At 40.3% G+C, this 115,343-nt stretch carries 97 protein-coding genes, 1 tRNA gene, 1 other RNA gene and 1 pseudogene (1 of these 100 running past the window's edge); 60 read left to right on the forward strand and 40 right to left on the reverse strand.

Annotated features, from left to right (window positions below):
• A pseudogene (locus tag AC1DYB_RS27005) lies at positions 1–469 on the reverse strand (beta-galactosidase); the annotation flags it as partial.
• Positions 470–871: 402 nt separating this feature from the next.
• On the opposite strand from AC1DYB_RS27005, the gene AC1DYB_RS27010 reads away from it, so the two are divergent.
• A complete protein-coding gene (locus AC1DYB_RS27010) occupies positions 872–1,657 on the forward strand; it encodes an ISAon1 family transposase (protein ID WP_477439609.1) in 786 nt (261 codons plus the stop codon).
• A 327-nt stretch (positions 1,658–1,984) separates the two neighbouring features.
• Here AC1DYB_RS27010 and AC1DYB_RS27015 read toward each other — a convergent pair whose 3' ends face one another.
• The 3 genes from AC1DYB_RS27015 to AC1DYB_RS27025 form a co-directional block, all read right to left on the reverse strand.
• Positions 1,985–2,506, reverse strand: a complete 522-nt coding sequence (locus AC1DYB_RS27015) for an ORF6N domain-containing protein (protein ID WP_477439611.1) — start codon at positions 2,504–2,506, stop codon at positions 1,985–1,987.
• Between the two features lie 11 nt (positions 2,507–2,517).
• A complete protein-coding gene (locus tag AC1DYB_RS27020; RefSeq protein ID WP_477439613.1) occupies positions 2,518–3,777 on the reverse strand; it encodes a site-specific integrase in 1,260 nt (419 codons plus the stop codon).
• 295 nt (positions 3,778–4,072) lie between these two features.
• A tRNA-Ile gene (locus AC1DYB_RS27025) sits at positions 4,073–4,146 on the reverse strand.
• 65 nt (positions 4,147–4,211) lie between these two features.
• Here AC1DYB_RS27025 and AC1DYB_RS27030 point away from each other — a divergent pair.
• Complete coding sequence (locus tag AC1DYB_RS27030; protein WP_477396930.1) at positions 4,212–4,841, forward strand: HAD family hydrolase; 630 nt, start codon at positions 4,212–4,214, stop codon at positions 4,839–4,841.
• Positions 4,842–4,908: 67 nt separating this feature from the next.
• On the opposite strand, the gene AC1DYB_RS27035 is transcribed toward AC1DYB_RS27030, so the two are convergent.
• From AC1DYB_RS27035 to AC1DYB_RS27075, 9 genes are all read right to left on the reverse strand, one after another.
• On the reverse strand, positions 4,909–5,862 hold the full coding sequence (locus AC1DYB_RS27035; protein ID WP_477439615.1) for a bifunctional helix-turn-helix transcriptional regulator/GNAT family N-acetyltransferase: 954 nt from the start codon (positions 5,860–5,862) through the stop codon (positions 4,909–4,911).
• Between the two features lie 259 nt (positions 5,863–6,121).
• Complete coding sequence (locus AC1DYB_RS27040; protein ID WP_477439617.1) at positions 6,122–7,192, reverse strand: dipeptidase; 1,071 nt, start codon at positions 7,190–7,192, stop codon at positions 6,122–6,124.
• Between the two features lie 9 nt (positions 7,193–7,201).
• Positions 7,202–8,320, reverse strand: coding sequence for a D-TA family PLP-dependent enzyme (locus AC1DYB_RS27045; RefSeq protein WP_477439619.1), 1,119 nt, complete (start codon positions 8,318–8,320; stop codon positions 7,202–7,204).
• Between the two features lie 2 nt (positions 8,321–8,322).
• Positions 8,323–8,787, reverse strand: a complete 465-nt coding sequence (locus AC1DYB_RS27050; protein WP_295716929.1) for a RidA family protein — start codon at positions 8,785–8,787, stop codon at positions 8,323–8,325.
• 99 nt (positions 8,788–8,886) lie between these two features.
• Complete coding sequence (locus AC1DYB_RS27055) at positions 8,887–9,993, reverse strand: hypothetical protein (protein WP_477439621.1); 1,107 nt, start codon at positions 9,991–9,993, stop codon at positions 8,887–8,889.
• 87 nt (positions 9,994–10,080) lie between these two features.
• The gene (locus AC1DYB_RS27060; RefSeq protein WP_477439623.1) at positions 10,081–10,899 is read right to left on the reverse strand and encodes a hypothetical protein; all 819 of its coding nucleotides are present in this window, start codon (positions 10,897–10,899) and stop codon (positions 10,081–10,083) included.
• Between the two features lie 25 nt (positions 10,900–10,924).
• A complete protein-coding gene (locus AC1DYB_RS27065) occupies positions 10,925–12,478 on the reverse strand; it encodes a vanadium-dependent haloperoxidase (protein WP_477439625.1) in 1,554 nt (517 codons plus the stop codon).
• Between the two features lie 25 nt (positions 12,479–12,503).
• The gene (locus AC1DYB_RS27070) at positions 12,504–13,436 is read right to left on the reverse strand and encodes a hypothetical protein (protein WP_477439627.1); all 933 of its coding nucleotides are present in this window, start codon (positions 13,434–13,436) and stop codon (positions 12,504–12,506) included.
• 246 nt (positions 13,437–13,682) lie between these two features.
• A complete protein-coding gene (locus AC1DYB_RS27075; protein ID WP_295716940.1) occupies positions 13,683–14,234 on the reverse strand; it encodes a hypothetical protein in 552 nt (183 codons plus the stop codon).
• A gap of 167 nt (positions 14,235–14,401) precedes the next feature.
• Between AC1DYB_RS27075 and AC1DYB_RS27080 the strand changes: the two genes are divergently transcribed.
• The 4 genes from AC1DYB_RS27080 to AC1DYB_RS27095 all read left to right on the forward strand — a co-directional run bounded on the left by AC1DYB_RS27080 (position 14,402) and on the right by AC1DYB_RS27095 (position 17,734).
• Positions 14,402–14,962, forward strand: coding sequence for a YeeE/YedE family protein (locus AC1DYB_RS27080; protein ID WP_477396945.1), 561 nt, complete (start codon positions 14,402–14,404; stop codon positions 14,960–14,962).
• Position 14,963: 1 nt separating this feature from the next.
• Complete coding sequence (locus AC1DYB_RS27085) at positions 14,964–15,374, forward strand: DUF6691 family protein (protein WP_477439629.1); 411 nt, start codon at positions 14,964–14,966, stop codon at positions 15,372–15,374.
• 100 nt (positions 15,375–15,474) lie between these two features.
• Entirely contained in the window at positions 15,475–16,071 is a 597-nt protein-coding gene (locus tag AC1DYB_RS27090; protein ID WP_477439631.1) for a TlpA family protein disulfide reductase, read from the forward strand.
• A gap of 112 nt (positions 16,072–16,183) precedes the next feature.
• Positions 16,184–17,734 (forward strand): alpha-N-arabinofuranosidase, encoded by a 1,551-nt coding sequence (locus AC1DYB_RS27095; protein WP_477439633.1) that lies wholly within the window; start codon positions 16,184–16,186, stop codon positions 17,732–17,734.
• Between the two features lie 88 nt (positions 17,735–17,822).
• Here AC1DYB_RS27095 and AC1DYB_RS27100 read toward each other — a convergent pair whose 3' ends face one another.
• The 4 genes from AC1DYB_RS27100 to AC1DYB_RS27115 form a co-directional block, all read right to left on the reverse strand.
• On the reverse strand, positions 17,823–19,385 hold the full coding sequence (locus AC1DYB_RS27100; RefSeq protein ID WP_477439635.1) for an ADP-ribosylglycohydrolase family protein: 1,563 nt from the start codon (positions 19,383–19,385) through the stop codon (positions 17,823–17,825).
• Positions 19,386–19,580: 195 nt separating this feature from the next.
• Positions 19,581–21,023 (reverse strand): phytoene desaturase family protein, encoded by a 1,443-nt coding sequence (locus tag AC1DYB_RS27105; protein WP_477439637.1) that lies wholly within the window; start codon positions 21,021–21,023, stop codon positions 19,581–19,583.
• Positions 21,024–21,088: 65 nt separating this feature from the next.
• Positions 21,089–21,706, reverse strand: a complete 618-nt coding sequence (locus AC1DYB_RS27110) for a beta-class carbonic anhydrase (protein ID WP_477439639.1) — start codon at positions 21,704–21,706, stop codon at positions 21,089–21,091.
• A 22-nt stretch (positions 21,707–21,728) separates the two neighbouring features.
• Positions 21,729–22,370: a redoxin domain-containing protein gene (locus AC1DYB_RS27115; RefSeq protein ID WP_477439641.1), complete on the reverse strand. Its 642-nt coding sequence runs from the start codon at positions 22,368–22,370 to the stop codon at positions 21,729–21,731.
• Between the two features lie 416 nt (positions 22,371–22,786).
• On the opposite strand from AC1DYB_RS27115, the gene AC1DYB_RS27120 reads away from it, so the two are divergent.
• On the forward strand, positions 22,787–24,445 hold the full coding sequence (locus AC1DYB_RS27120) for a L,D-transpeptidase family protein (RefSeq protein ID WP_477439643.1): 1,659 nt from the start codon (positions 22,787–22,789) through the stop codon (positions 24,443–24,445).
• A 79-nt stretch (positions 24,446–24,524) separates the two neighbouring features.
• Here AC1DYB_RS27120 and AC1DYB_RS27125 read toward each other — a convergent pair whose 3' ends face one another.
• From AC1DYB_RS27125 to AC1DYB_RS27135, 3 genes are all read right to left on the reverse strand, one after another.
• Entirely contained in the window at positions 24,525–26,798 is a 2,274-nt protein-coding gene (locus AC1DYB_RS27125; protein WP_477439645.1) for a GH92 family glycosyl hydrolase, read from the reverse strand.
• Positions 26,799–26,868: 70 nt separating this feature from the next.
• Positions 26,869–28,986, reverse strand: a complete 2,118-nt coding sequence (locus AC1DYB_RS27130; RefSeq protein ID WP_477439647.1) for an alpha-L-fucosidase — start codon at positions 28,984–28,986, stop codon at positions 26,869–26,871.
• Positions 28,987–28,995: 9 nt separating this feature from the next.
• A complete protein-coding gene (locus AC1DYB_RS27135; RefSeq protein ID WP_477439649.1) occupies positions 28,996–31,296 on the reverse strand; it encodes a family 20 glycosylhydrolase in 2,301 nt (766 codons plus the stop codon).
• Positions 31,297–31,761: 465 nt separating this feature from the next.
• Between AC1DYB_RS27135 and AC1DYB_RS27140 the strand changes: the two genes are divergently transcribed.
• On the forward strand, positions 31,762–32,085 hold the full coding sequence (locus tag AC1DYB_RS27140) for a hypothetical protein (RefSeq protein WP_477439651.1): 324 nt from the start codon (positions 31,762–31,764) through the stop codon (positions 32,083–32,085).
• 5 nt (positions 32,086–32,090) lie between these two features.
• Here AC1DYB_RS27140 and AC1DYB_RS27145 read toward each other — a convergent pair whose 3' ends face one another.
• Positions 32,091–32,789, reverse strand: coding sequence for a uracil-DNA glycosylase family protein (locus tag AC1DYB_RS27145; protein ID WP_477439653.1), 699 nt, complete (start codon positions 32,787–32,789; stop codon positions 32,091–32,093).
• Between the two features lie 75 nt (positions 32,790–32,864).
• Between AC1DYB_RS27145 and AC1DYB_RS27150 the strand changes: the two genes are divergently transcribed.
• A complete protein-coding gene (locus tag AC1DYB_RS27150) occupies positions 32,865–33,491 on the forward strand; it encodes a LysE family translocator (RefSeq protein ID WP_477439655.1) in 627 nt (208 codons plus the stop codon).
• Between the two features lie 58 nt (positions 33,492–33,549).
• Here AC1DYB_RS27150 and AC1DYB_RS27155 read toward each other — a convergent pair whose 3' ends face one another.
• Complete coding sequence (locus AC1DYB_RS27155) at positions 33,550–35,178, reverse strand: carboxylesterase/lipase family protein (protein ID WP_477439657.1); 1,629 nt, start codon at positions 35,176–35,178, stop codon at positions 33,550–33,552.
• A gap of 133 nt (positions 35,179–35,311) precedes the next feature.
• Here AC1DYB_RS27155 and AC1DYB_RS27160 point away from each other — a divergent pair, with 133 nt between their 5' ends.
• The 23 genes from AC1DYB_RS27160 to AC1DYB_RS27270 all read left to right on the forward strand — a co-directional run bounded on the left by AC1DYB_RS27160 (position 35,312) and on the right by AC1DYB_RS27270 (position 67,022).
• Complete coding sequence (locus AC1DYB_RS27160; RefSeq protein ID WP_477439659.1) at positions 35,312–36,043, forward strand: NUDIX hydrolase; 732 nt, start codon at positions 35,312–35,314, stop codon at positions 36,041–36,043.
• 113 nt (positions 36,044–36,156) lie between these two features.
• Positions 36,157–36,588: a VOC family protein gene (locus tag AC1DYB_RS27165; protein ID WP_477439661.1), complete on the forward strand. Its 432-nt coding sequence runs from the start codon at positions 36,157–36,159 to the stop codon at positions 36,586–36,588.
• A gap of 11 nt (positions 36,589–36,599) precedes the next feature.
• On the forward strand, positions 36,600–36,998 hold the full coding sequence (locus tag AC1DYB_RS27170) for a DoxX family protein (RefSeq protein WP_477439663.1): 399 nt from the start codon (positions 36,600–36,602) through the stop codon (positions 36,996–36,998).
• A gap of 17 nt (positions 36,999–37,015) precedes the next feature.
• Positions 37,016–37,405 (forward strand): DoxX family protein, encoded by a 390-nt coding sequence (locus AC1DYB_RS27175; RefSeq protein WP_295716980.1) that lies wholly within the window; start codon positions 37,016–37,018, stop codon positions 37,403–37,405.
• Between the two features lie 33 nt (positions 37,406–37,438).
• Positions 37,439–37,660: a hypothetical protein gene (locus tag AC1DYB_RS27180; RefSeq protein WP_477439665.1), complete on the forward strand. Its 222-nt coding sequence runs from the start codon at positions 37,439–37,441 to the stop codon at positions 37,658–37,660.
• A gap of 59 nt (positions 37,661–37,719) precedes the next feature.
• Positions 37,720–38,106 (forward strand): VOC family protein, encoded by a 387-nt coding sequence (locus AC1DYB_RS27185; protein WP_477439667.1) that lies wholly within the window; start codon positions 37,720–37,722, stop codon positions 38,104–38,106.
• A 650-nt stretch (positions 38,107–38,756) separates the two neighbouring features.
• Positions 38,757–39,143, forward strand: a complete 387-nt coding sequence (locus AC1DYB_RS27190; RefSeq protein ID WP_295716986.1) for a response regulator — start codon at positions 38,757–38,759, stop codon at positions 39,141–39,143.
• The gene (locus tag AC1DYB_RS27195) at positions 39,124–40,212 is read left to right on the forward strand and encodes a sugar transferase (RefSeq protein WP_295716987.1); all 1,089 of its coding nucleotides are present in this window, start codon (positions 39,124–39,126) and stop codon (positions 40,210–40,212) included. Before AC1DYB_RS27190 ends, AC1DYB_RS27195 begins: the two co-directional genes overlap by 20 nt.
• A 3-nt stretch (positions 40,213–40,215) precedes the next feature.
• Positions 40,216–40,896, forward strand: coding sequence for a TolC family protein (locus AC1DYB_RS27200; RefSeq protein WP_295716989.1), 681 nt, complete (start codon positions 40,216–40,218; stop codon positions 40,894–40,896).
• Between the two features lie 2 nt (positions 40,897–40,898).
• Positions 40,899–43,058, forward strand: a complete 2,160-nt coding sequence (locus AC1DYB_RS27205) for an exopolysaccharide transport family protein (protein WP_477439669.1) — start codon at positions 40,899–40,901, stop codon at positions 43,056–43,058.
• A gap of 54 nt (positions 43,059–43,112) precedes the next feature.
• Positions 43,113–43,250 carry a hypothetical protein gene (locus AC1DYB_RS27210; protein WP_295716992.1) on the forward strand — a complete coding sequence of 46 codons (138 nt, stop codon included), beginning with the start codon at positions 43,113–43,115 and terminating at the stop codon, positions 43,248–43,250.
• Positions 43,251–43,268: 18 nt separating this feature from the next.
• Positions 43,269–44,783: an O-antigen ligase family protein gene (locus AC1DYB_RS27215; protein WP_477439671.1), complete on the forward strand. Its 1,515-nt coding sequence runs from the start codon at positions 43,269–43,271 to the stop codon at positions 44,781–44,783.
• An 11-nt stretch (positions 44,784–44,794) separates the two neighbouring features.
• Positions 44,795–45,409, forward strand: a complete 615-nt coding sequence (locus AC1DYB_RS27220; protein ID WP_477439673.1) for an acyltransferase — start codon at positions 44,795–44,797, stop codon at positions 45,407–45,409.
• 10 nt (positions 45,410–45,419) lie between these two features.
• The gene (locus AC1DYB_RS27225; RefSeq protein WP_477439675.1) at positions 45,420–46,772 is read left to right on the forward strand and encodes an oligosaccharide flippase family protein; all 1,353 of its coding nucleotides are present in this window, start codon (positions 45,420–45,422) and stop codon (positions 46,770–46,772) included.
• A 1-nt stretch (position 46,773) separates the two neighbouring features.
• Positions 46,774–47,994, forward strand: coding sequence for a glycosyltransferase family protein (locus AC1DYB_RS27230; RefSeq protein ID WP_477439677.1), 1,221 nt, complete (start codon positions 46,774–46,776; stop codon positions 47,992–47,994).
• A gap of 54 nt (positions 47,995–48,048) precedes the next feature.
• Positions 48,049–49,236, forward strand: coding sequence for a glycosyltransferase family 2 protein (locus tag AC1DYB_RS27235; protein WP_295716999.1), 1,188 nt, complete (start codon positions 48,049–48,051; stop codon positions 49,234–49,236).
• Between the two features lie 93 nt (positions 49,237–49,329).
• Positions 49,330–51,987 (forward strand): non-ribosomal peptide synthetase, encoded by a 2,658-nt coding sequence (locus tag AC1DYB_RS27240; RefSeq protein ID WP_477439679.1) that lies wholly within the window; start codon positions 49,330–49,332, stop codon positions 51,985–51,987.
• Between the two features lie 67 nt (positions 51,988–52,054).
• Positions 52,055–53,185 carry an acyltransferase family protein gene (locus AC1DYB_RS27245; protein ID WP_477439681.1) on the forward strand — a complete coding sequence of 377 codons (1,131 nt, stop codon included), beginning with the start codon at positions 52,055–52,057 and terminating at the stop codon, positions 53,183–53,185.
• A gap of 89 nt (positions 53,186–53,274) precedes the next feature.
• Positions 53,275–54,198: a glycosyltransferase family 2 protein gene (locus AC1DYB_RS27250; RefSeq protein ID WP_477439683.1), complete on the forward strand. Its 924-nt coding sequence runs from the start codon at positions 53,275–53,277 to the stop codon at positions 54,196–54,198.
• Positions 54,195–55,370 carry a glycosyltransferase family 2 protein gene (locus AC1DYB_RS27255; RefSeq protein WP_477439685.1) on the forward strand — a complete coding sequence of 392 codons (1,176 nt, stop codon included), beginning with the start codon at positions 54,195–54,197 and terminating at the stop codon, positions 55,368–55,370. Before AC1DYB_RS27250 ends, AC1DYB_RS27255 begins: the two co-directional genes overlap by 4 nt.
• 234 nt (positions 55,371–55,604) lie before the next feature.
• On the forward strand, positions 55,605–62,258 hold the full coding sequence (locus AC1DYB_RS27260; RefSeq protein WP_477439687.1) for an amino acid adenylation domain-containing protein: 6,654 nt from the start codon (positions 55,605–55,607) through the stop codon (positions 62,256–62,258).
• A gap of 1 nt (position 62,259) precedes the next feature.
• Positions 62,260–66,288, forward strand: coding sequence for an amino acid adenylation domain-containing protein (locus tag AC1DYB_RS27265; protein WP_477439689.1), 4,029 nt, complete (start codon positions 62,260–62,262; stop codon positions 66,286–66,288).
• Between the two features lie 8 nt (positions 66,289–66,296).
• Positions 66,297–67,022: a 4'-phosphopantetheinyl transferase family protein gene (locus tag AC1DYB_RS27270; protein ID WP_477439691.1), complete on the forward strand. Its 726-nt coding sequence runs from the start codon at positions 66,297–66,299 to the stop codon at positions 67,020–67,022.
• Between the two features lie 28 nt (positions 67,023–67,050).
• On the opposite strand, the gene AC1DYB_RS27275 is transcribed toward AC1DYB_RS27270, so the two are convergent.
• Positions 67,051–67,776 carry a glycosyltransferase family 2 protein gene (locus AC1DYB_RS27275; RefSeq protein WP_477439693.1) on the reverse strand — a complete coding sequence of 242 codons (726 nt, stop codon included), beginning with the start codon at positions 67,774–67,776 and terminating at the stop codon, positions 67,051–67,053.
• An 83-nt stretch (positions 67,777–67,859) separates the two neighbouring features.
• Here AC1DYB_RS27275 and pbpC point away from each other — a divergent pair, with 83 nt between their 5' ends.
• From pbpC to AC1DYB_RS27290, 3 genes are all read left to right on the forward strand, one after another.
• Positions 67,860–70,250 carry a penicillin-binding protein 1C gene (gene pbpC / locus AC1DYB_RS27280; protein ID WP_477439695.1) on the forward strand — a complete coding sequence of 797 codons (2,391 nt, stop codon included), beginning with the start codon at positions 67,860–67,862 and terminating at the stop codon, positions 70,248–70,250.
• 97 nt (positions 70,251–70,347) lie between these two features.
• Positions 70,348–71,061 (forward strand): 3'-5' exonuclease, encoded by a 714-nt coding sequence (locus AC1DYB_RS27285; RefSeq protein WP_477439697.1) that lies wholly within the window; start codon positions 70,348–70,350, stop codon positions 71,059–71,061.
• Positions 71,061–72,773 (forward strand): ABC transporter ATP-binding protein, encoded by a 1,713-nt coding sequence (locus AC1DYB_RS27290; protein WP_477439699.1) that lies wholly within the window; start codon positions 71,061–71,063, stop codon positions 72,771–72,773. Before AC1DYB_RS27285 ends, AC1DYB_RS27290 begins: the two co-directional genes overlap by 1 nt.
• A 33-nt stretch (positions 72,774–72,806) precedes the next feature.
• Here AC1DYB_RS27290 and AC1DYB_RS27295 read toward each other — a convergent pair whose 3' ends face one another.
• Genes AC1DYB_RS27295 through AC1DYB_RS27305 form a run of 3 tightly spaced genes read right to left on the reverse strand, consistent with a single transcriptional unit; the run spans position 72,807 to position 75,000 of the window.
• The gene (locus AC1DYB_RS27295; protein WP_295717027.1) at positions 72,807–73,184 is read right to left on the reverse strand and encodes a hypothetical protein; all 378 of its coding nucleotides are present in this window, start codon (positions 73,182–73,184) and stop codon (positions 72,807–72,809) included.
• A 29-nt stretch (positions 73,185–73,213) separates the two neighbouring features.
• Positions 73,214–74,176, reverse strand: a complete 963-nt coding sequence (locus AC1DYB_RS27300; RefSeq protein ID WP_477439701.1) for a hypothetical protein — start codon at positions 74,174–74,176, stop codon at positions 73,214–73,216.
• Positions 74,173–75,000: a carboxypeptidase-like regulatory domain-containing protein gene (locus tag AC1DYB_RS27305; RefSeq protein ID WP_477439703.1), complete on the reverse strand. Its 828-nt coding sequence runs from the start codon at positions 74,998–75,000 to the stop codon at positions 74,173–74,175. Before AC1DYB_RS27305 ends, AC1DYB_RS27300 begins: the two co-directional genes overlap by 4 nt.
• 263 nt (positions 75,001–75,263) lie before the next feature.
• Here AC1DYB_RS27305 and rnr point away from each other — a divergent pair, with 263 nt between their 5' ends.
• The 4 genes from rnr (at position 75,264) to AC1DYB_RS27325 (ending at position 80,496) form a co-directional block, all read left to right on the forward strand.
• Complete coding sequence (rnr, locus tag AC1DYB_RS27310; protein ID WP_477392961.1) at positions 75,264–77,399, forward strand: ribonuclease R; 2,136 nt, start codon at positions 75,264–75,266, stop codon at positions 77,397–77,399.
• Positions 77,400–77,454: 55 nt separating this feature from the next.
• Positions 77,455–78,429, forward strand: coding sequence for a polyprenyl synthetase family protein (locus AC1DYB_RS27315; RefSeq protein ID WP_477439705.1), 975 nt, complete (start codon positions 77,455–77,457; stop codon positions 78,427–78,429).
• A 13-nt stretch (positions 78,430–78,442) separates the two neighbouring features.
• Positions 78,443–78,841: an energy transducer TonB gene (locus AC1DYB_RS27320; RefSeq protein WP_477392957.1), complete on the forward strand. Its 399-nt coding sequence runs from the start codon at positions 78,443–78,445 to the stop codon at positions 78,839–78,841.
• A gap of 62 nt (positions 78,842–78,903) precedes the next feature.
• Positions 78,904–80,496, forward strand: a complete 1,593-nt coding sequence (locus AC1DYB_RS27325) for a M1 family metallopeptidase (RefSeq protein ID WP_477439707.1) — start codon at positions 78,904–78,906, stop codon at positions 80,494–80,496.
• Between the two features lie 725 nt (positions 80,497–81,221).
• Here the strand turns inward: AC1DYB_RS27325 and rpmA are convergent.
• The 4 genes from rpmA to AC1DYB_RS27345 all read right to left on the reverse strand — a co-directional run bounded on the left by rpmA (position 81,222) and on the right by AC1DYB_RS27345 (position 84,197).
• Entirely contained in the window at positions 81,222–81,590 is a 369-nt protein-coding gene (gene rpmA, locus AC1DYB_RS27330; protein WP_295717042.1) for a 50S ribosomal protein L27, read from the reverse strand.
• A gap of 50 nt (positions 81,591–81,640) precedes the next feature.
• Positions 81,641–81,949, reverse strand: a complete 309-nt coding sequence (gene rplU / locus AC1DYB_RS27335) for a 50S ribosomal protein L21 (RefSeq protein ID WP_295717044.1) — start codon at positions 81,947–81,949, stop codon at positions 81,641–81,643.
• Between the two features lie 75 nt (positions 81,950–82,024).
• On the reverse strand, positions 82,025–82,444 hold the full coding sequence (locus tag AC1DYB_RS27340) for a hypothetical protein (protein ID WP_295715285.1): 420 nt from the start codon (positions 82,442–82,444) through the stop codon (positions 82,025–82,027).
• 379 nt (positions 82,445–82,823) lie between these two features.
• A complete protein-coding gene (locus AC1DYB_RS27345) occupies positions 82,824–84,197 on the reverse strand; it encodes a dicarboxylate/amino acid:cation symporter (protein ID WP_477439709.1) in 1,374 nt (457 codons plus the stop codon).
• A gap of 170 nt (positions 84,198–84,367) precedes the next feature.
• Here AC1DYB_RS27345 and AC1DYB_RS27350 point away from each other — a divergent pair, with 170 nt between their 5' ends.
• Genes AC1DYB_RS27350 through AC1DYB_RS27365 form a run of 4 tightly spaced genes read left to right on the forward strand, consistent with a single transcriptional unit; the run spans position 84,368 to position 86,573 of the window.
• Positions 84,368–84,895 carry a hypothetical protein gene (locus tag AC1DYB_RS27350; RefSeq protein ID WP_295715289.1) on the forward strand — a complete coding sequence of 176 codons (528 nt, stop codon included), beginning with the start codon at positions 84,368–84,370 and terminating at the stop codon, positions 84,893–84,895.
• A 45-nt stretch (positions 84,896–84,940) separates the two neighbouring features.
• On the forward strand, positions 84,941–85,438 hold the full coding sequence (locus AC1DYB_RS27355) for an RNA polymerase sigma factor (protein WP_184543351.1): 498 nt from the start codon (positions 84,941–84,943) through the stop codon (positions 85,436–85,438).
• Positions 85,425–86,015: a hypothetical protein gene (locus tag AC1DYB_RS27360; RefSeq protein WP_295715294.1), complete on the forward strand. Its 591-nt coding sequence runs from the start codon at positions 85,425–85,427 to the stop codon at positions 86,013–86,015. The genes AC1DYB_RS27355 and AC1DYB_RS27360 overlap by 14 nt, the downstream gene beginning before the upstream one ends.
• Positions 86,016–86,045: 30 nt before the next feature.
• A complete protein-coding gene (locus tag AC1DYB_RS27365; protein ID WP_477439711.1) occupies positions 86,046–86,573 on the forward strand; it encodes a GNAT family N-acetyltransferase in 528 nt (175 codons plus the stop codon).
• 8 nt (positions 86,574–86,581) lie between these two features.
• Here the strand turns inward: AC1DYB_RS27365 and AC1DYB_RS27370 are convergent, their stop codons facing one another.
• The 4 genes from AC1DYB_RS27370 to dinB all read right to left on the reverse strand — a co-directional run bounded on the left by AC1DYB_RS27370 (position 86,582) and on the right by dinB (position 90,899).
• On the reverse strand, positions 86,582–87,280 hold the full coding sequence (locus AC1DYB_RS27370; RefSeq protein WP_477439713.1) for a LytR/AlgR family response regulator transcription factor: 699 nt from the start codon (positions 87,278–87,280) through the stop codon (positions 86,582–86,584).
• A 4-nt stretch (positions 87,281–87,284) separates the two neighbouring features.
• Complete coding sequence (locus tag AC1DYB_RS27375) at positions 87,285–88,310, reverse strand: sensor histidine kinase (protein WP_477439715.1); 1,026 nt, start codon at positions 88,308–88,310, stop codon at positions 87,285–87,287.
• Between the two features lie 9 nt (positions 88,311–88,319).
• Positions 88,320–89,543, reverse strand: coding sequence for an acyltransferase family protein (locus AC1DYB_RS27380; protein ID WP_477439717.1), 1,224 nt, complete (start codon positions 89,541–89,543; stop codon positions 88,320–88,322).
• Between the two features lie 171 nt (positions 89,544–89,714).
• A complete protein-coding gene (dinB, locus tag AC1DYB_RS27385; protein WP_477439719.1) occupies positions 89,715–90,899 on the reverse strand; it encodes a DNA polymerase IV in 1,185 nt (394 codons plus the stop codon).
• Between the two features lie 50 nt (positions 90,900–90,949).
• Here dinB and AC1DYB_RS27390 point away from each other — a divergent pair, with 50 nt between their 5' ends.
• From AC1DYB_RS27390 to AC1DYB_RS27450, 13 genes are all read left to right on the forward strand, one after another.
• Complete coding sequence (locus AC1DYB_RS27390) at positions 90,950–91,597, forward strand: 2'-5' RNA ligase family protein (protein WP_477439721.1); 648 nt, start codon at positions 90,950–90,952, stop codon at positions 91,595–91,597.
• A gap of 76 nt (positions 91,598–91,673) precedes the next feature.
• Positions 91,674–92,207: a hypothetical protein gene (locus AC1DYB_RS27395; protein ID WP_295715309.1), complete on the forward strand. Its 534-nt coding sequence runs from the start codon at positions 91,674–91,676 to the stop codon at positions 92,205–92,207.
• A gap of 565 nt (positions 92,208–92,772) precedes the next feature.
• An RNA gene (ffs, locus tag AC1DYB_RS27400) (signal recognition particle sRNA small type) lies at positions 92,773–92,871 on the forward strand.
• Between the two features lie 87 nt (positions 92,872–92,958).
• The gene (locus AC1DYB_RS27405; RefSeq protein WP_477439723.1) at positions 92,959–93,921 is read left to right on the forward strand and encodes a YpdA family putative bacillithiol disulfide reductase; all 963 of its coding nucleotides are present in this window, start codon (positions 92,959–92,961) and stop codon (positions 93,919–93,921) included.
• Positions 93,922–94,366: 445 nt separating this feature from the next.
• On the forward strand, positions 94,367–95,008 hold the full coding sequence (locus tag AC1DYB_RS27410; protein WP_295715313.1) for a GNAT family N-acetyltransferase: 642 nt from the start codon (positions 94,367–94,369) through the stop codon (positions 95,006–95,008).
• Between the two features lie 108 nt (positions 95,009–95,116).
• On the forward strand, positions 95,117–96,313 hold the full coding sequence (gene argG, locus AC1DYB_RS27415) for an argininosuccinate synthase (protein ID WP_477392927.1): 1,197 nt from the start codon (positions 95,117–95,119) through the stop codon (positions 96,311–96,313).
• Positions 96,310–96,663: a cupin domain-containing protein gene (locus AC1DYB_RS27420; RefSeq protein WP_477392925.1), complete on the forward strand. Its 354-nt coding sequence runs from the start codon at positions 96,310–96,312 to the stop codon at positions 96,661–96,663. Before argG ends, AC1DYB_RS27420 begins: the two co-directional genes overlap by 4 nt.
• Positions 96,641–97,639 carry an N-acetyl-gamma-glutamyl-phosphate reductase gene (gene argC / locus AC1DYB_RS27425; protein ID WP_477439725.1) on the forward strand — a complete coding sequence of 333 codons (999 nt, stop codon included), beginning with the start codon at positions 96,641–96,643 and terminating at the stop codon, positions 97,637–97,639. Before AC1DYB_RS27420 ends, argC begins: the two co-directional genes overlap by 23 nt.
• A 49-nt stretch (positions 97,640–97,688) precedes the next feature.
• Positions 97,689–98,045: a four helix bundle protein gene (locus tag AC1DYB_RS27430; protein WP_295715321.1), complete on the forward strand. Its 357-nt coding sequence runs from the start codon at positions 97,689–97,691 to the stop codon at positions 98,043–98,045.
• Between the two features lie 40 nt (positions 98,046–98,085).
• The gene (locus AC1DYB_RS27435) at positions 98,086–99,213 is read left to right on the forward strand and encodes an aspartate aminotransferase family protein (protein ID WP_477439727.1); all 1,128 of its coding nucleotides are present in this window, start codon (positions 98,086–98,088) and stop codon (positions 99,211–99,213) included.
• A gap of 78 nt (positions 99,214–99,291) precedes the next feature.
• Complete coding sequence (locus tag AC1DYB_RS27440) at positions 99,292–100,239, forward strand: N-acetylornithine carbamoyltransferase (protein WP_477439730.1); 948 nt, start codon at positions 99,292–99,294, stop codon at positions 100,237–100,239.
• A 17-nt stretch (positions 100,240–100,256) separates the two neighbouring features.
• Complete coding sequence (locus AC1DYB_RS27445) at positions 100,257–100,625, forward strand: hypothetical protein (RefSeq protein ID WP_477439732.1); 369 nt, start codon at positions 100,257–100,259, stop codon at positions 100,623–100,625.
• Between the two features lie 45 nt (positions 100,626–100,670).
• A complete protein-coding gene (locus AC1DYB_RS27450; RefSeq protein WP_477439734.1) occupies positions 100,671–101,279 on the forward strand; it encodes an FMN-binding negative transcriptional regulator in 609 nt (202 codons plus the stop codon).
• 2 nt (positions 101,280–101,281) lie between these two features.
• On the opposite strand, the gene AC1DYB_RS27455 is transcribed toward AC1DYB_RS27450, so the two are convergent.
• Entirely contained in the window at positions 101,282–102,526 is a 1,245-nt protein-coding gene (locus AC1DYB_RS27455) for a cation:proton antiporter (RefSeq protein ID WP_295715329.1), read from the reverse strand.
• A gap of 60 nt (positions 102,527–102,586) precedes the next feature.
• Complete coding sequence (locus tag AC1DYB_RS27460; protein ID WP_295715331.1) at positions 102,587–103,885, reverse strand: NAD(P)/FAD-dependent oxidoreductase; 1,299 nt, start codon at positions 103,883–103,885, stop codon at positions 102,587–102,589.
• Between the two features lie 203 nt (positions 103,886–104,088).
• Between AC1DYB_RS27460 and argB the strand changes: the two genes are divergently transcribed.
• The 3 genes from argB to AC1DYB_RS27475 all read left to right on the forward strand — a co-directional run bounded on the left by argB (position 104,089) and on the right by AC1DYB_RS27475 (position 107,281).
• A complete protein-coding gene (gene argB / locus AC1DYB_RS27465) occupies positions 104,089–104,934 on the forward strand; it encodes an acetylglutamate kinase (RefSeq protein WP_477439736.1) in 846 nt (281 codons plus the stop codon).
• Positions 104,931–105,752, forward strand: a complete 822-nt coding sequence (gene proC / locus AC1DYB_RS27470; RefSeq protein WP_295715335.1) for a pyrroline-5-carboxylate reductase — start codon at positions 104,931–104,933, stop codon at positions 105,750–105,752. Before argB ends, proC begins: the two co-directional genes overlap by 4 nt.
• A 152-nt stretch (positions 105,753–105,904) precedes the next feature.
• Positions 105,905–107,281, forward strand: coding sequence for an aspartate kinase (locus AC1DYB_RS27475; protein WP_477439738.1), 1,377 nt, complete (start codon positions 105,905–105,907; stop codon positions 107,279–107,281).
• A gap of 112 nt (positions 107,282–107,393) precedes the next feature.
• Here AC1DYB_RS27475 and AC1DYB_RS27480 read toward each other — a convergent pair whose 3' ends face one another.
• Positions 107,394–107,555 carry a hypothetical protein gene (locus tag AC1DYB_RS27480; RefSeq protein ID WP_477439740.1) on the reverse strand — a complete coding sequence of 54 codons (162 nt, stop codon included), beginning with the start codon at positions 107,553–107,555 and terminating at the stop codon, positions 107,394–107,396.
• A gap of 23 nt (positions 107,556–107,578) precedes the next feature.
• On the opposite strand from AC1DYB_RS27480, the gene AC1DYB_RS27485 reads away from it, so the two are divergent.
• A complete protein-coding gene (locus tag AC1DYB_RS27485; protein WP_477439742.1) occupies positions 107,579–110,389 on the forward strand; it encodes a S9 family peptidase in 2,811 nt (936 codons plus the stop codon).
• 141 nt (positions 110,390–110,530) lie between these two features.
• On the opposite strand, the gene AC1DYB_RS27490 is transcribed toward AC1DYB_RS27485, so the two are convergent.
• The 3 genes in view from AC1DYB_RS27490 to AC1DYB_RS27500 are tightly spaced (at most 42 nt apart) and all read right to left on the reverse strand, a layout consistent with a single transcriptional unit that may run on beyond the window.
• Positions 110,531–112,078 carry a dihydrolipoamide acetyltransferase family protein gene (locus AC1DYB_RS27490; protein WP_477439744.1) on the reverse strand — a complete coding sequence of 516 codons (1,548 nt, stop codon included), beginning with the start codon at positions 112,076–112,078 and terminating at the stop codon, positions 110,531–110,533.
• A gap of 42 nt (positions 112,079–112,120) precedes the next feature.
• Positions 112,121–113,368, reverse strand: coding sequence for a competence/damage-inducible protein A (locus AC1DYB_RS27495; protein WP_477439746.1), 1,248 nt, complete (start codon positions 113,366–113,368; stop codon positions 112,121–112,123).
• A 5-nt stretch (positions 113,369–113,373) separates the two neighbouring features.
• Positions 113,374–115,343, reverse strand: partial view of a putative LPS assembly protein LptD gene (locus tag AC1DYB_RS27500; protein ID WP_477439748.1) — the 3' portion only. Its footprint extends 880 nt past the window's final position; the window shows 1,970 of its 2,850 coding nt (coding positions 881–2,850); its start codon lies beyond the right edge, outside the window — the gene reads right to left on this strand; its stop codon occupies positions 113,374–113,376.

Here is a 115,343-nt window from a genome sequence, read left to right on the forward strand (position 1 = left end):
GGGTTGTTTCCCAGTGGCGGGTTGTTTCCCAGTGGCATCTTTCCAAAAATAATTCTATATGCTGTCCTGCCCATGCCGGTGGAATATCAACCTCTTTTTGATACCAGGCAGGCCCCACATAATATTTATTGGGCTGTAGCCAAAAAGATATCTTCACGTTACCTGGTTGCCGGTATTTGGCATAGCTGGAATCTTTAAACCATTGCATACTCCACATACCACCGGTCCATGGCGTATTCAGGGTTACATCGTTACCCTTGCCGTTGGTAGCCATAGAACCCGGCAAATGAATAGTTTCAGGTAATTTGTTTACAAACCATTTTTCTTTAACTCCCTGGTCCAGGGAATCTATCGCGAATGACCAGGTCCCCGAAAGATCGATTTTCTTATTTTGAACAACCTGTCCGACGCAGATAAAACTACAGCAAACAAATATGCCTGAAAGAATAACATAAATGACTTTTTTCATATTGAATAATAGGAGGTGAAGTGAAAATAATTGGTCAACAAATTTGTTAGTTAATCAGCTATTAAAAAATGAAAAATTCAACGAAAAAATTGGACTATCTTACGTAGCAGGCTACAATCTTAAGATTCGGAGGGATAAATTCCAATAATCTGTTCCAAAGGTATTTACGGGTAAGTTCTCTTTGCTAAACAAATTTCGAATGGCTGCTTTACTAAAGCCAAATCTTACAGCAACCGGATTTTTAATATTTTTGTCATCAACAATCACGAAGTTTCCCTGTATTTTCGTTTTAGCATGCAGGAAATTCTTGTCAGCACCTGTTATAAATAACTCTATGGGATCGCCATTTTACTCATTAGCCACCTCCTGAATTCAAAGAAATCTAATACTGACGTTCGCCATTTGATTGTAGGACTTGTTACCAGCAAAGCAGTTATGGGACGAAAAGGTGCGATCGACGCCATGGTCAAAGGCACAAAGGCCGACCAGATTATTGCCGCACTGGAAAAGATTCCCTTACGTACCCGTAACAAGGTAACAGAGGTTACGATGGATATGGCAGCTAATATGATTAAGGCTATCCGGAGGTGCTTTAGCAATGCCGAAAGGGTCATAGACCGGTTTCATGTACAAAAGCTGGCTTATCATGCGATACAGGAAGCCCGGATCAAATACCGCTGGGAAGCTTTGGATGAGGAAAACAAACTCATTGAAGAAGCCAAAAAGAATAAGCAAGCGTATCAGCCGGACATATTTTCCAACGGAGATACCTTAAAACAACTATTAGCAAGAAGCCGATACCTGCTTTTTAAACACAGGTCCAAATGGACAGGGTTACAAAAGGAAAGAGCGGACATCCTCTTCCCACGATATCCTGAGCTCTATAAAGCCTATGAACTGGCCATGCGCCTGGGGAATATATTTGCCATCTGCCGGAGTAAACAGCAGGCATTTAAACGTCTTGCGATCTGGAATAACGATGTGGAGGCTGCGGGTATTGAATCATTTAAGTCCGTTTCAAGGTCCATCGAAAATCATTTCCTCTCTATCCTGAACTTCTTCATCAACCGAAGCACCAATGCTGCTGCCGGACCCTTCAACGCAAAGTTTAAAGCGTTCCGGGCTACTTCCAGAGGTGTTAGAAATACTACTTTCTTTTTATTCCGGTTAGCTAAAATCTATGCTTAGAAAGCTATCCCCCAATATTTCCACTTGATCCGTATCGGAGCTAGTGGAAATATTGGGGGATATAACTTAATTTAAATTGGAGCCAAAAGCTGTAATTTTGTCAAAAAACTTGCCCGAATTTCGTCCAGTTCGGGGACGAATTTTAATGATATTCCAATGTTTGATAGTCCTTTAACCGGGACCCGAATCCGCGACCCAAATTTTAATTTGCTCCTGACGCGTCTTAATCTTTTAGGTAATAGCATTTTATTATTCTTGGATAGGCAATTTGAATTATCATATTTAATCAAGGTATTGCAAAAATGCAATACCTTGGTTGTGATTACGTTATCCCTTTAATTTATAACCAATGGGCTCCCTTGGTTCATTTTTTTGATGAATCAACTGTTTCAATGCTTTAAATATATTTTGGATTTCACTATCATGCTGTGTAACCAATTTTTCCAGCCTTTCGAATTTTAAAAGAAGATCCTTTTGAGAAGTAAGCATCTCTCTAAATTTCACAAATACCTCAATAATTTTTATGCTCATTGTAATAGCCTGCTGGCTTTTGATTACATTGGCCAACATTAAAATTCCATGCTCGCTGAAAGCATAAGGCAGTGTCCCACCCAAGTGCTGCCTGGATGGTATCACATTTTGTGATACCATGTCTTCGACCTCTTTTTCATTCAACTGAAACATGAAATGTTCGGGAAAACGCTCCATATTACGTTTAACCTGTTGCCTTAATCGAATTGGTATTGTTCCGTACATCTCTGCAAGATCGCGGTCAATCATCACCTTTACTCCACGAATTAGAAATATTCGCTCTGCTATCTGTTGATTTACAATTTGATCATTTTTCATAGCGTAATCTTTTATTTAATTGCCTTAATTTTATTTTTACCTGGTGGAATGCTTATACGTTTTCTTAAAGCGTCCATATCTTCCTTTAATTTCCGTTCTACCACCTTCGCATAAATCTGGGTGGTTGTGATTTTCGTGTGTCCCAATATTTTACTCACAGTTTCAATAGGTACACCATTAGAAAGGGTGACCGTAGTGGCAAATGTGTGTCTCGCGATATGAAATGTTACGTTTTTTGTAATACTACATAAATCGGCAATCTCTTTTAAATAGCTATTAACCTTTTGATTTGAAACAGTTGGAAAAACCCTTCCATCTGATAAAGACCTAATATTGTTTTTGTATTTATCCAAAATGGACAACGCCTGAGGTAGCAGGGGCACATTAACAGGAATGAGCGTTTTTTCCCGGCAGGTTCGTACCCAACGTTCACCATCGTTACCGGCTATAATGTGTTCAGGCGTCAAATTGATCATATCTACATAAGATAACCCGGTATAACAACAGAATACAAACATATCCCTGACCATATCCAGGCGTTCAACAGGCAGTTTCTTTTTTTCCATATCCGCCAACTCCTTATCTGAAAGCGGTTCTCGATTAACTTTTAATATCTTTAACTTATAAGTAGCAAACGGATCAACATCTATCCATTGAAGATTTAATGCCAGGTTAACCATTTTCTTCAACCTGATAATATGTTTCATCACGCCGTTATTGGCAAGAGGCTTTTGGTGGTCTTTTGGTTTATGGTTACGAAGATAAACCTCAAAATCTTTTACGAATTTATAGTTCAGCTCGCGCAGGTACATATCGCTTGTTTTGTAATGATCTTCTAAAAACTTCACTAAATACCGCTGGGTGACATAATAATGTTTCAGGGTACTCCATTTCAGATCGGTGGTCGAAGTTTCATTATGATAGCTTACCAGGCGGCTCAACGTATAAACTTCTTCTTTCTCGCCGAGGAATAAATTTTTAATTGCCGTAGAGTTGATCAGCTTCCCTTTCAACTGTAGTTCTTTATAGCAGTTGCCTAGTTTTAAACGCACCTCATCCAGGTATGCGTTTAATTCCCTGGTTTCCTCCCTCGTACCTTTCAGGGCACCTTTTCCAAAATCCCAGATTTTTGTGTCAACCATTTTTTGCTTTAGCGCGATAAAGCATTTCTCCTTGTTGATGGTGACCGCCACATACAGCGGTGCTTTACCGTCCTTTTCCTTATCACTCTTGATGGTGAAATAAATACGGAATGACTGCGATGTTTTCATACAATAACATTTTTTAAGTGATTATTAATTAATTACATCCTGTTTTAGCTTCGTTTTTCAGGTGTTCAAAAGGTGTTTGGATTTTCTGATTTTTCGATATTTTTAACCTATATAATAGATTACATATCAGCTCGTTACATCACTTTTGAACACCTAAGTTAAAAACTAATCTCAGGTAGTCAGTTAGGTGTTCAGAAGTTTGGCTTTCTTTGGGGTTGTTGAAGGGGTAATTAATCAGAAAACCCTCTAAATAAGCTATTTAGAGGGTTTTTAACTCTCTGAAAAGAGAGGTTTGTGCGCCCACCTGGGCTCGAACCAGGGACCAAAAGATTATGAGTCTTCTACTCTAACCAACTGAGCTATAGGCGCGGTTATTTATATTTATTTAACGGGTGCAATTTTACATATTTGCAGTCAAATTACAAAGTCATTTTATGCAAAATATTAAAAATATCATCTTCGACTACGGTAACGTCATCTTCAACATCGATTTCCTGAAGGCTCAACAGGCGTGGAACCAGTTGGGTATCAATAATGCAGCTGATTTTTTTGGCCATAAACAGCAAGATCAAATTTTTGATAAATTTGATAGAGGAGAGGTCTCTGCGGAGGAGTTTAGAGACTATATTCGGCTAAAATCGGGTAATCCAAAGCTCACAGATGAGCAAATAAACGCGGCGTGGAACAGTATGTTGCTCGGAATTGAGCCAGGAAACCATGAATTGTTGCTAAATTTAAAAGGCAGGTACCGTACTTTCCTCCTTAGTAATATCAATGCCATCCATTACGATCATATTATGAACTACCTGAAAACTGATTTTGATTTTGATGGTAATGATCACCTATTCGAGAAAACTTATTACTCTCACCTAACAGGTAAACGTAAGCCCGAGTCAAGGATATTTGAATTGGTGCTTAATGAAAATAATCTCGAACCTGCTGAAACTTTGTTTATAGATGATAGTCCTCAGCATTTGGCTGGTGCCGAAAAATTGGGGATACAAACCTTTTTGATGACTAAACCTGATACTATACAACAGTTTTTTAAAAGAGCGCAGTTATAAATGAAATTTGAGTCCATCTAAAATATTTTATCTTGTTTTTTTCCTGGGCCCTATTCAAATGGAATTATTATTTAATTAATAATTCCATTTGAATATTACTCCGTTCGTATGGCGAATTACGGCTTGCAACTTTATTAAAACCCAGTTTGTGGTACAGGCTAATTGCTGGTTTTAGTATAGTATTGCTTTCAAGGTAGATTTTTTTTGCACCCAATAATCTGGCTTTTTCAATGATACCTTTACCTAATAAGAAACCAATATTTTTCCCCTGTGCTAAAGGCGATACCGCCATTTTTCCCATTTCGTATTCATAGTCCGGATCATTCATTTTAATTAAGGCGCATACGCCTACAGGTACATCATTGTACAAAGCAACCAATATACAGCCGCCTTTATCTAATATATAGCCTTGTGGGTCATCTAATGCCCTGTAGTCGGCTTCCTCCATCTTGAACCATCTGGAGATCCATTCTTCATTTAAATCCCTAAATACCTGCTTATATTGCGGATCATAAGCGATGATCTTTACATTAAGGCTTTCCCGTTCTTTCTTTTGCTCACGAACCCTGGTAAGCAACGATTGCTGATCTAACAAAAACTCCCACTCTTCTATTGCCTTCCAAAGATCGTTACGGGTTTGTGTCGTGAGTTGTTCAATTGCCCGGTTGATATCGATATATTGATCTTTAATTTTTTCACTAATGGTGTTCCCTTTGGCAGACAGGCTAACCATATTCAATCTTCCATCTTTTTTATCCTTTTGTTCGGTAACCAACCCTTGCTTAACCATTTCCCTGATGATTTTGCTTACAGAAGGATGCGAATGCCCAATTTCCTTTGAAATATTTGTAATGGTTTTTGCTTCTCCCGCCGATAAAACATAAAAAACAGGAAACCACTTAGGTTGCATATCTATATCATACATTTTATAAATACTTGCGGCATCTTCGGTAATTTTCTCGGTAAGCATTCTTAAACGGCTTCCAATGGCCATCTTGCCGGTTCTGTTAAAAAATTCCATATATAAATCTAATTACGTAACCGATTACGCAAATATATCAGAAATAAGATTTATCCAAAGGCAATCGGTATAAAATGACAAAAAAACAATGATCTTAAGAGGGAGAAAGTTGCATATAAACCTCTTTTATAGAACAATTAAGGGTTTAGAGAACCATATACATTGATGATCAACATATAGTACAATGTAAAATACCGCCCACGCAATATCAGCATTGATTTACAATACATTAACTTATTTTAAAGAGATTTTAAAAATCCTATGCCCAGGCTTTCCTCAAAAACCTCAACCAGTTACCATGCATCATGTTCTCGATATCCAGATCGGTATAACCTCGCTTTTTTAATAGACCAGGTACCTTTTGCAGATCGGCGATGGTTTCCAGGTCGTAAGGACACTGTTCGCGACCGAAAGCGCCGTCAAGATCGGTGCCCATACCTACATGCAAGGCGTTACCGGCTATCTGGCATATATGGTCGATATGATCAATCATAACCTCCAAGTTACAGTTCATTCCTTTTGGTGTAGATACTCCCCTCACCCATCCCGGCACCATCATCCAGGCATCAAGGGCCGCACCGATTACCGCTCCGCGATCAATCAGGGCCTTTATCATTTCATCGCTGTACTGGCGGTTATGGTTTACCAATGCACGACAATTGTTATGACTCGCCCATACGTGGCCGTTAAAATGATCCAAGGCCTCCCAAAAACTATCATCGCATAAATGAGTAGCATCCAAAATAATATTCAAGCGCTCCATCTCTTTTAAAAGCTCGTGCCCTTTCGGCCCCATATAGCCAGTAGCATCGGTGCCTTGCGCATACCTGCCGGGGCCATAATGAGCCGGCCCAACAGCACGCAAACCATAATTATAGGCCCGCTCCAGGTGTTGAACGGTAATAATGGAATCCGCCCCTTCTAAGCTCAGGATATAACCGATAGCTTTATTTTCTGTGGATTGGCCATCATTCCAATACGATAAATGTTTTTCTAACGATGCAAGATCATTCACCTGTACCATTTCGCCAGCATCTTCCATGGCTTTGTACCATGCTACCTGTCCTTGTGTTTGTGCCCAGGCTTGCTCTGGCGAGTGCCAACCGGGCAGTGGATTACCCGGTGCAACATAACGTCCTATTTGTGTGGCTACTACCAAACCAATATTCCCCTTACGCAACTCCGGCAAGGTAATCACGGCTTTGGCTCTATCGGGTTTATCGGTCAGGCCTTCTTCACGCCGGTTAAGTTCGGCAAGTGGCTGGGTAAGGTCACGGTTCCACTCCAGCGCATTCATGCTGAGATCTAAATGAGCATCAACTACAAACATATTTTTTTATCAGATGGTAATCTTACGGTCGCGGGCTGAGTTTAGCCACTCACCCGTAAGTATTTTATTTTCAATTGTATAAACACGCTCATATAAAGCCACTGTTGGGCAAACATGATGCGGAATACCATAAAGCACATCCCCTATTTTATAGTGATGGTCTTTACCGGCATCAACTACCAAATGCTCTTCACTTTGGCCGGTTGGTACCAATTCCGGGGCGTTTAAAAAGTATATGCGTTTTCTTAATTCGTTCTCGGCAGATACGGACTTATGCCCTACATCCAAACAAAGCTTAGTTTCATCCGGCAGGGAAACTACTCTTGTAGCAATTAGCACTGCTGGCAAAAATGGCTGTTCGGGTATCCCTATTTCGTATCCTCTATCCCAATATACAAAAGTCCCGGGGCTGCATTCTACAAAATCCCTTTTGGAATGAATGGTAAATGTAGGCGAACCACCGGCAACAATAGTAGGTTCCGGATAACCCTTAGTTTTAATGTCCCGCTGCAGTTTTAAAACCGGTTCAAACGCCGCATCACAACGTTTTTTTCTTTCATTGATATCAACATCATGAATATGACCGTCATAAGCATGCAAACCAATCGGATTTACTCCTGGCAAAACACTGCAATCTATATATAATTGCAGGGCTTCTAACCCGGCGGCAATCCCTGTACGGTTCATCCCAACATTCAAATCCAGGTAAACATCGATAGTAAGGTTATATTGTTTAGCTACCTCAGAAATTTCATTGGCAGCTATAACACTATCAACCAGGCAGGAAAATTCAGTTTGCGGATAAGTGTTGATCAATTTAATGAACCTATAAAGTTTAGGTCCTACCGGTTGGTAAGCAAGCAATACATCCGGAGCACCGCACATTGCTAATAATTCGGCCTCGGCAATGGTAGCGCATTTAAACTTTTTGATTCCGGCCTTTAGCAATAATTGGATAACCTCTTTGTTTTTAAAGGTTTTTACATGCGGGCGCAAACGCTTAACATCGTCTATCATTGTTTTAAGCAGATCGATATTGGCCTGTACCCGGGCCGGATATACTACAAGGGCCGGTGTATCCAGCTTGTCTATATCTTCTATTTTGAACCAATCTTGTTGATCAGCCATGACTACACTAATTCAAACAGGGCCTCTATCTCAACCGGAATATTATCGGGTAATGATCCCATACCTACTGCGCTGCGTACACCAATACCGTTTTCTTCGCCCCAAATTTTAGCAAAAAGTTCACTTGCTCCGTTGATGATGAAGGGGTGTTTTTCAAAATCGGATGTACAGTTAACCATACCCAATACTTTTATCACCCTTTTAACCTTATCAAAACTTCCGATATTAGCTTTTATAGTAGCCAGCATAGCCAACCCAACCTGGCGCGCAGCCAACTTACCATCTTCCATATTAATGGTATCACCAATTCTGCCAATAATAAGGGTACCATCATCCTGTACCGTTCCGTGTCCAGATAGATAAAGGTATTTACCATCAACTAAACAAGGCTTGTAAACACCAAGTGGTTTTGGCGCCGGCGGCAGGTTTAAACCCAATGCCGCAAAGTTTTCTTCGGGAGTGTTCATAGCGTAAAACTATTGTTTTTTTAATAAATACGGTACCATAAAAAGCAAAAAAGCCGGGGATCTCACTCCCGGCCTCTCCTTAAATCATAAAACCAATCTCTATTTAAATCTGTATGTAACTCCAATATTGATAGCGTAATCAGCAAATGCCGCATCGCCCTGTGTATATGTTCCCGTTAGTTGTGTTGAAATTTTATCCGGAACACTTTGAGTACGATCACGTTTTAAAGCAACCGGTACAAAAGCATAAATTGAAAGCGATTTTAAGCGATAAGTAACACCTGGCTCTGCAGATATAATGTAACCTGGCCTTCTGAAGCCATTGCTACCACCTACAAGATCCTTTACTGGCAAACATTCGTAACGTACACCGGCAGAAAAATCAAATTTACCTACACCATAGCTCGCACCAACTCTCAACATTACCTGGTCTGGTACGCTCATGATATCACTGCCATTGGCAACAGCTTTAGCACTTGGAGTACCGCCACGTGCCGATGAAACACCATTTTGTTCTCTCGGGCTAATAAGGTAATAGAAACCACCATATACTCCAAACTTATGGGTGAAGTTATAATAGGCATTAATTTCGGTAGTTATACCAGTACCACCATCTCCCAATTGTATAGACTGATCAACCGGACCAAGCGTTTTGGTATCGTTTGCACCAGTGTGGTAAAAATAATCCTGGTAGTTATAATTACCGGTTGGCAGTTTTAAGCCCAAGCCTACCTGTATGTTTCCCTTGCGGGCCTTTGCCGGGTTCAATAGCCAGGCATAAGCTGTTAAACGGATATCGCCTAAGCCAAAAGAATGTGTGCTTAAACGCTCTTTATTACCATGCTCATATAAAGATGACCGACTGTTATCAACAATAGGCACATCAACCGCAAATGACCAACGGTTGTCAAAAATACGGGTAAGCGTTAAATCCTGAGTATATGAATGGTTAATCACGTTTGTACCTAAAGCAATACGTTGCTTTTGTTCCTGGGTACCAACAAAGTGTTTGTATGATTTGAAATATCTGCTGTTGCTATTGAACAACCAGCTTCCATTGCCTGTATTAGAACTATCCGGGTGTTCATCCATGGTACATAAGCCACCTGTGCTTCTGATTGCTACACAACCTTGGGCCTGTACATTGATGTAATTAAAAAGGATAAGAAAAGCGATACCACAGATAGATTTTAGAATAAATTTCATAGTTTTTTTTAGGTGTTTATAAATGATAGAATGATAAAACCGGTCATTTTGACCCAGTTTCGACCTGACTTGATACAGGATTTTATGTTAATTAATGATGTTTAAATTAGATGTATTTTTAAAAGGCCACGCAATGAAGCCCGAAGGTGCTTTTTTAACTGCCAACCACAATGATAATAATACACCGTAACTGCCGCCACGTTCTATCCATTCAAATATTTCATATTTAGGATAAAAAAGTTCGCTCGTTATTTTCCAGGCAATTAATACCAAAAGTATATTAGCAAAAGGACGAATGAGCACCGAGATGGCAGCCACAATTTCAAATAGGCCTACTATATATGCCGTTTTACCGGGATCATTAAACCCTAAAGAATGATATTGATTGATAAGCCCGGCTTTCTGGATAAGATTTAGCCAACCATGGCCAAGCAGTAGCAGGAAAGCGAATACTCTTAAGCAATTAATTACTGCTTTTAAGGTAGATGCATCCAAATTTACATGATCATCCATACGGGTAAACCATTTCTTCAAAGGCATTTTAAAGCCTCCCTGCAATAGCAGCAGCACAAACGGAGCACCAAAATTACCTGCACGTTCAATTAATTCGGCAAATGGCTCGCCCGATAAAGGGCGCATTGATGCTGTTATAAATCCCCATATTATCAGCCACCCTGCTACAACACGCAAGGGATAAACCAAAAGAGATAAGCCTAACAGTATATCAATTACCCCTACATATGGCATCAGCGTATATGACATATCATGACCAATGCCTACTACCGCAAAGTAATTACACCATATTTGTTTGGTTATGATACCAAATGCACCATGCCCAATAAAACACATGGCACAGGCAAAGCGTAGTGTATAATATATTTTTTGATCGGTGGTTAAACGTTGCATTTTCTAGCTTACTTGATAGTACTTATTACAGTCCGGCTCCGTCTGTTTTCCCCCTGTTAACTGCATATTGCCCTACCTTGTTACCGGTTACCAAGCCAACTTCACAATCACTGCGGAAGTGGATACCACCGTACAACCTTGACATAGCAGCATCATTCGCCAGATCAGTAAACTTACTTCCCCTATCAGGTAATAAATAGGTAAGCACGGTTGCAGCTGCACCGCTAAAGTTTGAGTGGCCTGACGTATAAGCTGGAAAATTGGGTACGCCTGTCAGGGTTTTTACCAAAGGATCAACTTGTGATGGGCGTTGATTAAAGTAAAAATATTTGGTATCCCAGCAAACAATTGCAGCATCCATTTCGGCCATATTTAATAATGCAAAATTACGGGCCCAGCGTACTTCGCTATAATTTTGTTTTACAAACTCATCTGCCGCTATTGCATCCCAATGACCTGCCGGGGTGTAAGTTCCAATACCATCGGCCCAAAAAGCAACCTGCTCTTCATGTTGGCGGCTATGGTTTTTGCTCATTGATAATACCTCATCAACTTCTTTCTTATACTCAACCGAATTGGATAAATAAGGCGCAGCGGGGCGAAGAGCAACCACTGTTAAAGTATCAAACAAAAACGGAAGAACTTTTGAAAACAAAGGTAACATCGGCGGCCGTTTAGGCGTTTCCAAGCTCTCCCAGAACTTCCCTTTTTCAAATGCTGTTGTTTGAAGTTTTGCCCATACTGTAGCATCACCAATAGCCTTACCGGCACGATCACCACGGGCACGGGCTGCAAATAAGGCAGCAACTTGCTTACCTAATGATTCTCCGGCTGTAATTTCGCCACGGGTGTTGGCGCCTGCCATTATACGATATAATTTTTCTTCCTGAGCTTTCTCATTAATGAAGGCTAACTCTGTTGGGAATAAAAGCTTCATCATCTCAACTGTAGTACCGGCAACAACAGCATCTTCACTTGGATACGATGGCAAATCAGAAACAGGCACCAGGGCACGTACAGTTGCATCGTTTTTGTATGGTGCAGTACGTTTATAAGTATTTTTTAAATGCCAGGCCGCTACTAAGGCATCATATTGAGCAGCACTCACATAGGCATAAGCACGTGCGGCATATGGAGGATTCGAGAATGGAAACTCCGGATAATTAAACGGATTGGCCGAGCTTGGCGCCGGGTAAGTACCATCAATATTTTGATACGGCGCAACGTTATGCTTAGCCACCAGTTGGCGCATAATCTCATTCCACCTTAATACGGCACCTGCGCTCCAATATTTTATAGAGGCTTTCTGGTCATCAGTTAAATTCCTTTGCATCGCCTTAATCTCGTTAATATCGGCAAGGTAAGCGGGTGATGTCACTGCATCAGGCGCAGATATAGTAAGAACGCTAAAGTCCTTAACTAATACCGGTTTCCAGGTATCTGCATCAAGGTCGAGCTTTGCAGGTGTTAATGCAGGGTACAATGCTGTACGGTCAACTATATCTTTTTTACACGATGAGCTAAAAATGGCTACACCTAAAAAAACTGTTGGAATTATATGAAGTAAAGATCTTTTCATCAGATTATTATTAAGTATTATGAAATTATTTAGCTTTCCTGGTGTTGAATACGTAATAAACACCACCATAAATGGTTCTTGCCTGGCCCACATTTCTGCCTTTTAATACGTAGTTGCCACCAGCGGTCAACTCCAATCCGGCTATCTTTTGAAAACTATATTTTAATATAACACCGGCAAGTGTGGAGTTCATCTTATTACTTGGAAAAGGCATGTCATTTTTCCTGATGTCAAAACCACCTAACGTTGTAACCTTTGTAAGTACAGCCTCCGCGTTAAATTGCAAGCTCCTAAAACCAGCGCTTACTAAAAAATTAGAAACATCAGGCATTTTCACTTCATTGGTATAATGCATCTCGGTAGTATAATAAGAGTTCCTATCGATATTGATATTGCCCCTGCGAATGTATTGTGCCGCGCCGGCTACAAAGAACTGATTAACCTGGTAATTGAATAAACCGCGTAAAGCAATATTCTTGCTATGCAAACCAATAGACAAAGGCAAAAAATCGGCCTCATAATTAGTTGCCGGTATTGATCCGGATAGTATAGCGTGAAAACTAAGTAATCCTTTGCCTATCTCCTGTTTAACAGCCAGCCATTTTACATATGCGCTTACATCCTGTAAATTGCGCTCACCTCTCAGTGTGCCGGCACTTGCATTTGTGGTTACATAAGGAAGTGCAATTGATACGTTGATTTTGTTTGTAAGACCATAAACAAAGCCCAGCATATATGAATTTGAACTTACGGTACCCAGGTTTGGGGCATCACGTTTAAAAGTACCTTCCCAATAGTGGTCCCACTGACTGTGCGTATAAACGCCAGCGGCACAAACATAGTTTTTAGGTATCATTAGGGCATCAGCATCTGTCTGCGCCTGCGCATAATCTGAAAAAGTAAGGCAACATGCCACAACAATACAGCATCTGTAAAAATACAGCAATGAATGTTTCATTCGATTTAAGTAAGTAAGGGAAATAAGTAAATTAATAAACAGGTCGAAAGAAAATTATTAATAGCATTCAATAAGGCTATCAAATATTTGCTCAGCATTAAAATTGAGAAGCATATAGTAATAATTAAGTAATGGGCCAACACCTCATATTGCAAATGATGGCGCAACAATGAGTATCGGTCAATAATTAAATCAAACTGCGCTTTTGATAAAGAACAATTCAACATCATAAACTATAGGCTATAATTAGCAGGTAAAGTTAGGCGGTTTGCCGGGAGACTCGATGTAGGGAGAATTAAGGTGGTAGATTATAGGGCTGCTATTAGTCTTCAGCAGTATGGAAAATGAAGAAAACTGGTAATTAATTACCGTAAAACTATAGTCGTTACCTAAATTTACTTTTTTCAGGGAAGAATCATGCCCTTTTTTACTCAATGGCACGTCATTTATTTCTTTGGCTATGACCAGGTTGGCAGATACGAGCCTGGTTTTAACGCTATTAGCAATACAAATGAATGACATTGTATCGGGCGCCATTTTATACCTTAAATAGTTATAATAAACACCTTTTAATTGCAGCTGCCCATTTATGCGAATGTAGTCTTTCCATTTGTGTATCCCTGGCAAATGTACAGGAATCTTGATCTCGACAAGCTTGGTAGCGTCTATCTTATTTTCGTAGATCTCTTTTACTATCTGCACTTCAGACTGATGAATGAAATATTGAAATACTAAATTGTACCCGCCCAAATTGAACAGATGTACATTTAATAATAGTATCGCAATAATCCTTTTCACCTCTCAGAATGTGTTATTATGTTTTATAATTAATGGTAAATATATTGTTACAACGCTATTAAAGCAAATAAAAAGTAAAATTATAGAAACTCACGTTATACACATGGGTTGAAAAGTATATTTGCACATACAATAAATATATATGCTACAGCAGTCATTTAAATAATATGAGTCTATTAACACAACCATGGCCCTGGTATATCGCCGGCCCCCTTATAGGCCTTGTAGTTCCGGCGCTTTTGCTTATGGGTAATAAAGCATTCGGCATATCATCTTCACTAAGGCATATTTGCGCAGCCTGCCTGCCATCCAACATCTCCTTTTTTAAATACGATTGGAAAAAAGAAAGCTGGAACTTGTTTTTTGCAGCAGGTATTATTTTAGGTGGATTAATTGCCGCTCAATACTTATCCGGCAACCAGGTGGTTGATATTAACCCAAAAACTATAGCACTTCTTAAACAACAAGGTGTGCAGGATTTTAGCGGTTTATTACCCGGGGATATTTTTAGCTTTAGGCAGCTGCTCACTTTACGTGGTTTTATTTTTATAGTTGTAGGTGGCTTTATGGTAGGCTTTGGTACCAGATATGCAAGTGGGTGTACTTCTGGCCATGCTATTATGGGGATATCAAACCTGCAATGGCCATCTATGATAGCAACATGCTGCTTTATGATAGGCGGCTTTGTAATGACCTGGTTTATTTTACCTTACCTTATACAGCTTTAACATGAAAAATATAAAGTACCTGTTCATTGGTTTACTTTTTGGGATAGTGCTTGTAAAATCGCAGGTAATTTCCTGGTTCAGAATCCAGGAAATGTTTAGGTTGCAGTCTTTTCATATGTACGGTATCATTGGCAGCGCCATTGTTGTTGGCATGTTATCTATTTTAATCATCAAACGATTCGGTATTAAAACCCTATCCGGTGAAGAGGTTGTCATTCAACCAAAAAAATTCAACTGGGGTAATGTGTATGGCGGTTTAATATTTGGCTTGGGTTGGGCCATTACAGGCGCCTGCCCGGGTCCTTTATTTGCGCAAATTGGAAGTGGCTTTTTAGTTACTGCTGTAACCCTGCTTAGCGCCATTGCAGGTACATGGGTATATGGTCTGCTTAGGGATAAATTGCCTCATTAAATTTGCTAAGCAAGAAAAGCAATTCATTAATTATGGTTCAAAGCAATACATCAGGTTTGTTTATTGAATCCCCCCTCTTTTATACCAAAAACTATCGCGCATGATAAAAAGCAAACATTTCTCTAAATCAAACATCATATTTACTGTACTTATGGTGTTGGCTTTAGTTACTTTGGTAAATCCCACGGCTAAAAGCTTTTTTATACGTGGATTAATGTCCATTGGCTTTTTTCAGCCAGATCCTGAAGGGTATTTACGTCACCATAAAGTTATCGCCACTTTACCCAATTATCGCTACAGAGATACAAGCGGCCATATAATAGCTTTATCCGATTTAAAACATAAAGTAGTATTTGTAAATTACTGGGCAACCTGGTGCCCTCCCTGCCTTGCCGAAATGCCATCCATTAACAAATTGCATGAAAAATTTAAAAACAATCCTAAAATAGTTTTCATCATGGTTGATGTAGATAATGATCCCGCCAAAGCCACAGCCTTCCTGCGTAAACACAACTACAACTTGCCTGTATATACAACACTAAATCAACTGCCCGATACTTTGTTAGATGGCACCATACCTACCACTCTGGTATTTGATAAGACTGGAGTTTTAAAATATAACCATTCCGGAGCAAGTAATTACAGCAGTGATAGTTTTAAAACTTTTTTGAACAAAGAAGCGAATAAAAATTTTTAGCTAAACATTAAGAGTGCATCTTGATTTGAAAATCTTTTATCTAATTTTTTTTATTGTTATTTTCACACTTATTAATAATTTTTCTTTTCTTTACGGTATAAACCTGTTTTCAATGAAAAGAAATTTGCTCTCCTCACTTGGCATTGCCGCGCTGTGTTTAATTTCGACAGCCGGATACAGCCAAACCGGCACCCTCAGTATCAGTAATGATTCAAAAACAACCATTAGCAAGCACATTTACGGGCAATTTGCCGAGCATTTGGGCCATGGTATTTATGGTGGTTTTTGGGTTGATAAAACCCTGCCTGTTAAAAAGCAGAACCGTATCCGTCTGGATGTGGTTGAGGCCTTAAAAAAGATTAAAATCCCTAACCTGCGCTGGCCTGGTGGCTGCTTTGCTGATGAGTATCACTGGCGCGACGGCGTTGGCCCTACAGCCCTTCGTCCGCGTATGGTAAATACCAACTGGGGCGGTGTTACCGAAGATAACAGCTTCGGCACACATGAATTTCTGGAACTTTGCGATCTATTAAAATGCGAGCCTTATGTTGCCGGCAATGTGGGCAGTGGCACTGTTGAAGAGATGTCGAAATGGATAGAATACTTAAATTCCAACAGTACCAGTACCGTTGTACAAATGCGGGCCAAAAATGGCCACCCCGCGCCTTATAAAGTAACACTTTGGGGTGTTGGTAATGAAAGCTGGGGTTGCGGTGGTAATATGACACCTGAATATTATGCAGATCTGTTTAAACGCTACGCCGCATTTGCCAAGGATTATCCGGGTGCAAAGCTTAAGAAAATAGCCAGCGGGCCAAACTCTGATGATTATAACTGGACAGAAGTTTGTATGAAGAACATACCCAATTGGATGATGTCTGGCTTATCTATGCATTATTATACTATCCCAACGGGTAACTGGGGTAAAAAAGGATCGGCAACCCAATTTAGCGAAAAGGAATACTTTGGCACCATGGTTAACTGCCTTAAAATGGAAGAACTGGTTACCAAACACTCGGCAATTATGGATAAGTATGACCCTGAAAAGAAAGTAGCTTTGGTAGTTGACGAATGGGGAGTTTGGACCGACCCTGAACCGGGCACCAACCCTGGCTTTTTATATCAGCAAAACAGCCTTCGTGACGCGCTGATTGCCGGCACAACACTTAATATATTTAATAACCACAGCGATCGTGTTAGAATGGCTGCTTTAGCACAAACCGTTAACGTGCTGCAATCCCTTATTTTAACTGATAAGGAAAAAATGGTGCTAACCCCAACTTACCATATTTTTGATATGTACAAGGTTCACCAGGATGCCAAATACCTTCCAATTAAACTAAACGTACCTAATTATGAGGTGGATGGTAAAAAGATAGAGGCAGTAAATGCTTCAGCTTCCCAGGATGCTGCCGGCAAAGTGCATATCTCGTTGGTTAACCTGGATATCCATAACGCGATAACTATTACCACAGACATGAAAGATGTGAAATGGAATACAGTTAGTGGCCAGGTATTAACTTCGGCTAATATCACTGATATCAACACATTTAGTGAGCCAAATAAACTGCACCTGGCAGGCTTTACCGGCGCTAAAAAAGATGGTGACAAACTGGTTGTAACATTACCTGCAAAATCGGTAGTAACGCTGGAGTTGAATTAATACTTAAAGGGTTACTTAGCATATATTAAACTGACAATCAGTTTAATATATGCTAAGCCAAAGCCCGAAGCAACGATTATTTAAAAGATCACTTTGATCCTCTTACTTCCTGCATATTTACTGTCATACCATTTATCGGCTTATCCGAATAAATAATTGCCTCCCCCGGATTAAGCCTGTTCATATACTCACTGGATGGATTTTGAATCTTTAACTGAACTACATGTTTTCCTTTAACAAGATCGTATTTCCAACATAATTCATTTCTTCGGATAGTGAAATTTACAGGCAGATCCGGCGATTCAATTAATTGTCCATCTATATAAAGCCCAGTATGGAAAACAAAGTTACTGCGATCATTATACCCGGTTGTTTCACCTTTAAGCACAAACCCTGTCCCCTCAAATTCAAAACTTAGCATATCCTTGCTTTCCGACCATTTAACGGCAATCTTTCCAACAGGATAAATTCCTGCAAAACTTTTCTCGAATTTTACTGGCTTCGGATGCTGTAATTTCACGTTAATTATTTCACCATTAATATTGCCTCCATTTTTTTGGATATTTTTCAACGCCTGGTTAAAGCCTATCCTATAAACATCGTTAAGGCTCATGGTGGTGTATTTAAATTTAATATCTTCAATATCCTTTAACCCCATTTTCCAGTAATCCGGGATTTTATCATATCCCAATATAGTACCTAAAATGCCTCCTGCAGAGGATGGGTTGCAATCAGCATCCTGCCCGCAGCGGGTTGCAATTTCAAGGGTTTTGGTAAAATCTTTTCCGCCATATAATAAACCCATTACAACATAAGCAGAATTTACTTTTGAATCTATATCAAACGGAGCAAACACACCATCCGGACAGCCAATATCATTGGCATATTTCTTTTGTACTTCCAACCAGGTTTGTTTCCAGTCGGCCGGATATAATTTATGCCATTTTACTACATCACTAATGCATTGATAAAATTCACTTTGCCTGGGTATGGTTATTAATGCCTGGTTTACTATATAGTTAATATCAGATGATGTAAATGCAAGGGTATACATCGCCCCAATAAATACCCCACCGTACCAACCATCGCCGTAATTCATAATATGGCCCACCTTATCACTTATTGCCGAGGCAGTATTTGGCATTCCCGGGCTCATCAAACCAGCAAAATCTGCTTCTATCTGATAGTCAATACAATCGGCATGCGGGTTGTTTTTCCATTCGCCGCTCATCTGGGCCTTAATACCATGCAAAATATTGTAACGCCCACTCTGATTAGCGTGCCAAAGATCATAACCGGCATGCGCGAAAGCGTTTGCAAATGAATCAACCGGCGCATCCAACCCATGTTTTTCAAACACATCAACAAACGTCAAATCCATATAAAGATCATCATATAAGCCAGGGTTATTGACCATGTTTTGCTTTAAATATCCCGCATTCCACTTTAATGGCTGATAATCTCCAATAAAAGTTCCATTGTACCTAAATTCATATGGCCCGCCGAAAGTAACCCCAATGGTTTGCCCGGCCCATCCACCCATTATTTTATTTTTTAGCTTTTCCTTAGTTATCGAAATTGTTGGTGATTGCCCTCTTACGGTAGTAGCCACAAGAAATGCAAGCAAAAGGCCAGGCAGATATCTTTTCATCACGTTACAGGTTTTAATAGAATTTGGTTTTGATTGGAACTGAGCAAAGCGAGAACAAAAAACAAGGCGATTTTATTTATTTGATAACCAATAAATATATTGACACAGGCTTGCTCCCCAGTGATAAAACTATTGATTTTTTTCACTAATCAGGGCAACTACAATTAGAAATGTAAAGAATAAAAACGGACAAGGCTATTTTACTTTAATACCGAAAATATCGCTCAACGCTTTTTTACCGGCATGATACCCACACATGCCATGTACACCACCACCGGGAGGAGTTGATGATGAGCAAATATAAAGCCCTTTAGCAGATGTTTTATAAGGAGAGGCACGCAGCACAGGCCTGGTGAATAGCTGACCAATATCTATTACACCGCCGTTAATGTCACCACCAATATAGTTGGGATTATATTGCTCTAACTGCGCGGTATTGAATGTATGCTTTGCTAAAATGGTATCCCTGAAACCAGGTGCAAACCGTTCCACCTGCCGTTCAATAATGCTGGTCATATCTTTATCTGATCCGTTTGGTACATGACAATAAGCCCAGGCTGTATGTTTTCCTTCGGGAGCTCGGGATTTATCAAATATGCTTTGTTGAGCCAACAGTACGTAGGGCTTATCGGGATGACCTCCCTGCCATATCAACTGTTCGCCATCGGCCATTTCGTTAAATGTATTACCAATATGTACTGTTCCGGCTTGTTTTACGCTTTCTGCTTTAAATGGAATTGGGGCATCCAGCGCCCAATCAACCTTAAATACACCGGCGCCGTAACGATAACGTTCCAGTTGCCATTTATACAGAGATGAAAATTTATGACCAGCTATTTTCAGTAGCTGCCTCGGTGTAATATCAAAAAGTATTGCATGGGCAGATGGCAATTGATTTAATGACCGAACGTAGAAATTAGTTTCGATCTTTCCGCCAATGCTAATAAAATACGATGCCAGGGCATTGGCAATTTGCTGAGAGCCCCCTTTGGGTATAGGCCAGCCCTTTAAATGCCCCTGGGCCATCAATACAAGTGCAATTGCCGACGTAGCTATGTTACTGAGCGGCTGAATAGCATGGGCTGCCATTCCACCGAATAAACCTTTGCCCTCTTTGGTTTTAAATACTTTTGATAACAAGGTTGCCGGGGTAAGCGCGGGCAAACCAAACTGGGCCATTAATAAAGGATGTTTTGGAAAATGAAGCGGCCCCAGTACATCGGCGGCAATTAAAGGCCAGTTTTTAACCACCGGACTCATAAGATTCAGATATGCTTGCTCATCGCTCCCAAGCAGCTTTGCTGTTTCACTAACCGATTTTAACAAAACAGCAGCCGTTCCATCGTCAAAGGGATGAGCGGCTGCTATTTTGGGGAGAATATATTCAAGCCCATACTGCGCAAGCGGCAATGTTTCAAAAAACGGCGACCCTAGTGAAAGCGGATGAATAGCTGAGCAAATATCATGTTTAAAGCCAGGCAAGGTAAGCTCTGCGGTACGAAGGCCCCCTCCTATTTCATTTTTACCTTCAAGTAATAATACCGATAATCCGTTTTGCTGCAATAAAATCGCCGCGGCCAAACCATTTGGCCCAGATCCTACTATTATCGCATCGTAATCGCGCTTTTCAAGGTTCATCTATAATGTACAGAGGTTTTTGTGCCTCTAAGGTATCCAAATTAACAGTTCTGTGTTGATATAGTTTAATTTAAAACCTCCCCGGCATGGCTGGCTTCAGGCACCTCGATCAGTTTGCCCGATCTTACATCGTACACGTAACCATAAATCGGGATATTACCCGCAACCAAAGGATGATTCCGGATGCGTTCAACATCTTCGACGACACTGGCTTCCAGATTTTTAAAAGTAAGGAACGCCACATGATTTGCCTCATCAGAGCCGCCGCTTTCATCTGTATTACGCCAGCCATTTTCATCAATAGTTGCCGTAGCTAAACTTGTAGATAACAGATTACGGATGATATCATCGGTAAATAAGCCCATACCACAGTCGGTATGGTGAATTACAAACCACTCTTTAGTACCCAATAATTTATGCGAAATAACCAGCGAGCGAATAGCATCGTCACTCGCGCGGCCCCCGGCATTGCGGATAACATGCGCATCGCCTTCGGCAAGACCCGCGTATTTTGCCGGATCAAGCCTGGCATCCATACAGGTTAAAATAGCAAACTGACGCTTAGGTGGTATGGTAAGCTCACCTTTATCGCCAAAGTGTTTTACATATTCACTATTAGCCAAAAGCACCTGTTGATGTACTTTGGTCTTCACTTTTTGAAGTTCATCTATCGTGATTGACATAGTTTTAGTTTTTTAATAAATATCAGGCAGATCTTCTGCTGTTAGCTATTAATGAGGATTCATAAACCGAAGAAATAATTTCTTCGCCAGAAAATGTTCCCAAAAAATCCTGGTCGATATGATTATAAATAACCTGTTTATTGTTATCAATAATATAAGTAGCCAGTAAGGGTACATTAACATCAATGCCAGAGAACCTGTTCCAAACGGGATCATTATCTGAATAGATCCTGAATATTTGGGCAATGTTTTTTTCTTCGTCGTGATAAAAATTCAGGGTTAAGCTGTTTTCCCAGGCTTTTTTCCCCAGTTCATCATTACGTTCATCGCTAATGATCAACAAATTGCCACCGTTGGCCTTTATTTCCTGTTGAATATTATTCAGTTTTTTTAACAGTTCAAAACCTTGCTGCCCCCAGTGGCGCGAATAAAAGGCAATTACCAATGGCTTATTTAACAACTGCCTTAATGAAATAGGTCCGTGAGTTTGCGCGCCGTTAAAAAACGACTGCCAACGACTGTAATCATTAAGAAATTTCAGATCGGGGATGTAGTTACCTGCTTTTACCGGTTTTAAAGACTGATATGGTTTAAACGGAATATCATTATCAGGAACAATTTCCGAAAGATCAAAAAATGGGTACTTATTATTAGTAGTTAACATTTGTAATGAAATAATGGGTATATAAATTATTTTTTGTTGGGGTTTCGTGATCAATATATCACGTTCAACAACGGCATAACCCATAAATTACCTGGCTGTAATGTAATACACAATCTATCGGTGTATTAATTTGAGTAAACAGATAAGTATTCATAAAATAATATATTAAATAACGAGGTCAGTAAACTTTTTAAATGGTGAGGGGTTTTGCAGGAGGAGAATTCAGCAACAACACATACAGCACATGGCTTTAAGATCATTATATCTTAAAAAACTATTTGTACTGTATTTTTGCACTTTATTTGGCATGACTTTGAGTTAATGAGACAAATATACTACAATGTCTATAAACTTAGTATACATTTATATAAATATTTTATTATTTTTTAGTTCCCTATCTTACAAATAAAAAAACGATGCTAAAGAAAGCTCATAATTATTATCCAATATATCTTATCCTATTCATTTTCAATACATTTAGTTGCAAGCAGATTATTAAGCAGTATGAACAAACAAAGGCCGACACTATAAAAAAGAAAATGGTTAAAGAATGGAATAAGACGATTCCGGGTAACTTCAGTGATCAGACCAAAGCTGTTTTTGATAGTACAGAGATCATTAAATTCCTTAAAAAATATCCAGCGTTTGGGTCTTATGCCCATGACATACATGTGTTTTACAGCAAGCGCAAGTTTGCATATGCCTGGTATGCGAACGGACAGCTGATTGAGCAGGCTGGCAACTTATCAGACAGGCTGACAAACCTGCAAAGTGAAGGTATCTATAAAGCTACCCCCTATCCAAAATCATTAGATTCATTGGTATTTGAGGCTCATCCCAAAGATCAAAGTGCGAAACCCAATATTTCTTCAGAACTAATGCTAACCGCCCAATACTTTGTTTTTTCAAAACTGGTGTTCCAGGGAATGAGCGATGCCACAAGTAAAGCTGTAAACTGGTACCTGCCCCGCAAAAAAGTATCCTATGATAATTATCTTGATACCTTGTTAAAACAACCTGATAAAGGTGGCAATGCCCTATCCGAACCCGTTTACAGGCAATATGACTTATTGAAATCCTTTCTTGGCAAATACAGTGCTTTAGATGCCAAAGAAAAATGGCCTGCTATACCTTCGGCTAAGGGTTTAAAACCCGGTGACACCTCTTCAGTTATCCCTCAAATTAAAACCCGCCTTTATAAACTGGAGGATTTTAAAGGCGATACGCTAAGTAATGTATTTGACGATGAAATACAAGAAGCCATTAAGCGGTTCCAATCGCGGCATGGATTAACTGATGATGGCTTGCCGGGCCCCGGAACTATCGCCGAAATGAATGTTTCTCTGAAAACCCGCATCCGCCAGATTATTGTTAACATGGAACGCTGCCGCTGGCTACCGGTGAGCTTAAATACCGATTACCTGGCCGTAAACATTCCCGAATTTAAATTACATGTGTACCATGCTGATAGTTTACTTTGGAGCTGCAAAGTAGTAGTTGGCCAAAAAGTTCATCAAACCGTTATTTTTTACGGCCAAATGCAGTATGTTGTATTCAGCCCGTACTGGAACCTTCCCGAGAGCATTATCCGCAACGAGGTATTACCGGCTATGCGTAAAAACCCTAATTATATAAATGAACATAATATGATCATTACCGGGCAGTTAAATGGCCTGCCTGTGATTAAACAAAAACCCGGACCAGCAAATTCATTGGGCCTGGTAAAATTCCTGTTCCCCAATAGTTATAGTATTTATTTGCATGATACCCCCTCCAAATCATTATTTGGTGAATCATCCCGGGCTTTTAGTCATGGTTGTATCCGCGTAGGTGAACCTGCAAAACTCGCATCTTTTTTATTGAAAAACGACACTACCTGGACCAGTGAAAATATCAGTAAGGCCATGAACTCGGGTATAGAAAAGCAAATAACCCTAAAACAAAAAGTACCGGTATTTATAGCTTATTTTACGGCATTTACCGATAGGAGCAATAAACTTAATTTCCGTAAGGATATTTACAACAGGGATGAACAATTGGCTTCTATGATTATTTCGGGGAGTGGGAAGTATTAAGAATAAGTCATCCTGGCACTAATAAGAAAAGCCATGCCGATTTGTTTCGGCATGGCTTTTCCTGTTTTTTTGGCAGTTTTTATTTCAACACAGATACCGCTTTATTGGCGTCACCAACGCCCCAAACAGTACCTGGTTTATCGCCCATAGTGATCTCCAGTTCCCCGCCCTTCATTAAATCTGTATGCGCGAAATAAGTTTTGGTATAGTTTTTACCATTTAACTTCATGGCGTTGATGTATATGTTTTTAGGACCATTGTTTTTGATTACAATATGGAACGTTTTATTGCCCTTTAATTTAAGTGTTGCCTCATTGATAACAGGGCTTCCGAAAACATATAGTCCGTTTGCGGGGTTAACCGGGTAAAAACCAAGGGCCGATAAAACATACCAGGCCGACATCTGCCCAACATCTTCATTGCCTATAATACCATCAGTTTTATCGGTATAAAAATCATCCAGTATATAACGCACCTTTTCGGCTGTTTTCCATGGCTGACCAGAGTAGGCATAATAATACGTCATGGGATGGCCTGGCTCATTACCGTGCGCATATTGACCTATTAAACCAGACACATCAGGTGATTTAAATTTACCCATATCGCCCTGAGCTATAAACAACGAATCGAGCTTGATATTAAACTTAGCTTCGCCACCTAACATATTAATCATTCCCTCCACATCCTGGGGCACCAAAAAAGTATATTCCCAGCCATTGCCTTCGGTAAAGTCTCCGGTTTCATGGATAGAAATGAAGGGGCTATAAGGCGTACGCCATGCCGTTTCTGATAAACGGCCACGCATAAAGCCAGCTTTAGGATCATAATAATTTTTATAGTACTGACCGCGTTTGCTGAAGTACTCATAATCGGCGGTTTTGCCTAATTTTTTTGCCACCTGTGCAAGGCACCAATCATCAATAGCATACTCCAATCCCATCGAAACAGACTCGGCAGTACTATCAGCCGGGATGTAACCTAATTTCTTAACAAACTTAATACCGCGTGCATCCTGCATCGCCGTAGTCTTCATAGCTTCATAAGCCAAATTTGCATCAAAACCTTTATAGCCTTTCAGTAAAGCATCGGCAACAACCGGTACAGCACTGTATCCAACCATACAATTAGTTTCGTTGGCCATTAAATGCCAAACAGGTAAACTACCCTGCTGCTGGTAAATAGCCAGCATAGAGTTGATCATATCGTTGGTATGCTCCGGGTGGATGATGGTTGATAGCGGGTTATTTGACCGGTAGGTATCCCAAAGTGAAAAAGTAGTCACGTTGTTAAACCCTACATTTTTGTGGACTTTTTTATCTGTTCCCCAATACTCGCCATTCACATCATTAAAAACAGATGGCGCTACCATAGAATGATAAAAGGCCGTATAGAATTTTTTTAACTGTGAAAGTGAATCCGCTTTTATAGTGATCTTTTTAAGTTGGTTGTTCCATGCCTCATCTGCCTGGGCTACAACTTTATTAAAATCCCATCCCGGTATTTCCGTTTTGATATTCAGCATCGCGTTTTCTGAACTTACGGGAGAGATACCAACTTTGGCGTAAACTACTTCGCCTTTTGTGGTGGCAAAACTGATAACGCCTTTTACCTTTGCTCCTTTTACCTCTGTACCCGCCCTGGCGGTGCTATCATAAACGGCAAAGGTTTTTATTGGTTTCGAGAAAACAGCGGCAAAGTAAATACGCTGATCATTTGCCCAGCCTTTTGAAAAACGGTAACCAACAACGGTGTTTTTATCCAACTGTTTGATATAGGTTTCTTTTGCCTTATCCCAACCTATACCTTCCTGCAGGTCAATAACAATATGCGCGTCTTTTGATGCCGGGAATGTGTATTTGTGCATCCCCACTCTTGTGCTGGCTGTAAGTTCAACACCAATATCATACCGCTTAAGTTTCACTTTATAATACCCTGGTTTAACTACCTCATCCTTGTGGCTAAATAGCGATACATACCCGCTTTGCATGCTTTTAAGCCCGCCTTTATAAGTTCTTATAGGGCCGATTGTTGGCATAAAGGAAATATCGCCCAGGTCACCAATGCCGGTGCCACTAAGGTGGGTATGCTGAAATCCGATGATGGTAGAATCTGATATATGATAGCCAGAGCACCAGTCCCAACCTTCGGATAAATTGGTTGGGCCCAACTGTACCGCGCCAAAAGGCACATTTGCGCCAACAAAAACATGCCCGTGAAAACCTGTACCTATGTAAGGATCAACATATTTTGTAAGACTGGCATTTTTTGTAGCCATGGTCTTTTTATGCGATTGGCTAAATGAATTTAAAGCTAAAAGTGCCAGCATTCCGGCTAAACAGATCTGTTTTTTCATTTTAATTATAGATGATAGTACTGTGATTTTTAATATTTTTCAAACCTAAATCACAGCACATAATAGTTTATTAATAAACGCTTAATTCGGCCACAGTAATACCATTACCTGCAATTACTCTTGTAGCCTCAAATTTAAAATATCTTGCGTTAACGGGTTTACTTAAAACCACAGGTTGCTCAATTGGATTCGACTTGATATTGGAGAACTCGCCTGATGCTGCTTTAATCCACTCCTTGCCATCGTTACTGATGTAAAACACATAGCTATCAACAATTCCGTCGGCTTGTTTATCCTGCCTTGGTAAATAGCCAAAGGCTTTAATATCATAAGCTTTACCCATATCAACCGTTATTTGTTGTGGATAAGTGGCAGCATCCTTTTGCAATGTGCTATACAATGTGCCGGGATGTTCATCTATAGCATTTTCGGGCCGGTTACCATTATCATTGGCAGCTGCAGCATCCAAAACTTTCCAATCAGCTTTGGCATAGCCCAACGATATAAATGTTACATCACTTTTTTGTGATTTGCCTTCAAAACTCCTTGCCTTAACCACTCCATCATCAATTACCGTAAATGGTTTTGTATATAATGGCGAACTTTGTGTTGGGTCCTGCCCGTTTAAAGTATAACGAATTGCACTTACAGGTGCTTCGGTGGTAATACTTACCTCACCTTTTGTATTCCGAACAATCTTTGGACCTGTCAGGTGCACCGGCTCCTTATATAAGCCAAAATCACTTAATGCAATGGATACCGGGGATTTGATCACTCTTACCCTGATTTTATTTGAAGTTATATTCTGCGTTAAGCGGATCAGCCTGTTTCCACCAATACTTGTTGCGGCGCCTATTTGCTGCCATTTGCCATTTATATAAGCGTCCACCTCCAAAGCCTCAATACGTTGGCCCAATTTAATATTTTCGCGCAGCCTAATCACATTAAAGGTTTTAGGCGTGTGCATATCAATAACCACATTGGCTGTTGTTACCTTATCATCAGTAGCCCAATAACTATAACGATCATTATCAACCAAAAACTGCGGACCATATTTAACTTTGTTACCACCACGCACATTGCTGGCGGTAATTGGTGCCCCTTTTGCCAGGTTAACGGCAAATGTTTGTTTCAATAGTTTACCAAATTCGGTAAGTGATTTAACGTCAATCTCGTTTACTATTCCCCGCGGATCAGGAGACAAACCCAAATCAAGCGCCGCCCCACGACCTACACTTTTATAATAAAGATCAAGCAAGGTATATGGCGATTTTACGCCATCATCCTGGGTTTTGTGGTAAAACCAGCCTGGCCTTAATGATACATCGCACTCTGCAGGCATCCAGTAATCGCCATTACGGGTTCCTTCTGTTCCTTCGTAATCTTTAACAAAGCCATTGCCCGGTTTCTTACCTTCTTCGGGGGCATGCGGGGTATATGTTGCCCAACAGGTTTCGCCGGCATGACCTTCCTCGTTACCAACCCAACGTACATCGGGGCCAACATCGCCAAATATAACCGCATTGGGCTGTAGTTTACGGGTAATTGCCCAGGTTGTATCCCAACCGTAATAAGTAGAGCGATCAATCTTTCTTACTTCCCGTTTGCCACCGTAATAGCCATCGCCGCCATTAGCACCATCATGCCATGAAATAAAAAGCGGGCCATAATTGGTATACAGTTCTTTAAGTTGCTCGCGATAGATCTTTATATATTCGGCCGTACCATAGTTAGAGTTGTTTCTGTCCCATGGAGAGCAATAAACACCTAACTGCATGCCTAATTTATCGCAAGCCTCACGGTATTCTTTCATCATATCGCCCTTACCGTTTTTGTATGGGCTTTTTGAAATATTATGCTCAGTTGTTTTTGTTGGCCAAATGCAAAAACCATCGTGGTGCTTGGCTACAACCACCACACCTTTAAAACCACCAGCCTTGGCAGCCGCTACTATCTGCAACGCGCTAAATTGCGAAGGGTTAATAAGTTTTGGATCTTCATCTCCATAACCCCACTCCTTATTGGTATAAACATCAACACCATAGTGAATAATGCAATACATTTCCAGCTGCTGCCAGTTTAACTGCCCCTTTGTAGGCAAAACGCCATAAGGTTTGGGCGCAGTTTGGCTAAAACCTTTTAGGTGGATAATAAGTAACAATAAAGCGATGCCTGTAAACTTCTTCATAATAGGTATTTAATTTTTAAACCAATCGGCCGGTACATCCTGCGGAGCAGAACCATTAACACTGTATTTTAATTTCAAGGTAAAACCACCTCCACCTTCAATAAAATCAAGTTTGAAGGGGTGCGCTCCCATCTTTAAAGCAATTTGCCCGCTGCGTTCCTGGGCAGAGTGGTTACCATCGTTATTTACAACCACATTGGGGCCTATGTTTAATACACCACCATCATCGCAGGTTAAATAAAAACTATAAATGCCATCAGCCGGTACATCAATGTATCCCTTATAAGTAATGCCAAATGAGGGCGCCTTTACTGTAGCCGGTACTTCAATTTTATCGGTAACAAAAACACTATCAGCTTTCGCATCCTTCATTAAGGCCGTTTCTTTAAAATAGGCTTTATAGTAAGTGCAAGCCAATCCCGCTTTGGGTGGAGCTATTTTTACCGCACCAAGCATATGTTGTTGGGTGTAGTTAAGGCTATAAACATCCCCGCGGGTACCGGTAGGTGTAAAGGCTGCAACTTTTACCAACTCCGATTTTTTGATAATTAATGGATACGGCAAAACCGGCGATTTAACATCGGGCAAAGTACCATCGGTGGTGTAATGGAGTGTCAGACTTTTTAATGGTGAGGTGATGCTTAATTTACCTTCATCCGTAAATGCGTATTCGTTTAAAAGGTTAGGCAGATCAGGTAAACGATAATTGATCTTCAAGGCGTCCATCCTGCTATATTGCTGTACCAGGCGCTCTAAATAAGAATCATATTTGTCTTGTTTATTCGTCCACAGCAATTCTGCCAGTGCGGTCATCCTTGGCATATACATATAGTCGGCGCGGCGCTCTGACGGGATTTGTTCTGTCCAGATATTTGCCTGCGCTCCTATTATCGACTTCGCTTCTTCGGCATTTAAAACCTGTGGGATAGGATTAAAATGATAAACCTTATAAATAGAGTACTGATCGGCCTGGTTATCAAAGTATAAAGGTTCGCCAGGTGTCATGATCACTGTATTTCCATTTTTAACCGCTTTTACCGGAGCTTGAGGTACCCAGGTACGCCAATACATTACAATTGCCGTTGGACTGATACCACCTTCAATTATCTCATCCCATCCTATTAGTTTACGGCCTTTTGAGTTAAAAAATTTCTCCATCCTGTTAATGAAATAGCTTTGTAGCGCGGGCAGATCTTTGATACCCTCGCGCTCCATCAGGGCTTTACAGGCATCAGATTTGCCCCAGTCTGTACGGTCAACTTCATCACCACCTATGTGGATATATTTGGATGGAAAGATGTCCATAATCTCGCTGAATACGTTTTGGGCAAATTCAAATGTAGTTTCATTACATGGGCAAATAGGTTTGGTAAAAAGCGTACCCCATTTATTTTCGCCGTTGCAGGTTAAAAACGGGTATGAGTTAATTGCCGCCATCATGTGCCCGGGCATATCAATTTCGGGGATGATATCAATGTGCTTTGCAGTTGCATAGGCCACAATCCCTTTCATCTCCTGCTGGGTATAGAAACCACCATACAGGGTTTTACCACCGCGCTGGATGATGTGCTCTTTATCAATAATAAAATCCGGATTATCTTTAGAGCGTTTCATACATGACGAATCCTGGTTGTTGAATGTTCGCCATGCCCCTTCTTCGGTTAGTTTGGGATATTTTTTTATTTCGATGCGCCAGCCCTGGTCGTCAGTTAAATGCAGATGCAGCTTGTTCATTTTATAAAGCGCCATCCTGTCAATAAACTTTTTGAGGTAGCTTACCGAGAAGAAGTGACGGGAAACATCTAAATGCATGCCCCGCCATTCGTAGGCTGGTTGATCTTGTATAGCTGCTACCTGTAAAGATAATTGCTTACGTACCATACCTGTTTCAACAGAAACCGGCAGTAATTGCCGTATAGTTTCAACCGCATGGAAAACTCCGGCGCCGTCCTTCGCCCTGATTACTACTTCACTTTGGCTTATATTTAAGGTATATGCTTCTGGCGCAGTAATGCTGGCATCATAAATCAATTTTATAGCATGAGGCTTATTAACTTTACTCAACAATAACGGTTTACCTAAACCCCTTCGCAGTATATTGTTGAGTTCTAAAGCTTCGCTGCCAAATTCTTTAGCTGTTACAATAGGTGTTTTTGATGTTATTATAAAAGAGCCACTCCCCATAACCAGTTGATTTGGATAAGGAATTAACGGAAACTTAGTGGCATCCTGCGCATTTGATGTAAAAGAGGCGCATACTAACAATATCACCAGCTTAAAAGGAGTAAGTTTTTTAGCAAAAGCTATCATTGATGGTTTTTTTTATTAATAAAGTTCTGAAATAAATCTGATCGATCAGCCTACCAAAATAAAGCAAACGACTATGTTTTTTACGGGTGCGACAATCGATAGTAATTATTTTATAAACATATCAAAACTTTTTAATTTTATTGTAAAAGTTAATAAAATGTTACGAAATCACTGTATGCAAAGTATGGCTATTAATGCATGGTTAAAATTCAATCTGGTTGGAAAATCCTTCTGATCTGGTTAAAATCAAACTCGCGGCCATGAAGTTAAATAATTACCCAAACTTTTTTTTCACAATCAACTCTAACTGTTTTTGATTGTCGCTAATTAAAACAAATTCGATCAATCTAAACCAGTAAAAAGTAGTTAACAAATGGATATAATCGGGCACTGTAGCTCATATTATTTAGCGTCAATTCGTAACATTCGCGGCATTGCGGTGTTTAATAATTAAATATATTAATCATGATTACAAGTGGCGTAACATTCGGTATAAACAAAGAAGACGGATCTCATATCACCATTGCAATAGATCCGGCGGATATCAATAAGGTTGAAGGTAATAATGCGGGCACCTATAAACTATATAAAGAAATTGACAGCTCGAAAACTTTTGATAAGGGATATTTGGGCGCTATATTTTTAGATGATGCAGATCCCGGTTATCACTATTCCGGCGGTACAGAACTAACGGATTTTGAATTAAAGCAATTGGCCAAACTCATCAGGGAGTATCATGCTACAGGTAAAGAGTTTGATGACCACCATCGCGATATCAGCTCGAAATAAATTGGTTAAATTATAGCCGCATTAAATTGTTCGAGGTATTTGGCTATATAATCCTGTTTTGTTTTTGATTTGTATTGCATTATAAAGCGGGGATGTTCAAGGGCGATGATCTGCTTAAAGAATTTCTTTTCTTCATTTAGCTTTTGCAAAAAAGCCTCGTTCTTTCCTGTGCCGAAGCAAAAGCAAATATCAGTTTCGAAACCCAGGTCTATCTGTTTTTGGATATTTTCAACGATGAAAGGATACACCGCTTTGGTTAACGCCGGCGTATCATAGTAATTATAATTTATTTCCTTGCCTGCAGTACCGGTTATTGTAAAACCAAGCGGACAAACCGAATGGATATAAAATTGCTGATAAAATGCGGCAATACCACCAAAAGCGTTGATCACATTATACACATACTCTGATGATGGCTCATGGGTTATAGGACCATTATATGGAATATGGCATTGATTGATCATCCGTTTAGGATCCGTAAAGGCAACACCCGTCATTCCTGAACCAAACCTCCCGGGATTTATGCCAAGGATTAAATGCCTTGGATGGTTATCGTTATAATACTTATTGTAAAACTGAGACGAAACATCAAACGCAAAATCATTATCTCTAAAGGGATTCATGATACTGATTCCGGGTGGAAGAGTGCCCGTATATTCAAGCTGTTTATTAAAATTGATTATCCTATCTGCAAATGTGCTCATATCAAATGCTAACCTATTAAAAATTAGTAAAAAGCAGAAGTTTTCTTTAAGTTCCCATATAATTACCTTTGCATTATGGGAATCATCAACTTCACTACTTTTCTGCTAACATCTTTACTTTTTATAATATCTCCCGGCATCGACACTATTTTTGTGCTCAATAAAGCTATTGCCCAGGGAAAAAAGTCTGGTATTTACTCAACATTGGGTATCACTACAGGTGTACTTGTACATACCACCCTAGCCGCTTTTGGATTGTCGCTAATCCTTTCGCAATCGGCAATGGCATTTAGTTTTGTTAAATATGCAGGTGCCGCTTATTTAGTTTGCCTGGGGATTGCCAAATTATTTTCAAAGAATGAAGTTGTAAAACAAGATATACCTGCTGTACCAGAACCTGTAAGGAAAACATATTTATCTGCCGTGCTTACCAATGCGTTAAACCCCAAAGTGGCCATTTTCTTCCTGGCTTTCTTTCCGCAGTTTATACAGCCTGCCTACATCCATGATGCATTACCTTTTGTATTGCTTGGGGCTACCTATGCTTTGATGAGTTTAGTATGGTTTATGATACTCACTTTTTTTGCTGGTTCGCTTTCAATCCGGTTAAAACAGCGCCCTTTATTTGGCGTTTGGCTTAATAAATTCTCTGCTGTAGTTTTTGTGCTGACGGGCGTTAAAATCGCGTTAACAAAAAGATAAAAAAAATCCCGGCGCCCCCACAGCAACCGGGATCATTAAATCACCCTGCACAAAATTGTTATTTCATGTACTCCTGATCAAGAAACAAATACCTGGCCCTGTCATTTTCAGTTTTCTGCTCACTTTTTACGTTGATATCCATAAACTTAACCGGGCTTTTACCAGTATTGGCATCCCATTTAGGCAAACCAGATCCGTTTGGATTACCGGTTTTAATAAAGTTGGCAAAGTAGTTTTCCATGGTTTCTGATACCTTGTAGTCATAAGGTGTCCAGGCGTACACTTTGTTACTCGCCAGGTTACCCATGGCGTATTCAATTTCTGATGCATGCGCAGCGCCAATTTGCGCCGGTGCTTTTGGAGCAGGTTTAGTAGCATCCCCTTTCACAACTCCCCCGGCAAGGCCCGGTGTGGCATTACCCATTTGCGCAGTCATGGCCGGGCGGATGCGCGAAAAGCAATAACGATAAACCGGTTTGCCGCCTGTTTGAATTTGCAGATCGGCCCATTTCCAGGTGCTGTATACTATAAACCTATCACTTGATAATGCTGTGGCCGATTTAATAACTTCCTCATCTGTTGAGGCAGGATATAATTTCATTGCTTCATCAGCCTTATCACCATATGTAGTTGTAAGTGTCTTCTTGTAATTCTCCAATGTTGGTGCGTCAGCACGCATTAAAAATTGGTATGGTACTTCGGCCGAGTTCCATCCAACCAGGATAGGTATTTTAGCTTGTTCGCCTGCTTCAAAAATAGCAGGTAATGATTTTGACAATAAATAACCATCAATTGTAGGCGTCATTGGCGTTGAGCCTGGTTTAAAAACAGCGTCGAGCAGATCTGCCGCGGATATTGCCCTTAATTCAGCCAATGAACCGGCTTTTACATGGGCAGCAAACGTTACTCCATTTTTCTCGGCATCGGCCAGTGGTATGGAGTTTAATGTTGGTTTTATACCCGCGCCGCTTTCGCCGATTGCGCCCATAATCAGGTCTTTTGATAACGGCGATGCCATTTGTACCGATACAGATATAGAACCTGCCGACTCACCTGCTATAGTTACATGTTTAGGGTCGCCACCAAATTTGGCTACGTTTTTTTGAACCCACAGTAAGGCCGCGTTTTGATCAAGATATCCATAGTTGCCTGATGAATGATTAGGCGACTCTTTGGTTAATTCGGGGTGCGAAAAAAAGCCAAAAACACCTAATCTGTAATTCACGGTAAGCACAACGATACCTTTTTTAGCCATACTTTCACCATCATAACGAGGTTCAGATCCATCACCGGCAGCAAGGCCTCCCCCATAAAAATAAACAAGTACCGGTAATTTTTCTTTCATGGTTTTAGCAGGCGTCCAAACGTTAAGGTACAAGCAATCTTCGCTCATACCCGAAGAACGGAACCCCATATCGCCAAAGATTGGACGTTGCATTGGGTTGTTTCCAAAATGATCGGCTTTGCGCACACCATCCCAGTTTTTTGCAGGCTGTGGTTCTTTCCAGCGCAAATCGCCAACGGGTGGTTGGGCAAACGGAATTCCTTTAAAAACAGTGATAGGCGAGCCTGTATCTTTTATTCCCTCCAGGGTACCATTCTCAACGGTTACCTGGTTTGTTTGTGCAATTACCTCTACAGTGGCAATTTGTACCAGCAGTAGTACTGCTAAAAATGGTTTCATCATATGGGTATAATTAAGTTTTTTGGTTTAATACGAAGATAAGATATCTTATTGTATCATTTTGTTACAATAGTAATTAATTTTATCCGGGGGTAACATTTTTTTTGTTATTTGCTGTAAGTTTTATTTATAATGTATGAGTAACAAATTCAGAAACCAGGAAGCTAATGCCCACGGCCATGGTTATTTACCCGGTTTGGCTATTGATGCTGTTATTTTTGGTTTTCATGATAATCAGCTAAAGGTATTGCTGCTCACCTACAAAAACACAGGTCTGTTTGCCTTACCGGGTGGTTTTGTACACGATACTGAGGATGTAAACGAAGCCGCCCGCCGGGTTTTGTTTGACCGCACAGGCTTAACCAATATCTTTTTGGATCAGTTTTATGTTTTTGGYGATAAAAGCCGACACGATACTGCTCCGCTAAAGGCTATCATGGCGGTTAGAGGGGTTACACCGCCGGATGACCATTGGCTGTTGAAACGCTTTGTATCTGTTGGCTATTATGCCCTGGTTGATTTTACCAAGGCTATCCCCACTCCCGATAGCATATCAGATAGCTGCGATTGGTTTGGTTTGGATAATTTACCCGAGCTGATGCAGGATCATAATCTCATCATTAAAAAAGCGCTGGAAACTTTACAGGCAAACCTCGATCAAAAACTTATCGGCTTTAATTTATTAACCGATGACTTTACCATGGGCGATTTGCAAAGTCTGTATGAAACTATTTTAAACAAGAAACTTATCCGCGCAGCTTTCCAGCGTAAAATACTGAGCCTGGGGATATTAGAGCGAACCGCAAAAAAATGGACCGGTGGAGCCCATAAAGCCCCTTATTTATATAGATTCATATCTGAAAAATAATTTCTGTCATAATTTAACCCCATAATTGTCGTATTCTGCCCTGTTTAATTATCTTTAATCGCCGTAAATTTACTTCTGTAAATCACAAAAATTATAAACTAAAAACCTTAAAAATGGCAACACTTAATCCGTATTTAAATTTCCCCGGCAATACCGAGGAAGCTTTCAATTTTTACAAATCAATTTTTGGTGGTGAATTTCTGACCGTAATGCGCTTTAAAGATTCTCCCGAGGCAGGGCATATAGCCGAAGAAGATAAAGAAAAACTGATGCATATAGCGCTCCCAATTGGTAAAGGCAACATACTAATGGCTACAGATAGCGTTGGCGAAATGGGCATGGGCTATAAACAAGGCAACAATTTTCACCTATCTTTAACTGCAGAAAGCGAAGAAGAAGCAAACACATTATTCAATGGTTTATCTGCAGGTGGCAATATAATGGTTCCACTTTCTCCGGCTTCATGGGGCGATCTTTTCGGATGGTTTTCTGATAAATTTGGTATTTCATGGATGGTAAGCTATTCACCTAACCGCCCACAGTAAATATTGATAATATGAGCGCGAAAACAATTAAGATCACCTATTGGATATTAACCGTTTTACTTGCTTTATCAATGGCCGGGGATGGTTACGGCGGCGTTACAAAACAACAGGCAGGTGTTGACGTATTGCAACACCTGGGTTACCCGGTTTATTTCATGGTTATTGTTGGGGTTGCCAAGCTATTGGGTGTAATTGCCATATTACAAAATAAATTCAAAGCAATAAAAGAATGGGCATATGCCGGTTTCGCTTTTAATTTCCTTGGAGCAATTGCATCCAGAGCTTTTGTTGGTGATGGCCCGGCCGATCTTATACTCCCAATTGTAATGGTTGTATTTTTATTTGCAACCTACTATTTCTGGAAAAAGTTCAACCAAATTGAAGTAAATCCTAAAACTAAAAATCAATAATAATTTAACTTTAAAACATGAAGATCGCAGTAATTATTGTACGTACCCTTGTTGCCTTAATGTTCCTGTTTGCTTCGGTAAGCTGGTTTTTAATGGTCTATTTTCATGCATTCCAGATGCCACCTGTAACCGGCAACATGAAAGTGTTTAACGACGGACTTGAGGCTTCGGGCTACTTAATGATGCTTATAAAAATAACAGAGTTGGTTTGTGCATTGTTTTTGTTATTCGGCAGGTACGTTGCGCTGGCTTTGGTAGTTCTGTTCCCGGTGATGCTAAATATTGTGTTAGTCAACGCATTTTTGGCACCTTCGGGCCTTACCAGTGTAATCCCGTTGCTACTTGGGGTTTTATTCCTGGCCTATACCCAGCGGGATAAATACGCGCCCTTGTTCGTTTCAAAATAAGCACCTTACTCACGGAATAAAAAACAAACTATTATGACGGTAGAAGTTTTTAAAACCAATGTAAACAAGCGCAAATACGCTAAAATTTTATTAGATCATATTCATAAAACATTCTCGGGCTATAATGCCAATTTTGATCTTGATGATTGCGATAATATTTTGCGTGTACAGTGTAAAAAGGGCACTATCAGATCGAAGGCATTAATCCTTTTTTTTAAAGATTTTGGGTATCACGCTGAGGTACTGGTAGATTAAGCTCTATCATACAAAACAAAAACCAACTTGACTAATTGTTATAATAAAGGAGAACTATTATGTTAAAAGACAGTAAAGCATTTAGCGGATTTTCTGTAAACGACACTGCAAAAGCCAAAGAGTTTTATGGTCAAATCCTCGGACTCGAAGTAAAGGACGAAGCAATGGAAGGTTTAATAAGTTTGCAACTTACCGGTGGAAATTATATCATCATATATCCAAAGCCCAACCACGTGCCTGCCACTTTTACCATACTCAATTTCCCTGTAAATGATCTGGAAAAAACAGTTGATGAACTTACAGCACGTGGTGTAAAATTCATTGTTTATAACGAGGAACATTTTAAAACCAATGAAAAAGGAATATTTACGGCCGGCGGCCCTACCATTGCCTGGTTTAAAGATCCGGCAGGTAATATTTTATCCGTTATCGAACAAAAAAATTAATTGAATATCTTGATTCTTATTAAATAGTAAAAGTTCCTTAAGCCAGCTTAAGGAACTTTTACTATTATCATCAAATATTGCCTCAATATCCCATTGAATTTTAGTGGGCAATTTTTTAAAAGCCACACCCAATGCAGCAAGGCGTTGATATTCCCACCTGTACATCTGTAGAAAACACAACAGCGGCGAAAACTTAACTTCAAAATGCCTTTAAATAGCAATCAGGAAAAAACTTGCCCAATTTATAAGTTTTAACCCCAAACGGGAATATATTCCACAATAGGGAAAATAAACCAATATAATACGTTACTTATAACCCATAATTAGTCAATTTTAAACACTGCGGCAACTGGCATATTTGCTTAATAGTAAATAAAATAATCGTATATAAATATAGTAAGCATTTTATATGTATTTTCGGTACAGTAATTGTTTACATGGATTAAATCACTACATCAGGTTAAACATTTTATGAATATTTACAAAAAACAAAACTCTGTGCATTGTTTTAACGTACACCTATTAGCTTTGCAAATCATTAAATTAAATATTCATTTGCAAAAACCCTAAAGCCTGATCTACTTATTAAATTGATAACAATTACATGCTTATAACTGCTTTTTAATTCAGATCCACCCCCAATCAATAACATGAAGAGAACCTTACTAATTGTCGATGACGATTTAAGCATACTAAAATTACTCAATTTTATTCTTTCTAAAGATTATGATGTTGTTGTTAAAAACAATGGCATCGATGCCTTTGGTTGGTTGGAGGATGGCAATATGCCCGACTTGATACTTTCTGATCTTCAAATGCCTTATTTTGATGGCCAGTCATTTGCAAAAAATGTTAAGATAAGTGGTTTTTATCGCGACATTCCTGTTCTGCTATTGTCTGCTGCTCATGATTTGGATGAGCAGGTAAGCAATATGCCATTTAAAATCGATGGATATATGCACAAACCATTTAAACCTAACGAGCTAAAATCAGCCATTAATCAACTCTTACAAGTTTATGAATCACCAAACGTCTGATTGGAACGAAAACTCCGGTTCGCACATTAAGATCGCTTACGCTGGGTTGGCTTTAAAAGACCTTATATTAACCGGCCTTAGTAATTTCAATATCCATCTTAACGATTCTATTGCCGAACTTGACCGTTATCTGGGCGAGCAATCGATTTTAACAGTTCCGGATATTATCCTGATGGAAGTAGATGCTCATGGAAAATGCTTTGCTTTGGTTGAAGAAATTAAAAAAAGCTTTTTACTCAATGGCTCTATCATTGTTTTACTATCTGTTCAAAACGATAATACCCTTAAGAAAAAGGCGATGCAGCTGAAGGTGCATGATTTTTATAGCCTCCCATTTTCTATTGATGACCTGCGCGAAAGATTGAATTTCCTGGTAACCTTTAAGTTGATAAAGCCAAGGTTACTTGAACTTTCAAAAGAGGTTGATACTACTTATAAAATGCCGTTTGGAAAACGCATTATTGACCTTACCATATCAGGTTCGATGTTGTTTTTCCTATCTCCACTTTACCTGCTTATAGCGATAGCTATAAAGCTTGATTCAAAAGGGCCGGTGCTTTATAAAAGTAAGCGCGTTGGCACAGGCTACAAAGTATTTGATTTTTACAAATTCCGATCGATGAGGACTGATGCGGATCAGCTATTGGCTCAATTATCAACAGAGAATAATCAATACGCAACAGAAGGAGGCGGCGGCAATAAAGCTGCATTTGTTAAAATCAAAAACGATCCGCGTATAACAAAGCTTGGCAACTTTTTACGCAACTCCAGCTTAGATGAACTTCCGCAGCTCTTTAATATATTAGTTGGCGATATGTCTGTAGTTGGCAATAGACCATTACCTGTTTATGAAGCCGAAATGTTAACCTCGAACGAATGGTCGATGCGTTTCCTGGGCCCTGCCGGCCTAACAGGTTTGTGGCAAATCAGCAAACGTGGCAAAGAGGATATGTCTGAAAGAGAGCGGAAAAAACTGGATAACTTTTATGCTCAGAAGTACTCTATTTGGTTAGATTTACGGATTATTGTTGGAACGGTGCCAGCCCTCTTTCAAAAAGAAAAAGTATAAACAATGACTAAACATTTAAGAATTTTTTGTTTCTTATTAACTATCACCCTGTTTTCTAACCAATTACATGCACAGGAAACTTTTATAAACAATGTTAATTTCGCCTATCTTGATAAACTGGTAGCCGTTGCAAAAAAGAATTATCCCGAGGTTAAAGTAAGGCAAAGCCAGGTAAATGCTGCTCACAGCAATTACAACGCAACAAAATTTGCCTGGCTGGATGGATTAACTGCATCTTATATTTATAGTCCGCAAAATTTAGTTAACCAGGCGCAGCCCACCATATTTAAAGGCTACCAGCTGGCTATAACATTGAGTATCGGTCAATTACTTAAAAACCCTGCAGTTACTAATGCAGCGCATGAAACTTATAAAATTGCGCAATACCAGCAGGCTGAGTACATGCTCAACCTTGAAGCCCAGGTAAGAAAACTTTATTTTGCTTACCTTTCTGCCATGACCGAATTGAGGTTACGCTCGGGCGCGGTAACCGACGCCAGTAGCGCAGTTAAGCAATTAAAATATTCCTTTCAAAAAGGAGAAACAACTTTTCAGATCTATAATGAGCAATTAAATAGTTATTATAATCAAAATTCGTTTATGGTACAAGCTGAATTAGCAACGTGGACCACCAAAACTAATCTTGAAGAACTATTAGGTGTTAAATTAGAGGATATTAAATAAAAATGGAGATAACCAATTTTTTTAAGCTTTTAAAGAAATACAGATTAATACTAATTTTTTTACCGCTTGCAACCATAGTTGTATCATTTTACTTTGTTAAAAAACTACCGGATAACTATGTATCCCATGCGCAAATAGCAACCGGTATTATCGATGCATCGCGCCACCTGCTTGATAAGGATGCCAATACTAATGTTCAGGAACAACAGGTATTAAGTGAGTTTAGTAACCTCATGGCCATTATGAAGTTAAAGAAAATGGTTAACCAGGTTTCTTATTCGCTTATTATACATGACCTCAAGAATCCAAATGCGCCTTTTCGAAAACCCAGCAAGCAATTTGCAGAAATGCATGAATATGAACGGGAACAGGCGCTAAAGGTTTTCCAGTATAAGTTTGATCACCTTGAAGCTTTATTGCTTTATAACAAACAGGAAAGCATTTTAAACGAACTGCTGCGCTCCATGAAGTATGATGACGTTTCTCTGCGTAAGGAACTGTTAATATTCAGGGATGATGAAAGTGACTTTATATCCGTAAGTTTTGATTCAGAAAATCCACAATTATCCGCAACGGTGGTAAACGTATTGTGTACGCAATTTATTAGTTACTACACGCAAACAGTAAAGAAAAACGAATCAAACGCGGTCGCTTTTCTATCAGAACTACTGGATCAAAAAAGGAATGCCTTAAATAATAAAACAACTCAGCTTCAAAAATACAAGATAGATAATGGCATATTAAACCTTGATGAGCAGTCAAAAGCTATTTTTAGCCAGATACTTGTTTATAATGATAAAAAACAAGAAGCCGAAAAGAATATTGCTTCATTTGAGGGCGCCCTTAAAACCATCAATGGCAAATTTGAGCCTTCGGATAGAAAATATTTAGAGTCAACCATAAGCAAATATAACCAGGCCATTACCTCAACCCAGGATGAACTTCATAACATCCAAAACAGGTATATACGCAGCAACTACGATCCTAAATATAAACCGGCATTAGATTCTGTTCAAAAAGCATTAGCGTCAGAAATCAATCAATCATCAGATAAATACATAAGCAGCCCCCTTATAGCTAAAGACGACCTGGTTAAGCAAAAATTAACGCTGGAAGTATCGCGCGATCTGGCTAAATACAGTATTCAATCTATCAATAGTGAGTTATCAGATCTAAACACAAAATTTGCCCGCCTGGTACCCTTTGATGCGAAGGTTAAAACTTATGATTTTGATATCGACATCGCCAGTAAGGAATACCTGGAGGTTTTAAACAAGTACAACGAAACTAACCTTAAATCAAACTTTTCCATTAAACTGATACAGGTAGAAATAGCTGCGCCAGAAGCGCCGGAGCCATCAAAAAAAATGCTCCTTATTGGCTTAAGCGCCGTAGCAGTACTTTTTGTTTGCCTGTTTGTTTTATTTTTATTGTTCTACCTTGATGATACCATTAAGGAACCTGCCGAACTGGTTAATAAAACACAATTACCGTTGCTGGGCTATCTTAATAGAGTACACGGATCAAACCTTGATCTTAGAAAACTTTGGGACGTGGAGAACCGCGATAAAATGCGACAGTATAAAGAACTTTTACGATCAATAAGGTTTGAAATTGACCAGGAGCTTCGCGGAGAAAAGGTGATAGCGGTTACAAGCATGGGGGCTCATGACGGTAAAACCGTGTTTGCTACCAGCCTGGCCTACTCCTACTCCATGATCAATAAAAAAGTGTTGCTGATTGATGGAAACTTTGATAATCCCGCCCTTACACAGGCCACGCAACCGACCTTGTTCCTGGAAGAATATTTCAAAAACACGCCCTTTAATAACGTTGAAATAAGCAGCAGCACATCAAACGTTTTAGGTAATCATGCCGGTGATGTAACCTTACTTGAAATTGGCGACGAAGTTTTTATTAAAAGCCGCTTTGATAATCTTAGATCAAAATACGATATAATAATTATTGATACAGCGCCATTAAGCTCCTTAAACAAATCGAAAGAGTGGTTGTTGTTTGCCAATAAAACAATAGCTGTTTTTGAGGCCAACAGGAGTTTAACAAACGCGCAAAAAGCTCACCTGGCATTTTTAAAAAATCTTGGCGGTAAGTTTGGCGGCTGGGTGTTAAATAAAGCAACTTTTGATCTCAAAAAGAAATAGTTACTATTACAACCATTTCTAAATTATTGTTGATACACCTTTAGCTTTAATATTATGAGAATAGACCCTATTGAAGCAAAACCAGATCCTTTTGAAAATTTAACACCACTGCAAAACAGATCGCGTAAGGCAGCTATCGCTATAGCCTTTATAGGTGTTTTTGTTTGGGTAATAAAAATTTTGGTTTTATAATTTCCTTGTCTACCACAAATGCAGAATGATAAAACAAATAACACCGAGGCAAAAGTAACATTTGGGCAAAGGCTACTTATCCAAAAGTTTTCTAACCCGTTTGTGCTTGTTTTTTTAGCACTTGCAGTAGTGTTTATCAGCCTGATAGTTTATAAACTCGGCATTATTGGCTTCGGCGCTATTGTAGTAATTACCTTCGGCTTACCAATTTTATTTGGTATTGTGGCCTACCCCCAATTTGGGATAACCGTATTAATAGTCACCTCCTTTTTTATCAATTACGTTTCAGAATTTTTACCTGATGCGGTACCGATAGGAACCTTACTTGATGCAATAACCTACTTGCTTATTTTAGGTTTTTTTATCAAGCAAAAAAGCGAAAATAACTGGACTTACTTTAAAAACCCTATCAGTACCTTAATTATAATATGGCTGGCGTACAACCTACTGGAGGTAGCCAATCCATCTGCCTCATCCGTACTTGCATGGATTTATACCGTGCGCACGGTTGGCTTTATTATGCTCATGTACTTTGTGTTTGTTTACCATATCCGCTCGGTTAGCTTCATTAAATACGTTTTTAAACTTTGGATTTTACTTGATGTTATTGCCGCTATTTCGGCCTTTCAGCAGGAAAACTTTGGCTTTTTACCTTTTGAAAAAAAATGGCTTTACTCCGATCCTCTTAGGGTGGGTTTACTGTTTATAAACGGACACATGCGTAAGTTCGGCATTTTTTCAGATCCGGTTACCTTCTCTTATAACATGGTTATAGGTGCCTTGTTATGTATAGCGCTTACCATGGGCAATATAGCCACCCGTAAAAAAATAATTTTAGGTTGCACAGCAGCATTTTTTCTGTACGTGATGCTTTACTCGGGCACAAGGGCGGCTTATGTTTTGCTGCCGGCCTCGCTTGCTATATTAGCTGTGCTTAATTTTAACCGAAAGGTATTGATGTCAACTATTATAGCCGGTTTAATGCTTACTTTTTTAATTGTAGTACCAACATCAAATCCATCAATTAAAAGGTTCCAAACCGCTTTTAGCCCATCGGATGATCCTTCGTATAATGTAAGGGCCGAAAATCAAAAGCGGATAAAGCCTTTTATTTTATCTCACCCATTGGGCGGAGGCCTTGGTTCGGTAGGTATTTGGGGCAGGCGTTTCTCACCAAATTCCATGCTGGCTAAATTTCCACCGGATAGTGGTTTCGTGCGTGTGGCTGTTGAAATGGGCTGGGTAGGATTAATCCTTTTTTGCACCTTGTTTTTTGTCGTATTACGCAGTGGGATCAACTATTTCTTCCTCATTAAAGATCCCCGCCTTAAAAACTATTGCATGGCTATGGTACTGGTAATTTTTGCCTTTAACATAGGTAACTTTCCGCAACAGGCTATTGTACAATACCCTTCAAATATTATATTTTACTTGGCAATTGCCATAATAGTAGCTTGCAAACGCCTGGATACAGTGCAACAAAAACGCCTGGAAGAAAGTAACAATATCAGTAAAGTATTATTACCACAATAGCATTAAACCGGATGTCAGTAATAACCCAAATAAAATCGAACCCGAGGTTAAAAAGTTTAGTTCATTGGATGCTGATACCTACCGGCGAATCAAGGCCAAGGCTATGGGTACGTTGGTTTATTACTCCTTTTTATCACCATCGCGGTAAAGGCGCAGTTGTAAGATATTATGCCCGTTTAGATATATTCCCTTTCAATAAATTTTCATTAGGAAGTAAAAGCATCATTGAAGATTTCGCGACTATTAATAATGGCGTTGGAGACGTGATAATAGGCGATAATTGTGGTATTGGCATAGGCAACGTAATCATTGGCCCGGTAAATATGGGCAACTATGTAATGCTTGCTCAAAACATTGTAATATCGGGTCTTAACCACGGCTACGAGGATGTAACTCTCCCACCAAGGGTACAAAAAGTGGTAACCAAACAGATAACCATTTGTGACAATGTTTGGGTAGGCGCCAATAGCGTAATCACCGCAGGCGTAACTATAGGTAAGCATGCCATTATAGGTGCGGGCAGCGTGGTTACAAAGAATATTCCCGAATATTCGGTGGCTGTGGGTAACCCGGCAAAAGTGATTAAAAAGTACAATTTCACAACAAACAACTGGGAAAAAACGTAATAAACAATTAATGGGGGTTTTAAAAAAACTTATAAACAAGCACACTCTTTCTTTAGCAAGTAATGCCATAATGCCTGTTTTGGGCATGGCTATATTAGCACTAATGGCGCGCCATCTCACCAAAACCGACTTTGGCGATTACATTTTCTTCCTGGTTATATTCACCCTGGCAGATACCTTCAGAACAGGATTCCTGCAAACATCCCTTATAAAATACTATGCCGGTACCAGTCCCGAAAGGGCGGCAAATGTTGCTGGCTCGGCCTGGTACATCGGTTTAACTATCGTATTTACTTTTGGTTTGGGTAATTTGCTGGTATACCTTTTCTTTTGCTACTTTGGCACCAGCCCCAACATGTTTACCATATTAATGTGGTTCGGTATCACTTACCTGTGCTCGTTACCAACCGCAATAGCAACCTGGATATTACAGGCCGAGGAACGTTTTGATAAACTTTTCCTGTTACAACTTATTAACCAGGGTGGCTTCTTTATATTTATTTTACTGCTTATAGTTTTTCATCGTGCCAATTTTCAAAATGCTATTTATTGCTACTGTTTAAATAACATCATCAGCAGCTTAATCACTGTTTTTAATGGCTGGTCAAAAATAAAAACCATAAGCAGTAAAAGTTGGGCATCTGTAAAAGAACTTGCCCACTTTGGTAAATTTAGTGTAGGCACATCCATCAGCTCCTATCTGTTGCGCAGTTCTGATACCATTATTATTAAAATGATGTTTGCTGATAGCTTGCTGGGTGTTTATTATATTCCGCAGCGGTTGATGGAGATCTTTGAGATTCCGTTAAGAGCATTTATTGCAACTGCATTACCTGTTATGTCGGCAGCAGTGCACCGGGAAGATAAAAAGCATGTATCCTACATCATGAAAAAGTATGCAGGAATGCTTACCATCGCCCTGATACCTGTAGCTGTAGTTGCTTTTTTACTGGCCGATTTGATTATAGGTTTATTATTTGGCAGTGCCTACCAGCACTCAGACGCAGGTAATATCTTCCGCATATTTATGTGTTTTGTAATGCTGCTACCTATTGACAGGTTTTTTGGAATAACACTTGATATTATTGGAAAGCCCCATTTAAATATGATAAAAGTTTTCATCATGCTGGCTGTAAATGTAAGTGCCGATTTTGCAGGCATATTTATATTTCACAGTTTGTATGGCGTAGCAATAGCATCAATTTTCACATTTTTTGCCGGGGCTATTTTTGGTTACTGGGCCCTTAAAAAACATTTAGAGTTTTCAATTAAAGATATATTCTATTTAGGATACCTTGAGTTGATAGAATTATTGGGGGTTTTTTATAATAAGATCAGAAAAAAGGAAACCGGTCAAATTTAATATGGAACTCAGGAACCGTAATATCATCATATTTTCGCAGATGCAGTTTGATGGCCGTCTTGAATCAACAAACTACACTATGGCCAGGCACCTGGCCGAGCATAACAATGTGTACTATGTAGACAGACCCTTTACCTGGAAAGATTATATTAAATTTAAAGATACCCCAGAATTTAAGATCAGGAAGCCTCATTTTTTTTCTTCGGCGAATAGTATTATTCAAACAGAGATACCCAATCTTAAAATTGTTATATCTCCACCGGTACCATCTATTAATATGCTGCCCGAAGGCAAACTTTACCGTATTGCAGCAAGGATTAATGAATTGATAGTTGGGCGGAGACTAAAAAAAGTGATCAAAAATTTAAATATCGCCGATTACATTTACATCAACTCTTACAATTACACCTACCCTACTTTTCACAACCTGATAAAGCCGGTGTTAACGGTTTATCACTGTGTTGACCCATTGGTAGAGATCTACCAAACTAAACATGGCTTAATATCAGAGGATATCGTGGTTAAAAGTGTCGACCTGGTAATTTGCACCAGTAAAGCGTTAAGGGATAACAAACTTAAATTAAACCCAAATTCGCATTTTATACCCAATGCGGCAAACATTAGCCATAGCCAAAAAGCACTTGATCCTAAATTGCCCGTTGCCGATATTTTATCAGGTATTAATAAACCTGTAATAGGTTACTTTGGCAATATTGAGCGCCGCATCGATTATAATTTACTTACAGAGTTATTAGCACAAAATCCGGATAAAAATTTCGTTTTCATCGGCCCGGTTGATGTTGATTACGTTGATATGCCCGCGTTTAAAGAAAACAACGCCTATGTAAAAGGCGCTGTACCTTATGAGCAAATGCCGGCCGTTTTAAAGGGCTTTGATGTGGCTATTATTCCATTTAAAAAAGATGACGTGAGCAATTCTATATTTCCGCTAAAACTATTTGAATACCTGGGTTCGGGCAAACCGGTAGTGTCATCTGATTTTAACAGCGACTTACAGGAATTTACCGGCGATACTGTTGCGTATTGCAAAACATCAACGGAGTTTACACTTGCCATAAACAATGCGTTAAAGGATACACCTGAATTGCAACAAAGAAGACTGGCCGTTGCAGCAGAAAATACCTGGGAGCATAGAATTATTGAAATAGAAAAGCTTTTGGCATTAAATTTAGAAACTAACAATAACGCATTAAATTCATAATAATGCAACATTACCCTAAAAAAGACAGTAAAAGTCTTTATAACATATTAAAGCATGGAGATTATTAGGTTTATTGCTTCTTTAATAATGAGTATAGCTTTTATATATCTCGGTATATATTGTATTTATCTGTTTATATTCTCTGTATTGGGGAAATTAGTTCCCATTAAATACCCACCCGCTGCTACCTCGTTAAGTAAATTTGTTATTTATATCTGCGCTTATAAAGAAGACGAAATTTTATTAAACTCGGCGGTGGGTGCATTGACACTTGATTACCCGGCTGATAAATTTCACATCTGCATTATAGCCGATTCGCTTCAACCCGAAACACTTGAAAAACTAAGAAAACTGCCCCTGCAGGTAGTGGAAGTTTTTTTTGAGAATAGTACAAAATCAAAAGCGCTGAATAAAGCCATTGAAAATACCGCAGATGGCTTTGATGCGGCCATTGTATATGATATTGATAACGTTGCCGCCCCCGATTACCTTTACCAGATCAACAATTATCTACAGGCTGGTGAAAAGGTGGTTCAAGGGCACAGGATAGCAAAAAACACTAATACAAACGTTGCCATACTTGATGCGATAAGCGAAGAGATCAATAACCATATTTTCAGGAAATCGCAACGGGTATTAAACCTTTCAGCAGCCATTATTGGTTCTGGGATGGCGCTTGAATATAATTTATTTAAGGTTACCATGAGTCAAATTGATGCGGTTGGTGGCTTTGATAAGGAAATGGGGCTAATACTTACCCGTCAAAAAATAAGCGTGGCCTATGCCGAAAAAGCTTTTGTATACGATGAAAAGGTGAGCAACCCCGAGGTATTTAAAAAACAACGTAAAAGATGGCTATCTGCACAATTCAATTTATTGCGTGTATATGGTTTGAGCGGCCTTCGTGAATTATTCATGAACGGCAACTTTGATTATTTTAATGAAATATATCAAATGTCGATATTGCCACGGGTATTGATGTTGGGAATAATGCCATTTATGTTATTCATATCAATATTAACGCCAGGCATCGGCCCATCATGGCATTTATGGCTTGTAGCTACGCTATGTTGTTATATTGCTATTGTTGTTGCTATACCCGGTGATTACTTTAATAGCAAATTATTCAATGCTGCACTTAAATTGCCACTCATATTTTTCACGATGTTATTGCTGTTGTTTAAATTAAAAGGTGCAAATAAAAAATTTATTCATACACCGCACGACCATACAGCAGTATAAATCGTAAGTATGAAAATATAAACGGTGGATATATATATTTTAATTATGTAAATCCCATGTTGTTCAGATTAAATATTAGATACATACCCCAATATGGATGCTCACGAAAAAACCGATAGTTTAAGCTTATTAAACAATACCGTGGCTGATTATCCTAAAGATAAAGCGCTGCATCACCTGCTTGCCGAACAGGCATTTAAGAACCCTGATAAAATAGCTATTGTATTTGAAGACCGTTCGCTAAGTTTTAAAAATGTAAATGAAGCGGCAAACAAACTGGCTAAACATTTACTAACCTACAATATCAAAACCGGCGACATTATCGGGCTAGCACTCGACAGATCGCCTGAGATGGTAATTTCTTTGCTGGCGATCTTAAAAACAGGTGCCGCTTATGTACCTCTTGATCCTGAATACCCGAAAGACCGCGTTGAGTTTATGATGGAAGATTCGGCGGCAAAAATATTGTTGACGTCTGAAAAGTTTAAAAATCATTTTATCACGGTTGCAAAGGAGGTGTTGATAGAAGATGCTTTTGATAAATTTGATAACTACTCTGCAGATGAGCCCGAAACAGTAGTTAACGGGGATGATCTTGCTTATGTCTTGTTTACCTCAGGTTCCACCGGGAAACCTAAAGGCGTACAAATAAAACACCATAACCTGGTCAACTTTTTGCTGAGTATGGCCAAAGAACCGGGCCTCACTCCTGCTGATAACCTATTGGCGGTAACTACTATATCTTTTGACATTGCTGGCCTTGAATTATTTTTACCTTTATTGGTTGGATCAAAACTTATAGTTACCGATGCCATAACTGCAAAAGATGGCCGCGCATTGCTCGATCTGTGCAATAGCCAAAAAATTACCGTTATGCAGGCCACTCCTTACACATGGCGCGTAATGCTGGAAGCTGGCTGGGAACAGAAACTACCTCTTAAAATACTTTGTGGTGGCGAAGCTTTGCCAAAAGACCTGATCAATAAGCTGATTGCACGTAGTTTAGAATTGTGGAATATGTATGGCCCTACCGAAACTACAGTATGGTCCACAGTAAAACTGATCGTGAACGATACCGACATCACCATTGGCAAACCAATTGATAACACACAGGTGTACATACTGGATGAGAAGCTTAATAACTTTACCGATGGAACCATTGGCGAAATTTATATAGGTGGTGATGGTGTTGCTAAAGGCTACTTAAACAGACCCGAACTGACTGATGAAAGATTTGTTGATGATATATTCTCAGGGATTGCGGGCAGCAAAATGTATCGTACCGGTGATTTAGGAAAAATCCGTGAAGACGGTGAGATAATTTGCCTTGGCCGGATTGATCACCAGGTGAAAGTGAGGGGTTACCGCATCGAACTTGAGGAGATAGAGCAAAATCTTATAAAAGAAGAAAATATAAAACAGGCTGTTGTTATAGCCCGAGAAGATACGCCCGGAAACCCACGTCTGGTAGCCTATGTTATTGTAAACGAACTGATAAACAGCGCTGATTTAAAACAACAGTTTGATACCTGGCAGCAGGGTTTACTTGCAGCATTACCAGAGTATATGGTGCCCGATGATTTTGTAATAATGGAAGTTATACCGATAACTCCCAATGGAAAAATAGACAGGAAAGCGCTACCCAAACCTGATTACGGCAATATACAACGCACAGGCGAATTTGTTGCCCCGCGAACTGCCAATGAAAAACTGGTTGCAGAAATATGGCAACAATTGATGGGAATTGAGAACATCAGCATGGCTGATAACTTTTTTGAATTGGGTGGCAGATCATTAGTGGCCGTGCAGATCATGGCACGCATTGAGAAAGAAACCGGTAAACGCCTGCCCCTGGCTACTTTGTTTGAATACGCTACTATTGAAAAACTGGCTGCAAGGCTCGAGATCGACCCGTCATCAATTACATGGGAATCCCTGGTGCCTATTAAGCCAAGCGGCAGCAAAATGCCCTTATACATTGTGCATGGTGCCGGCTTAAACGTTTTGCTTTTTAACGCGCTGGCCATGAACATGGATGCAGAACAACCCGTGTATGGCTTACAGGCAAGAGGACTTAACGGTGTTGACGAACCATTGGATGTAATGGAAGAAATTGCCACCAATTATATAACCGAAATAGTAGCCAAAAACCCGGATGGGCCCTACGCCCTTGCGGGATACTCCCTGGGAGGAATTATTGCTTTTGAAATGGCAAAACAATTAATGGCTGCCGGTAAAGAGGTGAAAATGCTGGCCATGTTTGATACATTTGCCGAGCAATCAACCGTTAATGACCCTGCATTAAAGAGAACCATTAATAATACTACTTTTCTGCTGAAGCAAATAGGCCATAGCCTTGTTTTACTTACAGAAGACCCCAAACGAACCATTGAGTATAAAAGCCTTGTTATTAAACGCAGGATCATCAAATTTTTCTGGAAGCTGTTTCCTGGTAAAGATGAAAAGAAAGAAGGCTTCTTTGCTTATGATAATGAGATAGACGAAGCCAGCGAAAAGGCTTTGCGCAATTATATTTTAACACCGCTAAATATTGCGATTGAATTATTCAGAGCAAAAAAACGCACCTTTTACATGGTTGATTTTGATTTCCTGGGTTGGCGCCCGTTTGCACTAAAAGGCGTTAACGTACATGAAATACCCGGCGAACACAATACCATATTTGCACCACCAAATGATAAAGAATTTGCTGTTGTATTACAAGAGTGTTTGGATAAGGTAACAAAAAGCTAAGGTATATGTATGGAGTGGTAACATTAATTAGATAAATGGTGCCAAAATTGGATAACTAAGGTTAGGTATGCCAAACACTGCAGTTCTTGAAAAAAATAAGACAAAAGTATTCTTCCCCAATTTAAATGGAGTAAGGGCTTTGGCTGCGCTCATGGTTGTAGTATCACATATCGAGCTTCATAAAACCATTTTTAATTTAAATAGAATTCCCGGGGTCGACCTTTTAAATTTTGGCAAAACAGGTGTTACTATTTTTTTTGCACTCAGCGGGTTTCTGATAACCTATTTATTGCTCGAAGAAAAACGAAATTTTACCACCGTCAATTTCAAAGGCTTTTACATGCGAAGGCTTTTGAGGATATGGCCTTTATATTTCCTGGTGGTTTTTATTGGGTTTTCATTTTTCCCCGGTGGCTCAACCTCTGCTTTTTGGCTTTCGGTTTTATTTTTACCCAACTTAGCTTTTTGCCTGCAAATGCTCCCCTCTATTTTTGACCCCATTTGGTCTATTGGTACCGAAGAACAATTTTACATATTTCATCCTCATTTCTTCAGGCTTAAAAAACTCCAGCATATTTTTTACGCCCTGTTAATATTCATATTGTTCATTTGGGGACTGCAATTGACGGTTGATCATTTGCTGCAACATCACCCAATGTATTCATCATTACATCAATTAATGTATTACTCACGGTTTGATAATATGATGATTGGGGCTGCCGTAGCAGTTTTATATTACAATACAAAACATCCGGAATTTGACTTTAAGTTTCAAAACACGTTCAATAGCATATTTAAAAAATGGTTTCAGGTAACATTGCTGATTGTTTTTGCTGCGTACCTTGTACTGTATTTATGTTACGATATTCCTCATGGTGATGTTTTGATAGCGCTATTGGCTTCTTTGCTAATTGTTAACCTTTGCGAAACAAAAACAAGTATTTACTCACTTCAGCATAAATACGTTAACTATATAGGGCAAATTTCCTACGGTATATATCTTTTACACAAATTTGTGTTGTTTTTGGTATTATATCTTGTTCAAAAATATTTTACACAAGGAAGCATGATCATTGAAAACGTAATTATTTATGGAGCAACCATAACCGGCGTTATTGCTTTGGCTTCCGCATCTTATTATGGTTATGAAAAACCATTTTTAAGGATAAAAAAAAGATTCCAGAAAATCACACAATGACAATCTTATCCAATTCATTTATCAAAATAAATGGTCAACTTTTAGTACCCATAATCCGTAAAACCGTAGCTATCACTATATCAGCATAGATGAAAAAAATCTCTATTGTTACCGTAAATTTTAACCAGCCAACTATTACCGAAGAACTGCTTTCATCAATAGAAAAAACAAACACCTACACCAATATTGAAATAATTATTGTTGATAATGCCAGCAAAATAAACCCGGTACCGGATTGGGCCATAAAATATCCGGGCATTAAGTTAATCCGGTCGGATATAAACCTTGGTTTTGCCGGGGGGAATAATCTTGGCATAAAACAAGCTTCGGGCGATTACCTGTTCCTGGTAAATAATGATACCGAATTTACTGCGGGTTTAATTGAAAAACTGGTTGATATATTGGATACTCATGAAGACGTGGGTATGATATCGCCCATGATAAAATACTATAACGACAAACAACTGATACAATACGCGGGCTACACCCCTATGAATTATTATACCTGCCGCAATAGCTGTATTGGTTTGCGCCAAAAAGATGAAGGGCAATTCAATCATATCATTGGCCCTACCGCTTATTGCCATGGCGCGGCTATGATGATCAGGAATGAAGCCATAAACAAGGCAGGTTTAATGGCCGAAAACTTCTTCTTATATTATGAAGAGGTAGACTGGTGCGAAAACATTCTGCGCGCGGGCTATAAAGCCTGGGTGAATACAGATGCATTGATCTATCATAAAGAATCGGTATCGGTAGGCAAAAAAAGCAAGCTGAAGGAGTATTTCATGAATCGTAACCGCATACTTTTTACCCGGCGCAATGCGCCTTTGTTTAAAAAATTGTTTTTTTATGCCTATTTCCTGTTAATGGTAGTGCCCCGTAACGTGATAACCTATATTAAACACAAAAACTACAACTTTATACCCATGCTGTTTAAAGCAGTCTGGTGGAATTTTACCCACTCAAAAACCAGCAATAACTTAGGTTACCCCATTAATACCATATCATGAAGATCATTTTAATAATAAGCCTGATTATTGTTTTTTACACCTTTGCGGGTTATGGCATACTACTGTATTTTATTATCAAACTTAAAAGGCTGATAAAAGGACCTAAAAAAGTTGTGCCAGAAAACCTTGAACAATTACCTACCTGTACACTGGTAATAGCCGCTTATAATGAGGAGTATTTTATTAAGGATAAAATAGCTAACAGCCTTTTGTTGAATTATCCGGCAGGAAAACTAAAAATAATTTTCATAACCGACGGATCATCAGACAATACGCCGGCTATTATTGCCAATCATCCTCAAATACAGCTACTTCACCAACCACAGCGTGCCGGTAAAATTGCAGCCGTTCATCGTGCTATGGATTTTGTAAACACCGATGCCGTAGTTTTTACCGATGCCAATACATTTTTAAATAAAGATGCATTAATAAAGATCTGCAGGCATTACATCGATCCAACTGTGGGAGCTGTTGCTGGTGAAAAGCGCGTACATTTTGATGAAAACGCCGATGCCAGTGCCGCCGGTGAAGGTTTTTACTGGAAATACGAATCGGCTCTTAAAAAATGGGATTCGGAACTTTATTCCGTTGTAGGTGCCGCGGGCGAATTGTTTAGCGTTAGGCGTTCGCTTTACCAGGCGGTTGAGTCTGATACAGTGCTGGATGACTTTATGATATCAATGCTCATTGCCGAAAAGGGTTACCGTATTGTATATGAGCCGGAAGCTTATGCTACCGAAACCGCATCTGAGAATGTATCCGAAGAATTAAAAAGAAAAATACGTATTGCGGCAGGTGGCATACAATCTATATTACGGTTAAAAAGCCTGTTCAACCCTTTCCCTTACCCAATATTGTCATTTCAATATATTAGTCACCGCGTATTAAGGTGGACGGTTACCCCCTTCCTGCTCATATTGTCATTTGCTTTAAACCTGGCATTGGCTTTTGAGCCCGATAGCCAGGGATGGAAACTGCTTTTATTTGCACAGGTATTATTTTACCTGCTGGCGTTTTTAGGTTATGTAATGGAGAAGAAACAATTACGCATCAAAATACTTTTTATACCCTATTATTTCTGCGTAATGAATTATGCGGTTTTGGCCGGAATATTGAGGTATTTTACAACAACTCAAAGCGCGGTTTGGGAAAAGGCACAACGAAAACAATAATAAACTGTATGGTAAACTAATTTTTGTTTACAGCGTTTATAACAACTTAATTAATATTATTGCGTATAAATAAATATACAATAAATTTGTTAGTATAAAATGGTGTTTACAACTAATTGAAATGTAAAAAATGCCTATCTTCCACTGCTTTTTAAAGTAACCTGCAACATTATTTTAAATCCCCCTGTTATAATAACGGTCAGGCAGTGAAGATAGCTAACCTTGTCATGTTTAATGAATATTAATACCGGTAACGTAATTGAAAGAGGTATAGATAATACCATATTAATACACCAATTATTTGAGCAACAGCAACAAAAAACACCCGATGTTTTAGCTGTTACCCATGGTAATTTGCAATTAACTTACAGCCAGTTAAATCAGCAAGCCGATAATCTGGCGGCAGCTATTTTAGTAAAATCACCTCATTCAACAATAATTGGTGTAAGTACGTTTCGTTGCATTGAAACAATAATAGCTGTACTGGCAATACTGAAAGCCGGCAAAGCCTATTTGCCCTTAGATGCCGATTACCCCAAAGACCGGCTTGAGCAGATCATAGCCGATTCGGGCATCGATACCTGCTTAATTACCGAAACACAGAAGCATTTATTTGAAAATCTGCCGGTTGGTATTCTGCTTACAGATAAAGTTTATCCCCAGGCGGCAAAAGCATCACCCTTAAGTAAGCCCGACGCCGCTTATGTGTTGTACACTTCCGGCTCAACCGGTAAGCCAAAAGGTGTGGTGATGAGTCACACAGCTTTGGTGAATTTGCTTTTATGGCAGCAGGAAAATTCCATATCAAAAACAGGTATAAATACTTTACAATTTGCGCCTTTAACCTTTGATGTATCATTTCAGGAAATATTTGCCACGCTAAGCACAGGTGGCACATTGGTACTTATTGCCGACGAACTGCGCATTGATCCGGTTAAGTTGTTGTTGTTTATGGACGAGCAATCAATAAACCGCATCTTCCTTCCTTTTGTAGTGCTTCAATATTTAACCGAAGCGGCTATAGCAAATTCACAGATACCAGGGCGCTTACAGGAAGTGATGACCGCAGGAGAGCAATTAAAGATAACTCCGCAGATTGCCGCTTTTTTTAAAGCTTTACCAAATGCTGTTTTATATAACCAATATGGCCCAACAGAAACACACGTAGTTACCCAATTAAAACTCGACGGAGATCCATTGACATGGCCTGCATTGCCCTCAATCGGCATCCCGGTCAATAATACAGAGATCATCATTTTAGATGAGAACTTACAGCAATTACCCATTGGCGAAACCGGTGAACTTTGTGTTGCAGGTTTAAGCCTTGCTAATGGTTACCTAAACAAACCAGACCTTACGGCCGAAAAATTTATAAGCTGGAAGGAAAACGAAAATAAAATCACCCGCCTTTATCGCACCGGAGACCTGGCCCACTTCATGCCCGATGGTAATATTGAATATTTGGGTCGTAAAGATACCCAGGTAAAGATTCGCGGAAACCGTGTAGAATTGGGTGAGGTTGAAGTATTGCTCAATCAACTCGAAAACATTCAGCAAGCAATTGTTATCGCCCGCGAGGATGCCGCAGGACAAAAGCGCTTATTAGCTTACCTTGTATCATCAACCAATCAACAAAACACAGCAGCGGTAAGAAAAAGTCTTGAGCAGCAATTGCCCGATTTTATGCTGCCTTCTGCTTACGTATGGATCAAAGAATTACCAAAAACAAGCAGCGGCAAAGTTGATAGAAAAGCCTTACCTAATCCCGGCCTGGAGAGGCCTGATCTAGCCATTTTATACAAAACGCCATCCACACGGATAGAGAAGAATATAACAGCGGTATGGATGACGTTGCTGCAATTAGAAAAAATTGGTGTTGATGATGATTTTTTTCTATTAGGTGGAAATTCTTTATTAGCTCTCAAAACTGTTTCGGCGCTAAAACAGGAATTAAATTTAGATGTACCCATCACCAAACTATATCAATACCCAACCGTAAGCGGCTTGGTAAGTTTTTTAAGTGGCAGTGATAAATCAGCCATATTTCCTTCAAAAAGGAAAAATAAAGATGATAGCGCGGATCATGATATCGCCATTATTGGCATGGCTGGAAGGTTCCCGGGGGCAAACACTATTGATGAATTTTGGAAACTACTTTCGGAAGGACAAGAAACCATTAGTTTCTTTAGTGCCAATGAAATAGATAAATCGATACCGGATAACGTTAAAAACAATCCCGCGTATGTAAAAGCACGAGGGCTTATTGATAAAGCAGATGAGTTCGACGCGGGCTTTTTCGGTTTTAATCCCCGAAATGCCGAACTCATGGATCCGCAACAACGGGTGTTTTTAGAGATAGCCTGGGAAGTTTTGGAAAAAACAGGCTATTTGCCGCAAAAATATACCGGCCCGGTTGGCGTTTTTGCGGGCTGCGGATATAATACCTATTACAATAACAATGTATTAACAAATCCCGAAATAGTTGAGCGTACGGGGCATTTCCAGGTCAGGCTTTTAAATGAGAAAGATTATATAGCTACCAGAACCGCTTTCCAGTTAAATTTAGAAGGGCCAGCAGTTGCAGTTTATGCAGCCTGCTCTACCTCACTCTTAGCCATAGCACAGGCAGTAAGCAGTATCCGTAACGGGCAATGCAATGTGGCTATAGCAGGAGCTGCATCTATCACCTCCCCCATCAAAAGCGGGCATTTTTACGAGGAAGGCTCCATCATGAGCAGTGACGGGCATTGCCGCCCGTTTGATGCGGCAGCAACAGGCACCGTATTTAGCGACGGTGCGGGTGTAGTACTATTAAAATCATTAGCGGATGCCAAACGCGATGGCGATAACATTTACGCCGTTATAAAAGGCATTGGTATAAATAATGATGGTGCCGCGAAAAGCAGCTTTAGCGGCCCAAGCGCACATGGCCAGGCTGGTGCTATAGCAATGGCTATTGATGATGCCGGTATAGATGCCTCAAGCATTAGTTATATAGAAGCACATGGTACAGCCACCCCACTTGGCGACCCGATAGAAATTGAGGGACTAAACCTTGCTTTTGGTCTGCAGGATAAAAAACAGTTCTGCGCAATTGGTTCTATCAAAAGTAATATGGGGCACTTAACCGCTGCATCCGGTGTTGCCGGTTTGATGAAAACAGCTTTGGCTTTGCAGCATAAGCAGATACCAAAATCATTGTTTTTTGAGCAGATAAATCCCAATATTGATATTGCTGATAGTCCCTTTTATATTAACAATGAATTAAAAAACTGGGAGGCTGATACAATTCGCCGTGCCGGTGTTAGTTCGTTTGGTGTTGGGGGCACCAATGTACACGTAGTATTGGAGGAATTTGAAGCTGAGCCTATCCCTGTATCCAATAGAAAACCATTAAAACTGATTAGTTGGTCGGCTAAAACAGAAAGTAGTTTAAATAATTACGCCAACAAGCTTAGTGGCTTTATTAAACAAAATAAAAACGCCAGTCTTGATGATCTGGTCTATACCTTGCAAACAACCCGTGCCGATTTTAATTTCCGCAGATTTGTTATTGCTGCTGATAATGACGAATTACTTATAAAACTTAATACACCTCAAACCGAGCCATCAGCTTCAAAGAATTTAAAGAACAAAGCTGAAGGCGTAGTATTTATGTTCCCCGGTCAGGGTTCCCAATATGCCAACATGGGAATTGATCTGTATAAAACCGAACCTGTTTTTGCCACTGCTGTTGATGAATGCATCAATCTGCTAAAGGGTACGGTACATGAAAATTTACTTGAGGTACTATACCCTATAATAGCTGACAACCAAGCAATTGAAAAAATAAAACAAACACTTTACGCGCAGCCAGCCATATTTATTTTAGAGTATGCAATGGCTAAACTATGGATGAGCCTTGGCATACAGCCCGAAGTACTGACAGGCCATAGTATAGGCGAATTTATTGCTGCACACTTAGCGGGAGTATTTAGTTTGGCCGATGCTTTAAAACTGATTTCGGAAAGAGCCCGCCTGGTAAATGGCGTAGAAAAGGGCAACATGCTTTCGGTAAGGTTAGAGGCCGAAAAGCTGGAAGCCATATTACCATCAAAACTGTCTATAGCCGCAATTAACTCGCGCAAGCTTTGTGTGGTTTCGGGCCCTTCAAATGCCATCAATTCCTTTTCAGAATTATTGGCTGAGCAAGGTATCCCCAGCAGGTTGTTGCTCACCAGCCACGCCTTCCATTCTTCCATGATGGATAGCATAGTTGAACCTTTTGAGGCGGTTGTAAGATCGATAGAATTAAATCAACCAATAAAACCCATCGTTTCAACAGTAACCGGTAACTGGATGAGCGGCGCCGAGGCTACCGACCCAACTTACTGGTCGCAACATCTCAGAAAAACCGTTCGTTTCGCCCACGCCATTGATACACTACAGGAAAATGAAAACCGACTTTATTTAGAGGTGGGTCCGGGTAATATATTAGGTACATTAACCCGTCAGCATATTGCCGATAAAAATGTAACAGTTATAACCGGATTTGAGAAAAACGAAACAAATTCGGAGTATTATCACGTATTAAAAGCATTAGGGCAATTATGGTTAAGCGGCGTTGAGCCTGAATGGAATGGCATTTACAACAAACAGCAACACAGCAAAATAGACCTGCCAACTTATGCTTTTGATCATAAACGTTATTGGCTTGAACCGGCCATAACCTATAATACAACGGAAACAATTGCAACAAACCTTATACCACAGCCACAAATTACTACCAACCCAATTATGCAGACAAGGAAAGATATATTAATTGATAAGCTGAGAGCAATATTTGAAGATGCATCGGGCATTGAGATTGATAATTCGGGCACCGACATGAGCTTTATTGAAATCGGCTTTGATTCCCTGTCTTTAACACAGATAGCCACAAATCTTAAAAAGCAGTTCAATATACCTATCACTTTTAGGAAATTGTTTGAAGAGTATAACAGCCTGGTATTACTGGCCTCCTATCTTGATGCTAACCTGGCCCCCGATGTTTTAAAACCGGAGCCCATTGCACCCCCTTCTGTTGTAGCCGCAACAACTACCGTTCAACCGATATTTAATGCGCATACTCCATCAAGTAACGGTGCAGGCACAAACAATAACGATCTCATTATTAATTTAATATCGCAGCAGCTTCAACTATTAAGCAGCCAGTTATCACTCATTCAGGGCGGTAACGGGCAAGCAGTTTCGGCTCCTGTTTACAGTGCGGCGGCACCCGCAATTACCGCAATTACCGCAGTTAAATCGCAGTCAGTAACACATGACCTTACGCCCGAGGAGCAGGTAGAAATAAAAAAACCTTTTGGCGCTACGGCCCGCATCGAAAAACAAACCCTGGTTCTTAACGAAAAGCAATCGGCTTTTTTAAATGATCTTACTATTAAATACAACGCTAAAACCAAAGGCAGCAAAGCTCAAACTCAAAAGGATCGCCCGTATATGGCCGATCCCCGCGTGGTTAGTGGTTTCAGACCGCTTACCAAAGAGGTGGTTTATCCGTTGGTGGTTAATCGCTCAAAAGGCAGTCATGTTTGGGATATAGATGGCAATGATTATGTAGATGCGTTAAATGGCTTCGGATCCAATCTCTTGGGTTACCAGGCCGATGTACTTAAAAAAGCGGTGCTGGACCAGGTAGAAAAAGGTTATGAAATAGGTCCGCAGCATGAGCTTGCAGGTGATGTTTGTAAGCTGATATGTGAGTTTACCAACTTTGACCGCGCCGCGCTTTGCAATACCGGTTCAGAAGCTGTGTTAGGTGCTATGCGTATTGCACGTACGGTTACCGGCCGCTCAATTATCGTAGCATTCAGCGGATCATACCATGGTATTAACGACGAAGTAATTGTTCGCGGAACTAAAAAATTAAAAACTGTACCTGCCGCTCCCGGTATTATGCCCGAGGTAGTGCAGAATATGCTGATCCTTGATTATGGCACCGAAGAATCGCTTAAAATAATTGCCGAAAGAGCGCACGAATTTGCTGCAGTATTAGTTGAACCTGTACAAAGCAGACGCCCTGAATTTCAACCGGTTGAGTTTTTAAAAAAGGTAAGAGAAATCACCCAAAAATCAGGAACGGTTTTAATATTTGATGAGGTAATATCAGGCTTCAGGATGCACCCGGGCGGTGCGCAGGCCATGTTCGGCATTAAAGCAGATTTGGGTACTTATGGAAAAGTAATTGGCGGTGGTATGCCCATAGGCGCCATTGCTGGTATCAGCAAATATATGGATGCCCTTGATGGTGGCAACTGGCAGTTTGGCGATGATTCATCACCTGAAGCGGGTGTAACTTACTTTGCCGGTACATTTGTGCGTCATCCGCTGGCCCTTGCTGCAGGCAAAGCCTCCTTACTTTACATGAAAGAAAAAGGCCCCGCCTTACAGGAAGAATTAAATGCCAGAACCAAACGTCTTTCTGATGCTTTAAACGCGATATGTGAGAAAGAAGGCATTCCCTTATACTCACCATCCTTTGGCTCACTGTGGAAGATAAAATTCAAATATGAGCTTGCATATGGCGAACTCCTGTTTACGTTGATGCGTTATAAAGGAATTCATATATGGGATCTTTTCCCATGTTTTATAACGGCGGCACATACAGATCAGGAAGTAGATCAGATAATTACAGCATTTAAAGAAAGTGTTACTGAATTGATCGAATCGGGTTTTATACCATCAGAAAAAATCAGGGTAACCAATATTGATCCTATTAAATTACCCGCGGAACCTCCTGTTGCGGGTGCCAAACTTGGCCGCGATAATCATGGCAATCCCGGCTGGTTTATCAATGACATTAATAATCCCGGAAAATTTTTACAGGTTAAATTAAGCAGTAACTGATTTGGACACTTCTTTTACATTCGATATAAGCCCTGTAGATTTTGACCCGTTTGCCGGTCCGGAAATACAATTGGTTGCGCCTGCTACAGAATCCCAGCTGGAGATCTGGACATCATGCCTTATTGGAGGCGATGAGGCTAATTGCGCCTACAATGAATCATTCTCACTGCTGTTAACAGGCCAGTTTAATTACGATGCCATGCTCCGCGCATTGCAGGATATTACCAACAGGCACCAGGCGCTACGCTCGGCATTTAGCGCTGATGGCAAATATATGTGCATTTATAAAGAGCTGCAATTAACGGTTGATTACCATGATCTTTCGGTACAAACAGCTGCCGGGCAACAGCTTTTTATTAGTAACCAAAACACCCAGGTGGCTTTAACCCCGTTTAACCTGGTAACAGGGCCATTGTTTAAAACTACTTTAATCAAATTAAAGGAAAATGAATACCTGTTAACCTTTATTGCCCACCATATTATTTGCGATGGTTGGTCAATAGGGATTATGATGCAGGACCTGAGCAAATTCTACTCAGCTTATGTCAAAAAAGAGCCAGTCAAGTTAGGCGACGCTGCTCTTTTCAGCGAATATGCTACGGAACAGCTTACATTTGAGCATAGCCCGGAATTTAAAGAAACAGAACAATACTGGCTTAATCAGTTTAAAGGCAGCAATCATTACTTAAACCTGCCAACAGACTTACCCCGCCCTGCAGTGCGCACTTACAAAAGCCATCGCAAGGATTTTAATTTAGATACGCTGCTGGCGCTTGACCTTAAAAAGCTTGGCAAAGCAAACGGATCAAGCTTTGTAACCACCCTGTTGGCCGCATTCGAAATATTTTTGCAGCGCTTAACCGGTCAGGATGAGATTATTTTAGGCTTACCAGCTGCCGGGCAATCCGCTACAGGCAATTACAGGCTTGTAGGGCATTGTGTCAACTTATTAGCATTAAGGAGCCATCCTAAAGGAGATCAATCCTTTAAAACCTATTTAAAGATCCGTACATCAGCCATCCTGGATGCCTACGATCACCAACAATATACTTTCGGTAGTTTACTTAAAAAGCTGAATATTGCCCGTGATGCCTCAAGAATACCGTTAGTACCCGTGATGTTTAACATTGATATGGGTATGGATGACGATGTTGACTTTTATGGCTTGCAGCATATATTGCAAAGCAATCCACGTGAATATGAAAGCTTCGAGATTTTTGTAAATATATCCGGCCGTGATGAATCGCTGGTACTGGAATGGTCATATAACACGCAACTCTTCCAGTCATCCACCATTCGCAATATGATGGATGAGTTTGAGTTTTTATTGCGGCAGATCGTCTCTGATCCAAATATCCTGATCGGCAGCATCGAATCAAAAAATGCAGGAGCACTCCTCAATGAGTTAAACACCTGGAATAAAACAGCTTCTCCTTATGATAAAAACAAACCGCTGCACCAGGTTATCAGCGAACGCGCTAAGGAATTTAGTGATAGCATTGCTATAAAATTCAATCAAGCTACTCTAACTTATAGCCAGTTAAACCAAAAAGCCAATCAGTTTGCTGCTTTACTACTTGCACAAGGCATTAAAAAAGGAGATAAAGTAGCTTTCGCCCTGGACAGATCGGCAGAAATGGTTGTGGTGATGCTGGGCATCATGAAAACCGGGGCTACGTATATTCCGCTTGATCCGCAGTTTCCGTTAGGACGTATCAATTATATGCTTAGCGATTCTGGCTCGGCGATATTGTTTACATCCTCAAAATATAAAAACCATTATCAATCTGGTGCCAAAGAGTTGATCTTAGAGGACGAATGGCTTAAACTTAACCAATACCCGGTGACAGATCCGGCTGTTGAAGTAAGTGGAGACGACCTGGCTTATATCCTTTATACATCAGGCTCCACCGGGAATCCTAAAGGTGTACAAATAGCGCACAGCAGCCTTGTTAACTTTTTGTACAGCATGCAAAAAGAGCCCGGCATAACCCCTGCTGATAAGCTATTGGCAGTTACTACAGTGAGTTTTGATATATCGGGCCTTGAACTGTTTTTACCGCTGATAAGTGGCGCCAAGGTAATTATTGCAAATAGTGATACCGCCAAAGATGGCAGGGACCTACTTGATATTATCAAAACCGAGGGTGTAACCATAATGCAGGCAACGCCTTATACCTGGCGAATTATGCTTGAGGCTGGCTGGGATAGCAGTAACCCAATAAAGGTTTTATGCGGCGGCGAAGCCTTGCCTAAAGAATTGGCGAATAGGATTCTTAAACAAGCTACCAGCTTATGGAATGTTTATGGCCCTACCGAGACAACCATTTGGTCGACAATTAAACAAATAAAGGCCAATGACGAGACCATTACTGTTGGACGCCCAATTGACAATACATCAATTTATATTTTAGATAAATTCCTTCACCCACTCCCGCCGGGAACCGCGGGTGAAATTTATATTGGTGGCGATGGTGTTGCCAGGGGGTATCTTAATCGCCCTGAATTAACAAACGAGAAGTTTGTTAACGATCCATTTTCAGCAACTACCGGCGCTAAAATGTATAGCACCGGTGATATGGGTAAATTTATGGCAGACGGCGAGATAGAATGTCTTGGCCGCATTGATACGCAGATCAAAATTCGTGGTTACCGTATAGAGGCCGGCGAGATTGAACACCACCTGGTAAATGAGTATAATATTAAAGAGGCCATTGTAATAGCTGTGCCCGATAAAAATGGGATTGATAAACTGGTAGCCTATATCGTTATAAATGATGCTTACCTGGCCGAAAGCAGTACAGCACAATTAAAGGGGTGGCGTGATAGCCTGCGATCTTTAGTTCCTGATTATATGGTGCCTGACGATTTCATTACCGTGCCGGCAATGCCATTAACACCCAATGGTAAAATTGATAAAAAGGCATTAGCAAATCAAAACAGCAAACTTGCAGAAAGTATCAACGTTTTTATTGCGCCACGCACCGATGTAGAAAAGTTGGTAGCTGATACCTGGTCTGAATTTTTGGAGATCGGGAATATTGGCATCTATGACAACTTTTTTGAACTAGGAGGACACTCGTTGATTGCCGTGCAGGTAATGACCCGCATTGAGAAGCTCACCGGTAAACGCCTGCCGCTTGCAACACTATTTGAAAACTCCACGGTTGAAAAATTGGCGCTAATGCTGGAGATGGATGGCAAATCCATTGTGTGGGATTCCCTGGTACCTATTAAAACCACCGGCAACAAGATGCCATTATACATAGTTCATGGGGCCGGGCTAAACGTTCTGTTATTCAACACGCTTGCATCAGGTATGCATGCCGACCAGCCTATTTATGGTTTACAGGCAAAAGGCCTTAACGGAATTGACGAACCATTGAGCAATATCATTGACATAGCCGCGCATTACAATGCATCCATTATGGCGCAAAACCCTACCGGGCCTTATGCGCTTGCCGGGTATTCTTTTGGCGGTATCATTGCTTTTGAAATGGCTAAACAATTTCAGGCTATGGGTAAAGAAGTAAAAATGCTGGCGATGTTTGATACTTATGCTTACCGCTCGCCATATCATGATCCGTTTGTAACCCAATATTATAAACGGGGCAAGTTTTTTATGCGAAAGCTGGTTTATAACTTATCGTTTCATGAAGGTATCGGGCATACTATAGCGCATAATAGTACCGGCATAAAACGCAGGCTAACCAAAGTGTTATGGAAAATATCAAATGACGAAGAGCAGCAGGGCTTTTTTGGATACTCCAATAGAATTGATGAGATGAATATCCTTGCCGAAAAACGCTATCAGCTGCAACCTCATAATATAGCTGTAGAAGTTTTCAGGGCAGAGCAACGTACCTTTTACCTTGATGACTTTGAAAATATGGGCTGGAAGCAATATGCGTTAAAAGGTGTAAATGTGCATAAGATCCCAGGCGGTCATAATACCATATTTAAAGCGCCAAATGATAAAATATTTGCAAGCATACTGCAAAACTGCCTGGATGAGGCAGCCAAAAAATAGCTATTAAAATGGGGGCAGTTACGGTTAACATTCAGTTTTTAGATGCTGTTACATGGTTTGATGAAACTGAATGTACATTTCAACTGAACGATGAGGTTGATCTATGGCGCATCAACATTTCGGCAGATCAGTCAAATATCGCCAACCTTTTATCGTTACTGCAACCCGAGGAAATTGCCAGGGCCAACCGTTATCTGCAGGAAAAGGACCGGACAAGATTTATTGTAAGCCGTGCTGCTTTAAGGCTAATCCTTGGTAAATACACCAATCAATCCGCTGCCGATATAAAATTTAGTATCGGCACGAATAAAAAGCCCTATATCAGTGGCACTGATATCAAATACAATGTATCCCACTCGGCAGATTGGGTGCTAATCGCGATAGCAAATACAAATGTGGGGGTGGATACAGAAAAAATTAATCCGCTATTTGATTTCACATCTATACTGGAAGATAATTTCAGTACAGCCGAGATTGATTTTATTGGCCAATCGCCCCAAAACTTCTTTTTACTCTGGACACGTAAAGAAGCTTTAACCAAGGCCACAGGCCAGGGTTTAGATGAGAATTTGAAATATGTACCCTGCTTAGATGGTTTACATCCGGCAGATGCCAGGATGTTGATAACTGATAGAAACTGGCGAATAAAAAGTTTTAAAATAGACGGGATGAACTGGGGAAGTGTGGCGTTGGAATCAAAAATTCAAAAGTTGAACTTTTTTGATCATATATAATCGCCTTGCAAAATAATCGTTCGTTGCGTTACCTGCTCTTAAACAATCCGTATTTCAAAATACAGTAAATAGCCCTTACGCCATCTTTCCATCCTATTTTTTTACCCTCCTCGTAGGTGCGCCCGTAGTATGAAATACCCACCTCGTAAATCCTGATCTTTGGCACCCTCGATATTTTGATGGTTACTTCAGGTTCAAAGCCAAAACGTTTTTCGGTTAGTGAAATACCCTGAATTATCCTGGTATCAAATAATTTATAACAAGTTTCCATGTCAGTAAGGTTTAAATTGCTGAACATGTTTGATGCAAACGTAAGCCACCTGTTACCTATGGTATGCCAAAAGAATAATATTCTGTGTGGATTACTTCCCATGAATCTTGACCCATAAACAACATCCGCAAAACCATTCACAATAGGTTTCAACAGGTCATTGTATTCTGTTGGGTCATATTCCAGATCGGCATCCTGGATGATAAGATATTCGCCGGTAGCTTTGGATATGCCAGTATGCAGGGCCGCGCCTTTACCTTTATTCACTTCGTGTTTAAAGTACTGAATATCAAGATCAGGATTGGCTTGTTGGTAAGCTTTAATGGCCGATTCAGTATTATCGCTTGAGCAATCGTTTATGATGATCACTTCTTTTTGAATATCATTTGTGAGGCTAACCAATTTAATTTTATCCAGAATTAAATGTATGGTGTTACCTTCGTTATAAGCCGGGATAATAATTGATAATTTTTGTATGCCCATTTATTGTATTTTATCAAGCAATATCCTGTTGCGGATAAGGTAGTAGTATAAAGCTTAGTTATATCTTTATTGAAAATATATTAATGCAAGCCGTATTAAAGCGAATAAAAATTTATTTACAAAAGCCAAAAGTAATATTTCTGCTTGTATTCTTAGTTGTTTTAACCTTGCTGTTTTGGTTTTGTTTGCCCAGCCCGCTGTTTAAAAGCCCCACATCCTATGTAATAGATGATGACGAGGGGCAATTATTGGGTGCATCCATTGCACAAGACGGCCAGTGGCGTTTTCCGTATAATGATAGCGTGCCCCAAAAATTCAAACAATGTATCATTGCTTTTGAGGATAAACGCTTTGAAAATCACCCTGGTTTTGATGCACTGGCGTTTAGCAGAGCTATTAAACAAAACATTTCATCAAAAAGGGTAACCAGCGGCGGTAGTACTTTAACCATGCAGGTAATACGGCTTGCAACCCGGCATAAACGTAACGCATGGAATAAACTGCTGGAAATATTTATGGCGCTGAGGCTTGAGCTTACCTATAGTAAAAGCCAGATATTGGCTCTTTACGCCAGCAACGCGCCATTTGGTACTAATGTGGTAGGTCTGGATGCCGCATCATGGCGATATTTTGGTCGTAATCCTGATCAGCTCTCCTGGGGCGAAACGGCAGCTATGGCGGTTTTGCCAAACTCTCCATCATTGGTGCATCCCGGTAAAAACAAGCTCATCTTATTAAAAAAACGCAATTTATTATTAACCAGGCTTTATAAACAGGGCGTTATTGATAGTTCAACAGCTGCCCTTGCACAGTTGGAGCCCGTGCCCGAAAGACCAATGCCCCTGCCCTCGCTCGCCCCTCACCTTTTGCAGCGTTTTAAAAATGATCATCATGCCAAACCATCCGGAGATACCAGGATACAGACAAGTATAAAATCGACTTTACAGCAACAGGTAAATGATATATTAGAGCAGCATCACCAGGTTTTAAAAGCCAATGACATCAATAATATTGCCGCCATTGTGCTTGATGTAGAAACCGGCCAAACCCTTGCTTATGCTGGTAATATCACCCACCACGAAGACCCGCAGATGGAAAGTGATGTTGACGTTATCGATGCTCCCCGCAGTCCGGGTAGTACGCTAAAACCCCTGTTATATGCCTCTATGCTGCATAGCGGGTTGATACTGCCAAATAGCCTCATTCCTGACGTACCCACGCTCATTGCAGGGTACCATCCCGAAAACTTTGACCTGGGTTATGATGGCGCTGTACCTGCTTCAAGGGCATTATCGCGCTCGCTGAATGTGCCGGCGGTAAAAATGTTGCAGCAATTTAAATATGAGCGCTTTTATGATTTTTTACAGAAGGCAGGTATCACTACATTAACAAAACCTGCCGACCATTACGGGCTATCATTGATATTAGGTGGTGGCGAAAATACCCTTTGGGAACTAAGCGGCGCTTATGCCAATATGGCCAGGGTGCTTAATCACTACTATAAATATAATGGCAAATATGATCCGGCTGATTTTCATAGTCCGGTTTATAACAGGCAGGACATCGCAAAACCAACTTTGGAAAGATCGGGCTTGCTGGATGCGGCATCCATTTACTACACTTTCCAGGCGATGGAAGAAGTAATGCGCCCCGGTGAAGAAATGCTTTGGCAGCAATTCAGCTCCACCCAGCGGGTGGCCTGGAAAACCGGCACCAGTTTTGGCTTTCGGGATGGTTGGGCAATAGGAATTACACCTAAATATGTTGTGGGAGTATGGGTAGGCAATACCGATGGCGAAGGAAGGCCGGGTTTAACAGGGATCAATACAGCCGCACCAGCCCTGTTTGAGATCTTCAGGTTGCTGCCTGTTTCCCGTGATTGGTTTGAGATGCCTGTAGGCGAAATGGTGAAAGTTAACATTTGCCGGCAAAGCGGCTACCGCGCCGGCCAGTATTGCGATAACGTGGACGAAATGCTGATACCTAAAAGTGGTTTAAAGGCTCCCGTTTGCCCCTACCACCAACTCATTCATTTATCTGCCGATGGTAAATACCAGGTTAACGGCAATTGCGAATCACCTGGTAATATGATCAACAAAAAATGGTTTGTACTGCCCCCCTCCATGGAGTATTATTACAAAGCACGCGACTACCAATACCATGTATTGCCGCCATTTAGTCCAGGATGTACACAGGCCGAAAACAGCAACGCCATGGAAGTGATCTACCCAAAAGATGGCGCTAAAATATATGTGCCACTTGAAGCCGATGGCTCCCGTGGCAGAATGATATGCAACGCCGCCCACCGCTTACCCGGAATGAAGATATTTTGGCACCTGGATGATCAATACGTTGGCGAAACAAAGGATTTTCACCAGATGGCGCTTAACCCGCCGCCGGGTAAACACATCCTTACTTTGGTTGATGGCAATGGAAATACGATTAATATAGGGTTTGAGATACTGAGTAAGTAAACGCTGGGTGCCCAGTTGTAACTGCTGTGTAATCTCATCGGGCAAAACCTGCTACTCAAAACTTAATTATTATATTGCTCCATAAAATTAATATAGCATGCTTGAGCAGTATGATCTGCATAATTTATTGGTGCTTGATATTGAAACAGTGCCACAATATGCCACACACGATGAGGTACCCGGGCATTTCAAAAAGCTATGGGAACTAAAAACTCAATATCAACGCAAAGATGAAACTCCCGAAGAATACTATCAGCGCGCGGGTATCTGGGCCGAATTTGGCAAGATAGTATGTATTTCTGCGGGGGTATTCACCAAAGGAAAAGAAAACGTCGGTTTAAGGATAAAATCATTTGCAGGGCATGATGAAAAAGATCTGCTCACCAGGTTTTCTGCAATGCTGTTTGGTCAGCCTGCCAATTTAATATTGGTTGCACATAACGGTAAGGAATTTGATTTTCCTTACATCTGCCGCCGGTTACTGATCAATGGTTTGCCCTTTCCGCCGCAATTGCAGCTTGCAGGCAAAAAACCGTGGGAGATAATCCATCTGGATACAATGGAACTATGGAAATTTGGCGACTATAAAAATTACACATCGCTAAACCTGCTTACCGCTATTTTTGATATTCCTACACCTAAAGACGATATTGATGGCAGCATGGTGAGTCATGTTTATTGGAACGAAAACCAGCTTGAACGTATTTGTACCTACTGCCAAAAAGATGTTGTAGCCACCGCGCAATTAATAAGGCGCTACCGCGGCGAAGAATTAATTAAGGATGAAATGATAACCATAGTAGGGCAATAATGCTGAAAGTAAAAAACCTTGGGATTAGTTTTAAAACAGGAGACGGACTGTTTAATGCCGTAAAAAATGTATCCTTTAATTTAAAAAAAGGAGAAACTATCGGTATTGTCGGCGAATCGGGCTCTGGTAAATCTGTGACATCGCTTGCATTAATGCGTTTGCTAAATGAAGACAAAACAGTAATTAGCGGCGAAATACTTTTAAATGATGTAAGCCTTTGTAAAATTTCTGAAGCTGATATGCGCGATATACGCGGTAATCGTATGGCCATGATTTTCCAGGAACCCATGACCTCCCTTAACCCGGTACTTACCTGTGGTTTTCAGCTTACCGAGGCCATACAACTGCATTTAGGCTTATCAAAAAAAGAAGCAAAAAAGAAAACCCTCGAACTTTTTAACGAGGTAAAGCTCCCGCGTCCCGAGGCTATTTTTGACAGCTATCCGCACCAGATCTCGGGCGGGCAAAAGCAACGGGTAATGATAGCCATGGCTTTATCCTGCAATCCGGAGATATTGATAGCTGATGAGCCTACCACCGCGCTGGACGTGACAGTACAAAAAACCATCATTGAACTTTTGCTAAACCTTAAAGCCATCAGGCATATGAGTTTGATATTCATATCGCATGATTTGGGGGTGATAAAAGAAATTGCTGATCGTGTTATGGTGATGTATAAGGGCGAAATTGTGGAGGAAGCCAAGGTTGCCGACTTATTTGAAAATCCTAAACATCCATATACCAGGGGCCTGCTGGCTTGCCGCCCCTCACCTAATCAACATTTAAAAAAACTGCCTGTAGTGGCCGATTTTTTTGATGCGGATAACACCGGTAATAAGGCATCTGTAACGATAGAAAACATCAGGGCGTTATACAACTATCCCGACAAGGAAATTGCCGAAAGAAAAAAGGAATTGTATAAACAGCAGCCTTTATTGAAAATAGACCAGCTTTCTACCTGGTTCCCTGTTAAAAATGGCTTTTTTGGCGGGTCGCAAAATGTGGTTAAAGCTGTTAACAATGTAAGTTTTGAAGTTTATCCCGGCGAAACACTTGGCCTTGTTGGCGAATCTGGCTGTGGCAAAACTACTTTGGGCAGATCTATTTTAAGATTAATCGAACCAACCGCGGGCAATATCAACTTTGAGAACACGGATTTGAGAAATTTAAAAAAGAATGACCTGCGCGAAATCCGAAGGAATATCCAGATCATTTTCCAGGATCCTTACTCCTCTTTAAACCCACGCCTAACGGTTGGCCAATCAATAATGGAACCTTTACAGGTTCACCAGTTTTATGTAAACAACACCAAACGCAAGAAACACGTCTTGGAGTTACTGGAAAGAGTGAACCTGTTGCCAGAGCATTTCAACCGCTTTCCGCATGAGTTTTCGGGTGGGCAAAGGCAACGGATAGTAATTGCCAGAGCCTTGGCCCTGCAGCCTAAATTCATCATCTGCGATGAATCGGTTTCGGCGCTGGATGTTTCGGTACAGGCACAGGTACTCAACCTCATCCGCGAATTACAGCAGGAGTTTAAACTGACTTATATTTTTATCTCGCACGATCTGGCCGTCATCAAACATATATCCGACCGGATGATGGTCATGAACAAAGGAGAAATCGTTGAAACCGGTTATCCCGATGATATTTATTACCACCCCAAAGAGGAATACACTAAAAAACTGATAGCGTCTATACCGCAGGGATGATCTGTTATTGAGTTATAAAACAGTTTATAATTATTATTGCTTATTGAAAGTAAACGTTGTCCCTGATGAGGTTAGTTTTAATACTTTCTTTGTCGCATCTATCGTTCCGCTATAACTCTTTACAGTTTGATCATCAAATACCAAATCAAAAGTAAATGATGTGTTGTTAATTTTGCTATTGTTAACCGTTCCGTTTCTACCCCCAAATTCCCCCGAGCCTCCAAGTTTGCTATTGTCGTCCTGAAACGTAAATGAATCAGTACCGCTTTGCCAAAAACCTATAAGGTCGCCCAAAAGAACAGCAATACCACCGCCACCGCCGCCACCACCAGACTCTTTGCCGCAGGATGCGGTACAAATAAATGTAATAACGATTAAAATAGTATAGAGTGATGAATTTAACTTTTTCATAATTTATATATTTTAGTTATTAGTGAATATTAGTTTTTTAACCTACTCAGAAATTGTTTTACACGCAGCTCCATAGCATTAAGCTGATCTGTAATACCAGGAACCTGTGACTCTATCTGTGATTGAATTTCCTTTTTAACTTTGTCCTTATCCTTATCAGGCACCTGGTTTTGAAAATATTTATTGATCTGATTTTTCAGGTCATTTAAAGGGACGATCTGATTTTTTCCAATACCATAAATTAATGAATCAGCTATACCTTCAAATGATTTTTGGAGTGATGGGTCGTCCCAGTAATCGGCTATTTTTTTTGAGTAAGTAGGATAATTGACATACAATTTCTCAAACGCCTGGTTGAACCCACTTTGGGTTTGCGCGTATTGGGTAAGCGCGTTGATATTAACGAAGGCATATACCCCTATAAATTTAAACGCAATCATTAAACTTTGCGCCTGCAGGATATAATTTTGCAGGGCACCGCTAATCTCGGGGTAAAACAGATCAATACCATCCTGCCTTTCCCGGGCCATCCTGAGATCATCATTGCTATAACCTGCTTTTTTAAGATTGGCAGCTATGGAATCAATTTTTACTTGCAACGCTTTTGTTTCGGATTGCCCTTTTTTGGCCGCGTCTTTTAATTGGGCCAATGTTGCCAGGTAACTTTTAATCTGGTCGTTTGACTGAAAACCTTCCAGAACAATCTGCGTCAATAACAATGGATCTTTAGGTACCAGTACCCTTCCTCCCGTTGGATACGAAATGATGTAATTTTTGTCAGACGGCTGAACAGTAAGCTGGCTGGCGCTGCTGCTTATGGCGGTTGAAAACACGCCCGAATCGTCTGTTGTTGCCGGTTTCCCGTTTATAATTATCGTATAGTTTTTAAGCACTGAGTTGTTGGCCAAAAGCTGGCCCTTAAAAACTGTAGTTTGGCTATAACCGCTAAACCCGGCCACACATAAGCTTAATATGCAGACGATCGCTTTCATAACTCTTTTAACTGAAGGGTAAGCGGTATTTTTGATGAAAAAATCTGCGTGTTGTTATAACGCAACTTTTTTTCACGGTAAACCCTTACCGGAAACTCGGTGCCATCTTTTACCGGTAAGATAAAACGGAAATTGCCTAAATTATCGGCACTGGTTTTATATAGCCCATTAGCCAAAACGATCAACACATTCGGCACAGGTTGACCTTGCATATCTACTACCAGGCCGCTTATAGTTAAGGATTCAGCTTGTTTTTTAAGATGTACCTCAATAGGCGTACGCCCATCAACAGGAATAGTTACCTGTTGGCTTTGCCGGTAATAACCTATCACGGCGGGAGTAACAGAAATGGTTTTGCCTAATAGATTGGTTGGCAGCTCGGTAAAGGTTACAACACCATTTTCGATCCTTGCAGAATCCGGTTTGTTGAATAAAACCTTCAAAACACCACCGTTTACAAGCTCATTTTTGCTTTCATCACCAAAAACTATGAACTTGATATTAAATGAATCTGCCTGTGGAGAAAGCTTTAGGCCAAAATATATGATAAGGCAAAAAATCACTGCAGGTCCACCAAGTTCTAACGTGCCATTATTTACATTGCCGCTATATTTAGCATGCGCTTTTAAAGCGCCAAATAAAAAACCTGATGCAATTAAGGCCACAAAAACCAGTAAAAAAAAATAAACCTGCGGACTTAAATTTGAAGCTTTATTGCTAAAGATCATTAGTATTATAGCGGCGGCCACAAACAACACGAAGCCCACCCCGGTTATAATAACCCAACTTAAAGGTGAAACAGTTTTATTGGTTTCGACTGACATTGTAAGTAATAGGCTGTGTATTATAAAGTTAGATATATTTTTCTATTTATATAATACAAATTACTGATTTCCAATTATGAGTGCCTGACAAAGTCAAAAAGCAAATGAGGACGCCAAAGGCTGACGGTTATTCACACTTCAGAGTTGTACGCTTTCAGGCATAAACAAACCCGCTAACAATAGTGGGCCGCCAAATCATATCCTCCCTGTTAGCCCCGCTTCCCAAACGCCGAAATTCCGTATCTTTGATCAAATACTTCTGTATGTCTAAAAAGAAAAATAATTCTTCTATAGTTCAGGTACTTACACAAATGGTACTTGATATATTTGAACAAAACGGTAATACCCCACTAAACTATAAACAGGTTTCTGCTAAATTAAACGTTCGCGATCCAGAATCGCGCGAGATTATATTTGATATTTTAAAGGATGAGGCCCAAAAATCAGTCCTTAAAGAAATTGCTCCTGGCAAATTCCAGCTGCTTGAATTAAAAACATTTATTGAAGGCCGGGTTGACCTCACCAACGATGGATCGGCTTTTATTGTTACCGATGATGAATTTGAAAGCGACATTTTTGTTGCACCACGCAAACTCCGTAACGCCTTACATGGCGATAGGGTTAAAGTTTACGTATACGCCATAAGCAAGGGTAAGCGCAAAGAGGGTGAGATCATAGAAATACTGCAACGTGCCAAAATGGAATTTACGGGAATTGTAAAGCTATCAGAACGCTTTGCTTTTTTTATTCCGGATGACCGCAAAATGATGCATGACATTTTTATCCCGATGAGTGAGCTCAACGGCGCCAAAAACGGAATAAAAGCTGTTGCAGAAATAACCGACTGGCCCGCCGAAGCAAAAAACCCAATTGGCCGGATAAAACATATTTTGGGTGCCCAGGGCGAGAATGACACCGAAATGAATGCCATCCTTGCCGAATATGGCTTCCCTCTTTCATTCCCGGCAGAGGTTGAGCATGAATCTGAAGAAATAGGTGATATTATCACCAAAGACGAAATTGCGAGAAGGAGAGATTTCAGGGATATCACAACCTTCACTATTGATCCGTTTGATGCTAAGGATTTTGATGATGCTTTATCTTACAAATTACTCGAAAATGGTAACTACGAAGTGGGTGTTCACATTGCCGATGTTTCGCACTATATCGTGCCCGAATCTGCTTTGGATAAAGAAGCGCTGGAGCGTGCAACGTCTGTTTACCTTGTAGATAGGGTTATACCGATGCTTCCGGAACGCCTGTCAAACGGGTTATGCTCTTTACGCCCCAAAGAAGAAAAGCTTTGTTTTTCGGCGGTATTTGAGTTGGACGAGAATGCCTACATTATCAATGAATGGTATGGTAAAACCATCATCTACTCAGACAGGCGCTTTACTTATGAAGAGGTTCAGGAAGTTATTGAAACCGAGCAGGGTGATTTTAAAGATGAAATATTAAAACTAAACGCGTTGGCGTATAAGCTACGTGATCGTAAGTTTAAGAATGGCGCCATCAGCTTTGAAACTACCGAGGTTAAATTTAAGCTTGATGAAAAAGGCAAACCCACCGGCGTATATGTAAAAGAACGCAAGGATGCGCATAAGCTCATAGAAGATTTTATGTTACTGGCTAACCGTAAAGTGGCCGAGTATGTAAACAAGATGGGCAAAGGAAAGCATAAATACACATTTGTTTACCGTACACACGATTCGCCCAAACCAGATGCATTGGCAAACTTTGCGCAATTTGCAGCAAGGTTTGGATATAAAATAAATACCAAATCGGATAAAGAAACGGCCAAATCTCTCAACTTCCTGATGGAAGATGTGGAAGGTAAAAAGGAGCAGAATGTACTTACGCATTTGGCAATCCGTTCAATGGCAAAGGCAATATATACTACAAAAACAAGTAGTCATTATGGTTTGGCATTTGATCATTATACGCACTTCACCTCTCCTATCCGCCGGTACCCGGATGTGATGGTTCACCGTTTGCTTTTCCATTATTTAAATGGCGGGCAATCTGCCAATGCAGAGCATTACGAAAAACTATGCAGCCATAGCTCGCTAATGGAGAAAAAAGCGGCTGATGCGGAACGCTCTTCAGTTAAATATAAACAGGCCGAATACCTGCGCGACCAGGTTGGAAACATGTTTACGGGTATTATTTCGGGTGTTACAGAATGGGGTATGTATGTAGAGATAATAGAAAATAAATGCGAAGGTATGATCCGTTTACGTGATATATCTGATGATTTTTATACTTTGGATGAGAAAAATTATTGTATCATAGGTCAGCGTAAAAAGAAAATCTACCAACTGGGTGATGAAGTAAAGATCAGGGTTAAAAATGTTGATCTCACCAAAAAACAAATTGATTTTTCGTTAGTACAGGACTAAGTTGATGGGTTGATTAATTTAACTTAATCAGCCTGGTCAACCACACAACAAAAAAATGAAACAACTTACAGACCTACAGGTATTGATTAGTAAAGCTGTAGACGCGCTAAAATTCCCTGACTCTCCTGCCGAACTCTATGAACCCATAAGCTATATATTGGATCTGGGTGGTAAACGTCTTCGCCCCAGTCTTCTTTTGATGGCTTGCGACCTTTTTGGGGGCGATGTAGATAAAGCCATTGAGCCGGCCCTGGCAATAGAGGTATTCCATAACTTCACGCTGATGCATGATGATATAATGGATAAAGCCCCACTTCGCCGTGGCAAAAAAACAGTGCACGAAAAATGGAACGCCAATGTGGCCATCCTATCCGGCGATGCCATGATGGTAGAGGCCAACAAGCTGATGATGAAGGTTGATGATGCCATTTTACGCCGGGTGATGGATGTATTTAATGAGACAGCCACGGGCGTATGTGAAGGCCAGCAGATTGACATGAGCTTTGAGCAGCGCAATAATGTGCTTATTGACGAGTACCTGGATATGATCAGGCTTAAAACCGCCGTATTATTAGGCGGAACGCTAAAAATAGGTGCCATTATAGGAGGAGCGTCCTTAAATGATGCTCAGTTGCTTTACAGTTTTGGTGTTAACCTGGGCATAGCTTTCCAGTTACAGGATGACATCCTGGATGTTTATGGCGACCCTGAAAAGTTTGGTAAACAGGTTGGCGGTGATATCCTATCCAACAAAAAAACATACCTGCTCATCAAAGCGCTTGAACTGGCCCGGGATGAGCAAGCCGACAATCTGAACAGCTGGCTAAACCTGGAACAATTTGATTCTGCAGAGAAGGTAATTGCAGTAACGGCAATTTATAACCAGTTAGATATAAGGCAATATGCCGAATATGCCATGCAAACCTATGCAGAAAAAGCTTTTGACGCGCTTGATCAGATCAACCTATCCGAAGACCGCCGCCAATACCTGAGGCAGTTTGCAGATAGTTTGCTGGTGAGGGAGTATTAATTATATTTAAGGGATGAAAAGGATACTGTTTATTATAATTGGAATAGTTGTTTGCCAATCTGCAAAGGCACAATTTATTGACACTACAAAAACGACACATACAGAGAAGGTTATCCATTTTATAATGGATCCTGAATTTCCTGGTGGTCCAGATAAGATGAATCTTTGGATAAGTAATAATATAAAGTATCCTGAACAAGCAAAAAAAGACAAAATTAAAGGGAATGTAATAGTTACTTTTATCGTTTACGAAGACGGTAGCCTTAATGATATTAAAATAGTACAAAGTCTTTCTAAAGAAACCGACGAAGAAGCAATTCGAGTTGTGAGCCATATGCCAAAATGGAAACCAGGCATGAAAGATCGAAGGCTAATGAAATATCTGTATACTTTACCTGTGAAGTTTAAATAGCATAGTTAGTGAAGCTATTGCCGATAGTTTGCTGGTGAGAGAGTATTGATTATATTTAGGGTATGAATAGAATACTATTAACTATAATTGGAGTAATTGCTTTTGTTACTACAAACGCCCAAACCCTAACCTCCGGCGGTAAACTCAAACCCGAGCAAGCCATTATGGATGTAAGGCATTATACCATCGCCTTAAATGTTGATCCTGTTCAAAAAACCATTGACGGTTACACTACCATTGATGTGATTATGGCACAACCTACTCACGTATTGCTTTTTGATCTGTTAGATTCCCTACAGATCAGCAATGTGTTAGTCAATGGAAAAAAGGAGGCATATACTTATCAGAACAACCTCATCACCATAAACACAACAAAAGAGTTGCCCGCAGGTAAGGCAAGTGTAAAAGTAATTTACGGCGGTAAGCCGCATGTGGCCCGTCGCCCGCCGTGGGATGACGGCTTTATCTGGTCAAAAGATTCCACAGGGCACCAGTGGATGGCCATTACTGCCGAAGGAACGGGTGGCAAATTATATTTCCCATGTAAAGATCATCCGTCTGATGAGCCTAATGAAGGTGTAGATATGATCATCACCGTACCCAAAGATTTGGTAGTTGCAGGTCCGGGTTTATTACAAAAAGTCACAAAGCAAAACAACACCGCCACTTACCATTGGAAAACCAATTACAGCATCAATAATTACAGCATATTATTTAATGCCGGCGACTATAAAGTAGTAAGCAGACCATACAAAACCATTGATGGGCATATAGTACCCATCCAGTTTTATGTATTAAATGAGGATGCGTCAAAGGCTAACCGTCACCTGGATATTTTTGAACGTACAATTCACATCCAGGAAAAATATTTTGGTGAGTACCCATGGGTTAAAGAAAAAATAGGAATAGTTGAAACGCCGCATTTAGGTATGGAGCACCAAACCATGAATGCCTATGGCAATAAGTTCAGGTATTCTAAATTAGGCGGACAGGATTTTGATTGGCTGATGCACCATGAATTTGGCCACGAATGGTGGGGCAACAAAGTAACAGCCAAAGATTGGGCCGATTACTGGATTCACGAAGGAATCTGCACCTTTGGCGATGCTATGCCAATAAGGGAGCTGGAAGGCGAGCAAGCCTACATCAAACACTTTCAGCAGGCCGCATTAGCATTTGGCAATAAAATCCCCTTAGTTATAGGTAAAGATATTGACGAAGAAGCAGCCTACAACGGCGATATCTACGGCAAAGGAGCATTCTTTATGCACACGCTGAGGTATATCATGGGAGACACCGTCTTCTTCCCTACCCTGAAAGGTTTCGTAACTGATCCTAAATACACGTACAGCAACCTGGTAACCACTGCTGATGTACAGGAATATTTTAGTAAAGCGGCAGGTATTGATCTGAAACCATTGTTTGATTTATATATCTATTCTATCAATAAACTGGAAGTGCATATAAAAGCACAGCGCGGCGATAAGTATCTCATCCAGCTTTTAAATATTGATATGCCCTTACCAATAGATATCACCGCTGATGGCGTTACAAAACGTTATATATTGGATAAAAAAGGAACAACCATTGTAAGCAAAACTGTGCCGGCCATTGATCCGGATACTTATTATTTAAAGAAATTGATCTTAGAATAATCTTAGAGGCTGTCTAAAAATGATTTATGAAATATTTTTAGACTTCTAATGAAGCATATCCCCACGCTTCGTTGCGAGTTTTACTATCCGGCGAACACTGAAAGGAAAATGACGTTTGAAAAGTTTGTCATCCTGAGTGATAAAATTTGGCGAAACTCTAAAGGGGAAATGACGTAAACTAACCAAGGTTAAGACTCACCCTGTCATCGCTACGCTCGACATCCCTCTCTTCAACTTCGTTGGAAAGAGGGAGTTGAAAAATTCAAAATTACCTTTTTTTACCCTCTTTCCGGCGAAGCCGAAGAGAGGGTCGCCGTCCGCGAATGGCGGACCGGCGGGGTGAGTCGTTGCCACCATACAGAGCCGATTGCCTGGTATGAAACAGATACGTCATAGGTAGGGAAAACTCTAAAGGTGGGAAATGACAAGCGGTGAAAGACTTACGAAGTTTTTAAAACTTCGTAAGTCTGGGATTCTACAACTTGTTATAGGTAGGAACGAAGGACCTATTCGCAGACTGTACCGGGCGAAGAAGCATGGCGAATAACAGATCCTTCACTGCGTTCCAGGATGACAAAAGCTTTTTAGTAAATATGTCATAGGTAGGTACGAAATTTCGCGAAACCATCTGTTCGCGCCAAAATTCAATTGCCCAAAACAAATTAACCAAAAAAGCCCTGATCAAATTGACCAGGGCTTTTCTATATTCTTAAAGCGCTTGCTAATTACTCAGCTGCTGCTTCTGTATCTTCTTTTTTAGCTTTTGGAGCCGCTTTTTTAGCTTTTGGAGCTTCTTCGGCTGCAACTGGTGCAGGTGCTGCTACTTCAGCAACTTCTTCTGCAAAAGGAACAACAGAAACGTATGAACGGTTGTCAGCTTTCTTTCTGAAAACTACATGACCAGCAGTTAATGCAAATAATGTATGATCCCTGCCGATACCTACGTTAACGCCTGGGTTGTGTTTAGTACCACGTTGACGAACGATGATGTTACCTGCAATTGCTGGCTGACCACCGAAAATTTTGATACCTAAACGTTTGCTATGCGACTCGCGGCCGTTTCTGGAACTACCGGCCCCTTTTTTGTGTGCCATTTTTTAATATCTTTTATGGAATTGAAGAACAACTCCGGTTAAACTTTAAATTATAATGTAATACCGGTGATCTCGATCTTGGTAAATTGTTGACGGTGACCGTTTTTCTTTTTGTAACCTTTTCTTCTTTTCTTTTTGAAAATGATCACTTTATCACCCTTTAAATGAGACAAGATCTTAGCTGAAACTTTAGCACCTTTCAAATCAGAACCTAATTTGAATGAACCTTCATTTTCTGCTAACAATACACTGTCAAATTCAATACTAGCGCCTTCGTCACCTTGTAACCTGTGTACAAAGATCTGCTGGTCTTTTGCAACCTTGAATTGCTGTCCGGCTATACTTACTATTGCGTACATGTTTGTTAATTATTGTTTTAAAATTCGAGGTGCAAATATAGGGATTGATTATTAAATAAACAACATACCTATACTTTATTTTTTCAGCCTGTTTTCGGCTGTTGTTAAACTTTGATCTATCTCCTTGATCAATTGTTTGTTGGCATCAATTAATTTAGGGTCGCCGGCAAAATTTGAATCAAAGGTAACCTTCTTGGTTTTGGTTTTATATTTAAACTCAATAACATAACGCGTAGGTTTATCTGCAGATGTAGTATCGCCTCTTTCATTTGCCGGGAAGTCCCAAAAGCCCAGATCTGCCGCTTTGTGGTGCAGGTATAACAGATCATCATCAGTAAGCCTGATATGTACTTTCACCAACGAGTCCCTTTTATTAAGGTATTGATAATCTCCTGTTTTTGAACTGAATTGATTGATTAAACTATCCTTAGGACCATACTTGATAGATATCGACTGAAAATCAGAATATCTGTATGGTGCGTTCTTGATCATCATACCATAATAGTAAAAACAGTATAACAGGAACGGAACTACAATTGTAAAAATTAAAAATATTTTTTTAGTACGACTGGTCATATATCAATTAGTGAATTTGCGAGTTAATGAATTAGTGATTTTAGAATTATTTATTATATAGTTATTTATTTAAACCGTCATTGCTTCGTGTATACCTATGTCGTTTTTTGTAAAAAAAGTTTTTGTCATCCTGAACGTAGTGAAGGATCTATTATTCGTCATACTTCTTCGCCCTGTAAAGTCTGCGAATAGATCCTTCACTACGTTCAGGATGACAACCTTTTAAAACGTCAATTCTCCTTCAGCGTCTCCGGATTTTACACCTCGCAATGACGCTTTATTATTTGCGTTGCGGGTATTATTCCAGCTCTCCCTCCCATTTACTTACCACTGCCGTTGCCATTGCATTGCCCAGCACATTCGTAGCCGATCTGCCCATATCCAATAGTGGATCAATGCCTATCAGCAGGAACAACCCGGCTTCCGGTATATTAAACATCGATAGGGTGCCCGCAATAACAACCAGCGACGCCCTGGGCACGCCAGCTACACCTTTACTGGTAAGCATGAGTACCAACAGCATAGATAATTGGTTCCCCAACGACAAGTCAATATCGTAAGACTGCGCCAAAAACAACGACGCAAAGGTCATATACATCATTGAACCATCAAGGTTAAATGAATAACCTAATGGTAAAACAAAGCTTACAATTTTATTGCTGCATCCAAAGCGTTCCAGTTCAAGCAAAACCTTGGGATAGGCAGCCTCGCTGGTTGAGGTACTAAAAGCAACCAGCATAGCATCCTTAATATTATTTATCAACCTAAAAACCGGCCTGCGTAATACTACAAAGCCAGCCAATATAATGATCAGCCAAAGTAACACCAGCGAAAAATAAAATTCACCAATAAAAATACCATAGGTTGATAACACACCAAGTCCCTGTTTAGCTATTACTACCGTAATAGCACCAAATACAGCAACGGGCGCCAGCTTCATTACATAACCTGTTATTTTTAAAATAACATGGGCAATGGCATCCATGGCTTTGATCACTATTTTCCCCTGTTCGCCAATAGCAGCGGTAGCAACACCAAAAAACAGGGAGAACACTACTATTTGCAGTATTTCATTATCGGCCAAAGCTTTAATAAAACTTTGAGGAAATACGTGCCCTATAAATTCGGTTAATGACAATGCCGATTTTTTTATACCGGTAGTTAAATGACTATCGGGCAATGGCAGGTGCATGGCTTTACCGGGTTGAAACAAATTTACCAATAACATACCCAATAACAACGAAACCAGGGTAGCGCTAACAAACCAAAGCATGGTTTTACCGCCAATACGGCCAACCGCCTTTATATCCCCTACCTTGGCAACACCAACAACCAATGTGGTAAACACCAACGGCGCTACAACCATTTTAATAAGATTAAGGAAAATCTTACTTAAAATAGTGTACAGTTCCAGCTTGTCCTCGCGCAGATTATTGTTATCCAGTTGTATTTTTGCCTGCGTTTTTCTTTGTAGTTTTAGGTTTCTAAAAACTTCGGTTGTTGTATCTGTAGATGCAAGCAGGTTTTTATCGATGGTTTTTATAGCAGCATCTGCAGTACTGATGTTGGCATTGATGGTGTTAATTACATTTGTATTGTAAATATATCCCATTACAACACCCGAAATTAGAGCTATAAAAATATAGAGCGTTAGTTTGCTTTTTTTTTGCATCGATTCTATTGAGGGTGTAAAAGTACAAAATTTACTGTTTTAAGAGTTATGAATCAGGACACAAGAATCAAAGCTTTTAAATTAAGCCTGTTTGCTCCGCGAAACTTGTCCTGGTACTTAATTCTTGTCTCTTGATTCTAATTAGTATTTTGCCCAACTTTTAAAACAGTATGACGGTTACCACTTACGGATTACAGCACATAAAAAAAGAAATTCAGCACATGCCGCTTGAGCAATTGTCTGAGTTAATTCTTCGTTTGGCCCGTTATAAAAAAGAAAACAAGGAGTTGCTGGCTTATTTATTATTTGAGGCATATGACGAAACCGCGTTTCTTGAAAAAGTGAAAGCCGAGGCTGGGTTTATGTTTAGCCAGTTACCGGCTTTAAGTTACCATGCAGCTAAGGGCATGCGTAAAATTTTACGGTTACTCAGCAAATACACTAAATTTACAGGATCAAAAGGGGCCGAAATAGAGTTGTTACTGAACTTTTGCAGCAATTACCTTGAATACGCTGACAGGCGTACTTCTTACAAACCTATCCGCTTAATTTTGACAAGAACAGTAGAGAAAATAAAAACGCTGATAAACAAGTTGCATGAAGATCTTCAATTTGATTACGCTGAGAATTACAACAATTTAATCACCGATGCAGAAAAAAAACTTTCCTGGTTTAAAAAGAGTGATTACTTGTTGTAACATATTTAACCATCGTCAATCTAAACTATAAAAAATCTATTAATTGTGGCCAACAAAGAAGCAGCGTTCAAGCAAATATATGAAGCTAATTCTAAAAAGATATTCCATTTGTGCTATGGTTATACCGGCGATGATGATGCCGCGAATGATCTTTTACAGGAAACCTTTTTAAAAGTATGGCAAAACCTCGACAAATTCCGCAACCAGGCCATGATCTCCACCTGGATATATCGCATTGCTGTAAACACGTGTTTAACCTACCTGCGATCGGAAAAGCGACAGGCAAAAGACGAACTTACTGATCAAATAGCTGAAACTAAGCGAGAGGAATTTTCTGAAAAGAATGAGCAGGTTGCTTTACTATATAAGTGTATATCAAAATTAGAAGAATCAGAAAGAATTATTATAACATTGGTACTCGACGAAGTACCCTACCCCGAAATAGCAGATGTTTCGGGCATATCGGAAGGAAATTTGAGGGTGAAAATTTATCGTATAAAACAAAAGTTAACAGAATTATATAACCAGTATGAAAGACTTTGATCATTTGATGTCGGTTTGGCAGGGACAGCCAAAGCAAGATCAGCTTTCAGTGGATGAGGTGCTGAAGCAGGTAAAGAAGGGGATTCGCAGCATAACTAATAAGTTGTACTGGACTATAGTGGCTATGGTGGCTATCACCATATTTGCAGCCATTGTTACATTTTTTCTGGCATTTAAGTCGGGAGTTACTACGGCGGGTATATTAATTGTATTGGTTACCATGCTCATGTACCTTTCATTAACTGTAAGGCATTATCATATACTCAGCAAGCGCGATGCTACAATAAATCCAGCTGAGTACCTTGAAAGCTTAAAGGAATACCAAAAAAACAGGTCGAAAGTTATCGGCTGGTTCTACTACATTTATATATTGATGATAAGCGCCGGGCTTGCGCTTTACTTTATTGAAGTATTGGAAAGCTCATCGCTGATATTTAAAATAGTCACTTATGGCTCCATTATCATTTGGTTTTTATTCACTACGTTTTATTTAAAGCCAAGAATGTTTAAGAACGAGGAAGAAAAACTTAACCTGATGATAGATCGCCTGGTACGCCTGAAAGAACAATTTGATTAATTATTATTGTACCGAAATTTTCATTTTAAAATGACGGACAATTCTATTACACTTCAAAAAGTAACCGCGGCTGATGTTGACACCTTGCTGACCATTAGCAGGGATACATTCTTCTATTTTTTTGCTCCGCTGAATAAGGCTGACGATATGGAAGCCTATGCAGTTAAAGCATTTACTACAGAACGAATACGCGCCGAGATCGAAAACCCCGGCTCTCAATTTTACTTTGCGCTGTTTAACGGCCAAATGGCCGGTTACCTTAAATTGAATTTTGGCGATGCCCAAACTGAATTTAAAGAGCCCGATGCCCTTGAAGTAGAACGCATTTATGTATCGAAAGAGTTTCATGGAAAAAAAATCGGCCAGGTGCTTTTAAATTTCGCTATTAAAACGGCAGTTGATCACCATTTTAAATATATCTGGCTTGGTGTTTGGGAACACAATCATAACGCCATCGGCTTTTATGAACACCATGGTTTTAAAGTATTTAGCAATCATGAATTTTTATTAGGAAATGATTTGCAGAACGACCTGTTAATGAAGAAGGAATTAACCTGAAAAGCATTTTACTTCCCCTGATTGATCAACATATACATTACCTGCTCCCTTAATTGCCTGCTAATGGGGATTTGGTATTGCCCAATATTTAGAGTATTCCCCTCAATAGAGCTAACCTTATTGTAAGCAACGATATAGGATTTATGTGTTTGCAGAAACCTGCTTTGTGGCAGCTTATCGGCAAACGCTTTTAACGTACTATGGGTGATGATCTTTTTATTAAGGGTTTGTATCACTACATAATTTTCCATGCCCTGCACAAAAAACACTTCATCAAAAACAACTTTTTCCAGTTTGCCTTCGCTTTTTACAAACAGGTAACCAGCCTCGCTCCCATTACTTTTTTGGTCAAAATAATCTTTAGCCTTAAAGGCACCCTTCATGAAGCGTTCAAAAGAAATAGGCTTAAGCAGGTAATCCAATATATCCAGGTCGAAACCATCGGTGGCATATTCTTTAAAAGCGGTAGTAAATATCACCTTTGGCGGATTTTGAAGCGACTTTAAAAAATCCACACCCGTTAAATGCGGCATTTGGATATCCAGAAAAAGCAGGTCGACCGGTTGTTGCTTCAACACATTGCTCAGCTCCATGGCATCTTCGCATTGGGCTTTCAGGTCAAAAAAGCCTGCTTTTTCTATATATCCCTGCAGGCCTTTTCTTGCAAAAGGTTCATCATCGGTTATAATACAATTAATCCGGCCCATCCTATTAAAATTTCAATTCAACTTCGGCTATAAACCTATTTTCATGCCGGTTAACAACCAGCTTATTTTTATCGGGATAAAGTAATTGCAGGCGTCTTTTCAAATTTCCCAGCCCTATACCGGTATAATTATCTTTAGCTTGTATTTGTGCCGGCACGTCATTATCAACAACAAAAATAAATATGCCATCTGTAATTTTTGCAGTGATATTAATTTCATAGTCGCCGCCTGCATACTTAAACGCATTCTCAACCAATGGCAATAACAGCAACGGATATATTGACTGATCGGTCAGCTTCGTATCAAAACAAACATTTAAGCACAGCTTATTGCTTGCCCTTATTTTTTGAAACTCAATATAATTTTGCAGGTATTCCAATTCCTGCCTTATGGGTACCTGCTGTTGCTGATCATAAAGTTGATACCTAAGCAAACTGGAAAGCAATTCGGTACTCTTTTTGGCCGCCGGCACATCCTCATCCATCTGAAAATAAATGGTGTTTAAAGCATTAAACAAAAAGTGCGGATGATATTGGGCTTTCAAAAACTTAAGTTCGGTTTCTAACTGATCGGTAGTCAACTTTTCCAGTTGTACCTTGTTGGCAATGTAGGCCTTTAACCATGTACTGCTACGGGCTATGCCATAATAAATAATGGCATATAAGGTTGGTATCATTGTGAGGTCTGCCAGATCACCCCAGGATAGGCCGTCGTCAGTCAATGCAGCCATTGGAGTAAATATCAAGTTCACCAAAACCAGGTTAGCAAACACCAGTATAATTAATTCTCTTACTACTCCCCTATAATTAAATTGCAGTGGCCAGCGCCTGTCATAAAACCGAAAGAGCCACTCAAATATATATATGCCTGCATAGCCCACCAATACACTGCAGCTCATTTCAAGGACATTTAAACCCCAGTCTCTTTTCCAAAACATTTCATCATGTTCAGTGTCATGCAGCAGCCTTACAGTAAAATATACCAGCAGGCCATACAACGCGGGGGAAATATATTTCCGAAAGAATTTCATATCATTAAATTACAAGTCACATGCAGCAAGCGTTACAACCGGTTTTACTTCTTTAAGATCCATTTCTGTTACGGAACCAGCTTTATCCTTTGGTTTCATGCCGAATAAAAAGCGGGTTAAAGCATACGGGCGTACCAATAAATGATAAATAAGCACTGTTATAAAAAAGGTGATCCCAACGGTATAAATATACTTAGATAGGATGCTTTCATTAGGTACCTGCACAATATAATAAACTATTAAAACTATTACGGTTTGGTGCAGAATATAAAAAGGATAAACGGCCTGGTTTAAATAGTTTAATGTTTTATGCGTACGGTTAAGGTATTGCTTGCCATAGCCAACCAGTGCCAAAACCCATCCCCATGCAATTATTGGCCTTAAAGCGGTAAAAGCATAGCTAAAGAGTACATTTTGAAAGGGCCAGCGGGCCTCACCGGGTTCAATTCCATTCCACCTTAAACACTCCCACAGCATTAGGCTCAAAAAGCCGATGGTTAAAGCGAAGCGCCGGTTCGGTTGCAGGCTATCCATCAGTTTGGGCTGCACAATGCATATAAAACCCGCCAAAACAAAAAACAACCAGTAAACAAAATAGCAGCCATCATGTACCAGATCATTGGTTTCGGGCAATTGCCAGCTCAATAAGGTAAACCAGGTAACACCAGGCAGCATTAACAGGTAAACCCATTTCCCGTTGGCTAATACAGCAAGCTTTTGTTTAAAACCATCACTTTTAGCTGATACCATCCAGGAAAATAGAGGGGCGAACATTAAATCGTAAATAAGCAGATAGGCGATAAACCACAGGTGATGCCAGCTAAAACTGCCTTTAGGATAAGGTATAAAATTAAATACAGTTGGATAAAAACCCCAAAAGCTTCCTTTGTATCCATGCGCCAACCGCTCCATATATATCTGTGGCGGCACAATGATAAACATGCCCACCAAAAGCGGTATGAACAACCTGCGGAAGCGTAAACCGATAAAGTTTAAAGTAGATCGCCGCTGCATCATGTAGTAACTCACGGTACCAGAAATAAAAAAGAGCAGCGGCATGCGAAAAAGGTGCAAAAAATGATTTGATTCCATCATTAAGTTACTGGTCTCTGCATTTTTAATATGCCATCCATCTTCGGCAACATAAGGCATGGCCGAGTGAAAAAATAATACCCCCAGTATGGATAAAATCCTTAACCAATCCAGGTAAGTTTGACGTTGTATGGTTTCCATAAAGTTTTCTTTTTTTATCAAAAGAAACAACTCCAGCAGCCGCTATAAAATTAGTTTGACCAATGGTATTAATGCTTTGACCAATGGTAAAAATTCCACTGAGGCAACCAATCGCAAAGCCGGCGTCCATCCGCTTTCTCTATCAAAATAACGGCAGAGCGAGGTTAGTATTCAGTCTTTCAAAAACGGATTGAAATTCCTTGTGCCAATTTCCATTCCGGCTGCCCGGCAAACTGTTTTATCGCCAAACTTAAAGTTGATATTATCCATAGCCTGGTAAAGCCTGATGCGCTCTTCATTATCCTCAAACAGGTTGATCTGGTATTTCCCGGTACATAAATCACTTAATTTAACCCCTATCAGCCTGATGGGCCGGTGTTGGTTCCAGGCTTTTTTAAGTAGATTTTTTACGCCGGGCAGTAATATATGCTCGGCCGCGGTAAAGGCTATTTTTTGTTGTTGCGTGTGTGTTTCAAAATTGGCATAACGGAGCTTGATGGCCACACACGAAGCGAGCTTATCCTCCCGGCGCAATTTGGAAGATAATTCTTCTGTCATAGATACCAGGATGGTTTCTAACGTACGCAGGTCATTCACATTTACATCAAATGTATGCTCAATAGATATGGATTTACGATCGCTATGCGGAATGATCTCACTGTGATCAATACCATGGGCCTTTTCCCACAGATAAGTGCCCGCTTTACCAAAAACCGTTTCCAGGAAACGAATATTGGTACGTTGCAGATCGCCAATTTTTTCAATGCCGTACTGATACAATTTTTGGCTGGTGCTTTCACCCAGGCCGGGGATTTTGCCTATTGGCAGCGGGGCCAGAAATTGTATTTCTTCCCCGTGTTTAATATAAAGCTGGCCGTTAGGTTTAGAGGCGTTAGTAGCCATTTTAGCCACCGTTTTGCCAGATGCCATACCAAATGAGATAGGTAAACCTGTTTCCCTGATCACCCTTTGGCGCAGATTACACGCTATCTGGTAACAATCATAAAAACGATCCATCCCGGTGAGGTCAATATAAAACTCATCAACGGATGACTTTTGGTAAAGCGGCACGGAGTCACGGATGATCTCTGTTACCTCACGTGATGCCTCTGAATAGCGCCCATGCGTACCATGAACTATAATAGCATGCGGACAAAGCTTCATAGCCTGTTTCATAGGCATGGCAGAGTGAATACCAAATTTACGCGCCTCATAACTGCATGAAGCCACTACTCCCCTTTCTGCCGAGCCGCCAATAAGCACAGGCTTGCCAATGAGCGCCGGATTAAATTTGCGCTCCACAGATACAAAAAATGAATCGAGATCAATATGTACAATATGCCGCTTTTGATCCATGAAACAAAAATGCTAATAAATTTTGCATTTTACTAATTTAATTAGCATTTTTGAAAACACAAAAACACATGATTATGCGGATGTATGAGGACTATCTGATGCTGCTATCACCGCCCGAAACGGTGAAACAGGAAATTGCCCGCTACAAAAAAGCATCGGCAAAACTTATAGGTGATTTCAAGAGCATGGATTCGCCGGCACATATCTCCATTATGCAACTGGAACGTCAGAAGCCGTTTATGGAAGACAGAAGTATACAGATGATGGAAAGCAGCTTAGCGGCACTCCCTCCTGTGCTGCTGCATGTAGATGGGTTTAACTATTTCCCTCACCTGCATAACAAAATGACCATTTACGCCCATATTCGTTCTACACCATCGGTTGAGCAGTGGTTCAGGCATTTAAAGGCCGTTCTGAAGATTAAAAAAACACTTTTGCCCCATATTACTATTGCCAGGAATATCCCGGAGGATGACTTTAATATCCTTTGGCCAAACTTTAGGCAAAGGCACATGGTAGAACCATTTTGGATCAACGAATTAAAAGTTAAAAAACGCGAAACTTTTGGCTATTCGCCCAAATGGGAAGATTTTAAAACATTCCGATTTAAAAACCCCATTGGGTTTGAGCATCAAATGGATTCACTTATTAAAAAACATATTCAACCGGGAAATCAAAATCAAATCAATCTTTTTTAAACCTAAACCTTATTACTACCATTTAAACCTTATCCCTACCATTATTTATTTTATTACTTAACCCTAAAATCACAAAATGAAAAAAGTTCACTTAACACTGATGTTATTAGCCGGCCTTACAACATCAGTACTGGCCCAAAAATTAGAGAAACCTGAAATTGACAAGATCAAAGGCGATACAACCTGGAGAACTTCAGATGAACGTATCTATACCCAGCTTGGCCTTGTTACGGGGCGCTTGCTTTACGTGTACACACAAAAAATAGGCAAAAGCTATGTGCTTGCATTCAGACTAGATAATGTGAATGGCCCGCGTGTATTTTCGATAGGTCCGGCCGACATAACCAACATTAAATTTACCGATAACAGCGTTCTTGACCTTTCGCCAACTGTTGGCGGCGATCCACATGTAAGTTATAATACGGAGGCCAACCGGGTTATTACCTTGATATATTACGATCTGGCAAAAGAAGATATAGAAACATTAAAAACAAAGTCGATATCAATTATCCGGATTGCGACCGAAGGCGCCGGAAACTTCGATTATGAGATAAAACCTAAAAATTCAAATTTGGTGAAAAAGGATCTTGAATTAATATTGACAAAGTAATGCAATCAGCCACAATGATGGGTTTGAAATCATAGGTGTTTGGAAGATATAAAAAGGCGGAGGCGATGTGCGATTCCTTACTCGGGGAAGGAGGAGGTAGGGGTTAAATCAGGCGTTCAAGCACCGTTGCATGAGGTTTGTGCCCCCCCCTCCCTATCATTGCGCACTTTTTAACCCCACCCTGCCATTTGGAGAGAATTAAAGGACTGTTAACAAACCTTACGAACACCGATGATTTGAAATCCATCGTTATGAAAAAGATTGCCCTCGTATTTTAGAACGTTTTCACTTATATGCAATAACAAATGCGACTGAAATAAGCCGCATTTGTTATTATCCTTTGCCTTGTTGACATCGGATTGTCTCCAACTAAATCATCCTAATCATACAAAGGCTCCTAAATAATCCCAGAAATGGAGTTTAAAGAAATGATAAAACGTGATACGCTTTCATCAAATGGTATTTTATTGGCGCAATTGAAAAACTATCAGCTTCACTATCAGTAGCTAAGCTTTTTTTAACAATTTATTAACCAAAAACGTATCATTTTTCTATATTTGCGCCGGGGTAAGTCTTTTACGGCCAGCTCCTCTTGAACTCCCCCAGGGTGGGAACACAGCAAGGGTAGAGAGTTGAGCGGCGCGATAAAAGTAGCTTACCCTTTTTTTATTTTTCTATTTTTGCCAATTGGCAACAGGCTTAAAACCTTTCCACAGGTTTTGCATTCTATCAAAGTCTTAATATAAATTAAATGCTCGATATACTCATCATAGGTGGTGGCCCTATAGGCTTAGCTTGCGGACTTGCAGCACAAAAAGAAGGTTTAAGTTTTGTTATTATTGAAAAAGGCTGCCTGGTCAACTCACTGTACAATTACCCTTCAACCATGACATTCTTCTCCACATCAGAAAAACTGGAGATTGGCGGAGTGCCATTTGTAACTGTACATAATAAACCAACCCGTAATGATGCACTTGAATATTATCGCAGGGTGGCCTTATCAAACCACTTACCCCTTAATTTATTTGAAGAAGTTACCAATGTAAAAGCCGAAGACAACGATTATACCATCACCACCAGCAAAGCAACTTACCATGCTAAAAAAGTGATTGTATCAACCGGCTTTTATGATATCCCTGTTAAACTCAATATTCCAGGCGAAGACCTGCCCAAAGTGAAACATTATTACTACGATCCGCATTATTACACATCGCAAAAAGTAGTTGTTGTGGGTTCAAGCAATTCCGCCATTGATGTGGCTTTGGAAACCTACCGTAAGGGTGCCGAAGTAACACTTGTAGTGCGTGGCCCGGAGATCAGCAGCAGGGTTAAATACTGGGTAAGGCCAGATATCATTAACCGGATAAAGGAAGGTAGCATCAAAGCATACTTTCACTCCAACCTGGAAGCGGTACGGGAGCACGAGGTGGATATAAATACACCGGATGGCCTGATCACCATTCCTAATGATTTTGTGATGGCCATGACAGGATATAAGCCCAATTTCGATTTCCTAAAAAAGTTGGGCATCATTTTATCCGAAGACAAGTGCATCCCACAATATAATCACCAAACTATGGAAACCAATTTACCGGGCCTATACCTTGCCGGTGTAGTCTGTGGTGGAATGGATACACATTTATGGTTTATTGAAAACTCGCGCATTCACGCGGATATGATCCTGAATGATATTGTACAGAAAGTGAATAGTTGATTAAGTGAAGCTTATTTCAGTTGTTTGCAGTTGCATTTGCAGCATTAAAGAGTCTTCTTAAAATGCCGTAATTAATCTTCAAACTTTCAAATTCTCAAATCTTCAAATTAACTTACATCAACTAAATCATTTTTTTCTTGTATAAGTAAAAATTTATGCGATAATTTGCACCCAAATTAAAAACACAGTAATACAATCGAAAAAATGAATCAACCAAGCTTAAATAAGCCCGCAATAAGAGCAACATTTGCTCCGGTTGCCGCTGCTTTGGGTTCAACTGTTTTTTTATGCTGCCCTCCCCGACGAAGGCCCTATATGCCACGGGTTTGAATTAATTTCTCGCACTAAGCCCTCACAAAAGAGTTATTAAACTTCTTTTAAGAAAAGCCATCTAATTATTAAGGCCTTTAAAAGCCAATTAATTTAACGGTAATCATCTATTTAAATGACCATACAAGATTTTGATATTCAGGTTGCTACAGCACAGCATGTAGATTTTGCCCCAATGATATGTGATGAAATGGCCGAATCGGCCAAAGCGCGCGGAACGGGTATTGCACAACGTTCACCAGAATATGTTGCCAATAAAATGCTGGAAGGCAAAGCAGTTATTGCCTTACATAAAGACGGTACCTGGGCCGGTTTCTGTTATATAGAAACCTGGAGCCATGGCGACTTTGTGGCCAATTCCGGTCTTATTGTAAACCCGCAGTTTCGTAAAGTAGGCTTGGCGAAAGCCATTAAACATGCCATTTTCCAGCTTTCACGCAAAAAATATCCAAACGCTAAAATATTTGGATTGACGACGGGATTAGCCGTAATGCGTATCAACTCAGAAATTGGGTATGAACCTGTTACCTATTCTGAACTTACTCAGGATGAAAATTTTTGGGCCGGCTGCAAAAGCTGCGTTAACTACGATATCCTGATGAGCAAAGATCGCAAGAACTGCATGTGCACCGCCATGCTGTTTGATCCCGCCGAAAAACAAAAACAGGACGAAGAGAAAATGAAAAGAATTACGCACAAAGCCACCTTGCTTGAGCGAATTGAAAATGCCATTAAAAAGCGGATGGGGCAAGATTAGGTTAAAGGGCGATAAGCCAGGTTGATAAATAAACTGATAAAAAGCACATACAAATTGAAAACATAAAAAGCTTTAAGCCTTTCGCTTTTAGCTTTAAGCCCACAAAAAATGAAAAAGAAAGTAGTATTAGCATACAGCGGCGGATTAGACACCTCATTTTGCTGTATATATTTAACACAGGACCTTGGTTACGAAGTACACTCTGTAATTGTTAACACGGGCGGCTTTAGCGACGAAGAGTTAAAAGGAGTTGAAGAACGAGCTTACCAAATGGGCGTTACATCACATCACGTAGTGGATGAAACAACTAATTTTTACAATACTTGTGTTCGCTTTTTGATTTATGGCAATGTTTTAAAGAACAACACTTACCCACTTTCTGTAAGTGCCGAGCGTGTGAGCCAAGCAACCGCAATTGCCAACTACGCAAAAGAAATTGGTGCTGAGTTTGTAGCACACGGCAGCACAGGCGCCGGTAACGACCAGGTGCGTTTTGATATGATCTTTAATATCCTGGTTCCGGAAGTAAAGATCATCACCCCTATCCGCGACTTGAAATTAAGCCGCGAAGCAGAGATCCAATACCTGAAAGATCATGGTGTAGAAATGAACTTCGAAAAAGCAAAATACTCTATCAATAAGGGAATTTGGGGTACATCAGTTGGTGGTAAAGAAACGCTTACATCAAACTTAGGTTTACCGGAAGAAGCATGGCCTACACAGGTTACTGAATCGGAAGTTAAAAACCTGGAATTGGTATTTGAAAAAGGCGAGCTGGTTGGCATTGATAATGAAAAATATGATCATCCAACCAAGGCAATCCAGGCATTACAGGCAATTGCGCAGCCTTACGGTATTGGTCGTGATATTCACGTTGGCGATACCATTATAGGTATTAAAGGCAGGGTTGGTTTTGAGGCAGCCGCGCCAATGGTTATTATCAAAGCCCACCATACTTTAGAAAAACATGTGCTTACCAAATGGCAGCTTTCATGGAAAGACCAGCTATCTGCATTTTATGGCAACTGGCTGCATGAAGGTCAGTTTCATGACCCAATTATGCGCAACATAGAAGCATTCCTGAGCGATACTCAGCTAAATGTAACTGGCAAAGTGTTTGTACAATTGCACCCTTATCGCTTCCAGGTAATCGGCATTGAGTCTGCTCATGACCTTATGTCGAATAAATTTGGCAGCTATGGCGAAATGAACAATTCATGGTCTGGTGAAGATGTAAAAGGTTTCTCTAAAATATTTGGCAACCAGGTGATGATCTATCACAAGGTTAATCAAGATGCGAAATGATCAACACCATCTTTTCAAAAGGCGAATGTTTAAAGCATTATAAATGGGGCGACGACTGCTACGGGTGGACATTTATTGATACCGAAGAGCTATCTGTAAAACAGGAATTGATGCCGCCTGATACTGCCGAGCAATTGCATTACCATGAAAGGGCTAAGCAGGTATTTTTCATTTTAAAGGGACGGGCGACTCTCCATATCAATGGAGAAACAACGGTTTTAAAACCAGAGCAAGGCATCGAAATATTACCGGGTCAAAAACACTTCATCAGTAATAACGACAGAAGTGACCTGGAATTTATTCTATATTCTTATCCATCAACAAATAATGACAGGATCAACATTAAATAAAGTACGGGCAGGTATCATTGGCGGGGCAGGTTATACTGGTGGCGAAATGCTGCGCATTCTTATCAACCATCCCAATGTAGATATTGCTTTTATTCATAGTAACAGCAATGCAGGCAATTACGTTTACGAAGTACATACCGACCTTTTTGGTGATACCGACTTAAAATTCGCGGCTGAGTTTTTTACCGATGTTGATGTGCTTTTTCTTTGCGTTGGTCATGGTGATGCTAAAAAGTTTTTAGAAGCGAATGACATCCCTGATGCCGTTAAGATCATTGACTTGAGCCAGGACTTTAGGTTAAGTCAAAATTCAAAATTCAAAACTAAAAACTTTGTATATGGCTTGCCCGAATTAAATCGGGAGGCGATTAAAACAGCTGATAACATTGCCAATCCGGGTTGTTTTGCTACCTGCTTACAATTAGGATTGCTTCCTTTAGCATCTAAAGGATTGCTGAATAACGAAGTTCATATCACAGCAACAACGGGCTCAACTGGTGCCGGCCAAAGTTTGGCCGCTACCTCGCATTTTACATGGAGAAACGATAACCTTTCTGTTTACAAGGCCTTTAGTCACCAGCATTTAAATGAGATTGGGCAGTCATTAAAACAATTACAACCTGATTTTGGTAAAGCGATTAATTTTATTCCTTATCGGGGCGATTTTACCCGAGGGATCATCGCTTCCATGTATACCGAAAGTGATTTGAGCGAAGAAGAAGCTTTAGCACTTTACCAGGGTTATTACGATGGACATCCGTTTACGTATGTAACCAACCGCAATATTGATTTAAAGCAAATTATAAATACCAATAAATGCTTTATTCAAGTTAAAAAACACGATAATAAAATATTTATTATCAGCATAATGGACAACTTACTTAAAGGCGCTTCGGGCCAGGCAGTACAGAACATGAATTTATTGTTCGGTTTGGACGAGCGCACAGGACTACGACTTAAGGCGACCGCTTTTTAGCTAAAAGCCGAAGGCTGAAAGCAAAAAGCTGTTGCCCTGAAAAATAACTATGAGGGATTACAAAAAGTATGAAGTATGGAAAAAAGCACATGAACTTAATATGTTCATTTACCTAACAGTACTTCCAAAATTCCCTAAAAGTGAACAATATGATTTAATGAGTCAAACAAAACGAGCTTCGTATTCAATTCCCTTAAATATAGTTGAAGGGTGCGGAAGAAATACAGAGCGTGATTTTGCTCATTTTTTAGATCAGTCGTTAGGTTCGGCACATGAACTTGAATATTGCTGTTTAATGTGCAAAGATCTCTCGTACATCACTGAAGATTTGTTTCAGCAAACAAATAAGTCAATAAACGAAGTTAAGGCAATGCTGATAGGCCTGATTAAAATACTTAGAAAATAAAGCTTTATGCCTTTAGCCTTTAGCTTTCAGCTTAAATGATATGAAACTATTTGACGTATATCCAATCAATCCAATAAATATAGTAAGAGGGCTGGGCAGCCTTGTTTATGATGCCCAGGATAATGAATATCTTGATATGTATGGCGGTCATGCCGTTATATCTATCGGCCATACCCATCCTCATTATGTAAAACGACTGGAAGATCAATTACATCAATTAGGGTTTTATTCAAACTCCATTGAGATCCCTATTCAAAAAGAGCTGGCGCAAAAATTGGGTAAGGTATCCGGTAAAGAAGATTACCAGTTATTTTTATGTAACTCCGGTGCAGAAGCTAATGAGAATGCTTTAAAACTGGCGTCTTTTTACAACGGCAAAAAGAAAGTTATCGCGTTTACAAAAGCCTTCCATGGCCGTACATCGTTAGCTGTGGCCGTTACAGACAATCCCAAGATTGTTGCGCCTATCAACCAAACCGACAACGTAATCTTTTTACCATGGGCCGATGAAGCCGCTTTGGCGCAGGCTTTTGCCGATAACGAAATTTCGTCTGTAATTATCGAAGGCATCCAGGGCGTTGGTGGTATCCAGGTAGCCCCTGAAAGCTTCCTGCAAAAGATCCGTTCGCTTTGTGACGAACATAATGCTGTTTTTATTGCCGACTCTGTACAATGTGGTTACGGGCGTACCGGTAAATTCTTTTCACAGGATTTTGCAGGTATTGATGCCGATATTTACAGTATGGCAAAGGGAATGGGTAATGGCTTCCCGGTTGGGGGTATCATTATTTCGCCAAAAATACAGCCTGCTTATGGCATGTTGGGCACCACTTTTGGTGGCAACCATTTGGCTTGTGCAGCTGGTTTAGCGGTGCTTGAGGTAATGGAGCAGGATAACCTGATGCAAAACGCTGCAACCGTTGGCGAATACCTGATAAAAGAGCTTAAAAAGCTGGAGCAAGTTACGGAAGTTAGGGGTCGTGGTTTGATGATAGGTATCGAATTGCCGGAAGAATTGGCGCATGCACGTAAAGAACTTTTATTTAAACATCATATTTTTACGGGTGAGGCCAAGCCAAATGTAGTAAGATTACTACCTGCACTTAACCTGACTAAAGCACATGCCGATAGGTTCCTGGAAGCATTTGTAAACGTTTTAAATCAATAAGCCCTTTCTAAATCATCCCCTTTTGGCGGCGACTTTTAAATAAATATTAATTTGCTAAATCATTATTAAATAAGGCTCATGAAATTATTTTCTTCTGTAAATGATGTTACTGATATCAACGCACTTGTAAAAGAGGCGTTGGCTCTTAAACAGAATCCTTATGCTCATCAGCAATTGGGTAAAAATAAAACACTGGCTTTAGTGTTTTTAAATCCAAGTTTGCGTACACGTATGAGTACTCAAAAAGCAGCGCTTAATTTGGGTATGAATGTGATGGTGCTTAATATAGATAAGGAAGGCTGGGCATTAGAGCTACGCGACGGCGTGATCATGGACGGATCAACAGTAGAGCATATCCGTGAAGCAGCCGGTGTTATGGGGCAGTATGCAGACATTATAGGCGTGCGTTCATTCCCCGGCCTGCGCAACCGCGAGGAAGATTACAGCGAAATGATTTTTAATAAGTTTGTGGAGTTTTGCAAAGTGCCCGTGGTGAGCCTGGAATCGGCCACCCGCCACCCCTTGCAAAGCTTGGCAGATTTAGTCACCATAACAGAATTAAAAACTACTGAGCGCCCTAAGGTTGTATTAACCTGGGCGCCTCATATAAAACCGTTGCCACAGGCGGTTCCTAACTCATTTGCTGAATGGATGTGTAAGGCCGATGTTGATTTTACTATAGTTCAACCTAAAGGATATGAGCTTTGTGCCGATTTTACACAAGGTGCCAAAATAACCTATGAACAAGACGAAGCTTTAGCCGGCGCTGATTTTATCTATGTAAAAAACTGGTCTGCATATGAGCCTTACGGTAATATACTGGGTAAAAATGAAGAGTGGATGCTAACTACCGAAAAGCTGAAGGCAACCAATGATGCCAAAGTAATGCATTGCCTGCCTGTACGCCGCAACCTGGAGTTATCAGATGAAATATTAGATGGCCCAAATTCAATTGTTGTACATGAAGCCGGAAACCGCGTTTGGGCTGCACAAGCTGTGTTAAAGCAGATGTTGGAAAGTTTATAATATCCTGTGCTGATTTTATGAGTAAAGTTTATGATATCTTACTTGACAATATTAAAATCGGCACAACTGTATTTGAAAATGCGGATCCAACTATGGGAGTCGTTTTTGGTAGGATTAACTTTTTAAATATTGGATATGACTTTAATTTTTTTAGAGCGTATTGCTTATTAAATGGCGTTGATTTTCAGGAATACATTGAAGATAAACTGATAACAACCAGTACAATTCCCGGTTTACGTGTATATAACCGAAGCGGGGATGAGGTTAAAGGAGATGCCTGTTCAATATCAGGGATGGACGGCGATTTTTTTGATGTAACTGTCTTAGCGATACCATACCCGTTTTACGAAGAAGAGTTTCCTCAACATGCCAAAGCAAAAGAGTAAATTTAAGGATTGGCATTTTGTACATCCCAAAATCAACTTCATAAAATGTATATTCCGTCTTTCAATAAATTTCCCAACCGGCAGGAAGCCATCAGCTTTATGCAACGGTATAGTTTTGCAACCATAGTTACAGCAGATGATGATGTGCCGGTAGCCTCACACCTCCCCTTTTTGGTTGAGCTTCGCGGCGATAAAATAGTTTTGCTCTCGCATTTTGCAAAAGCAAATCCCCAGGCTGGTCAAATTATAGGTAAATCTATTTTGGTAATATTTACCGAGCCTCACGCCTATATATCACCCGCAAATTACGAGAAAGAAACCAATGTACCTACCTGGAATTATTTAGCTGTACATGCCTATGGCAAAGCGACACTGATACCAGAGGGCGAAGACACAGCTACCCTGCTTACTAAAATGATAAGCAACTACGAGCCCGGCTATCTTCAACAATGGAATAGTTTGCCTGAAGAGTACAAACAAAAAATGATGAAAGGTATAGTAGCTTTTGAAATTGTTGTTGATGACCTGCAGGGCAAACAAAAGCTAAGTCAAAATCGCTCGGCGATAGAGAGAGATAATATCATTAATTCTTTAGATAAAAGTCCAGACACTAATGAAAGCGAGATCGCTAAATATATGTCAAAATTAAAATAGGCTTAACCTATAAATTTGGCGGACCTGTTAATCATGGCATTAAGCGTTAAACCCTGCACAATTACTGAAAATATCACAATAAAATAACTGCCGGATAATATCAAATGGCGGTAAGGCGTATCGGGCAATGTCAAAGCCAATGCAATGGAGATCCCCCCTCTTAGTCCGGCCCAGGTCATTACATTGATATTGCTATAGTTTACCTTTAAGGAGTGGCGCAAAAAGGTAAGCGGCAGCATAATGCTTAGCCAGCGTGCCAGCAATATAAATACAATAGATATACTTCCCGTAACCCAATAATTATTTACAAATGGTAAGTTGATAAGCTGTAGGCCTATCATTACAAACAGGATGGTATTCAGCATTTCATCCACCAATTGCCAGAATTTCTCCAGCGACTCGTGTGATTTTTCTTTATTATCCTGGTTTATGGAGTGGCTGCCGGCAAACAGGCCCGCGGTTACTATCGCTAAAGGTATCGAGAAACTAAAAATAGTTGCCAATACCGATAGGCCCATAACCAGTGCCAGTGAGATTAATACGATGGTTTGAAAATCTTTAACCGATTTCATTAATCGCTGGGCAACGTAACCCAGGAATGCACCGGCCAATATCCCCCCCAAAACTTCTTTAACGATGAGCAACAAAACTTGTGATGCCTCGATATTGCTCTCTCCAACTTTTGTTATCTCCAAAATAATTACAAACAGGATCAATCCTATACCATCATTAAACAGGGATTCGCCCGAGATAATGGTTTCGAGGTGAGCCGGAAGTTTGGAGTTTTTTATGATTGCCGATACCGCCACCGGATCTGTTGGTGAAACCAATGCCCCAAATAACAAGCAATACATAAGGGGCATATGAATATGAAAAAAAGGCGCCAGGAAATACAGAAGAAATCCGAAAACAGCAGTTGATATGATTACACCTAACGTACTTAATACAAATACAGGGCGCATCTCTTTTTTTAGCTTTTTACCATCAAGGTTAAAAGCGCTTGAAAAAAGCAGGAAACCCAACATAACATTAAGTACTACTTTGGAGAAATCGATATTCTTGGCAAGCGTAGTTAAATATTTGGCAGTATGAGGATCTAACTTATCAACAACCAATATAACTATCGAAACAATGGTTGCTATCAAAACGGTTCCAATAGTACCTGGAAGTTTAACAAAGCGCGCATTTATATACGAGAAAAAGGCACTTACAATAACCAACAAAGTAATTACAACAAACAGATCCATAGGCGTTTACTTATTCAGTAAGAAAACAAAAGCCATAATGTTTTAAAAAATAATGCCTTTTTACTTCGACTCGGGATCTGTCATGCGGGTTTCTAAATTAAAATACCGCACTATCAACCTGTTATCGCTGTTCTTGGTGAAATAATTAATAGCCCAACTAAAAAATACCGTTCCTTTATTGGTAAAACCGGCTAAGGACATTAAATGCACAAATCCCCAAAGCAGCCATGCAAAAAATCCCTGGAAATGAAGCCTCCCCAAATCGGCCACGGCCTTGTTACGGCCTATGGTAGCCAGCGAGCCTTTGTCTTTATACTTAAACGGAACTGTGGGTTCATTTTTTAATATACGAACCAGGTTTTTGGAAAGCCATTCGCCTTGTTGCATAGCCGTTGGTGCTACACCCGGATGCCCGTTTGGCGTTTCGGGAGTGATCATGGCAGAAACGTCACCTATGGCAAAAATATTGGCGTAACCATTTACCTTGTTTATTTCATCTACCTGTATCCGGTTTCCCCTCACAATACTTTGTTCTGGCAAACCTGCAGGCACCTCACCCTTTACCCCGGCAGCCCATAAAACGTTACGGGTAAGTATGGTGGTACCATCGTCTATTTTAAGCAGCGCACCATCATAACTCTCCACGTGTACGTTGTTAAAAATAGTTACATCCATATCCTTCAGGAACTTTTTGGCTTTGGCAGATGCCGCGGGCGAGAAAGCAGCAAGTAACTCCGCCTTACCTTCTACAAGGTAAACCTTCATGCTATGTTTTCTTAAACCATGGTAATCCTTCATCAGTATCAGCTGCCGCATTTCTGCCAGTGCACCAGAAAGCTCAACGCCTGTAGGGCCTCCTCCTACTACTACAAAGGTCATTAGCGCGGCCTTCTCTTCCGGATCTTTGGTAATTAATGACATTTCCAGATTTTGAAGAATCAGGCTGCGTAAGTTTAGCGCCTCGGGTATATTCTTCATGGGCATGGCAAAATGTTCAATTTCCTTATTGCCGAAAAAGTTGGTATTTGATCCGGTAGCTAAAACCAGGTAATCATAATATACAGTGCCCACATCGGTTGTAAGGGTATTGCTCTCAGGATGAATTTCCTGAACCTCAGTTAGCGCAAAACGAAAATTATCCTGTTTGGTAAAGATCCTGCGAATAGGGAAGCCGATAGAATCGGCAGCAATTGAACCTGCAGCCACCTGGTAAAGCAAAGGTTGAAAAGTATGGTAATTATGTTTATCCAGCAATAAAACATCTACTGGTGCATTTTTCAAATTTTTAGCTAATTCAAGTCCGCCAAATCCACCGCCAACAATTACTACACGGGGCTTGGCACTTTTCTTTTTATCCATAAGTAAATTTTACAACAAGTTTAATGCCTTAATTTCAAGTTTACTAATTATTTCATAATCAAATTGTAAACTTATAATACTGTAAGTAAATAATCATTTTTTAGTCATTTCAGTAAAAAATACACGATAATTTCCTATTTTTAACAGATTTCTATTTAAAATGGTAGTAAATTGACAAAGCTGGTGTTAAATTAATGTGAAGAATGAACAAAAGTGTGACAGATCCTATAAAATCGACTAAAATAACAACTAAAGAAAGCCTGTACGTTATAAAAATAGGTGGAAACGTTATAGATAACTCAGAAAACCTATATCATTTTTTAAAGGATTTTGAAAAGTTAGATGGATTTAAAATATTGGTACACGGCGGCGGTAAAGTTGCTACCCAAGTCGCTGAGGATTTGGGCATTGAGGCCCGATTGGTTGATGGCCGGAGAATAACTGATATTGAAACGTTAAGAGTGGTAACCATGGTTTATGGCGGCCTGATTAATAAGAATATAGTAGCGCAGTTACAACGCTTTGGTAATAACGCCATAGGTTTAACCGGGGCCGATGGTAATTTTATACGTGCCAAAAAACGCCCGGTAAAAACTATAGATTATGGTTTTGTAGGAGATATCGATGAAAACTCCATCAATCCGGATAATATAAGCCGTTTGATGGAAGCAGGCTTTACCCCTGTTTTTTGCGCTATAACACATGATGGCGAAGGCCAGCTATTAAATACCAATGCCGATACAATAGCATCAGCGTTGGCGGTTAACCTATCATCATTATATGAAACAACCTTAATTTATTGTTTCGAAAAAAGAGGGGTTTTACAGGATATTGATGATGATGATTCGCTGATCAGGGAAATTAACCCCGGGCATTATGAAGAATTAAAAACACAACGGATTATACATAGTGGAATGTTGCCAAAACTGGATAATGCTTTTACCGCTATCGCATGCGGTGTACAGGCAGTTATCATTGGCAAAAGCGACGAATTAGGGAATTTAAAGAATAACAAACCATTTGGAACACGTTTAAGTAAAAACGCATGAATGCATCACAGCAAATAGCCATTTTAGGCTCTGGAAATATAGGGCTGTCATTAGCCAAAGGGTTGGTAAAAGCTGGCATCTGTAAGCCCCAGCAAATTACGCTTACACGCAGAAATGTGGCAGCATTGGCAGAATATGCACAAGAAGGCTATGCTACAACTGATAACAACTTAAAAGCGGTTAAAAAATCAGATATCATCGTATTGGCCGTGCTCCCCCAACAACTTAACAAATTATTGGATGAAATAAGGCCATCTATAAAGCCCGAAAAACAGTTGTTGATATCTGTTATTTCGGGTGTGAGCTGTAATGATATCCGCCAGCAGCTTGATCTTAACGTACAGGTAATTCGCGCTATGCCAAATACGGCTATAGCCATTGGGCATTCCATGACTTGTATTGCTACTGACAACGGTACCAATAAAAACATCAACCTGGTTAAATCACTTTTTGATACTGTTGGTGTAAGCATCCAGATCAATGAGGAACTGATGACATCAGCCACCGCGCTTTGCGCCTGCGGCATCGCTTTTTTCCTGCGCTCCATTCGCGCCGCATCACAGGGAGGTACCGAAATTGGTTTCCACGCGGGTGATGCCTTAAAAATGGCTGCTCAAACAGCCAAGGGTGCCGCCGACCTGCTGCTACAATTGTCATCACACCCCGAGCAGGAAATTGATAAAGTTACTTCGCCAAGCGGATGTACCATTGCAGGTTTAAATGAGATGGAACATAACGGTTTTAGCTCGGCAATGATAAAGGGCATTAAATTATCCGCCGAAAAAGCCGGTGATCTTTACAAGAAAGATGTTCATTGATATTGATAATCAGGCTATCAATTTGATAACCCTCTTAAAATACTAACCAATTATAAAAACCTAATATTCAATTTCTTAAAAGTGCCTATACCAATGCTATCGCATTGGTATAGTTTTTAGCACATACACTTATACAGTGTTTATTTTTTAGCATGTTAACAGTAGAAAAAATCGGCGGCACATCAATGACCGCATTGGGCGATGTTATTAAAAACATCGTTCTGTTTGAACGCAGCGGACAGCAATTGTATAACCGCATATTTGTAGTATCTGCATTTTCGGGAGTGACCAACCTCCTGTTGGAGAATAAGAAAACCGGTGCTCCGGGGGTTTATCACCGCCTGGCAACCTATAAGGATTTTCATAAGCCCTTAAATGCGCTTATTGTTAAGCTAAAACAGATCAATAAAAATTATGAAAGCCTGGGCCTAAACATTGCCGAAGCTGATGCGTTTATTGAGCAACGCCTTAAAGATGCACAAACCTATCTTGAAAATATAGCTAATATCCTGGCATCTGGTTATGTAAACAAGGATGATATTTTACTGGCGGCACGGGAGATATTAGCATCAATAGGCGAAAGCCATTCGGCTTTTAACTTTGCCAATATCTTGCAAAATATGGGCATCAATGCCACGTTTGTTGATTTAAGCGGTTTTCATGACCACCGGTCTTTTACCATAGATCAACGGATCAAAAAAGACTTACAAAACATCAATTTTGAGGATACAATCTCTATTGTAACCGGTTACGCCAAGGGCACAGAAGGCATCATGCGCGAGTTTGACCGCGGCTACTCTGAGGTTACCTTTAGCAAAATCGCTGTAGCTGTAAAACCGCAGGAAGCTATCATCCACAAAGAATATCATTTATGCACTGCTGATCCTAACCTGGTTGGCGTTGAAAACTGTTTTCCGGTGGGTAACACTAACTATGATGTAGCCGATCAATTAGCCGACGTAGGCATGGAAGCTATCCATCCAAAGGCGTCAAAACCACTGGAGATTAATGATATAGACCTCCGTATCAAAAATACTTTTCAGCCAGAGCACCCCGGCACACTAATAACCCGCGAATACATTTGCGATAAAAAGCGTGTTGAGGTAATTACAGGTACCGAAAGAGTGATGATGATAGATATTTACGACCCATCAATGGTGGGCAATGTAGGTACCGATTTTCATATCATGCAGCTGTTTTATAAATATGGCGTTAGCTACACCTTTAAGGCCACCAGTGCCAATAGTATTTCCATTGTGATATGGGATAAGGACTATAACAAAAAACTTATACAGGAACTGGAAGATGATTACGAAAAGGTAACCGTTGAGAAGATGGCCATGGTTTGCCTAATAGGCTCCAACATGGATCAGCCCGGCTTACTGGCCAAATCAGCAACAGCCTTAGCCAAGCATGGCATCAATATAAAAAGCTGTGGCTTTGCCCTGCGTAAAGTAAATATCCAATTCCTGGTAGCCCGTGAAGATTTTGCAGAAGCCATTAAAGCACTAAATAAGGCAATGATATAGAAGGCTAAAGGTAAAAGGTGAAAGGCAAAAGGTTATTTTACACCCTCTAATTCCTTTCACCTTTCTCCTTCCACCTTTCACCTTTCTCCTTTCACCTTTCACCTTTCTCCTTTCACCTTTCTCCTTTCTCCTTTCTCCTTTCACCTTTCTCCTTTCTCCTTTCACCTTTCTCCTTTCTCCTTTCACCTTTCTCCTTTCTCCTTTCACCTTTCACCTTTCTCCTTGTTTGTAACTTTCCCGTGGCTAATTTTAATAAACCGGCTATTTTGAGCATATTTAATGCTTAACAAGGTTGATATGGGTAGAATTTTACTAATTATTTGTTTATCAGCAATCTGCTTTAATGCATCTGCCCAAAAAGCCTCTAAAAAACCATTAGATCATTCTGTTTTCGACGGATGGCAAAGTATTAGCGATCAGCGCATCAGCAATGATGGTAAATGGATTTTATATGTGATAAAACCACAGGAGGGCGATGCCGAACTGGTGATCACCAGCTCAAAAAATACCGGCAATGTTCATATCCCAAGGGCTGATACTGCACGTTTTACCAGCGATGGCAAATTTGCAGTATTCCGCGTGAGGCCGTTTTATAAAGATACCCGCCAGGCAAAGATCAAGAAGAAAAAACAGGCAGAATTCCCCAAAGATACCCTGGGTTTTATCTCATTGGCAACCAAAACCGTTACAAAAATTCCCGCTGTGAGGAGTTTTAAAATTGCCGAAAATGCGGATGTTATCGCCTACCTCGCTGCAGGTGATACATTAAAAAAGCCTGCATCAAATGACACCTCAAAAAAAGCGATAAGTACAACCATTGCGCCGCCTACCCGCGAGGGGACTGACCTCACCGTAAAACAATTAACAGGCAACACAACCCGTACCTTTAAATATGTTACCGATTACCAGGTAAGCAAAAACGGCAAACTGGTAGCATTTGCTGTTACTGCTCCGATAAAACAAAAGGAAATTATCTCAGGATTATATCTATTTGACATTGATAAAAACACGGTTAAAGCCATCAGCACAGGCAGAGGCAATTATCATAGTATCACTATTGATGACGCCAGCCGGCAGGTAGCTTTTACGGCAGAAAAAAATCCAGAAAAATCCCTGGTGAAGCCATTCAAACTATATTACTATAACTTAACCAGGGACAGCGCTACGGTGATTGCTGCTGAAAACCTGGAAACTATGCCCCCCAAATGGGCGGTGAGCGGAGACGGAAAGGTTTATTTTAGTAAAAGCGGTGCTAATTTATTCTTCGGCACTGCCCCTATCCCTAAACCTGTGGATACCACCATTATTGATTTTGAAGTGGCCAAACTTGATATCTGGAATTACAAGGATGATTACCTGCAGCCGCAACAGCTCAAAAACCTCCAAACCGAACTGAAGAGAAGTTACCCGGCAGTTATCCGCCCAGAAGATCCGGAATCTAAACAAGTGCAATTAGGCAGTAAGGCCATACCGGAAGTTTTTGTAGCCGAAAATAAAAATGCCCGGTATGTTTTAGGAGTAACCGATACCGGCGCACGTGTACAATCGCAATGGGAAGGCGATACCAAACAACAGGCCATTTTAATCGATACAAAAAGCGGCAACAAGAGATTGATCAGCTCTGGCATAAAGGCCCGGTACCGAATCTCCCCGGATGGCCGGTATGTGATTTGGTTCAATTTTAATGATCAACAATGGTACACTTATACCATCAGTACCGGTACCAAAATCAACCTTACTAAGTCAATCGGCACCAAACTGGGCGATGAATTGAATGATGTTCCAAATTACGCCTCTGATTATGGTTTGGCCGGGTGGACAAAGGATGATAAAGCGGTACTGATATATGACAGGTATGATATCTGGAGTATTGACCCTGCGACTGGTGTTGCAACCAATTTCACTAATGGCATCGGTCGTAAAAACAAATTGATCATCAGGTATAACATGACCGACCCTGAGCAAAAATTCATTCCCTCAAAACAGGTAATGTGGCTATTGGCCCAGGATGAGGAAACCAAACAATGGGGATATTTTGTAAAAACTCCCGAAAGCAAAAGTGCCCCCGAAAAGGTGAACATGGGTAAATTAAGCTACAACGATTTAACTCGTGCTAAAAATGCGGCCATTTACATTTACACTAAAAGCAATTATGAGCTGCCTCCCGATCTTTACGTATCAACAGATTTAAAAAAAGAGATAAAGCTAAGCGACATCAATCCTCAACAGGCCCAATACAACTGGGGTACGGCAGAGCTGGTAACGTGGGCTACTCCAAAGGGCTATAAATCAAAAGGCATTTTATATAAACCAGAGGATTTCGACCCGAATAAAAAGTACCCGATGATCGTTTACTTTTATGAAAAACTATCTGAGGGCCTTTATAATTATATAGCTCCCGCCCCAACCCCTTCGCGTTTACCTATTTCTTTTTTTGTGAGTAACGGGTATTTAGTTTTCGCACCGGATATCAGCTATGAAAACGGCCATCCCGGCGCGTCAGCGGTTGAGTTTATTAACTCGGGTGTTGAATCATTAAAAAGAAACGCGTGGGTTGATGGCGCTCATATTGGCCTCCAGGGACAAAGCTGGGGAGCTTACCAGGTGGCATACCTTATTACCCAAACCAATATGTACGCTGCAGCATGGGCAGGTGCACCAGTGGTAAACATGACATCAGCATATGGGGGCATCAGGTGGGAATCGGGCGTTAACCGGCAGTTCCAGTACGAAAAAACACAAAGCCGCATAGGTGCTACGCTTTGGGAAAAACCAGACCTGTATATTGAAAACTCACCGCTATTTCAACTACCTAAGGTGCAAACCCCGGTCATGATAATGAGCAATGATGCCGATGGCGCCGTTCCGTGGTACCAGGGAATAGAAATGTTTACTGCCTTGCGCCGCCTAAATAAGCCTGTTTGGCTATTGCAATACAATGGCGAGGCACATAACCTGGTGCAACGCCAAAACCGTAAGGATATCACTATTCGCGAACAGCAGTTTTTTGATCATTACTTAAAAGGTGCACCTATGCCGGTTTGGATGGCTAAAGGTGTGCCCGCTGTGGATAAAGGGAAAGATTGGGGTTTTGAGTTAGTGAAATAGTATGGCAGACGGGTGTTGAAGGCTTTGCTGCTTAAAAACTCTTTAAATACTGGCAATCATGAAGCCGACGCTTTTAGAAAGCCATATAATGCAAAAAACAGGCTGATTTAGCCTGTTTTTTGCATTATATATTGTGGTGAATTATATCTCTCTGTTCAAATCCCATTTCTCCAGGTAATCGGCAACTCTGCGTACAAATGATCCGCCCAATGCACCATCAACTACACGGTGATCGTAGGATAACGACAGGAACATCATATGCCTTATAGCGATAACATCACCCTCGGGAGTTTCAATTACGGCCGGCTTTTTCTTGATGGCGCCAACCGCCAGGATAGCTACCTGTGGCTGATTGATAATTGGCGTACCCATTACATTACCAAACGAACCAACATTTGTAATAGTAAAGGTTCCATCTCTTACGTCATCCGGTAATAGTTTCCCGATCCGGGCCCTGTTTGCAAGGTCATTAACCGCTTTGGTTATTCCAAGCAGGTTTAATTGGTCGGCCTTCTTTATTACAGGCACAATAAGGTTACCACTTGGCAAGGCCGTTGCCATGCTGATATTGATATTAGCTTTTTTTATGATCTGCGTACCACTTACCGTAATATTGATCATCGGGAAATCCTTGATCGCTTTAACAACAGCTTCAATAAATATCGGGGTAAATGTTATTTTTTCGCCCTCCCGTTTTTCAAAGCTGTTCTTTACTTTTTCGCGCCACAACACCAGGCTGGTTACATCAGCCTCAACAAAAGAGGTAACATGCGGCGAGGTTTGCTTACTCATTACCATATGATCGGCAATAAGGCGGCGCATCCTGTCCATTTCAATTATTTCATCACCACCCGAAACCGAAGTTGCCGGCAATGACTGGGCTATACCAGCGTTTTCTGTTACAGGTTCGGCAGCTTTTTGCGGCGTTGCAACTGGTGCTGGTTCATTTACAGGCAAAGTTTCCCTTTTGGGTTCAACAGAGCCATTGGCACTGATGCCTTGAATTAATTCTGCAGGCCGTTCCGTATTTTTAGCAGTTGCAAATACATCTGGCTGTATCACAGTTTGCGCAGCAGGTGATTGCTTATGTTGAATATAACTTAACAGATCATCTTTAGTTAACCGGCCTTCCGAACCAGTTCCGGGTATACGATCAAGTTCATGAACGCTGATACCTTCCTGGCTGGCAATATTGCGTACCAGTGGCGAATAAAATCTGCCTTCGCTTTTGAACGTTTGCTCCTGGGTCGAAGCGCTTAATTGCTCCAACTGAGCAATACCAGGTATATCAATAGGTGTATTGGATTCTTGTTCTGGCGCTACAGCCTCTTGAACTTCAGCAACCGGAGTTACGGGAGCTTGTTCCGTTACTGTAACAGATGGTGCTAAAGGGGCTTCATGAACCGGCGGCGCAGGGGCTATTTCGGGCTCAAGGGGAGTTTCTTTTTCTTCAGTTTCTATAATTGCAATTACCGCACCTACCTGCACTACATCATCAACCTGGTAAAATTGTTGAACCAATTTACCAGATACCGGGGAGGGCACATCTGAATCAACTTTATCAGTTGCAATTTCCATTACTGCTTCGTCGGCATCAACATGATCTCCTGGGCTTTTATTCCATTTAATTACGGTTGCTTCCGCAACGCTTTCACCCATTTTTGGCAATAACAGTTGGTATTTGGCCATTTTACAGTTTATACTTTTGCTCAAAATTATGAATTTTGAGCCTTAATCTGCAACTTCTGTTAGTAAAGTATTCAACATTGATAAAGCCATTACAGCACTCCGTTCAATGTTTTGTTGCCTTTTATTGCCGAATGTGTATTTCTTTATCAACATTTTACCCCTGCCCGAAACCGCAATCCACACTGTACCAACGGGTTTGTCAATAGTGCCGCCATCTGGACCAGCCACTCCTGTTACGGATATGGCAAAATCCGACTTGAAATTTAATAGCGCGCCGTCTACCATTTCTTTCGCGGTTTGTTCACTTACAGCCCCAAATTTTTCAATGGTTTGGTGTTTTACCCCCAGTATATGTTCTTTTAACGGGTTGGAGTAAGTAACTCCTCCGCCCAAAAACACTTTTGACGAGCCTGGATGCTGTGTAAATAAATGCGAAATATATCCGCCGGTGCAACTTTCGGCGATGGATAAGGTGAGGCCTTTTTCGGTCATCTTATCAAGGATAGCTTTTTCTAAAGCGATATCTTTATCAACCACAAAAACAGCACCTATCCGTTCAATAATCTTACCGGCAAAAACATCAACTTGTTTTTGAAGTAATTCCTCGTCTTCGCCAAAAGCGCTTAAACGTAACCTTACCTGGCCCAATTTAGGCAGATAAGCCAATTTAATAAAATGCGGGAGTTCGTTTTCGATATCGGCAATCCGTTCGGCTAAAAATGATTCCCCCTCGCCCACTGTTAAAAGTGTTGTATGAATGATGGATGGCAGCTTAAAATTAGCCATTATTTTAGGTAACACCTCACCTTCCATCATGTACATCATCTCGAAGGGTACGCCGGGCATTGAAATATAAATAACACCTTCATGGTTAAACCACATACCCGGTGCTGTGCCGTTCTTGTTTAATATGATCTCGCAATTAGCAGGAACCTGAGCCTGTAGCCTGTTAACATCAAGTAAAGGTCGGTTGTATTTAGCAAATATGCGCTCCACATTTTCAAGCGCCTCCTTGTTTTCAACAAAACCAACACCAAAATATTCGGCCAGTGTTTTCTTGGTGATATCATCCTTTGTTGGCCCTAAACCACCGGTAATAAATATAATTTTTGCACGTGTGGCAGCTTCGGCCAGGGCTTTCAGTATATGATCTTTATCGTCAGATACCGATGAAATTTGTTTAACCCTGATACCTATTTTATTCAACTCCCTGGCCATCCAGGCCGAGTTGGTATCAACAATTTGCCCAATAAGTATTTCGTCGCCTATGGTTATAATCTCTGCCAGCATATTTATTAATAAAAATTCCTGCTACTTGAATAATCGTTTCGTTTGCTCAGTTTTAAATCCTGTAAAATGGTTGATTTAACCTTTAGGGTAACATTATATGATTTTAAATAACCAAATGGTACCCATTGAAACGAAAGGTCCCAGCAATGCAAATCGCGATAAATAGAAAATGATGTTGCGCTGCTTAATTTGGCCGCCTTAAAATCATAGTTAGTAGAGTACTGTATTTTCCATTTTTGCGTGATGCTTACATCACCGCTGATCATGAGCGTATTACTTGTTGATACCTGGTTAAGAAAATTACTATAGCTGTAACTGTAATTTAAGGAGATATTCCATGGCACATTAAAATCCACATAGGAGTTAGGATCGCTGTTAATCAATGCTAACCGTTGAGCTTGTTGCGCGCCTATATTTTGCAGGGTATTAACGTTAGGCGTTCCCGGAGCTTTTGCCGAAGTGGAATTTAAACTGCCGCTCATAGAAATACTAAGCGCGTTTAATTGCGGAAACTGACCGTTAGACCATCTGTACTTATTAACAAGAGTGCTGGTACGTACTATAGTATTATTTGAAATAGAATCACGAACGTTAACTACATAAGGGTTAAATGAACCGCTGAAACTAACATTCACCTTTTGTTTAAACAATGCGGTGTGACCAGAAAATTGAATATTTGACAGTTTAAGTGAGTCGGCAGCGAAGTTATAAAAGGTTGAAAAAGACAAGCCCTGCAGCAGCGTGATCTTCCTATCTGTACCTGATGTATCTGTACTTTTAGCTTTTAATTTGGCTTCAATGGTGTTATCCAATGCAAAGCTAATACCAGCCTGCTTACCGCTTGATGGATAGCCGTAAACCCCGTTTTCAAAAATAGAGTATTTTTGATAGGTGTAAGGATAAGGGATACTTGCCGTACTTACCGCGGTTTTATAATATCCATAGCTTGGGTCCGAAAAATCGGGCGTATAACCAAACCCGAGGGATGGCGTCATTACGTGCCTGATAGCTTTTAAATTACCATGCTTAAAATTCATGGTTCCGTATAACTTGGTTGATAAGCCGGTGCTCAGGCTATAATTACCGGCACGTTTAAACCCTTGCAAGGTATCAACAAGCAGCACATCTGAACTGGAAATGCTGCCACGCTCAAATCTTTTGTTAACTGATTGAAAATACCATCGTTCGGTATAATTTACACTGCTGTTAAACTGAAAATATTTAAGCACATTTAAACCCAAACTTACCGGGATCTGATGTTGAAAGCCATTTTGCAAACGCTTGGTAACCGTGCTTTTAAACAGCTCCGATTCGGGAATATCATTTACTTTATTGGTAGCGTTCAAGTTATAGCTAACGGTTATTTTTTGATACCATTTTTGTTCTCCCACCCTATCTTTTGAATCGAACGGGTTGATTGACGACATACCAAAGGCTATTGTAGGTAACTCAATGGTAATTGTTTTACGGGCGATATCCTGGCTGTGCCCAATACCTACACTTAAGTTAAAAGGTGTACCAGCCCATGTTTTCCCGTAAGATATACTTGAACGCAAACTGCTTTGCGCGGCAGTCACCACGTTATAATTTGAGGTTGACGGGTTGCGGGAAAAATAACCCGAAGTACCCGCATTTACCGATGCGCTGAATGTTGAACCGGGATTGGCATTAGGATCCTGTGAATGGGTCCAGTCGATGTGAATATCCTTCACCGGGGGATCGCCGGGCAACTGGTAGTTATGCGAGCCATAACTCAAAGATAAGTTACCAGTGTATTTATAGCGTACCAGGTACCTTGCGGTAGAGTTTACTTCATATGACCCTTTGGAGTAAATTGTACCCGTTGTGGTTAAATCCATATAATCGCTAAGGCCCAGGTAATAACCAAAACCCGCCAGTTTAAAGCCCAGCTTGGCATCTTCGCCAAAAGTAGGTAATATAACCCCGGATGTTCGCTGGTTAGGTTTTGGAAAAA

Source organism: Mucilaginibacter sp. P2_A4, assembly GCF_056405015.1.

Bases quoted from the DNA above. Each gene is read 5' to 3' on its own strand.
- AC1DYB_RS27015 (WP_477439611.1), bottom strand. From the start codon at position 2,506: ATGAAAAATGATCAAATTGTAAATCAACAGATAGCAGAGCGAATATTT.
- AC1DYB_RS27020 (WP_477439613.1), bottom strand. From the start codon at position 3,777: ATGAAAACATCGCAGTCATTCCGTATTTATTTCACCATCAAGAGTGAT.
- AC1DYB_RS27030 (WP_477396930.1), top strand. From the start codon at position 4,212: ATGCAAAATATTAAAAATATCATCTTCGACTACGGTAACGTCATCTTC.
- AC1DYB_RS27035 (WP_477439615.1), bottom strand. From the start codon at position 5,862: ATGGAATTTTTTAACAGAACCGGCAAGATGGCCATTGGAAGCCGTTTA.
- AC1DYB_RS27040 (WP_477439617.1), bottom strand. From the start codon at position 7,192: ATGTTTGTAGTTGATGCTCATTTAGATCTCAGCATGAATGCGCTGGAG.
- AC1DYB_RS27045 (WP_477439619.1), bottom strand. From the start codon at position 8,320: ATGGCTGATCAACAAGATTGGTTCAAAATAGAAGATATAGACAAGCTG.
- AC1DYB_RS27050 (WP_295716929.1), bottom strand. From the start codon at position 8,787: ATGAACACTCCCGAAGAAAACTTTGCGGCATTGGGTTTAAACCTGCCG.
- AC1DYB_RS27055 (WP_477439621.1), bottom strand. From the start codon at position 9,993: ATGAAATTTATTCTAAAATCTATCTGTGGTATCGCTTTTCTTATCCTT.
- AC1DYB_RS27060 (WP_477439623.1), bottom strand. From the start codon at position 10,899: ATGCAACGTTTAACCACCGATCAAAAAATATATTATACACTACGCTTT.
- AC1DYB_RS27065 (WP_477439625.1), bottom strand. From the start codon at position 12,478: ATGAAAAGATCTTTACTTCATATAATTCCAACAGTTTTTTTAGGTGTA.
- AC1DYB_RS27070 (WP_477439627.1), bottom strand. From the start codon at position 13,436: ATGAAACATTCATTGCTGTATTTTTACAGATGCTGTATTGTTGTGGCA.
- AC1DYB_RS27080 (WP_477396945.1), top strand. From the start codon at position 14,402: ATGAGTCTATTAACACAACCATGGCCCTGGTATATCGCCGGCCCCCTT.
- AC1DYB_RS27085 (WP_477439629.1), top strand. From the start codon at position 14,964: ATGAAAAATATAAAGTACCTGTTCATTGGTTTACTTTTTGGGATAGTG.
- AC1DYB_RS27090 (WP_477439631.1), top strand. From the start codon at position 15,475: ATGATAAAAAGCAAACATTTCTCTAAATCAAACATCATATTTACTGTA.
- AC1DYB_RS27095 (WP_477439633.1), top strand. From the start codon at position 16,184: ATGAAAAGAAATTTGCTCTCCTCACTTGGCATTGCCGCGCTGTGTTTA.
- AC1DYB_RS27100 (WP_477439635.1), bottom strand. From the start codon at position 19,385: ATGAAAAGATATCTGCCTGGCCTTTTGCTTGCATTTCTTGTGGCTACT.
- AC1DYB_RS27105 (WP_477439637.1), bottom strand. From the start codon at position 21,023: ATGAACCTTGAAAAGCGCGATTACGATGCGATAATAGTAGGATCTGGG.
- AC1DYB_RS27110 (WP_477439639.1), bottom strand. From the start codon at position 21,706: ATGTCAATCACGATAGATGAACTTCAAAAAGTGAAGACCAAAGTACAT.
- AC1DYB_RS27115 (WP_477439641.1), bottom strand. From the start codon at position 22,370: ATGTTAACTACTAATAATAAGTACCCATTTTTTGATCTTTCGGAAATT.
- AC1DYB_RS27120 (WP_477439643.1), top strand. From the start codon at position 22,787: ATGCTAAAGAAAGCTCATAATTATTATCCAATATATCTTATCCTATTC.
- AC1DYB_RS27125 (WP_477439645.1), bottom strand. From the start codon at position 26,798: ATGAAAAAACAGATCTGTTTAGCCGGAATGCTGGCACTTTTAGCTTTA.
- AC1DYB_RS27130 (WP_477439647.1), bottom strand. From the start codon at position 28,986: ATGAAGAAGTTTACAGGCATCGCTTTATTGTTACTTATTATCCACCTA.
- AC1DYB_RS27135 (WP_477439649.1), bottom strand. From the start codon at position 31,296: ATGATAGCTTTTGCTAAAAAACTTACTCCTTTTAAGCTGGTGATATTG.
- AC1DYB_RS27140 (WP_477439651.1), top strand. From the start codon at position 31,762: ATGATTACAAGTGGCGTAACATTCGGTATAAACAAAGAAGACGGATCT.
- AC1DYB_RS27145 (WP_477439653.1), bottom strand. From the start codon at position 32,789: ATGAGCACATTTGCAGATAGGATAATCAATTTTAATAAACAGCTTGAA.
- AC1DYB_RS27150 (WP_477439655.1), top strand. From the start codon at position 32,865: ATGGGAATCATCAACTTCACTACTTTTCTGCTAACATCTTTACTTTTT.
- AC1DYB_RS27155 (WP_477439657.1), bottom strand. From the start codon at position 35,178: ATGATGAAACCATTTTTAGCAGTACTACTGCTGGTACAAATTGCCACT.
- AC1DYB_RS27165 (WP_477439661.1), top strand. From the start codon at position 36,157: ATGGCAACACTTAATCCGTATTTAAATTTCCCCGGCAATACCGAGGAA.
- AC1DYB_RS27170 (WP_477439663.1), top strand. From the start codon at position 36,600: ATGAGCGCGAAAACAATTAAGATCACCTATTGGATATTAACCGTTTTA.
- AC1DYB_RS27175 (WP_295716980.1), top strand. From the start codon at position 37,016: ATGAAGATCGCAGTAATTATTGTACGTACCCTTGTTGCCTTAATGTTC.
- AC1DYB_RS27180 (WP_477439665.1), top strand. From the start codon at position 37,439: ATGACGGTAGAAGTTTTTAAAACCAATGTAAACAAGCGCAAATACGCT.
- AC1DYB_RS27185 (WP_477439667.1), top strand. From the start codon at position 37,720: ATGTTAAAAGACAGTAAAGCATTTAGCGGATTTTCTGTAAACGACACT.
- AC1DYB_RS27190 (WP_295716986.1), top strand. From the start codon at position 38,757: ATGAAGAGAACCTTACTAATTGTCGATGACGATTTAAGCATACTAAAA.
- AC1DYB_RS27195 (WP_295716987.1), top strand. From the start codon at position 39,124: ATGAATCACCAAACGTCTGATTGGAACGAAAACTCCGGTTCGCACATT.
- AC1DYB_RS27200 (WP_295716989.1), top strand. From the start codon at position 40,216: ATGACTAAACATTTAAGAATTTTTTGTTTCTTATTAACTATCACCCTG.
- AC1DYB_RS27205 (WP_477439669.1), top strand. From the start codon at position 40,899: ATGGAGATAACCAATTTTTTTAAGCTTTTAAAGAAATACAGATTAATA.
- AC1DYB_RS27210 (WP_295716992.1), top strand. From the start codon at position 43,113: ATGAGAATAGACCCTATTGAAGCAAAACCAGATCCTTTTGAAAATTTA.
- AC1DYB_RS27215 (WP_477439671.1), top strand. From the start codon at position 43,269: ATGCAGAATGATAAAACAAATAACACCGAGGCAAAAGTAACATTTGGG.
- AC1DYB_RS27220 (WP_477439673.1), top strand. From the start codon at position 44,795: ATGTCAGTAATAACCCAAATAAAATCGAACCCGAGGTTAAAAAGTTTA.
- AC1DYB_RS27225 (WP_477439675.1), top strand. From the start codon at position 45,420: ATGGGGGTTTTAAAAAAACTTATAAACAAGCACACTCTTTCTTTAGCA.
- AC1DYB_RS27230 (WP_477439677.1), top strand. From the start codon at position 46,774: ATGGAACTCAGGAACCGTAATATCATCATATTTTCGCAGATGCAGTTT.
- AC1DYB_RS27235 (WP_295716999.1), top strand. From the start codon at position 48,049: ATGGAGATTATTAGGTTTATTGCTTCTTTAATAATGAGTATAGCTTTT.
- AC1DYB_RS27240 (WP_477439679.1), top strand. From the start codon at position 49,330: ATGGATGCTCACGAAAAAACCGATAGTTTAAGCTTATTAAACAATACC.
- AC1DYB_RS27245 (WP_477439681.1), top strand. From the start codon at position 52,055: ATGCCAAACACTGCAGTTCTTGAAAAAAATAAGACAAAAGTATTCTTC.
- AC1DYB_RS27250 (WP_477439683.1), top strand. From the start codon at position 53,275: ATGAAAAAAATCTCTATTGTTACCGTAAATTTTAACCAGCCAACTATT.
- AC1DYB_RS27255 (WP_477439685.1), top strand. From the start codon at position 54,195: ATGAAGATCATTTTAATAATAAGCCTGATTATTGTTTTTTACACCTTT.
- AC1DYB_RS27260 (WP_477439687.1), top strand. From the start codon at position 55,605: ATGAATATTAATACCGGTAACGTAATTGAAAGAGGTATAGATAATACC.
- AC1DYB_RS27270 (WP_477439691.1), top strand. From the start codon at position 66,297: ATGGGGGCAGTTACGGTTAACATTCAGTTTTTAGATGCTGTTACATGG.
- AC1DYB_RS27275 (WP_477439693.1), bottom strand. From the start codon at position 67,776: ATGGGCATACAAAAATTATCAATTATTATCCCGGCTTATAACGAAGGT.
- pbpC (WP_477439695.1), top strand. From the start codon at position 67,860: ATGCAAGCCGTATTAAAGCGAATAAAAATTTATTTACAAAAGCCAAAA.
- AC1DYB_RS27285 (WP_477439697.1), top strand. From the start codon at position 70,348: ATGCTTGAGCAGTATGATCTGCATAATTTATTGGTGCTTGATATTGAA.
- AC1DYB_RS27290 (WP_477439699.1), top strand. From the start codon at position 71,061: ATGCTGAAAGTAAAAAACCTTGGGATTAGTTTTAAAACAGGAGACGGA.
- AC1DYB_RS27295 (WP_295717027.1), bottom strand. From the start codon at position 73,184: ATGAAAAAGTTAAATTCATCACTCTATACTATTTTAATCGTTATTACA.
- AC1DYB_RS27300 (WP_477439701.1), bottom strand. From the start codon at position 74,176: ATGAAAGCGATCGTCTGCATATTAAGCTTATGTGTGGCCGGGTTTAGC.
- AC1DYB_RS27305 (WP_477439703.1), bottom strand. From the start codon at position 75,000: ATGTCAGTCGAAACCAATAAAACTGTTTCACCTTTAAGTTGGGTTATT.
- rnr (WP_477392961.1), top strand. From the start codon at position 75,264: ATGTCTAAAAAGAAAAATAATTCTTCTATAGTTCAGGTACTTACACAA.
- AC1DYB_RS27315 (WP_477439705.1), top strand. From the start codon at position 77,455: ATGAAACAACTTACAGACCTACAGGTATTGATTAGTAAAGCTGTAGAC.
- AC1DYB_RS27320 (WP_477392957.1), top strand. From the start codon at position 78,443: ATGAAAAGGATACTGTTTATTATAATTGGAATAGTTGTTTGCCAATCT.
- AC1DYB_RS27325 (WP_477439707.1), top strand. From the start codon at position 78,904: ATGAATAGAATACTATTAACTATAATTGGAGTAATTGCTTTTGTTACT.
- rpmA (WP_295717042.1), bottom strand. From the start codon at position 81,590: ATGGCACACAAAAAAGGGGCCGGTAGTTCCAGAAACGGCCGCGAGTCG.
- rplU (WP_295717044.1), bottom strand. From the start codon at position 81,949: ATGTACGCAATAGTAAGTATAGCCGGACAGCAATTCAAGGTTGCAAAA.
- AC1DYB_RS27340 (WP_295715285.1), bottom strand. From the start codon at position 82,444: ATGATGATCAAGAACGCACCATACAGATATTCTGATTTTCAGTCGATA.
- AC1DYB_RS27345 (WP_477439709.1), bottom strand. From the start codon at position 84,197: ATGCAAAAAAAAAGCAAACTAACGCTCTATATTTTTATAGCTCTAATT.
- AC1DYB_RS27350 (WP_295715289.1), top strand. From the start codon at position 84,368: ATGACGGTTACCACTTACGGATTACAGCACATAAAAAAAGAAATTCAG.
- AC1DYB_RS27360 (WP_295715294.1), top strand. From the start codon at position 85,425: ATGAAAGACTTTGATCATTTGATGTCGGTTTGGCAGGGACAGCCAAAG.
- AC1DYB_RS27365 (WP_477439711.1), top strand. From the start codon at position 86,046: ATGACGGACAATTCTATTACACTTCAAAAAGTAACCGCGGCTGATGTT.
- AC1DYB_RS27370 (WP_477439713.1), bottom strand. From the start codon at position 87,280: ATGGGCCGGATTAATTGTATTATAACCGATGATGAACCTTTTGCAAGA.
- AC1DYB_RS27375 (WP_477439715.1), bottom strand. From the start codon at position 88,310: ATGAAATTCTTTCGGAAATATATTTCCCCCGCGTTGTATGGCCTGCTG.
- AC1DYB_RS27380 (WP_477439717.1), bottom strand. From the start codon at position 89,543: ATGGAAACCATACAACGTCAAACTTACCTGGATTGGTTAAGGATTTTA.
- dinB (WP_477439719.1), bottom strand. From the start codon at position 90,899: ATGGATCAAAAGCGGCATATTGTACATATTGATCTCGATTCATTTTTT.
- AC1DYB_RS27395 (WP_295715309.1), top strand. From the start codon at position 91,674: ATGAAAAAAGTTCACTTAACACTGATGTTATTAGCCGGCCTTACAACA.
- AC1DYB_RS27405 (WP_477439723.1), top strand. From the start codon at position 92,959: ATGCTCGATATACTCATCATAGGTGGTGGCCCTATAGGCTTAGCTTGC.
- AC1DYB_RS27410 (WP_295715313.1), top strand. From the start codon at position 94,367: ATGACCATACAAGATTTTGATATTCAGGTTGCTACAGCACAGCATGTA.
- argG (WP_477392927.1), top strand. From the start codon at position 95,117: ATGAAAAAGAAAGTAGTATTAGCATACAGCGGCGGATTAGACACCTCA.
- AC1DYB_RS27420 (WP_477392925.1), top strand. From the start codon at position 96,310: ATGATCAACACCATCTTTTCAAAAGGCGAATGTTTAAAGCATTATAAA.
- argC (WP_477439725.1), top strand. From the start codon at position 96,641: ATGACAGGATCAACATTAAATAAAGTACGGGCAGGTATCATTGGCGGG.
- AC1DYB_RS27430 (WP_295715321.1), top strand. From the start codon at position 97,689: ATGAGGGATTACAAAAAGTATGAAGTATGGAAAAAAGCACATGAACTT.
- AC1DYB_RS27435 (WP_477439727.1), top strand. From the start codon at position 98,086: ATGAAACTATTTGACGTATATCCAATCAATCCAATAAATATAGTAAGA.
- AC1DYB_RS27440 (WP_477439730.1), top strand. From the start codon at position 99,292: ATGAAATTATTTTCTTCTGTAAATGATGTTACTGATATCAACGCACTT.
- AC1DYB_RS27445 (WP_477439732.1), top strand. From the start codon at position 100,257: ATGAGTAAAGTTTATGATATCTTACTTGACAATATTAAAATCGGCACA.
- AC1DYB_RS27450 (WP_477439734.1), top strand. From the start codon at position 100,671: ATGTATATTCCGTCTTTCAATAAATTTCCCAACCGGCAGGAAGCCATC.
- AC1DYB_RS27455 (WP_295715329.1), bottom strand. From the start codon at position 102,526: ATGGATCTGTTTGTTGTAATTACTTTGTTGGTTATTGTAAGTGCCTTT.
- AC1DYB_RS27460 (WP_295715331.1), bottom strand. From the start codon at position 103,885: ATGGATAAAAAGAAAAGTGCCAAGCCCCGTGTAGTAATTGTTGGCGGT.
- argB (WP_477439736.1), top strand. From the start codon at position 104,089: ATGAACAAAAGTGTGACAGATCCTATAAAATCGACTAAAATAACAACT.
- proC (WP_295715335.1), top strand. From the start codon at position 104,931: ATGAATGCATCACAGCAAATAGCCATTTTAGGCTCTGGAAATATAGGG.
- AC1DYB_RS27475 (WP_477439738.1), top strand. From the start codon at position 105,905: ATGTTAACAGTAGAAAAAATCGGCGGCACATCAATGACCGCATTGGGC.
- AC1DYB_RS27480 (WP_477439740.1), bottom strand. From the start codon at position 107,555: ATGCTCAAAATAGCCGGTTTATTAAAATTAGCCACGGGAAAGTTACAA.
- AC1DYB_RS27485 (WP_477439742.1), top strand. From the start codon at position 107,579: ATGGGTAGAATTTTACTAATTATTTGTTTATCAGCAATCTGCTTTAAT.
- AC1DYB_RS27490 (WP_477439744.1), bottom strand. From the start codon at position 112,078: ATGGCCAAATACCAACTGTTATTGCCAAAAATGGGTGAAAGCGTTGCG.
- AC1DYB_RS27495 (WP_477439746.1), bottom strand. From the start codon at position 113,368: ATGCTGGCAGAGATTATAACCATAGGCGACGAAATACTTATTGGGCAA.